Annotated in this window: 98 protein-coding genes and 1 rRNA gene (1 of these 99 running past the window's edge); 73 read left to right on the forward strand and 26 right to left on the reverse strand. The window is 67.7% G+C overall.

Features of this window, described 5'->3' with window-relative positions; translation table 11 throughout:
* Window positions 1-86, forward strand: a 5S ribosomal RNA gene (rrf, locus tag EDF74_RS08625); the annotation flags it as partial.
* A gap of 789 nt (window positions 87-875) precedes the next feature.
* Here the strand turns inward: rrf and EDF74_RS08635 are convergent.
* The 3 genes from EDF74_RS08635 to hemH form a co-directional block, all read right to left on the reverse strand.
* The gene (locus tag EDF74_RS08635; RefSeq protein WP_123729772.1) at window positions 876-2,606 is read right to left on the reverse strand and encodes a methyl-accepting chemotaxis protein; all 1,731 of its coding nucleotides are present in this window, start codon (window positions 2,604-2,606) and stop codon (window positions 876-878) included.
* Between the two features lie 432 nt (window positions 2,607-3,038).
* Entirely contained in the window at window positions 3,039-3,887 is an 849-nt protein-coding gene (locus tag EDF74_RS08640) for an alpha/beta fold hydrolase (RefSeq protein WP_123729773.1), read from the reverse strand.
* Complete coding sequence (gene hemH / locus EDF74_RS08645) at window positions 3,884-4,846, reverse strand: ferrochelatase (RefSeq protein ID WP_123729774.1); 963 nt, start codon at window positions 4,844-4,846, stop codon at window positions 3,884-3,886. Before hemH ends, EDF74_RS08640 begins: the two co-directional genes overlap by 4 nt.
* A 166-nt stretch (window positions 4,847-5,012) precedes the next feature.
* Here hemH and EDF74_RS08650 point away from each other — a divergent pair, with 166 nt between their 5' ends.
* The 4 genes from EDF74_RS08650 to tatC all read left to right on the forward strand — a co-directional run bounded on the left by EDF74_RS08650 (window position 5,013) and on the right by tatC (window position 7,516).
* On the forward strand, window positions 5,013-5,909 hold the full coding sequence (locus EDF74_RS08650) for a lipid-binding SYLF domain-containing protein (RefSeq protein WP_123729775.1): 897 nt from the start codon (window positions 5,013-5,015) through the stop codon (window positions 5,907-5,909).
* 75 nt (window positions 5,910-5,984) lie between these two features.
* On the forward strand, window positions 5,985-6,212 hold the full coding sequence (gene tatA, locus EDF74_RS08655) for a Sec-independent protein translocase subunit TatA (RefSeq protein ID WP_019185586.1): 228 nt from the start codon (window positions 5,985-5,987) through the stop codon (window positions 6,210-6,212).
* 15 nt (window positions 6,213-6,227) lie between these two features.
* Window positions 6,228-6,770, forward strand: a complete 543-nt coding sequence (tatB, locus tag EDF74_RS08660) for a Sec-independent protein translocase protein TatB (RefSeq protein ID WP_123729776.1) — start codon at window positions 6,228-6,230, stop codon at window positions 6,768-6,770.
* Window positions 6,767-7,516 (forward strand): twin-arginine translocase subunit TatC, encoded by a 750-nt coding sequence (tatC, locus tag EDF74_RS08665; protein ID WP_102788725.1) that lies wholly within the window; start codon window positions 6,767-6,769, stop codon window positions 7,514-7,516. Before tatB ends, tatC begins: the two co-directional genes overlap by 4 nt.
* Window positions 7,517-7,560: 44 nt before the next feature.
* Here the strand turns inward: tatC and EDF74_RS08670 are convergent, their stop codons facing one another.
* From EDF74_RS08670 to EDF74_RS08680, 3 genes are all read right to left on the reverse strand, one after another.
* Window positions 7,561-8,460 carry a BPSS1780 family membrane protein gene (locus EDF74_RS08670; RefSeq protein WP_123729777.1) on the reverse strand — a complete coding sequence of 300 codons (900 nt, stop codon included), beginning with the start codon at window positions 8,458-8,460 and terminating at the stop codon, window positions 7,561-7,563.
* A gap of 136 nt (window positions 8,461-8,596) precedes the next feature.
* A complete protein-coding gene (locus EDF74_RS08675) occupies window positions 8,597-9,316 on the reverse strand; it encodes a glutamine amidotransferase (RefSeq protein WP_123729778.1) in 720 nt (239 codons plus the stop codon).
* On the reverse strand, window positions 9,288-11,126 hold the full coding sequence (locus EDF74_RS08680) for a GspE/PulE family protein (RefSeq protein WP_123729779.1): 1,839 nt from the start codon (window positions 11,124-11,126) through the stop codon (window positions 9,288-9,290). The genes EDF74_RS08675 and EDF74_RS08680 overlap by 29 nt, the downstream gene beginning before the upstream one ends.
* An 81-nt stretch (window positions 11,127-11,207) precedes the next feature.
* Here EDF74_RS08680 and glyQ point away from each other — a divergent pair, with 81 nt between their 5' ends.
* From glyQ to EDF74_RS08710, 6 genes are all read left to right on the forward strand, one after another.
* Window positions 11,208-12,119 carry a glycine--tRNA ligase subunit alpha gene (glyQ, locus tag EDF74_RS08685; protein ID WP_123729780.1) on the forward strand — a complete coding sequence of 304 codons (912 nt, stop codon included), beginning with the start codon at window positions 11,208-11,210 and terminating at the stop codon, window positions 12,117-12,119.
* Window positions 12,116-14,212 (forward strand): glycine--tRNA ligase subunit beta, encoded by a 2,097-nt coding sequence (gene glyS / locus EDF74_RS08690; protein ID WP_123729781.1) that lies wholly within the window; start codon window positions 12,116-12,118, stop codon window positions 14,210-14,212. The genes glyQ and glyS overlap by 4 nt, the downstream gene beginning before the upstream one ends.
* Window positions 14,213-14,475: 263 nt before the next feature.
* Window positions 14,476-16,281, forward strand: a complete 1,806-nt coding sequence (locus tag EDF74_RS08695) for an autotransporter assembly complex protein TamA (protein ID WP_123729782.1) — start codon at window positions 14,476-14,478, stop codon at window positions 16,279-16,281.
* Window positions 16,278-20,123, forward strand: coding sequence for a translocation/assembly module TamB domain-containing protein (locus EDF74_RS08700; RefSeq protein ID WP_123729783.1), 3,846 nt, complete (start codon window positions 16,278-16,280; stop codon window positions 20,121-20,123). The genes EDF74_RS08695 and EDF74_RS08700 overlap by 4 nt, the downstream gene beginning before the upstream one ends.
* A gap of 99 nt (window positions 20,124-20,222) precedes the next feature.
* Window positions 20,223-22,370: a S46 family peptidase gene (locus EDF74_RS08705; protein WP_123729784.1), complete on the forward strand. Its 2,148-nt coding sequence runs from the start codon at window positions 20,223-20,225 to the stop codon at window positions 22,368-22,370.
* A gap of 78 nt (window positions 22,371-22,448) precedes the next feature.
* Complete coding sequence (locus EDF74_RS08710; protein ID WP_123729785.1) at window positions 22,449-25,898, forward strand: hybrid sensor histidine kinase/response regulator; 3,450 nt, start codon at window positions 22,449-22,451, stop codon at window positions 25,896-25,898.
* 30 nt (window positions 25,899-25,928) lie between these two features.
* Here EDF74_RS08710 and EDF74_RS08715 read toward each other — a convergent pair whose 3' ends face one another.
* The 3 genes from EDF74_RS08715 to acs form a co-directional block, all read right to left on the reverse strand.
* Window positions 25,929-26,507 (reverse strand): manganese efflux pump MntP family protein, encoded by a 579-nt coding sequence (locus EDF74_RS08715; RefSeq protein ID WP_123729786.1) that lies wholly within the window; start codon window positions 26,505-26,507, stop codon window positions 25,929-25,931.
* Window positions 26,508-26,863: 356 nt separating this feature from the next.
* Entirely contained in the window at window positions 26,864-27,529 is a 666-nt protein-coding gene (locus EDF74_RS08720) for a response regulator transcription factor (protein ID WP_121040978.1), read from the reverse strand.
* A 90-nt stretch (window positions 27,530-27,619) separates the two neighbouring features.
* The gene (gene acs, locus EDF74_RS08725; protein ID WP_123729787.1) at window positions 27,620-29,563 is read right to left on the reverse strand and encodes an acetate--CoA ligase; all 1,944 of its coding nucleotides are present in this window, start codon (window positions 29,561-29,563) and stop codon (window positions 27,620-27,622) included.
* Between the two features lie 382 nt (window positions 29,564-29,945).
* Here acs and EDF74_RS08730 point away from each other — a divergent pair, with 382 nt between their 5' ends.
* The 3 genes from EDF74_RS08730 (at window position 29,946) to EDF74_RS08740 (ending at window position 34,690) form a co-directional block, all read left to right on the forward strand.
* Window positions 29,946-31,373 (forward strand): DcaP family trimeric outer membrane transporter, encoded by a 1,428-nt coding sequence (locus tag EDF74_RS08730; protein ID WP_123729788.1) that lies wholly within the window; start codon window positions 29,946-29,948, stop codon window positions 31,371-31,373.
* Window positions 31,374-31,439: 66 nt separating this feature from the next.
* Complete coding sequence (locus EDF74_RS08735; RefSeq protein WP_123729789.1) at window positions 31,440-33,095, forward strand: MFS transporter; 1,656 nt, start codon at window positions 31,440-31,442, stop codon at window positions 33,093-33,095.
* Between the two features lie 179 nt (window positions 33,096-33,274).
* Window positions 33,275-34,690, forward strand: coding sequence for a coniferyl aldehyde dehydrogenase (locus EDF74_RS08740; protein WP_123729790.1), 1,416 nt, complete (start codon window positions 33,275-33,277; stop codon window positions 34,688-34,690).
* A 163-nt stretch (window positions 34,691-34,853) separates the two neighbouring features.
* Here EDF74_RS08740 and EDF74_RS08745 read toward each other — a convergent pair whose 3' ends face one another.
* Window positions 34,854-35,132, reverse strand: a complete 279-nt coding sequence (locus EDF74_RS08745; RefSeq protein WP_148045932.1) for a hypothetical protein — start codon at window positions 35,130-35,132, stop codon at window positions 34,854-34,856.
* A 213-nt stretch (window positions 35,133-35,345) separates the two neighbouring features.
* Between EDF74_RS08745 and xth the strand changes: the two genes are divergently transcribed.
* Window positions 35,346-36,113: an exodeoxyribonuclease III gene (xth, locus tag EDF74_RS08750; protein ID WP_123729792.1), complete on the forward strand. Its 768-nt coding sequence runs from the start codon at window positions 35,346-35,348 to the stop codon at window positions 36,111-36,113.
* A gap of 63 nt (window positions 36,114-36,176) precedes the next feature.
* Here xth and EDF74_RS08755 read toward each other — a convergent pair whose 3' ends face one another.
* Entirely contained in the window at window positions 36,177-36,428 is a 252-nt protein-coding gene (locus tag EDF74_RS08755; protein WP_123729793.1) for a GlsB/YeaQ/YmgE family stress response membrane protein, read from the reverse strand.
* A 90-nt stretch (window positions 36,429-36,518) separates the two neighbouring features.
* Between EDF74_RS08755 and EDF74_RS08760 the strand changes: the two genes are divergently transcribed.
* From EDF74_RS08760 to EDF74_RS08820, 13 genes are all read left to right on the forward strand, one after another.
* Window positions 36,519-37,118 carry a 4'-phosphopantetheinyl transferase family protein gene (locus EDF74_RS08760; RefSeq protein WP_123729794.1) on the forward strand — a complete coding sequence of 200 codons (600 nt, stop codon included), beginning with the start codon at window positions 36,519-36,521 and terminating at the stop codon, window positions 37,116-37,118.
* 50 nt (window positions 37,119-37,168) lie between these two features.
* Complete coding sequence (rsmG, locus tag EDF74_RS08765; RefSeq protein ID WP_123729795.1) at window positions 37,169-37,807, forward strand: 16S rRNA (guanine(527)-N(7))-methyltransferase RsmG; 639 nt, start codon at window positions 37,169-37,171, stop codon at window positions 37,805-37,807.
* 201 nt (window positions 37,808-38,008) lie between these two features.
* A complete protein-coding gene (locus EDF74_RS08770) occupies window positions 38,009-38,806 on the forward strand; it encodes a ParA family protein (RefSeq protein WP_019185613.1) in 798 nt (265 codons plus the stop codon).
* Window positions 38,806-39,729 (forward strand): ParB/RepB/Spo0J family partition protein, encoded by a 924-nt coding sequence (locus tag EDF74_RS08775; RefSeq protein ID WP_123729796.1) that lies wholly within the window; start codon window positions 38,806-38,808, stop codon window positions 39,727-39,729. Before EDF74_RS08770 ends, EDF74_RS08775 begins: the two co-directional genes overlap by 1 nt.
* 35 nt (window positions 39,730-39,764) lie before the next feature.
* Window positions 39,765-40,073 carry a helix-hairpin-helix domain-containing protein gene (locus EDF74_RS08780; protein WP_019185615.1) on the forward strand — a complete coding sequence of 103 codons (309 nt, stop codon included), beginning with the start codon at window positions 39,765-39,767 and terminating at the stop codon, window positions 40,071-40,073.
* 84 nt (window positions 40,074-40,157) lie between these two features.
* Complete coding sequence (locus EDF74_RS08785; RefSeq protein WP_123729797.1) at window positions 40,158-41,123, forward strand: SDR family NAD(P)-dependent oxidoreductase; 966 nt, start codon at window positions 40,158-40,160, stop codon at window positions 41,121-41,123.
* Between the two features lie 87 nt (window positions 41,124-41,210).
* Window positions 41,211-41,933: a glycosyltransferase family 2 protein gene (locus EDF74_RS08790; RefSeq protein ID WP_123729798.1), complete on the forward strand. Its 723-nt coding sequence runs from the start codon at window positions 41,211-41,213 to the stop codon at window positions 41,931-41,933.
* Complete coding sequence (locus tag EDF74_RS08795; RefSeq protein ID WP_121040949.1) at window positions 41,933-42,274, forward strand: lipid-A-disaccharide synthase N-terminal domain-containing protein; 342 nt, start codon at window positions 41,933-41,935, stop codon at window positions 42,272-42,274. Before EDF74_RS08790 ends, EDF74_RS08795 begins: the two co-directional genes overlap by 1 nt.
* 84 nt (window positions 42,275-42,358) lie before the next feature.
* Window positions 42,359-44,146 (forward strand): DUF885 domain-containing protein, encoded by a 1,788-nt coding sequence (locus EDF74_RS08800; RefSeq protein ID WP_123729799.1) that lies wholly within the window; start codon window positions 42,359-42,361, stop codon window positions 44,144-44,146.
* A gap of 99 nt (window positions 44,147-44,245) precedes the next feature.
* Window positions 44,246-44,626, forward strand: coding sequence for a DUF2946 family protein (locus EDF74_RS08805; protein WP_123729800.1), 381 nt, complete (start codon window positions 44,246-44,248; stop codon window positions 44,624-44,626).
* Window positions 44,627-44,680: 54 nt separating this feature from the next.
* Window positions 44,681-45,961 (forward strand): TolC family protein, encoded by a 1,281-nt coding sequence (locus EDF74_RS08810; RefSeq protein ID WP_123729801.1) that lies wholly within the window; start codon window positions 44,681-44,683, stop codon window positions 45,959-45,961.
* Window positions 45,958-46,947 carry an efflux RND transporter periplasmic adaptor subunit gene (locus EDF74_RS08815; protein ID WP_123729802.1) on the forward strand — a complete coding sequence of 330 codons (990 nt, stop codon included), beginning with the start codon at window positions 45,958-45,960 and terminating at the stop codon, window positions 46,945-46,947. Before EDF74_RS08810 ends, EDF74_RS08815 begins: the two co-directional genes overlap by 4 nt.
* Window positions 46,948-46,982: 35 nt before the next feature.
* Window positions 46,983-50,165, forward strand: coding sequence for an efflux RND transporter permease subunit (locus EDF74_RS08820; protein ID WP_123729803.1), 3,183 nt, complete (start codon window positions 46,983-46,985; stop codon window positions 50,163-50,165).
* An 83-nt stretch (window positions 50,166-50,248) separates the two neighbouring features.
* Here EDF74_RS08820 and EDF74_RS08825 read toward each other — a convergent pair whose 3' ends face one another.
* On the reverse strand, window positions 50,249-51,463 hold the full coding sequence (locus tag EDF74_RS08825; RefSeq protein WP_123729804.1) for a glycosyltransferase: 1,215 nt from the start codon (window positions 51,461-51,463) through the stop codon (window positions 50,249-50,251).
* Between the two features lie 198 nt (window positions 51,464-51,661).
* Here EDF74_RS08825 and EDF74_RS08830 point away from each other — a divergent pair, with 198 nt between their 5' ends.
* From EDF74_RS08830 to EDF74_RS08880, 11 genes are all read left to right on the forward strand, one after another.
* Complete coding sequence (locus EDF74_RS08830; RefSeq protein WP_123729805.1) at window positions 51,662-52,147, forward strand: hypothetical protein; 486 nt, start codon at window positions 51,662-51,664, stop codon at window positions 52,145-52,147.
* Window positions 52,144-53,859: a hypothetical protein gene (locus tag EDF74_RS08835; protein ID WP_123729806.1), complete on the forward strand. Its 1,716-nt coding sequence runs from the start codon at window positions 52,144-52,146 to the stop codon at window positions 53,857-53,859. Before EDF74_RS08830 ends, EDF74_RS08835 begins: the two co-directional genes overlap by 4 nt.
* Before the next feature lie 9 nt (window positions 53,860-53,868).
* On the forward strand, window positions 53,869-54,090 hold the full coding sequence (locus EDF74_RS08840; protein ID WP_123729807.1) for a hypothetical protein: 222 nt from the start codon (window positions 53,869-53,871) through the stop codon (window positions 54,088-54,090).
* Window positions 54,087-54,635 (forward strand): hypothetical protein, encoded by a 549-nt coding sequence (locus EDF74_RS08845; RefSeq protein ID WP_123729808.1) that lies wholly within the window; start codon window positions 54,087-54,089, stop codon window positions 54,633-54,635. Before EDF74_RS08840 ends, EDF74_RS08845 begins: the two co-directional genes overlap by 4 nt.
* Window positions 54,636-54,639: 4 nt before the next feature.
* Entirely contained in the window at window positions 54,640-56,196 is a 1,557-nt protein-coding gene (locus EDF74_RS08850; protein ID WP_123729809.1) for an AAA family ATPase, read from the forward strand.
* Window positions 56,197-56,424: 228 nt separating this feature from the next.
* Window positions 56,425-56,661, forward strand: coding sequence for a 50S ribosomal protein L28 (rpmB, locus tag EDF74_RS08855; protein WP_019185625.1), 237 nt, complete (start codon window positions 56,425-56,427; stop codon window positions 56,659-56,661).
* 10 nt (window positions 56,662-56,671) lie between these two features.
* Window positions 56,672-56,839: a 50S ribosomal protein L33 gene (rpmG, locus tag EDF74_RS08860; protein ID WP_172407465.1), complete on the forward strand. Its 168-nt coding sequence runs from the start codon at window positions 56,672-56,674 to the stop codon at window positions 56,837-56,839.
* Between the two features lie 160 nt (window positions 56,840-56,999).
* Window positions 57,000-58,418: a cardiolipin synthase gene (gene cls, locus EDF74_RS08865; protein ID WP_123729810.1), complete on the forward strand. Its 1,419-nt coding sequence runs from the start codon at window positions 57,000-57,002 to the stop codon at window positions 58,416-58,418.
* A gap of 36 nt (window positions 58,419-58,454) precedes the next feature.
* Complete coding sequence (locus EDF74_RS08870; protein ID WP_184997278.1) at window positions 58,455-59,846, forward strand: FAD/NAD(P)-binding protein; 1,392 nt, start codon at window positions 58,455-58,457, stop codon at window positions 59,844-59,846.
* A gap of 63 nt (window positions 59,847-59,909) precedes the next feature.
* Entirely contained in the window at window positions 59,910-62,099 is a 2,190-nt protein-coding gene (gene uvrD / locus EDF74_RS08875) for a DNA helicase II (RefSeq protein WP_123729812.1), read from the forward strand.
* 120 nt (window positions 62,100-62,219) lie between these two features.
* Entirely contained in the window at window positions 62,220-62,774 is a 555-nt protein-coding gene (locus EDF74_RS08880) for a hypothetical protein (protein WP_123729813.1), read from the forward strand.
* Here EDF74_RS08880 and EDF74_RS08885 read toward each other — a convergent pair whose 3' ends face one another.
* The gene (locus tag EDF74_RS08885; protein WP_123729814.1) at window positions 62,775-63,506 is read right to left on the reverse strand and encodes a ThuA domain-containing protein; all 732 of its coding nucleotides are present in this window, start codon (window positions 63,504-63,506) and stop codon (window positions 62,775-62,777) included.
* A gap of 223 nt (window positions 63,507-63,729) precedes the next feature.
* Between EDF74_RS08885 and EDF74_RS08890 the strand changes: the two genes are divergently transcribed.
* The 3 genes from EDF74_RS08890 to EDF74_RS08900 all read left to right on the forward strand — a co-directional run bounded on the left by EDF74_RS08890 (window position 63,730) and on the right by EDF74_RS08900 (window position 65,128).
* A complete protein-coding gene (locus EDF74_RS08890) occupies window positions 63,730-63,987 on the forward strand; it encodes a hypothetical protein (protein WP_123729815.1) in 258 nt (85 codons plus the stop codon).
* 49 nt (window positions 63,988-64,036) lie between these two features.
* Window positions 64,037-64,606, forward strand: a complete 570-nt coding sequence (locus EDF74_RS08895; RefSeq protein WP_123729816.1) for a sugar O-acetyltransferase — start codon at window positions 64,037-64,039, stop codon at window positions 64,604-64,606.
* Window positions 64,607-64,681: 75 nt separating this feature from the next.
* On the forward strand, window positions 64,682-65,128 hold the full coding sequence (locus tag EDF74_RS08900; protein WP_123729817.1) for a universal stress protein: 447 nt from the start codon (window positions 64,682-64,684) through the stop codon (window positions 65,126-65,128).
* Between the two features lie 50 nt (window positions 65,129-65,178).
* On the opposite strand, the gene EDF74_RS08905 is transcribed toward EDF74_RS08900, so the two are convergent.
* Window positions 65,179-65,418 carry a hypothetical protein gene (locus EDF74_RS08905; RefSeq protein WP_123729818.1) on the reverse strand — a complete coding sequence of 80 codons (240 nt, stop codon included), beginning with the start codon at window positions 65,416-65,418 and terminating at the stop codon, window positions 65,179-65,181.
* Window positions 65,419-65,499: 81 nt separating this feature from the next.
* Complete coding sequence (locus EDF74_RS08910; RefSeq protein WP_123729819.1) at window positions 65,500-65,781, reverse strand: DUF2782 domain-containing protein; 282 nt, start codon at window positions 65,779-65,781, stop codon at window positions 65,500-65,502.
* Between the two features lie 97 nt (window positions 65,782-65,878).
* On the opposite strand from EDF74_RS08910, the gene polA reads away from it, so the two are divergent.
* The gene (polA, locus tag EDF74_RS08915) at window positions 65,879-68,650 is read left to right on the forward strand and encodes a DNA polymerase I (protein ID WP_123729820.1); all 2,772 of its coding nucleotides are present in this window, start codon (window positions 65,879-65,881) and stop codon (window positions 68,648-68,650) included.
* Window positions 68,651-69,007: 357 nt separating this feature from the next.
* A complete protein-coding gene (locus EDF74_RS08920; RefSeq protein ID WP_123729821.1) occupies window positions 69,008-69,481 on the forward strand; it encodes a DUF421 domain-containing protein in 474 nt (157 codons plus the stop codon).
* Between the two features lie 62 nt (window positions 69,482-69,543).
* On the opposite strand, the gene hemF is transcribed toward EDF74_RS08920, so the two are convergent.
* From hemF to EDF74_RS08945, 5 genes are read right to left on the reverse strand one after another with little or no spacing between them, the layout of a single operon-like run.
* Window positions 69,544-70,440, reverse strand: a complete 897-nt coding sequence (gene hemF, locus EDF74_RS08925; RefSeq protein WP_123729822.1) for an oxygen-dependent coproporphyrinogen oxidase — start codon at window positions 70,438-70,440, stop codon at window positions 69,544-69,546.
* Window positions 70,441-70,492: 52 nt separating this feature from the next.
* Window positions 70,493-72,127: a hypothetical protein gene (locus tag EDF74_RS08930; RefSeq protein WP_123729823.1), complete on the reverse strand. Its 1,635-nt coding sequence runs from the start codon at window positions 72,125-72,127 to the stop codon at window positions 70,493-70,495.
* 51 nt (window positions 72,128-72,178) lie between these two features.
* Entirely contained in the window at window positions 72,179-72,778 is a 600-nt protein-coding gene (locus tag EDF74_RS08935; RefSeq protein WP_148045933.1) for a hypothetical protein, read from the reverse strand.
* 30 nt (window positions 72,779-72,808) lie between these two features.
* On the reverse strand, window positions 72,809-73,249 hold the full coding sequence (locus EDF74_RS08940; protein ID WP_123729825.1) for an NUDIX hydrolase: 441 nt from the start codon (window positions 73,247-73,249) through the stop codon (window positions 72,809-72,811).
* Between the two features lie 7 nt (window positions 73,250-73,256).
* Entirely contained in the window at window positions 73,257-75,623 is a 2,367-nt protein-coding gene (locus tag EDF74_RS08945; RefSeq protein WP_184997172.1) for a S9 family peptidase, read from the reverse strand.
* 395 nt (window positions 75,624-76,018) lie between these two features.
* Between EDF74_RS08945 and EDF74_RS08950 the strand changes: the two genes are divergently transcribed.
* Together EDF74_RS08950 and cydB are read left to right on the forward strand one after the other, a co-directional pair.
* Window positions 76,019-77,416 carry a cytochrome ubiquinol oxidase subunit I gene (locus EDF74_RS08950; protein WP_123729827.1) on the forward strand — a complete coding sequence of 466 codons (1,398 nt, stop codon included), beginning with the start codon at window positions 76,019-76,021 and terminating at the stop codon, window positions 77,414-77,416.
* 1 nt (window position 77,417) lies between these two features.
* Window positions 77,418-78,431: a cytochrome d ubiquinol oxidase subunit II gene (cydB, locus tag EDF74_RS08955; protein ID WP_123729828.1), complete on the forward strand. Its 1,014-nt coding sequence runs from the start codon at window positions 77,418-77,420 to the stop codon at window positions 78,429-78,431.
* Window positions 78,432-78,928: 497 nt separating this feature from the next.
* On the opposite strand, the gene EDF74_RS08960 is transcribed toward cydB, so the two are convergent.
* A complete protein-coding gene (locus EDF74_RS08960) occupies window positions 78,929-79,951 on the reverse strand; it encodes a pteridine-dependent deoxygenase (RefSeq protein WP_260232236.1) in 1,023 nt (340 codons plus the stop codon).
* Between the two features lie 181 nt (window positions 79,952-80,132).
* On the opposite strand from EDF74_RS08960, the gene EDF74_RS08965 reads away from it, so the two are divergent.
* From EDF74_RS08965 to EDF74_RS09065, 21 genes are all read left to right on the forward strand, one after another.
* Window positions 80,133-80,867, forward strand: a complete 735-nt coding sequence (locus tag EDF74_RS08965; protein WP_123729829.1) for a beta-ketoacyl synthase chain length factor — start codon at window positions 80,133-80,135, stop codon at window positions 80,865-80,867.
* On the forward strand, window positions 80,860-81,663 hold the full coding sequence (locus EDF74_RS08970) for a lysophospholipid acyltransferase family protein (RefSeq protein WP_123729830.1): 804 nt from the start codon (window positions 80,860-80,862) through the stop codon (window positions 81,661-81,663). Before EDF74_RS08965 ends, EDF74_RS08970 begins: the two co-directional genes overlap by 8 nt.
* Window positions 81,650-81,910, forward strand: a complete 261-nt coding sequence (locus EDF74_RS08975) for a phosphopantetheine-binding protein (protein WP_019185497.1) — start codon at window positions 81,650-81,652, stop codon at window positions 81,908-81,910. The genes EDF74_RS08970 and EDF74_RS08975 overlap by 14 nt, the downstream gene beginning before the upstream one ends.
* Before the next feature lie 20 nt (window positions 81,911-81,930).
* On the forward strand, window positions 81,931-82,188 hold the full coding sequence (locus EDF74_RS08980) for an acyl carrier protein (RefSeq protein ID WP_019185496.1): 258 nt from the start codon (window positions 81,931-81,933) through the stop codon (window positions 82,186-82,188).
* 22 nt (window positions 82,189-82,210) lie between these two features.
* On the forward strand, window positions 82,211-82,762 hold the full coding sequence (locus tag EDF74_RS08985) for a hypothetical protein (RefSeq protein ID WP_088433443.1): 552 nt from the start codon (window positions 82,211-82,213) through the stop codon (window positions 82,760-82,762).
* Window positions 82,755-84,440, forward strand: a complete 1,686-nt coding sequence (locus EDF74_RS08990) for an AMP-binding protein (protein WP_123729831.1) — start codon at window positions 82,755-82,757, stop codon at window positions 84,438-84,440. Before EDF74_RS08985 ends, EDF74_RS08990 begins: the two co-directional genes overlap by 8 nt.
* The gene (locus tag EDF74_RS08995; RefSeq protein WP_123729832.1) at window positions 84,433-85,218 is read left to right on the forward strand and encodes a glycosyltransferase family 2 protein; all 786 of its coding nucleotides are present in this window, start codon (window positions 84,433-84,435) and stop codon (window positions 85,216-85,218) included. Before EDF74_RS08990 ends, EDF74_RS08995 begins: the two co-directional genes overlap by 8 nt.
* Window positions 85,215-86,162, forward strand: coding sequence for an acyltransferase (locus EDF74_RS09000; protein ID WP_123729833.1), 948 nt, complete (start codon window positions 85,215-85,217; stop codon window positions 86,160-86,162). The genes EDF74_RS08995 and EDF74_RS09000 overlap by 4 nt, the downstream gene beginning before the upstream one ends.
* Window positions 86,152-87,708, forward strand: a complete 1,557-nt coding sequence (locus EDF74_RS09005) for an HAL/PAL/TAL family ammonia-lyase (RefSeq protein ID WP_123729834.1) — start codon at window positions 86,152-86,154, stop codon at window positions 87,706-87,708. The genes EDF74_RS09000 and EDF74_RS09005 overlap by 11 nt, the downstream gene beginning before the upstream one ends.
* On the forward strand, window positions 87,695-88,117 hold the full coding sequence (locus EDF74_RS09010) for an acyl-CoA thioesterase (protein WP_123729835.1): 423 nt from the start codon (window positions 87,695-87,697) through the stop codon (window positions 88,115-88,117). The genes EDF74_RS09005 and EDF74_RS09010 overlap by 14 nt, the downstream gene beginning before the upstream one ends.
* On the forward strand, window positions 88,114-88,734 hold the full coding sequence (locus EDF74_RS09015) for an outer membrane lipoprotein carrier protein LolA (protein WP_123729836.1): 621 nt from the start codon (window positions 88,114-88,116) through the stop codon (window positions 88,732-88,734). The genes EDF74_RS09010 and EDF74_RS09015 overlap by 4 nt, the downstream gene beginning before the upstream one ends.
* Window positions 88,727-91,072 carry an MMPL family transporter gene (locus EDF74_RS09020; protein WP_123729837.1) on the forward strand — a complete coding sequence of 782 codons (2,346 nt, stop codon included), beginning with the start codon at window positions 88,727-88,729 and terminating at the stop codon, window positions 91,070-91,072. The genes EDF74_RS09015 and EDF74_RS09020 overlap by 8 nt, the downstream gene beginning before the upstream one ends.
* A gap of 42 nt (window positions 91,073-91,114) precedes the next feature.
* Window positions 91,115-92,356 carry an NAD(P)/FAD-dependent oxidoreductase gene (locus EDF74_RS09025; RefSeq protein WP_123729838.1) on the forward strand — a complete coding sequence of 414 codons (1,242 nt, stop codon included), beginning with the start codon at window positions 91,115-91,117 and terminating at the stop codon, window positions 92,354-92,356.
* Window positions 92,344-92,895: a DUF3261 domain-containing protein gene (locus tag EDF74_RS09030; protein ID WP_123729839.1), complete on the forward strand. Its 552-nt coding sequence runs from the start codon at window positions 92,344-92,346 to the stop codon at window positions 92,893-92,895. Before EDF74_RS09025 ends, EDF74_RS09030 begins: the two co-directional genes overlap by 13 nt.
* Window positions 92,892-94,079, forward strand: coding sequence for a beta-ketoacyl-[acyl-carrier-protein] synthase family protein (locus tag EDF74_RS09035; RefSeq protein ID WP_123729840.1), 1,188 nt, complete (start codon window positions 92,892-92,894; stop codon window positions 94,077-94,079). The genes EDF74_RS09030 and EDF74_RS09035 overlap by 4 nt, the downstream gene beginning before the upstream one ends.
* Before the next feature lie 2 nt (window positions 94,080-94,081).
* Complete coding sequence (locus tag EDF74_RS09040; RefSeq protein WP_123730828.1) at window positions 94,082-94,537, forward strand: hotdog family protein; 456 nt, start codon at window positions 94,082-94,084, stop codon at window positions 94,535-94,537.
* On the forward strand, window positions 94,534-95,265 hold the full coding sequence (locus EDF74_RS09045) for a 3-ketoacyl-ACP reductase FabG2 (RefSeq protein ID WP_121040865.1): 732 nt from the start codon (window positions 94,534-94,536) through the stop codon (window positions 95,263-95,265). The genes EDF74_RS09040 and EDF74_RS09045 overlap by 4 nt, the downstream gene beginning before the upstream one ends.
* On the forward strand, window positions 95,265-96,506 hold the full coding sequence (locus EDF74_RS09050; RefSeq protein WP_123729841.1) for a beta-ketoacyl-ACP synthase: 1,242 nt from the start codon (window positions 95,265-95,267) through the stop codon (window positions 96,504-96,506). Before EDF74_RS09045 ends, EDF74_RS09050 begins: the two co-directional genes overlap by 1 nt.
* A gap of 76 nt (window positions 96,507-96,582) precedes the next feature.
* On the forward strand, window positions 96,583-97,020 hold the full coding sequence (locus tag EDF74_RS09055; protein WP_123729842.1) for an excinuclease ATPase subunit: 438 nt from the start codon (window positions 96,583-96,585) through the stop codon (window positions 97,018-97,020).
* 259 nt (window positions 97,021-97,279) lie between these two features.
* Window positions 97,280-97,546, forward strand: coding sequence for a YcgL domain-containing protein (locus EDF74_RS09060; RefSeq protein WP_123729843.1), 267 nt, complete (start codon window positions 97,280-97,282; stop codon window positions 97,544-97,546).
* Window positions 97,539-100,874, forward strand: a complete 3,336-nt coding sequence (locus tag EDF74_RS09065) for an ankyrin repeat domain-containing protein (protein WP_123729844.1) — start codon at window positions 97,539-97,541, stop codon at window positions 100,872-100,874. Before EDF74_RS09060 ends, EDF74_RS09065 begins: the two co-directional genes overlap by 8 nt.
* A gap of 72 nt (window positions 100,875-100,946) precedes the next feature.
* Here EDF74_RS09065 and EDF74_RS09070 read toward each other — a convergent pair whose 3' ends face one another.
* On the reverse strand, window positions 100,947-102,752 hold the full coding sequence (locus EDF74_RS09070) for a monovalent cation:proton antiporter-2 (CPA2) family protein (protein WP_123729845.1): 1,806 nt from the start codon (window positions 102,750-102,752) through the stop codon (window positions 100,947-100,949).
* A 345-nt stretch (window positions 102,753-103,097) separates the two neighbouring features.
* On the opposite strand from EDF74_RS09070, the gene mgtE reads away from it, so the two are divergent.
* The 3 genes from mgtE (at window position 103,098) to EDF74_RS09085 (ending at window position 108,018) form a co-directional block, all read left to right on the forward strand.
* Entirely contained in the window at window positions 103,098-104,468 is a 1,371-nt protein-coding gene (mgtE, locus tag EDF74_RS09075; RefSeq protein WP_123729846.1) for a magnesium transporter, read from the forward strand.
* A 74-nt stretch (window positions 104,469-104,542) separates the two neighbouring features.
* Window positions 104,543-107,272: a bifunctional acetate--CoA ligase family protein/GNAT family N-acetyltransferase gene (locus EDF74_RS09080; RefSeq protein WP_070469985.1), complete on the forward strand. Its 2,730-nt coding sequence runs from the start codon at window positions 104,543-104,545 to the stop codon at window positions 107,270-107,272.
* Window positions 107,273-107,319: 47 nt separating this feature from the next.
* On the forward strand, window positions 107,320-108,018 hold the full coding sequence (locus tag EDF74_RS09085; protein WP_123729847.1) for an alpha/beta fold hydrolase: 699 nt from the start codon (window positions 107,320-107,322) through the stop codon (window positions 108,016-108,018).
* 98 nt (window positions 108,019-108,116) lie between these two features.
* Here the strand turns inward: EDF74_RS09085 and dkgB are convergent, their stop codons facing one another.
* Window positions 108,117-108,920, reverse strand: a complete 804-nt coding sequence (gene dkgB, locus EDF74_RS09090; protein ID WP_123729848.1) for a 2,5-didehydrogluconate reductase DkgB — start codon at window positions 108,918-108,920, stop codon at window positions 108,117-108,119.
* 149 nt (window positions 108,921-109,069) lie between these two features.
* Complete coding sequence (locus EDF74_RS09095; RefSeq protein WP_123729849.1) at window positions 109,070-110,284, reverse strand: MFS transporter; 1,215 nt, start codon at window positions 110,282-110,284, stop codon at window positions 109,070-109,072.
* Between the two features lie 125 nt (window positions 110,285-110,409).
* On the opposite strand from EDF74_RS09095, the gene EDF74_RS09100 reads away from it, so the two are divergent.
* Entirely contained in the window at window positions 110,410-111,312 is a 903-nt protein-coding gene (locus tag EDF74_RS09100) for a LysR substrate-binding domain-containing protein (RefSeq protein WP_123729850.1), read from the forward strand.
* A gap of 75 nt (window positions 111,313-111,387) precedes the next feature.
* Here EDF74_RS09100 and EDF74_RS09105 read toward each other — a convergent pair whose 3' ends face one another.
* A complete protein-coding gene (locus EDF74_RS09105) occupies window positions 111,388-113,520 on the reverse strand; it encodes a methyl-accepting chemotaxis protein (RefSeq protein WP_123729851.1) in 2,133 nt (710 codons plus the stop codon).
* 181 nt (window positions 113,521-113,701) lie between these two features.
* Between EDF74_RS09105 and EDF74_RS09110 the strand changes: the two genes are divergently transcribed.
* Window positions 113,702-114,154, forward strand: a complete 453-nt coding sequence (locus EDF74_RS09110) for an Rrf2 family transcriptional regulator (RefSeq protein ID WP_123729852.1) — start codon at window positions 113,702-113,704, stop codon at window positions 114,152-114,154.
* Complete coding sequence (locus tag EDF74_RS09115; protein WP_123729853.1) at window positions 114,144-115,052, forward strand: NAD(P)/FAD-dependent oxidoreductase; 909 nt, start codon at window positions 114,144-114,146, stop codon at window positions 115,050-115,052. The genes EDF74_RS09110 and EDF74_RS09115 overlap by 11 nt, the downstream gene beginning before the upstream one ends.
* A 92-nt stretch (window positions 115,053-115,144) precedes the next feature.
* Here EDF74_RS09115 and EDF74_RS09120 read toward each other — a convergent pair whose 3' ends face one another.
* Window positions 115,145-115,343 carry the final stretch of an aldo/keto reductase gene (locus EDF74_RS09120; RefSeq protein ID WP_123729854.1) on the reverse strand. It continues 761 nt past the right edge of the window, so 199 of the gene's 960 nt are visible here — the last part of the coding sequence; its start codon lies off the right edge, out of view — the gene reads right to left on this strand; the stop codon is at window positions 115,145-115,147.

Genomic DNA, 115,343 nt, shown 5'->3' on the forward strand with positions numbered 1-115,343 from the left:
CGATCCCATCCCGAACTCGGAAGTGAAACGCAGCTGCGCCGATGGTAGTGTGGCCTAAGCCATGCGAGAGTAGGTCATCGCCAGGGTTTTTACCCCGAAAACCCCGCTGCTCACGCAGCGGGGTTTTCCTTTTGTTCTTCTCCCAGCGGGAGGAACGCTTCGATACAGCTGCCAATGCAGATGGCGCCCGGCCATACGGCGCTGCCTTGTAGTCCAGCGTGAGCGCCCCGCAGCGATCGGCAGGCCCCTCGGCAAATGTCCCCCGGCCGCCGCCTGGCGGCGACGGCCTCCTCCTTGATCTTGCCCAGACGCCTAGCGGCCGCTACGCGGCAATGCGTGCGGTACGCACCCGAGAACCGCAGCTCTTCTGAAGGCGCCAGTGGTCTGGACACGTTGGGTGCGATGCCCTTGTGGGCGAAATCAAGGAGGAGGGCGTCGCCGTAAGGCGGGGCCCGGAGGACATTCGCCGGCAAGGGTATCGTGGCCCAACGCCCGACCAACCCAGCCGCGTCCCCACACGATAGGGCAACGCCTGCCGCGGTTCGGCCACGCTGTCTGGAATGGTGCGCAAGCTATCTGGAATGATGTGACTGCATGGCACCGAGGCAGCGACGCCGCGTGCAGGCCGCGGGCGGGCATTCGGTCACATGGGATCAGTGTTGTTGGATCAGCTGCTGTGCGCCGGCAGCGACGTGGCGTCGCTGCAATGGGTCATGGACGAACGGACAGTCTGCAGTGAAGATGCCGCCGCGCTGGCCTGCAGGTGCATACGCTGCCGACCGGACTGCCGGGGCCACGCGTGGGTGGCCAGGCGGTCGAGAAGATCGCCGCCTGGCGGCAGCAATCGCCGTAGCGCCTGCTGCTTGACTGTCAGATCAGGCCAGCGCGGCTCGGCGCGCGGGGTGGGCATGGTGGCGGAACACGGCCACCGCCTGGGTAAGGTCGGCCGCCTGCGTTTCCAACAGGCGTGCGGCGGCACTGGCTTCTTCCACGAGTGCTGCGTTCTGCTGGGTGGCATCGTCCATCTGCGCCACGGTCTGGTTGATCTGATCGATGCCCGCGGCCTGCTCCTGCGAGGCTGAGGAAATCTCGGCCATGATGCCGCTGACGCTGGCCACGCTGCTGACGATCTCGCCCATGGTCTGCCCGGCGTCCTGCACCAGACGCGCGCCCTCGGCGACCTGCACCACGGAGGCGTCGATCAGGTTCTTGATCTCCTTGGCCGCATCGGCCGAGCGCTGGGCGAGGATGCGGACTTCGCTGGCGACCACCGCAAAGCCTCGACCCTGCTCGCCTGCGCGTGCTGCTTCCACGGCGGCGTTGAGGGCAAGAATATTGGTCTGGAAGGCGATGCCGTCGATGACGCGGGTGATGTCGCCGATCCGCTGCGAGGCGGTCTGTATGTCATCCATGGTGGTCACGACCTGGCTCACCACCTTACTGCCACGCGTGGCAACGTCATGCGCACCGTGCGCCAACGCACTGGCCTGGCGCGCGTGTTCTGCGTTCTGGCGTACCGTGGAGGTCAGTTCCTCCATCGAGGCGGCGGTCTCTTCCAGATGCGCGGCCTGGCGCTCGGTGCGCTCGGACAGATCATCGTTGCCGCTGGCGATCTCACTGGCGGCCAGCGAAATCGAACCGGTGCACTGCTTGATCCGCGCGACCATCGCCGTCAGCTGCTCCGCCGTTGCGTTGGCATCGCGCTGCATGGCCTCGAACGAGCCGTGGAAGTCGCCCTGCATGCGCTGATCCAGATCCCCGTCGGCCAGCGCCGAGAGCACGCGGCGGATCTCACCGACGGTGCCGCCGACGCTGTCCAGCAGCTGGTTGATGCCGCCGGTCAGGCCATTGAGGAAGCTGGCGCCTCCATCGGTGGCCTGCAGACGGCGATCAAGATCCCCCTTGCTGGCGGCATCGACGATGCCCGCCACCGCGTTCTCCAACAGCAGCTCATGGGTGCGGTCATGCCACTCCACCGCGAAACCCTGGCGTTTGCCCTGCGGATCGAACACCGGCGTCACCACCTGGGCGAAATGCACCGGCCCGATCCGGACGCGGCCATGGTGGGTGACCATCAAGGTATTGAGGATGGCGCGGATGCGGTCTGGATTGGCATGGAAGCGATGGATGCTGCTGCCGACCAGGCGCTCGGCGTCGAAGTCCGGAAAGGCCTCGCGCAGGCTGGTCTGCTGGTTGCGCAGCAGGGTCACCACCGACTGGTTGACGTAGCGGATCACGTGATCGTTGTCGGCGATCATCATCGCCGTGCGCGAGACATCCAGTGCCTGCCGGACCTGCGCATCGTGCTGATGCACAGCGTCCTGGGCCTGACGGTGCCCGGCGAGGTCTGCCGCGAAGGCGTTGGCGCGCGCCTCGGCGCGGACAAGCGCCTGCGCCTGGCGGCGGCCGCGCGTGGCGAGCATCCCCACCAGCGCCGCGACGATGGCGAGCGGCGGCACCGACCACGGCTGCCGCAACCAGACCGCGGTGATCAGCGCGGCGAGCAACACTACGCCAGCTGCGATCAGATAGACCGTGTCGCGGCCGGGCGTGGAACGCGGGGTACGGTCGGGTGGGCGGGGCGACGCATGGGAGATGGCGGACATAAGAACTCCAGGATCAGCAGAAAGCAGGCATTCCGCCGCGCGCGGGCGGACGGGCGGGGACCGCCCCGGACACCGGCAATGCGGTGGGCGTGGCAGTGGAAAGCGCGGGGGATCGGGGCGGCTGGGGAACGTATGCGCGAGGGCACGCCGCTGCCCTGGCGCGGGGTGCCACGGGCGCGACCCGGCCCGGTGGGCGGTGGCGCGGCCAATCCGACATTGCTACGACCTTCCCTGGAAGCCTTGGTGGATACGCGGCTTCGCAACGGCGGAGCAAGCGGCAATGCAGCCGACGCATGCCGGGCTGCATCCTTGGTATCGGCCGGGAAGCGGAAACATTGAGCGGCGTGACATCCGCCGACCGACACGATCTGCTACAGCGCAACGCGCCGGAGGGGGGCGTTGTGTCGACTCAACGCGACGACGCGAAGCCTGTCATTCGGCCAGGAAGCGACGGATCACGTCACCCACCACCTGCGGATGCTCCATGTGCAGATGGTGCGTGCCCGGGAACACCGCCAGCCGCCCGTCACGCAGCAGACCGATGCGCTCGCTGCGCAGCGGCTCGGGGTAATAGGACTGCGCCGGTGTCGCGTAGATCACCTGGGTCGGGCAGTCGATCGCGGCGAGCAGGTCGTCGATCTGCGCCTCGCTCAGGCGCATCGCGGTCGGCAGCATCAGGCGCTGATCGCTGCACCAGCTGTAACCGCCGTCGACCGGTGTGACGCCGCGTTCGACCAGCAGGCGCGCGCAGGGCTCGCTGAGCTGGTTGGCCATCATGCGGGCGCGGATCGGGGCGATCAGATCGGGAAACACCCGCAGTTTGCGGGTAGGCAGCGCCCGCGCGGCGCGCACGTGTTCGCGAAGACGCTGCGCGGTCTCATTCTCCGGGCCGCGCAGGCCACCGAGTGCCTCGATCGCGATCAGGCGCTCTACCCGTTCCGGGGCAGCCGCTGCGGTGAGGCTGGCGATGCCGGCGCCCATCGAATGACCAAGCAGCACGAAGCGGTCCCAGCCCAGCGCATCAGCGACGTCGAGCACGTGGCAGATCGCACCGGGCGTGTTGTATTGCGTGCCCGGTGGCAGGTGCGCGCTGTGGCCGTGGCCGGGCAGATCGATCGCCACCAGCTCCAGCTCCGGCAGCTGCGCGGCCAGCGGCACGAAGCTGGCGGCATTGTCCAGCCAGCCGTGCAGCGCCAGGACACGCGTGCCGCCGGTCTCAGCCGACCGCAGGCCGGCCACAGGGGTGCCGGCGACCGACAGCGAGAACGGCTGCAGCGTCATGCCAGCGCCGCGATGCTCAGCCGCGACAGCGCCAGTGCATGCGCCTGCGCGTCGTTGAGGCAGGGGATATAGCGCATCGTCGCGCCGCGCTCGGCAACGGTTTCGGTAAAGCCCATCGCCACTTCTTCCAGGGTTTCCAGGCAGTCGGTGGCAAAGCCGGGGCAGACCACGTCCATGCTGCGTACGCCCTTCTCGGCCATCGCCCACAGGGTGGGTTCGGCGTAGGGCTGCAGCCATTTTTCACGGCCGAAACGCGATTGGTAGGTCAGCTGCCAGGCATCGTCGGGCAGCTCCAGCGCTTGGGCGATTGCGTGGGCGCTGGCTTCGCAGCGCTGCGGATACGGATCGCCGGCATCGGCAAGGCGCTGCGGAATGCCGTGGAAGGAAAACACCAGTTTCTCGCCGCGGCCATGCTGTTCCCACCACTGGCGGATGCTGCCGGCGACGGCGGCGACCCAGTCCGGATCGACCGCGTAATCGCGCACCAGGGTCACAGTGACCCCGGGATGTTTCGGCTGCCACTCGCGCACCTGGTCCTCGATCGAGGCGGTGGTGGTGGTCGAGTACTGCGGATACAGCGGCAATACCACGATCCGTTTCATGCCTTCGGCGGCCAGCCGGTCCAGCTCGGCCGGCAGCGCCGGGGCGCCATAACGCATCGCATGGCGCACCCGCAGATCGGGCATCAGGCCCTGCATGGCCTCAGCCAGACGCCGGGTGTAGACCATCAGCGGGGAGCCGTCCGGCAGCCAGACCTGGGCGTACTTGGCGGCCGAACGACCGCTGCGCAGTGGCAGGATCAGCCCGTAGAGCAAGGGTTTCCAGAACAGCGGCGGAATCGCGACCACGCGCGGATCGCTGAGGAATTCAGCCAGGTAGCGACGCACCGCCGGGGCGGTTGGCGTCTCGGGCGTGCCTAGATTGACCGCCAGCACGGCGGTGTCGGGTGCGTCGAGCATGGCGTCATTCTCGCAGGTCTGCGCGATTGGCGGGATGGATTTGGATGATGAACACGATTTCTCAGCTGTATCGATAGTCCGGATCACTCATTGCGGATTCATCGCAAGCCTTCTAACGTCGGGCAGTTGCTTTATCTTTGTCTACGTAGACCTTCTGGAGCCCACCATGCGCCGTCTCAGCCTTGTACTGCTGATCTCCGCCAGCCTGCTGTCGACCCAGGCGATGGCCGGGCCACAGGAGGATCAGCGCGCCCGCAATGCGGTGCGCGTCCTGAATGAAATCCAGGACATCCCCGAGCAGGGCATTCCGGACAAACTGCTCGACGAAGGCCGCGCGGTCATCGTGATTCCCGACACGATCAAGGCCGGTCTGGTGATCGGTGGCCGTCGCGGCCACGGCCTGATGTCGGTCAAGACGCCCGATGGCAGCTGGTCCAACCCGGTGTTCGTGAAGCTCACCGGCGGCAGCATCGGCTTCCAGGCCGGTGTGCAGTCCTCCGATGTGGTGCTGGTGTTCCGCAACGACCGCAGCCTGGACAATCTCGTCAACGGCAAGTTCACCCTGGGCGCCGATGCCGGCGTCGCCGCTGGTCCGGTCGGCCGCAACGCCGCGGCCGCCACCGATGGCCAGCTGAAGGCCGAAATCTGGTCCTGGTCGCGCGCCCGCGGCCTGTTCGCCGGGGTGGCGCTGGATGGCGCCGTGCTGCAGATCGACGATGCCGCCAACCTGGACGCCTATGGCAGCAACACCACGCCGCGCATGGTGTTCGAAGGCCGTGTCGGCGAGCCGCCCTCGGTGGACGTGGTCGCCTTCCGTGATCGCCTGGAAGAAGCCACCTATACCGCCCGCGAGAAGCGCGGCACCGCGGGGAATGCCCCAGCGCCGGCCGCTGCGCCGCGCGCCGCCGCCGTACCGGTTCGACCTGAACAGGCACCGGCCCCGGCCGCCGCCGGCGCGACCACCGCCCCGCTGCAGTCCGTTCCGGCGCAACCGGCCGCGCAGCAGGGCTTCCAGCCGGTCGGCGACGGTGAAGTCCGTACCGAATCGCTGGACGGCAACTGACTTTTGTCACGCGCGCCGGCTTACCGCCGGTGCGCTATGCTCAACCGTCTGATCACTACGTAACGCGAGCGGCTCATGGGCAGTTTCAGCATCTGGCATTGGTTGGTCGTGCTGGTCATCGTTCTGCTGGTGTTCGGCACCAAGAAACTGACCAGCGGCGCCAAGGACCTTGGCAGCGCCGTCAAGGAATTCAAGAAGGGCATGCGCGACGAGGACAAGCCGAACGCGCAGCTCAGCGACAGTTCGCGTCCGCAGGACTCGACGACGACGTCGCAGACCGAGCACGACCGCGACCCGCGCTGATCCGGGCGGCTTGGCGTGTTCGATATCGGTTTCAGTGAACTGCTGGTCATCGCGGTGGTGGCCTTGGTCGTCCTCGGCCCCGAGCGGCTGCCCAAGGCGGCCCGCTTTGCCGGGCTGTGGGTGCGCCGTGCCCGCAACCAGTGGGATTCGGTGAAGCAGGAGCTCGAGCGTGAACTGCACGCCGAAGAGATCAAGCGGCAGTTCGATGATGTGAAAACCTCGATGCGCGATACCGAGTCGCAGCTGCGTGCCAGTGGCGAAGCGGTGCGCCGCGAAGCCGAGCAGATGCGTCAGGACGTGGCGCAGCATGGCGATGGCATTGCCGCGTCAGCCGAGGACGAACCGATGATGACCGGCCCCGCGCCGGGTTCGCCGGCCAGCGTGGCCCAGCATGTGGTGGCCACCGAGGAGGCCGAGCCGCCGCGCGATGCGATGGCGCCGCCGGGCATCGATGGCAGCGCGCCGCGTGCGGACGTCCCGGCGGCTCTGCCGCCGTCGACTGACACCGCGCCGCCTGCACCTGCGCCCACGCTGCCGAACCAAGAGGCACCGCGATGAGCGAGCATGAAAGCAACGAGAGTTCGCTGGTCGAACACCTGATCGAGCTGCGTGCGCGGCTGGTGCGCGCATTGATCGGGCTGGGCGTGGTGCTGCTGGGCCTGATGCCGTTCTCGCGGCAGATCTACACGATGATCGCCGAACCGTTGATCTCGCAGCTCCCCAACGGGCAGACGATGATCGCGACCAATCCGGCCGGCGCGTTTTTCGCGCCGTTGAAACTGACCTTCTTCGTGGCGGTATTCATCGCCGTACCGTGGCTGCTGTTCCAGCTGTGGTCGTTCGTGGCGCCGGGCCTGTACGCCCGCGAAAAACGCCTGGCGGTGCCCTTGCTGGCCTCGTCGGTGCTGCTGTTCTATCTGGGCTGCGCGTTCGCCTATTTCCTGGTGTTGCCGGCGGTGTTCCACTTCCTCACCACGTTCCGCCCGGAGGTGATTGCGATCACGCCGGATGCGACGGCGTACCTGGATTTCGTGCTGGCGATCTTCTTCGCCTTCGGCACCAGCTTCGAGCTGCCGGTGGCGATGGTGATCCTGGTGCTGCTCGGCTGGATCACGCCGCAGCAGTTCAAGGAAGGTCGCGGCTACGCGATCGTCGGCATCTTCGTGCTGGCTGCGGTGCTGACGCCGCCGGACGTGGTTTCGCAGCTGATGCTGGCCATTCCGATGTGCCTGCTCTACGAACTGGGCATCCACGCCGCGCGCTGGCTGGTGCCACGCCCGGGCGGGAAAGAGCAGCCGGAGTAAGGCACAGACAAAAAACCCGGCAAAGGCCGGGGTTTTTGTTTGGATCAGGCCGCGAACACGTTGTTCGGGCCCGGCATCGGCGGCGGGGTCTGCGGACCCTGCTGGCCGAACATCTGCTTCCACGCCGTGTAGATGGCACCGGCGAAGACCGGCATCACCACGCCCATCAGCAGCAGCTGCGCAACGAACAGCGCGAGCATCGTGCCGCCGATCAGCTGCGCGATCAGCGCGACCAGCATCACGCCGAAATAGATCGCAAACACCGCCACGAAGGCGAGCAGGAAGAACACCAGCATCGCCAGCACGTTGTGCAGGCAGGCGCGCAGGCTCAGGCGCATCGCCTGCAGGCCGTTGCGGTGCTCGAACATCACCTGCGGCGGCAGGGTGAACAGCGCCAGCGCCATCGCCAGGAAGGTCACCACCACCAGTGCCAGCCAGAGCAGGATGCGCATCGCCGGCAGGCTCGCCATCAGCTCTTCGATCTGCGCCGGGTCCGGCTGCGCGCCGGACTGGCTGATCGCGTTGAGCTGCACCATCACCTCGCTCAGGTGCTGCAGGCCACTGCTGCCGATCAACATCAGCAACAACACGCCCAGGAACAGGCCGGCCACCAGCTGCGGCAGCAGCGAGGCGAGCAGGTTCAACGCGCGGCCTTCATGCAGGCCCTGCAGCAGGTGCGACGGCTGCGCGACGCGACCCTGGTCGACTTCGCGCACGGCCCACACCAGGCCGCCGAAGAACAGCGGGCCGGCCAGTGCCATCAACAGCTGCGCCAGCGTGCTCAGCGCCGGGCTGACCATCGCCAGCGACATCACCAGCAACGCGGCCACGGCCCAGATCACGCCGAGCAGGCCCAGCGCCAGCGGCGCCTTGCGCAGCAGGGTGAAACCCGACACCAGCCATTCCGCGCCGGCGGAGGCCGGCAGCTTGCGAATCTCGCTCATAACATTCCGGGACAGGGGAGAAGGCGCGAACGCCCGATTGCGGTCGATTATCCCTGTTTTCCCGGCGCTTGACCTGAAGGCCGCCCTGCGCGGCGCGGACGCTGCGTTGCGCCCGGATGACGGCGCCGCGCCGGCCTCAGGCGTTGCGTGCCTGGCGGACGAAACGGCGCAGCAACTGGCGGGCCAGCGGCGCGGCGCTGACCTCGCGGGCGACACTGCGCGCGCAGCCGCCGTGCTGGCGGATGCACTCGGCGCGGGCGCGGACGTAGCCGCGCATGTGGTGGGTGGCGAACTCCGGATGGAACTGCACGCCCCAGGCATGCGCGCCCCAGCGGAAGGCGTGGCAGTTGTCCTGCGCCGAGCGCGCCAGGATCGCGGCACCTTCCGGGGCGCGCAGCACCGTCTGCAGGTGGGTGGCGTGGGCCGGGAAGCGTGCGGGCAGGCCGCCGAACAGCGGATCGTCGACTGCCGACGGATCCAGCGCCAGCTCGATCGTGCCGGACTCGCGCCCGGCCGGGTTGTAGGCGACTTCGCCGCCCAGCGCGTGGGCAAGCAGCTGGTGGCCGTAGCAGATACCGAACACCGGGCGGTCGTCGTGGGCGGCTTCGCGCAGCCACTGCGCGCTGCGTTCGCTCCACTCGGCGCGGTCGGTGACGTAGGCGGCCGAGCCGCTGACGATCACCCCGGCAAAATCGCGGTGGCTGGGCAGGGTGCCGCCATGCTCGACATCGACCACCACGGTCTCGTCGGCATCCAGCCCGGCCGCGACCCGGATCCAGTGCGAAAACCGCCCGTAGCGGCGCAGCGAGGCGACGGGTTGGCCGGTTTCAAGAATCAGGAACGGGGCGGAATTCATCCGGGGGAGGCAGGACCGAGAGGACTTCCTCGATTGTAGTCAGCCCTGCCGCTACCTTTTCAAGCCCCGCGCGACGCAGGGTTCGTACCCCTTCAGCACGTGCGGCACGGTTGAAGGCGGCCAGATCCATGTCCGCGCGGATGTGCCGGCGCAGGCTGGAACCCAATGGCAGCAACTCATACAGGCCCACGCGGCCGAGGAAACCGGTGCGTCGGCAGTCGATGCAGCCGACCGGTGCATATGGCGTGGGCGCCTGAGGTAATGCTGCATCGGCATCAGTCAGCACCGCCCATTGCTCGGCCGAGAGCACCGTGGGCACCTTGCAGCTGGCGCACAGGGTGCGCACCAGGCGCTGGGCGAGCACCCCGTTGAGGGTGGAGGCGAGCAGGTAATGCGGCACGCCCAGATCGAGCAGGCGCGTGATCGCCGAGGGCGCATCGTTGGTGTGCAGGGTGGACAGCACCAGGTGGCCGGTCAACGAGGCCTGGACCGCCATCTGCGCGGTCTCCAGGTCGCGGATCTCGCCGATCATGATGATGTCCGGGTCCTGCCGCAGCAGGGTGCGCACGCCGCTGGCGAAATCCAGGTCGATGTTGGTCTGCACCTGCATCTGGTTGAATTCCGGGGCGATCATTTCGATCGGGTCTTCCACCGTGCAGACATTCACGTCCGGGGTGGCCAGCCGCTTCAGCGTGGAATACAGGGTGGTGGTCTTGCCCGAGCCGGTCGGCCCGGTGACCAGCACGATGCCGTGCGGGCGCTCGACCAGGGCGGTCCAGCCGGCCGCTTCCTGCGGGCTGAAGCCGAGCTGGTCGATGCTCTTGAAGGCGGCATCCGGGTCGAAGATGCGCATCACGCACTTTTCGCCGAACGCAGTGGGCATGGTCGACAGGCGCATTTCCACCTCCCGCCCACCCGGGGAGCGGGTCTTGATACGGCCGTCCTGCGGGCGCCGGCGCTCGGCCAGGTCCATCCGGCCCAGCACCTTGATCCGGCTGACCACGGCGGTCATCACCGCCGGCGGCACCTCGAACACCTTGTGCAGGACGCCATCGATGCGGAAGCGCATGCGGCCCATGTCGCGGCGTGGCTCCAGATGGATGTCCGAGGCGCGCTGCTCGTAGGCGTACTGCAGCAGCCAGTCGACGATGTGCACGATGTGCTGGTCGTCGGCGTTGACGTCGCCGGCGCGGCCCAGCTCGACCAGTTGCTCGAAGCTGGGCAGGGTGCTGCTGGTTTCGCCGCGGACATCGCCACGGGCGCCGCGCACCGAGCGCGTCACCCCGTAGAACTCCATGGTGTAGCGGTGCAGGTCCAGCGGGTTGACCATCGCCAGCTCGATCCGGCGGCGGCTCAGGTGCTGCAGGTCACGCAGCCATTCCTGGGCCAGCGGCTCGCTGGTGGCGACCAGGACGCGCTCGCTGTCCACCGCCAGCGGCAGGAAGCGGTGGCGGCGGGCATAGGCATGGGAGACCAGGGCGGTGACTGCCGAGACGTCGACCCGGGTCGGGTCCACCCGCAGGTAGCGCACACCCGCGCGCTGGGCCAGCCACTCGCTGAGGCGCTCCAGGCCGAGCTCGCCGCCGGCGCTGGCGCCCAGCTTCAGGTTGGCCAGCAGGACCAGTGGATGGACCTCGCTGGCGTTGCGTGCGCCCGGGGCGGAGAAGCGGATGCGCTCCAGATCGGCGGCGGCGACCAGGCCATCGGCGACCAGCGCTGCAGCGACCTGGTCGAAATCGAGGCGCCCGTGTGGCAGGGGGAGGACCCCCTCAGGGACACTGGCAAACGCCGCTGGCAGGCGTGGATCCATCCTCCGTTTCCCCAGGCACGGAAGGCCCGTGCGGTCGGTCGCTATACTAGCGCACCCCTTCTGCAGGCAAGAATCCGCCGCATGTCCGTCACGACGAACGTTCCCATCACTTTCCAGGGCCTGATCCAGACCCTCAACCAGTATTGGGCGCAGCAGGGCTGCGTGCTGATCCAGCCGCTGGACCTGGAGGTCGGTGCGGGCACCTTCCACCCGGCCACGTTCCTGCGCTCGATCGGTCCGGAAAGCTGGAATGCCGCGTACGTGCAGCCCTCGCGCCGCCCGACCGACGGCCGCTACGGCGAAAACCCCAACCGCCTGCAGCGCTACTACCAGTACCAGGTGGCGATGAAGCCGAGCCCGGACAACATCCAGCAGCTCTACCTGGATTCGCTCAAGGCGCTGGGCATCGATCCGCTGGTGCACGACCTGCGCTTCGTCGAGGACAACTGGGAATCGCCGACCCTCGGCGCCTGGGGCCTGGGCTGGGAAGTGTGGTTGAACGGGATGGAAGTCACCCAGTTCACCTATTTCCAGCAGGCCGGCGGCCTGGAGTGCAAGCCGGTACTCGGCGAGATCACCTACGGTCTGGAGCGCCTGTGCATGTACCTGCAGAACTGCGACAACGTCTATGACCTGATCTGGACCTACGGTCCGGATGGCACCCCGGTCACCTATGGCGATGTGTACCTGCAGAACGAGATCGAGCAGAGCACCTACAACTTCGAATACGCCGACGTGGACGAAATGTTCCATCGCTTCGATGCCTGCGAAAAAGAAGCGCAGACGCTGGTCGATGTCGGCCTGCCGCTGCCCGCGTATGAGCAGGTCTGCAAGGCCAGCCATGCGTTCAATTTGCTGGATGCGCGCCGCGCGATCAGCGTGACCGAGCGCCAGCGCTACATCCTGCGCGTGCGCGCGCTGGCCCAGGCCGTGGCCAGGCTGTACGAGGCCAAGCGCCTGGACGCCGTGGCCGCCAAGGAGGTGCAGGCATGAGCACGATGCAGCCGCTGCTGATCGAACTGGGTACCGAAGAACTGCCGGTCAAGGCGCTGCCGGGCCTGGCCCAGGCCTTCTTCGATGGCGTCGTGGACGGCCTGAGCAAGCGTGGCGTGGCCATCGAACGGGGCGACGCCAAGCCGCTGTCCACGCCGCGCCGCCTGGCCGTGCTGCTGCCCGGCGTGGCGGTGGAACAGCCGGAACAGCACAGCGAAGTGCTGGGCCCGTACCTGAACATCGCGCTTGACGCCGAGGGTCAGCCGACCAAGGCGCTGCAGGGCTTCGCGGCCAAGGCCGGGATCGACTGGACCGCGCTGGAACGCACCACCGATGCCAAGGGCGAGCGCTTCGTGCACCGCTCCACCACGCCGGGCGCGCGCACCGCGACGCTGCTGCCGGAGATCCTGCGCGAGGCGATCGCCGCGATGCCGATCCCCAAGCCGATGCGCTGGGGCAGTCACACCTATGGCTTCGCCCGCCCGGTGCATTGGCTGGTGCTGCTGCACGGCCCGGACATCATCGAGGCCGAGGTGCTGGGCCTGAAGGCCGACCGCATGAGCCGCGGCCATCGCTTCATGCATGACAAGACCGTGTGGCTGAGCGCGCCGGAGGACTACGTCGCCTCGCTGCAGGCCGCCTATGTGCTGGTCGACGCCGACGCGCGCCGTACCCGCATCGTCGAGCAGGTCAACGCCGCGGCCGCGCAGGCCGGTGGCCAGGCACGCATCACCCCGGACAACCTGGAACAGGTGGTCAACCTGGTCGAATGGCCGGCGCCGGTGCTGTGCAGTTTCGAGCGCGAGTTCCTGGCGGTGCCGCAGGAAGCGCTGATCGAGACGATGGAGATCAACCAGAAGTTCTTCCCGGTGCTCGATGCCGGCGGCAAGCTGACCGAGAAGTTCATCGGCATCGCCAACATCGACTCCAAGGACGTGGCCGAAGTGGCCAAGGGCTACGAGCGCGTGATCCGTCCACGCTTCTCCGATGCCAAGTTCTTCTTCGACGAAGATCTGAAGCAGGGTCTGGAATCGATGGGCGATGGCCTGAAGACCGTCACCTACCAGGCCAAGCTGGGCTCGGTCGCCGACAAGGTCGCCCGCGTGGCCGCCCTCGCCGAGGCCATCGCGCCGCAGGTGGGCGTCGAGCCGGTGCTGGCCAAGCGCGCCGCGGTGCTGGCCAAGAACGACCTGCAGTCGCGCATGGTCAACGAGTTCCCGGAACTGCAGGGCATTGCCGGCCGCCATTACGCCGTGGTCGGCGGGGAGTCGCCCGAGGTCGCGCTGGCCATCGACGAGGCCTACCAGCCGCGCTTCGGTGGGGATGACATCGCGCTGTCGCCGCTGGGCAAGGTGCTGGCCATCGCCGAGCGTCTGGACACGCTGGCCGGCGGCTTTGCCGCAGGCCTGAAGCCGACCGGCAACAAGGATCCGTTCGCGCTGCGCCGCAATGCGCTGGGCCTGGCGCGGACGGTGATCGAGAGCGGGTTTGATCTGGATCTGCGCGCGTTGATCGGCACCGCCGTCGCCGGCCTGCCGGCGGGCGTGCAGCCCAGTGCCGAGCGCAAGACCGACGCGCTGCCGCAGGAGCTGTACGACTTCATCATCGACCGCCTGCGCGGCTATTACGCCGACAAGGGCGTGCCGGCCACGCACTTCAACGCGGTCGCCGAGTTGAAGCCGGCCTCGCTGTATGACTTCGACCGCCGCATCGATGCCATCGGCACCTTTGCCGCGCTGCCGGAAGCCGAGGCGCTGGCCGCGGCCAACAAGCGCATCCGCAACATCCTGCGCAAGGCCGAGGGCGAGATTCCGGGCATGATCGACCCGGCGCTGCTGGCCGAGCCGGCCGAAAGCGAACTGGCCGAAGCGGTGGAAGCGGCCATCGATGACAGCAACGCCAGCCTGCACCAGAAGGACTACGTGAGCGTGTTGAACCGGTTGGCGCGCTTGCGCCCGCAGGTGGATGCGTTCTTCGATGCGGTGATGGTCAATGCCGAGGATCCCGCGCTGCGGGCCAATCGCCTGGCCCTGCTCAAGCGCCTGGGCGACCGCCTGGGCAGCGTGGCGGCGATCGAACACCTGTCCAACTGACGCGGCGGGGCCAGGCGCCCCGCGGTGGACCAGAAGGCGCGACGGCGTGGGCTGTTCGCGCCTTCTGCGTTTCCGGGAGGGCGGCGCCCTGCGATCTTCGTGCTGGAAGCGTCATTTGGTGTCGCTGTTGCGTCGCGGACGCTTCTGTCCGATGACGTGTTGTCATCGATCAGACCGCGTGCAACGCAAGCGACTTTCTCGCGGAATTTAACGGCGTCTTCACTGCCGTTCTGAAACAGCCACGCCGATTTCGCATGCTTGCGATGGCCCGTTATGCTGTCGCCATGCAGCCAACGAAATTCGCCCTTCCGCTGATGTTCCTGTCCCTTGCCACCGTCTCGGTGGCACATGCACGGGGGACCATCGAGAAAGTGGACATCAAAGGATTGGACAAGGGCGACGACGCCGAGATGATCGAGAACATCGAGGTCTCGCTGTCCCTGTACGACACCATCGGCAAGGTCCAGGGCGAGTCGCGGCTGGAATATCTGTTGTCCCAGGCCGAGCGCCAGACCCGCGAGGCGCTGGAGCCGTTCGGCTACTACAACCCGACCATCACCGTGGAAAGCCCGCGCGAGGGCGAGAACCTGCGCGTGGTGATCCAGGTCGAGAAGGGACCGCCGACCGTGGTCCGCCGCGAGCATATCGACATCACCGGCCCGGCCCAGCTGGACCAGTACCTCCAGGAAGACCTGGAGAACTTCAAGCCGCGCAAGGGCCAGCGTTTCGAACACACCGAGTACGAAGCCAGCAAGATCCGGGTCACCCGGCGCCTGGCCGAGCGCGGTTACTTCGATGCCGACTTCACCCAGCGCCAGGTGCAGATCACCCGCGCCGAGAACGCCGCCGACGTCGACCTCACCTGGGACAGCGGCCGCCGCTACAACATGGGCGAGATCCGTTTCCATCAGGATTACTTCGTCGACAAGCTGTTCGACCCGCTGGTGTACTGGGACGAAGGCAGCTACTTCCACGAAGGCAAACTGGACCGCCTGCGCGAATCGCTGACCAAGCTCGATTACTTCAGCGTGATCGACATCCAGCCGCGCCCGGACCAGGCCGACGAGAACGGTGACGTGCCGGTGGACGTCAACCTGACCCGCGCCAAGCGCACGATCTACACCGCCGGCCTGAGCTACGGCAGCGAGAGTGGCGCCGGTGTGCGCGGCGGCCTGGAGCGGCGCTTCCTCAACAGCCGCGGCCACAAGATGAACACCCAGCTCGACTATGCGCAGAAGCGCAAGAGCCTGGTCACCAGCTACCGCATCCCGGGCTTTGCCTGGCTCGACGGCTGGTATGCGTTCACCGCCAGCGCCTATGACGAGCAGACCGACTACATCGACCTGCGCAACTTCAAACTGTCGGCCAGCCGCAGCGGTGAGATCAACGAGTACTGGACCGCGATCGCCTCGATCAACGCGCTGCGCGAGCGCTGGCGGTACGCCTCCGGCACCGAGTTCACCGACGCGGTCTACAACACTTCCACGCTGGTCTACCCGCAGCTGGTGGCCGACTACGTCAACGTGGACGATGAGATGTTCCCGCGCCGCGGCATCAGCGGCAGTGCAACGTTGCGTGGCGGCGTCGAAGGCGCCGGCTCGGACACCAGCTTCGTGCAGGCCAACATGGTGCTGCGCTGGTATGTGCCGATCGGCGACAGCGACCGCCTGATCCTGCGTGGCGAAGGCGGCACCACCTGGACCAGCGATCTGGTCGCGATGCCGCCGAGCCTGCGCTTCTTCGCCGGTGGCGATCGCAGCATCCGCGGCTATGCCTTCCGCGAAGTCGGCCCGCGTACCGCACCGCCGGACAAATACGCGCTCGGCGCGAAGAACCTGGTGGTCGGCTCGGCCGAATATGAGCATTACTTCAAGGGCGGGCCCTGGGGCGCGGCGGTGTTCGTCGACACCGGCAGCGCGTTCGACAACACCATCGACCTGCATACCGGCGTGGGCTTCGGCGTGCGCTGGAAATCGCCGGTGGGCCCGGTGCGCGTGGATATCGCGCATGGCCTGAACAACCCGGATTCGCAGTTCCAGCTGTACCTGAACATCGGAGCGGACCTGTGAGTACGCCGACGCCGTCCGCCCCCGCGACACCGCCTCCGCCGCGCGTGCGTTTCTACCGCAAGCGCCGCTTCTGGGCGTGGTCGGGCTTCACCGTGCTCGGCCTGGTGCTGCTGGCGCTGCTGCTGGTGTACTGGCTGCTGCAGACCGTGGCCGGCCGTGATGTGCTGCTGGCCCAGGTGGTGGCGCGGTTGCCGGTCGGCGCCTCGCTCACCTGGAGCAAGGTGGATGGCCCGGTCGCCGGGCCGCTGGTGCTGCACGACCTGGACTTCCGTTACGACGACATCCATTTCACCGCCGAACGCGCCTACCTGGATCCGGACATCCGGCCGCTGCTGGGCCGCAAGCTGCAGCTCGATGCGCTGCAGATCAAGAACGCCACGTTGAACCTGGCCAAGAGCGATGAGCCGTTTGAGCTGCCGTCGTGGCCGGACTCGCTGCCGCAGATCGAAATGCCGCTGGCGATCCAGGCCGACACCATCATCATCGATGGCTTCCGCATCACCCAGGCGCAGCAGCCGCTGATCGACATCGCCAAGGTGCGCGGTGGCCTGGAGATCGCCAATGGCGAATTCCGCGCGCGCCAGCTGATCGTGGACAGCAGCTACGGCGATTTCCGCGTGGACGGGCATTATCTGCCGCGCAGCGATTACGACACCGACATCACCCTCGGCGCGCTGATGCCGGCCCCGCGCGGGCGTACCCCGGCGCGCCTGGGCCTGGTTGCACGTGGCGACCTGGGGCATATGGAAGTGGCGATCGCCGGCAACGCGCCCGCGCCGCTGCAGGCCAGCCTGGTGTTCGATGGCCGCACCGACCCGGTGTGGAAACTCGCTGCGCGCAGCAAGGAACTGGACCTGGCCCTGCTGGTGCCGGGCATGGACGCGAGCACCAGCACGCCGATGGCGCTGGATGTGCAGGCCGACGGCAAGGGTGGCCAGGCCAATCTGCAGGGCAGCTTCAAGCAGGGCGACATCGCGGTGGAACTGGCACCGTCCAAGGTCGGCCTGGCCGACCAGGTACTGACCGTGTCGCCGCTGCAGGTGAAGGGCTTTGGTGGCCAGGCGCGGCTGGAAGGCATCGCTGATTTCACCGACAAGGAAAACGCCAGCCTGCGCTTCTCCATCGTCGCCAACGACCTCACCTTCGTGCCCGCCGCCGATACCACCACCCCGGGCGCTGCTGCGCCGGTGCCGGTGACGCTGAAAGAAGCGCGCATGGGCCTGGCCGGCACGCTCAAGGCGTGGGCGGCGGTCGGCCGTGCCTCGGTGGAACGCGAGAAGCAGGTGGCCGATCTGCAGTTCGACGTGCGCGGCAACGACCAGGCCGCCGTGATCAAACAGCTGCAGGCCAGCACGCCGGGCGGTTCGCTCGACGTGACCGGGCAGGTGGCCTGGGCGCCGCAGCTGGATTGGGACGTGGCCGCCAAACTGGCCGGCTTCGATCCGGGCTACTTCGCGCCAGGCTGGGACGGCAAGCTGTCCGGTTCGTTTGCCTCGAAGGGCCGCCAGTTGCCGCCGCCGGCCGGCAGTCCGGCCGGTACCGCTGGAAGCTACGAAGCCACCGTCGATGTGCCCGGCATCAAGGGCACGCTGCGCAAGCGCGCGCTGGATGCACAGGGCAAGTTCGCGCTGCGCGGCGAGCAGGGCGAGGGCAATCTCCGGCTGGCGCTGGGCAACAGCCGCCTGACCGCCAAGGGCTCGGTGGGCGATCGCCTGGATATCGATGCGCAGCTGGAGCCGGTGCAGCTGGACGACCTGCTGCCCAACAGCAGCGGCAGCCTGCGCGGCCATGTGCTGATCAAGGGCGCACGTACCGCGCCGGACATCACCGCCGATCTGGTTGGCAGTGGCCTGCGCTGGGACGACTGGAGCGCCGAGGCGATCAGCATCAAGGGGCGCCTGCCGTGGCAGGGCGACAGTGGCACGCTGGCGGTGCAGGGCAGCAAGGTCCAGGTCGGCATGCTGCTGGACACGCTCAACGTCAATGCCCGCGGCAGCCTCTCCAATCTGCGCCTGGATGCACAGACGAAGAACGAGCTGGGTGCTGTCGCGCTGGAAGGTGGCGTGCGCCAGCAGGGCCAGGCCTGGCGCGGCGATCTGACCGCGCTGCGTATCGCACCGGTCAAGGGCGATGCCTGGAGCCTGCGTGCACCGGCCACCTTCAGCGTGCAGGGCAGCAACGTCACCTTGAGCGATGCGTGCCTGGGGGCCGCCACCGGCGGCGCGCTGTGCGCCAGCGCGAACTGGCCGCGTGAAGGGCTGCTGGTGCGGGGCGATGCGTTGCCGCTGGCGCTGGTACAGCCATGGCTGCCGCCGCAGTCCGGGCGCCGCATCTTCCTGCGCGGTGAAGTGAATCTGGATGGGCGCATCCGCCCGCGCGGCAACGCGTGGGAGGGCAGCGCCTCGGTCACCTCGCGCGAAGGCGGGGTACGCCTGGGCGACAACGCGCGTGGCGAGCTGGTGCGTTACGACCAGTTCTCGGTGAACCTGGAGATGACCCCGCAGCAGATCAACGCCAAGCTCGGTGTCGGTTTCCAGGGCGACGGCTTCGTCGATGCCAAGGTGCAGACCGGCTGGGATGCCAACGCACCGCTGACCGGCGAGCTGTACATGAACATCGCGCGGCTGTACTGGCTGGAGTTGTTCTCGCCCGACATCGTGCGCCCGACCGGCCTGATCGAAGGCCACGTCAGCCTGCGCGGCACCCGTGGTACGCCGTCGTTGGGCGGTGAGGCCACGCTGAGCAAGTTCAATGGCGAGTTCCCCGCGCTCGGCCTGACCTTCGCCGAAGGCAAGGGCAGCTTCACCGCGCAGCCGGACGGCTCGGCCAAGATCACCGCCCAGGCCAACTCCGGCAAGGGCACGCTGTACGTCGATGGCGGGTTGTCGTGGTTCGGCGATGCACAGCCGCTGCAGCTGCATATCCACGGCGAGAATGTGCTGCTGGCCAACACCAGCGAGCTGCGCGTGATCGCCAATCCGGACCTGGATTTCACCCTGGCCGGCAGCGCGATGCAGCTGCGTGGCACCGTGCACGTGCCTGAAGCGGATCTCGATCTGGAGCGCCTGGACCGTGGCACCTCGGTCTCTGAAGACGTGGTGGTGCTGGACCCGGTCGATCCGGAAGAGGGTCCCAGCTCGCCGCTGGACATGGACCTGACCGTGAGCCTGGGCGACAAGGTCAAGATGGCCGGGTTCGGCTTGAAGGGCGCGCTGACCGGCAAGATGCAGGTATGGGCACGCCCGGGGCGGGAGATGACCGCCAACGGCGGGCTGGAAGTCAGTGGGCGCTACAAGGCCTACGGACAGGACCTGACCATCACCCGCGGCAACTTGAACTGGAACTACAACGCGGTCTCCGATCCGCGCATCAACATCCGTGCCCAGCGCACCGTGGGTGATGTCACCGCCGGCATCGACGTCACCGGGCGGGCGCAGTCTCCGCGCGTGGATGTGTGGTCGGAACCGGCGATGTCGCAGTCCGAGGCACTGGCCTATCTGGTGCTGGGACGCAGCCTCACCGGTGCCAGCAGCGATCAGGCCCAGCAGGTCAACGCGGCCTCGGCGGCGCTGTCGGCCGGCAGCGGCCTGCTCGCTTCGCAGCTGGGCGCCAAGCTTGGCCTGGACGACGCCGGCGTGAGCCAGTCGCGCGCGCTGGGCGGCTCGGTGATCGGCTTCGGCAAGTACATCTCGCCCAAGCTGTACATCGGCTACGGCGTCTCGCTGGTCGGCAGTGGCTCGGTGCTGACGCTGAAGTACCTGCTGCGCCGTGGCTTCGATGTGGAGCTTGAGTCGAGCACGGTGGAGAACCGTGGGTCGTTGAACTGGCGACGGGAGAAGTAAGCCACGGCCGATGGTTCAGGTGCCCCTGACCATCGGCCGTTGCCCTGCGGGGCCTCAGTGGCTAAGGTCTCGGGCTGTTCTGACGTACCGGATGTGCCCATGTCTTCACGCAAACCCCTCACCGCCGCGCTGGCGCTTGGCCTGACCCTCGCTGCCGGCGCCCATGCCGATGAAGGCATGTGGATGCCGACCCAGCTGCCGGACCTGGCCAAACCGCTGAAGGCGGCGGGCTTCAAGGGCAACCCGGGCGACCTGGCCAACGTCACCGCGCCGCCGTTGAGTGCGGTGGTGCGTGCGGGTGGTGGCACCGGCTCGTTCGTCTCCGACGACGGCCTGCTGCTCACCAACCACCATGTGGCCATGGGCGTGATCCAGTACAACACCTCGCCCGAGCACAACCTGATCAACGACGGCTTCATCGCCAAGGGCCGCAGCGATGAGCGCGCGGCCAACCCGGATTTCCGCGTGCTGGTCACGATCGGGTTCGACAAGGTCACCGATGAAGTGCTGCGCGATGCGCGCGGCAAGACCGGACGTGCGTATTTCGATGCGGTCGACCGTGCCAGCAAGCAGCTGGTGGCCGAGTGCGAGAAAGAAGGCAACATCCGCTGCAGCGTGGCGGACATGTACTACGGCACCGATTTCTATCGCATCCGCCAGCTAGAGCTGAGCGATGTGCGCCTGGTCTACGCACCGCCGCGCGCGATCGGCAATTATGGCGACGAGATCGACAACTTCATGTGGCCGCGCCACACCGGTGATTTCACGCTGCTGCGTGCCTACGTCGGCAAGGACGGCAAGCCCGCGCCGTACAGCGTGGACAACGTGCCGTACCACCCGCCGGCCCACCTGAAGATGGCGATCGACGGCCCGAAGACCGGCGACTACGCGATGCTGGCCGGTTACCCCGGCATCACCTACCGTCATCGCACCGCCACGGAATTCGCTGGCCAGATCGATGCCGTGCTGCCGCGTCGCGTGGCGGTGTTCCAGCAGATGATCGACACCATCGAAGCGGCCAGTGCGAAGGATGCGCAGGCACGCACTCGTTACGCCTCGCAGCTGCAGTCGCTGAAGAACAACCGCAAGCGTGCCGCCGGCGAGCTGGAAGGCCTGCTGCGCAGCGATGCCAAGGCGCAGCGTGCCGCCGATGAGGCGGCGATGCTGCAGGCCACCGACGCGAAATACCGGGGCGACATCCAGTCCCTGCTGACCTCGCTGTCCAGCGGCGCCTCGGTGGGCGAACGCGATCTGCTGCTCGATCTGCTCGCGTCGCAGAGCCAGCTGCTGCGCTCGGCACTGACCCTGGAGCGCCTGCGCATCGAATCGGCCAAGCCCGATGCCGAGCGTGACACGGGCTATCAGCAGCGTGATCTGGCGCTGATCGAAGGCGTGCTCAAGCAGGTCCAGCGCCGCTACGATCCGGCCATCGAGAAAGCCCTGTTGACCACGCTGCTGAACCGTTACCAGCAGCTGCCCGACGCGCAGCGCGTGCCCGAGTTCGACGCGGCCTTCGGCCGCACGCCGGCCGCGCTGGCCAAGACCCTGGATACGCTGTACGCCAACACGCACCTGGGCGACGAAGCCGAGCGCCTGTCGCGCTTTGCCGCGGCGAAAGAGGGCAAGGCGCTGGCGCGCGATCCGCTGATCGATCTGGCCGGCCCGCTGGTGGCCGCGCAGCTGCGCCTGGATGACGAGCGCAAGACCCGCGAAGGCGAGCAGCTGCGCCTGCGTCCGGCGTATATGCAGGCGCTGTTCGCCTGGCGCGCCAAGCAGGGCCGCGCGGTCTACCCGGATGCGAACCGTACCCTGCGCATCAGCTACGGCAAGGTCGAGGCGCTGTCGCCGCGCGATGCGGTGCATTTCGACCCGGTGACCACCGTGGCCGGGATCGTGGAGAAGAACACCAACGCCTACCCGTTCGATGCGCCCAAGCCGCTGCTGGACGCGATCACCAAGGGCGATTTCGGTTCCACCGCCGATCCGGTGCTGAAGACCCAGACGGTCAACTTCCTGACCAACCTGGACACCACCGGGGGCAACTCCGGCTCGCCGGTGCTCAACGCCAAGGGCGAGCTGATCGGCCTGAACTTCGACAGCAACTGGGAGTCGGTCAGCGCCAGCTGGTGGTTCGACCCGCGCTTCAAGCGCGCCGTGCACGTGGACATGCGCTACCTGCGCTGGCTGCTGGCCAAGGTCTACCCGGCGCCGGAGCTGCTCAAGGAAATGGGCGTTCCGGCGGAGTAAGACAGGTCGGAGGCTCCCGTAGCGCCACGACCAACGGTCGTGGCCTACACTGCGGGCTGCTCTCGCGGAAACAACCCTGTGGTTTCTAGCTGGATCCTGCTGCTGGTCTCGGTGGCCTACGCCGCACTGCTGTTCGGGGTGGCGTGGTGGGGCGACCGTCGCCCGATGTACCCCGACCGCCCGTGGCTGCGCCCGGTGGTCTACAGCCTGGCGCTGGCGGTGTACTGCTCGTCGTGGACGTTCTACGGCGCCGTCGGCACGGCGGTGCGCAACGGCGTGGGCTACCTGCCGATCTACCTGGGGCCGTTGCTGCTGTGGGTGTTCGGCTGGCGCATCATCGAGCGCCTGGCGCTGATCGCACGCAGCCAGAACGTGGTGTCCATCGCCGATTTCATCTCCTCGCGCTTCGGCCGCTCGCGGCGGCTGGCCGCGCTGGTGGCGGTGATCGCGCTGATCGGCATCGTGCCGTATCTGGCCCTGCAGTACAAAGCCGTGGCGATGAGCCTGCAGGTGCTGACCGGCAACGTCGGGCCCACCGGCTTCTTCACCGATCCGGCGCTGTACGTGGCGCTGTTGATGGCCTTGTTCGCCACGTTGTTCGGCACCCGCCAGGTGGATGCCACCGAGCACCACCACGGCATGATGCTGGCGATCGCGCTGGAGTCGATGATCAAGCTGATCGCGATGGTGGCGCTTGGTCTGTTCGCCTACCTGTGGCTCAACGACCGCACCGATGCGGTGATCGAATCGGCGCACACGCTGTTCAGCGGCCTGCCGCCGGTCGGCTTCATTTCGCAGACCCTGCTGAGCTTCCTGGCCATCATCTGCCTGCCGCGCCAGTTCCATGTGGCGGTGGTCGAGTGCGGCGACGTGCGTGACATCCGCCGTGCGCGCTGGATGTTCGGGGCCTACCTGGTGATCATCTCGGCGATGGTGATTCCCATCGCCACGGCGGGCGTGACCCTGTTCGGCACCGGTGGCAGCGTGGCCGACGACAGCATGGTGCTGGCCCTGCCGCTGGCCGAGGGCCGCAAGTTCCTGGCACTGGTCGCCTATGTCGGCGGCTTCTCGGCGGCAACCGGCATGGTCATCGTGGCCTCGATCGCGTTGGCGACCATGGTCAGCAATGACCTGGTGATGCCGGTGCTGCTGCGCCGCAACGACCACCACGAGGACGCGGCGAACGTCGCCTCACGCGTGCTGTGGATCCGGCGCACGGCGATCCTGCTGCTGGCCCTGGTGGCGTACAGCTACTACCGCGGCAGCAGCAATGACAGCACGCTGGCCTCGTACGGATTGATGGCGTTCGCGGCGGTGGCCCAGTTCGCGCCCGGGTTGATCGGTGGACTTTACTGGCGCGGCGCCAGCCGCCGGGGCGTCGAGGCCGGCATGCTGCTCGGTTTCGGCACGTGGGTCTATACCCTGCTGCTGCCTGCGCTGACCCATGCCGGCTGGATGGATGCGAGCTGGCTGGTGCAGGGCCCGTTCGGTATCGACTGGCTGCAGCCGCAGCACCTGTTCGGCATGAGTGGCTGGGACCCGCTGACCCACGGCACGTTCTGGTCGCTGCTGGTCAACGTGGCCGCCATGGTGCTGGTCTCGGTGCGCTGGCGTCCCGGCGTGGACGAGCGGCTGGGTGCGGCACCCTTCCTGGATCCGTATGCACAGCGGCCGTCGGTCGCCGGTGCGTGGCCGGGCCATGTGCATGTGGGCGACCTGCTGGCGCTGGCCGCGCGCGTGGTGGGTGACCGCCATGCACGGCGCTCGTTCTTTGAGCAGGCGCAATCGCTGGGGCGCGAGCTGCAGGCGTCGGCCCCGGCCGACCGTGCCTGGGTGCAGTTCACCGAACGCCTGCTGGCCGCCTCGATCGGTGCGGCGTCCGCGCGTCTGCTGCTGACCAGCCTGCTGCGCGGCTCGGGCATGGATCTGGGCGAAGTGGTGGCGGTGCTCGATGAAGCCGGCCAGGAACTGCGCTTCAACCGCGAGATCCTGTCGACCACGCTGGAGAACATCAGCGCGGGCGTCAGCGTGGTCGATCCGGACATGCGCCTGACCGCCTGGAACCGCCGCTACCAGCAGATGTTCGGCTATCCCGACGGCATGCTGTACGTGGGTCGCCCGGTCGCCGATCTGATCCGCTACAACGCCGAGCGCGGCGAGCTGGGCGAGGGCGAGATCGAGGTGCAGATCAACCGCCGCATCGGCTACATGCGCGCCGGCTCACCGCACATCTTCGAGCGCACCCGCAGCGACGGCAAGGTGATCGAGATGCGCGGGCAGGCACTGCCCGGCGGCGGTTACGTCACCAGCTACAACGACATCACCGACTACAAGCACGCCGAGCGCGCGCTGCTGGAAGCCAACGAAACGCTGGAGCAGCGCGTGGCCGAACGTTCGCACGAGGCGGAGATGGCCCAGCAGTCCAAGACGCGTTTCCTGGCGGCGATCAGCCATGACGTGCTGCAGCCGCTCAATGCCGCCCGCCTGTTCGCTTCGGCGCTGCGTGAGAGCCACCACAACAACGAAGAGCAGCGGCATCTGGCCGAGCGCGTGGATGCGTCACTGCGCGCCGCTGAAGAGCTGCTGGATGGCCTGCTGGACGTCTCCCGGCTGGATGCCGGCGGGCTGCACCCGGTGATCGGCGATTTCGACGTCAGCCTGTTGATGCGCGAACTGGCGGCGCAGTACTCACCCGTCGCCGCCGGACGTGGCCTGCGCCTGGATCTGTTCGCACGGCCGGCGTGGGTGCGCAGCGATCGCCGCCTGTTGCGCCGCGTGCTGCAGAACTTCCTGGCCAATGCACTGCGCTATACGCGCCAGGGCCGCATCGTGCTGGCGGTGCGGCATCGCGGGCCGGAGGTGGAACTGCAGGTATGGGATACCGGCCCGGGCATTCCCGAACACCACATGCAGCAGATCTTCGATGAGTTCCATCGCTACCAGCAGCCCTTCGACTGGGGCGAGCAGGGGCTGGGGCTGGGGCTGTCGATCTGCCAGCGCATCTCGCGTCTGCTCGATCATCGCCTCAACGCGCGCAGCCGCGTGGGCAGCGGCAGCATGTTCTCGATCCTGCTGCCGCTGGTGGCCGCACCGGCGCTGCCCAGCATGACAGCGCTGCCAGCACCCAGCCCGGTCACCCGCACCGATTCGCTGGCGGGCATGCGCGTGCTGTGCGTGGACAACGACCAGGAGATCCTGGATGGCATGCGCGCTTTGCTCGGCCGTTGGCAGGTGCAGGTGATCACCGCGAGCACGGTGGACCAGGCGCTGGAAAAAGTCGTGGAGCGGCCGGATGTGATGCTGGTGGACTACCACCTGCACGACCGCCTGGATGGACTGGATACGCTGGTGGCCCTGGGCCAGAAGGCCGGGCGCGCGATCCCCGGTGCGCTGCTTACCGCCGATGGCCGCGATGAGCTGAAGCGGATGGCGCGCGACCGCGGTTACCGGTTGCTGACCAAGCCGATCAAGCCGGCCTCGTTACGCGCCTTCCTGGCGGCGTTCCACGATACCCGCGGCGATCTCTAGCCGCGGGTTGGCGGCGGTCGCAGTGCCCGATCAGGCCACCGCACCGCTGAGGTGTTCGTACAGGATGGTGGAGCCGATGATGATCAGGATCACGCCGCCGATGATCTCGGCGCGCTTGCCGACCATGCCGCCCAGCACGCGGCCGAGCATGATCCCGCAGGTCACCATGGTCAGCGTGCACAGGCCGATGACCAGCGCCATGACGCCGATATGTACGTCGAGGAAGGCCAGGCCGATACCGACCGCCATCGCATCGATGCTGGTCGCGAAACCGGTCATCGCCAGGCGCCAGAAGCCGTGGTGTTTGCTGGTGTCGTCTTCCTCCGCACCCTCATCGGGGCGCAGGCCGTTGATGATCATGTGCACGCCCAGCGCACCGAGCAGGCCGAACGCGATCCAGTGATCGAAGGCCTCCACGTACTCCAGCGCAGCGCGACCGAGCAGCCAGCCGATCACCGGGGTGATGCCTTCGATGACACCGAAAATCAGGCCGGCGCGCAAGGCATCGGAGAAACGTGGCTTGCGCATGGCCGCGCCTTTGCCGATCGCCGCAGCGAAGGCATCGGTGGACATGGCAAAGCCGATCAGCAGGATCGAAACAGGGGACATTGGGGTACGCGGCAGGTCGGGCGATATCGAGCAACGGACCGCGAACGCGCCCAACCTGTCGTTGCGCACGCGGACCGCTGGTCTCGCCAACCAAGATGGTTGCCCGCACCACGGCGCACTGGCCGAGTATGTTGATACGGGCGATTCCTTCAACAGGAATCCGGCTACTCCCCAAGGGGACGCGAAGCTTAGCACCGGGCCTGCGGCGTGGAGCGTTTGCGACGAATTGCGCAGGTAACGCTGGAATTCATAGCTTCGGCTATAACGCCGAAGGCGTTATAGCCGAAGCGGGTAGATCCACGCCATGCGTGGATGCTGTTCTTTCCGGCACCGCGTCATCCACGCATGGCGTGGATCTACTCCTCTTCCGGCGGCAACACGATCTGTTCGTCGTCGATGGCCAGCTTGCCGGCCATCAGCACCGCCTGGGTGCGGTTGGTGACGCCCAGCTTGCGCAGGATCGCGGTGACGTGGGCTTTGATCGTCGCTTCGGAGACGTTGAGGTCGTAGGCGATCTGCTTGTTGAGGCGGCCGGCACCGAGCATCTGCAGCACCCGGAACTGCTGCGGCGTCAGCTCGCGCAGGCGCTGGCCGATCTCGCGTTCCTCGCGCCCGGTCTGGGGCACGTTGTGCGCTTCCGGTGGGGCCCAGGTCTCGCCATCGAGAATGGTGCCCAGTGCATGACCGATGGTGTCCGAATCGGCGGATTTGGGGATGAAACCAAAGGCGCCGTGGTCGAGCGCGCGTCGCATCACCGTCGGTTCCTCACGTGCCGACACCACCACCACCGGCAGCTGCGGGTGCAGGGCACGCATATGCACGAGCGCGTTGAAGCCCTGCGCGCCGGGCATGTTGAGGTCCATCAGGACCAGGTCGGCGTCGGTGTGCTGGTCGGCCAGCTGGTACAGCGCTTCCACGCTGTCCGCTTCGTACAGCTGCACGCCGGGGATGACGCGTTGCACGGCCCCGCGAAGGGCTTCGCGGAACAGCGGGTGGTCATCGGCAATCAGGAGGGTCGTCATGGTGGGGGCCATGTTGCGGAGGCGTGCAGCGACGCAACGAAAAAGTCTATCGAGATGACAGCCCCCTGAGTCAGGGGGCGAAGGGTTACTTCACTTCACTTTCCGCTCTTCCACCAGCGAGGCCACGACCGACGGATCGGCCAGGGTCGAAGTGTCGCCGAGCTGATCCGGTGCGTTCTCGGCGATCTTGCGCAGGATGCGGCGCATGATCTTGCCCGAGCGCGTCTTGGGCAGGCCCGGCGCCCACTGCAGATGGTCGGGCGCGGCGATCGGACCGATCTCCTTGCGCACCCAGGCCACGAGCTCCTTGTGCAGTTCATCGCTCGGCGTCTCGTCGGCGATCAGGGTCACGTAGGCATAGATGCCCTGGCCCTTGATGTCGTGCGGGAAGCCGACCACGGCCGCTTCGGCCACCTTGGGGTGCGAGACCAGCGCACTCTCCACCTCGGCAGTGCCGATGCGGTGCCCGGAGACGTTGATCACATCGTCAACGCGGCCGGTGATCCAGTAGTAGCCATCTTCGTCACGACGGCAGCCGTCGCCGGTGAAGTAGCTGCCCGGGTAGGTGCGGAAGTAGGTGTCGATGAAGCGCTGATGGTCGCCGTAGACGGTGCGCATCTGGCCCGGCCACGAATCGCGGATGATCAGGTTGCCTTCGGTGGCCCCCTCCTGGATCTCGCCATCGGCATTGACCAGCGCCGGCTGCACGCCGAAGAAGGGCAGGGTCGCCGAGCCCGGCTTGAGATCGACCGCGCCGGCCAGCGGCGAGATCAGGATGCCGCCGGTTTCGGTCTGCCACCAGGTATCCACGATCGGGCAGCGGCTGTCGCCGACCACCTCGTAGTACCAGCGCCACGCTTCCGGATTGATCGGCTCGCCGACGCTGCCGAGCAGGCGCAGCGAACTGCGCGAGGTGCGCTTGACCGGTGCATCGCCTTCGCGCATCAACGCGCGGATCGCGGTGGGGGCGGTATAGAAGATGGTGACCTGGTGCTTGTCGATCACGTCCCAGAACCGCGAGGTGTTCGGGAAGTTCGGCACGCCTTCGAACATCACCGAGGTGGCGCCGTTGGCCAGCGGGCCGTACACGATGTAGCTGTGGCCGGTGACCCAGCCGACATCGGCGGTGCACCAGTAGATGTCGTCTTCGCGCAGGTCGAACACGGCTTCATGGGTGTAGGCCGCGTACAGCAGGTAACCGCCGGTGGTGTGCAGCACGCCCTTGGGCTTGCCGGTGGAGCCGGAGGTGTAGAGGATGAACAACGGATCCTCGGCATTCATGCGCTCGGGCTCGCATTGCGCCGGCTGCGGGTCCACCACATCGTGGAACCAGCGGTCGCGCGGGGCCTGCATGTCCACCGCGCCGCCGGTGTGGCGGACCACCAGCACCGTTTCCACGGTGGTGGTGCCGGGCAGCTTCAACGCCGCATCGACATTGGCTTTGAGCGGAATCTTCTTGCCACCGCGAAGACCTTCGTCGGCGGTGATGATCAGCTTGCTGCCGCAGTCGATGACGCGGTCGGCGATCGAGTTCGGGGCGAAGCCGCCGAACACCACCGAGTGGATCGCACCGATACGCGCGCAGGCCAGCATGGCCACGGCAGCGTCGACGATCATCGGCAGGTAGATGGTGACCCGGTCGCCCTTCTTGACGCCGAGGTTGCGCAGCGCGTTGCCGAGGCGGCAGGTGCGCTCATACAGCTCGCGATAGGTGACGCCCTGCGCCGGGGCATCGGGGCTGTCCGGTTCAAACAGCAGGGCGATCTTGTCGCCGCGTTTGTCGAGCTGGCGATCCAGGCAGTTGACGCTGGCGTTGAGCTCGCCATCTTCGAACCACTTGATGCGGAAATCGTCGAGCTGGTAGCTGACGTTCTTGATACGGGTCGGTTTCCTGAACCAGTCCAGGCGCTCGGCGGCCTTGCCCCAGAAGGCATCCGGATGCTCCACCGATTCACGGTAGAGCTGCTGGTACGTGTTCTTGTCGATCCGCGATGCCGCGGCGAACGCGGCGTCGACGGGGTAAAGATCAGCCATGGCACCCTCACTTGCACGTTGACTTGGGTTGTGCGGTCGCAGCATAAGCGGCGACCTCTCCCCCTCAGTTTGCCGCATCCACCCGCCTGCGCGGTGTCGAGGTGGTTAGACCATGGTCGAACGCCGACCATCCCTATATGACATGGCAGCCAACCCCGGTAGCTCACGACCGTTGGCCGTGAGGCAAGGCGTACCGACCAATGGTCGGTACCTGCGCGGTACCCGCGGCACCTGCCGGTCGCCTGCCGGCGCCCAGGTCGTACTCGCCCGTTGGGGCGAGTACGACTAATGGCCAATAGCTTCGGTGCGTCAACGCGCCGCACCCTCGGGTCGACCGTGCCCCATGCGCGGCATCACCTTGCCACCCGGGAGAGAGGGCAACATGAGCCACCGTTTGCTGAGGACGACACGCCGGCCGTTGGCCGCTGCCATGTTCGTCGCACTGATCGCGCCAGGCATGGCGTTCGCCGAAACCGCAAAAGAGAAAGCCCTGGAAGCCCGCGTCGTCGAGCTGGAGCGCCAGGTCCAGCTGCTGCTGAACAACCAGCAGCAACAGCAGGTCCAGATCAGCCAGGCCCAGACCGATGTCACCGCCGTGCGCACGGTCCAGGCACAGCAACCGGTGGCGGCCACGGTGCCGGCCGGCAAGCAGCCGATCCAGGTCACCACCATCACCCCGGGCGCCGCGCCGGGGACCACGGTCAAGATCGGCGGCTTCATCAAGGCCGATTTCCTCGCCACCCAGACCGGCGACGGTCAGCTGGCCGACGATGCCACCGGCCGCGCGCTGTATCTGCCGGGCCAGACCCCGGTGGCCGGCGCCGGCGGCAGCGGCAAGCGTTCGGACGTGGATTACAACGCCCACGCCAAGTTCTCGCGCTTCAATCTTGGCATCGACAATGTCAGCGAGGCCGGCAACAAGTCCGGTGCGTTCTTCGAGATGGACTTCTTCGGCAACTCGCTGGGCAACCAGACCGCGACCAATACCTACGGTGCGACCCTGCGTCACGCCTACATGTACTGGAACAACTGGATGGCCGGCCAGACCTGGTCGAACTTCATGGACGCGGCCTCGCTGCCGGAAGCCGCCGACTTCGTCGGCCCGACCGATGGTGTGATCTTCGTGCGCCAGGCACAGATCCGCTACACCCAGGGCGGCTTCAGCGTCGCGCTGGAAAACCCGGAAACCACGCTGCTCACCGGCACCCGCAACCCGGTCACCGGCGCGTGGACCAACGTGGCCAGCAACTCCGATCGCGGCGCGCTGCCGGATCTGACCCTGCGTTATGGCTGGAAGGGCGATTGGGGCACCTTCGGTGTCGGCGGCGTGGTCCGTCAGCTCAAGGTCGACAACCAGACCACCGGTGCCGATGCGGACAAGATCGGCGGCGGCCTCACCCTGGGCGGCAAGTGGGTGATGGGCCCGACCGATACGCTGCATTACCAGGTCACCGGTGGCGAAGGCATCGCACGTTACATCGGCCTGGGGGTCACCGCCGATACCGCGTATGACATCGCCCGCGACGAACTCAACCCGACCGGCGTCCTCGCCGGTTACGTGGGCTGGCGCCATGCCTTCACCCCGAAGCTCCGTACCAACCTGATCTACGCGCGCAGCGATTACGACAACGACGGCAGTCTCGGCCCGCTGGTCACCAAGAGCGTGCAGAGCATCCGCGGCAATGTGTTCTACACACCAATGCCCAAGGTCGATGTCGGCGCCGAGCTGATGTACGGCGTGCGCGAGATCGAGGATGGCCGCAAGGGCGATATCAGCCGTCTGCAGTTCACGACGAAATACAGCTTCTAAAAGAAAAAACGATTGCCGGTGTACAGCCGGCACAACACAACGATTGCTTCGGAGGGGAAGCGTCCTATGTCCACCACACCCGCACCAACAAAAGCCCAACTTACCCAGGGACACAAGAAGGTCATCTTCGCGTCAAGCCTGGGTACTGTCTTCGAGTGGTACGACTTCTTCCTGTACGGCTCGCTCGCCGCGATCATCGCCAAGCAGTTCTTCAGCGGCGTCAATGAAACCACGGGCATGATCTTCGCCCTGCTGGCGTTCGCGGCCGGCTTCTTCGTGCGCCCGTTCGGTGCGGCCTTCTTCGGCAGCCTCGGCGACCGCATCGGCCGCAAGTACACCTTCCTGGTCACGATCCTGATCATGGGCATCTCGACCTTCCTGGTCGGCGTGCTGCCCAACTACGCCTCGATCGGCTTCGCCGCCCCGGTGATCCTGATCATCCTGCGTCTGGCCCAGGGCCTGGCGATGGGTGGCGAATACGGTGGTGCCGCGACCTATGTCGCCGAGCATGCACCGGCCGACAAGCGTGGCCTGTACACCAGCTTCATCCAGTGCACCGCGACGCTCGGCCTGTTCATGTCGCTGCTGATCATCCTGGCCTGCCGCTACTTCCTGGGCAATGAAGCGTTCGAAGCCTGGGGCTGGCGTATTCCGTTCCTGGTCTCGATCGTACTGCTGGGCATCTCGGTGTGGATCCGCCTGCAGCTGAGCGAATCCCCGCTGTTCCAGCAGATGAAGGCCGAAGGCAAGGGCTCCAAGACCCCGTTCCGTGACAGCCTCAAGGACGGCAACCTCAAGCTGATGCTGCTGGTCCTGCTCGGTGCCGCAGCCGGTCAGGCCGTGGTGTGGTACGGCGGCCAGTTCTACGCGCTGTTCTTCCTGAGCAGCATGCTCAAGGTCGACGCCACCACCTCCTACCTGCTGATCGCCGCCGCGCTCGCGCTGGGCGTGCCGTTCTTCATCTTCTTCGGCTGGCTGTCGGACCGTATCGGCCGCAAGAAGATCATCCTGGCCGGCTGTCTGCTGGCTGCCATCACCTACATCCCGATCTTCAAGGGCCTGACCCACTTCGCCAACCCGGCCATCGAAGAAGCCCGCACCAACTCGCCGGCGCTGGTCAATGCCGATCCGAACACCTGCTCGTTCCAGTTCGATCCGGTCGGCCTGCGCAAGTTCACCAGCTCCTGCGACGTGGCCACCGCGGCCCTGACCAAGGCTGGTGTGCCCTATGAAGTGAAGCCGGCACCGGCCGGTACGCTGGCGACGGTGTCGGTGGGCAGCGCCGAGGTGACCTCGTACGAGGCTGCCGGCCTGACCAAGGAAGAGCTCAAAGCCAAGGGCGATGCCTTCGGTGGCGAGCTGAAGGGCGCACTCAGCACCGCCGGCTACCCGGCCAAGGCGGACAACGCGCGCATCAACATCCCCGGCACGATCTTCATGCTGTGGCTGCTGGTGCTGTACGTGACCATGGTCTACGGCCCGATCGCCGCCTACCTGGTCGAGCTGTTCCCGACGCGTATCCGCTACACCTCGATGTCGCTGCCGTACCACATCGGCAACGGCTGGTTCGGTGGCTTCCTGCCAGCGATTTCCTTCGCGCTGGTGGCCGGTACCGGCAACCTCTACTACGGCCTGTGGTACCCGATCATCATCGCGTTGATGACGGTCGTGGTCGGTGGCCTGTTCCTGCATGAAACCAAGGATGTGGACATCACCAAGTAACGGTGATCCACACGGCAGGACGAAGGGGCCGCGATGCAGATCGCGGCCCTTTCTCTTTCCGGGGTAGTGCCGGCCGCTGGCCGGCTCCCGAAGAACCTACGGAGAAGCGTGTGAGGCTGCCGGCCAGCGGCCGGCACTACCGATCCCGCCATCACGCAGCCTGCCGCTATAGTCGGCCCATGAGCGATGCCCACACCGATCCCGCTGCACTGCCCGCGATCCTGCAGACCCTGCGCACCGCCTGGCAGGCCAACCGCCCGACGCTTGACCAGCGCCGCGATGACCTGCAGCGCCTGCGCGCTGCCCTCAGGGCGCGCCTGCCGGACATGGCCGCGGCGATCTCGGCCGATTTCGGCCACCGCTCCACCCACGAATCACTGATCGCCGATGGCATGACCGTGCTCGGCGACATCGATCATCTGTGCGGCCATCTGCGCGGCTGGATGCGGCCGCGCCGGGTCGGTGTCGGCTGGCGGTTCTGGCCGGCGCGCGCACAGACCCGCCCGGTGCCGCTGGGCGTGGTCGGGGTGATCTCCCCCTGGAACTACCCGGTCAATCTGGCGCTGATTCCGCTGGCCACCGCGATCGCCGCCGGCAACCACGTGATCCTCAAGCCGTCCGAGCATACCCCCCGCACCAGCGCCTTCCTGCAGTCACTGTTGGCTGACGTGTTCCCTTCCGATCGCGTGGCGGTCGTGCAGGGCGATGGAAACCTCGCCAGCGCCCTGGCCGGCTCGCCGCTGGACCACCTGGTGTTCACTGGCTCCACCACCATCGGCCGCAAGGTCATGGCGGCCGCCGCCGAGCACCTGACCCCGCTCACGCTGGAGCTGGGCGGCAAATCCCCGGCCATTGTCTGCAGCGACTACCCGTTGGAGAAGGCCGCCGCGCGCCTGGCCACCGGCAAGTTCTTCAATGCCGGCCAGACCTGCATCGCGCCGGACTACGTGCTGATCGACGGCCATCGCCAGCGCGAGCTGGTGCAGCAGCTGCAGACCCAGGTGCAGGCGCGCTATGGCGATTTCAGCGACGCCGCCGATTACACCCGGATCATCCACGACGGCCAGTACCAGCGCCTGCGCGGCTATCTCGATGAAGCCCGCGCGCGGGGCGTGCCGGTGATCGAACTGGCCACGGTCGATCCCGAGCGTGCGCGCCGCGAGCGGCTGATCGTGCCGACCATCGTGCTCGATCCGCCGGCCGATCTGGCGCTGATGCGCGAGGAGATTTTCGGCCCGATCTTGCCGGTCTGCGCGTATCCGGATCTGGACGCCGCCATCGCGGCGGTGCAGTCCCGTGACCGCCCGTTGGCGCTGTACGTCTTCAGTCACGAACGCGCGCAGGTGGAACGGGTGCTGGCGCAGGTCGTGGCCGGCGGCGTCACCGTCAACGACACGCTGCTGCATTTCGCGGTCAATGGGCTGCCGTTCGGCGGCGTCGGCCCGAGTGGCATGGGCGCCTATCACGCGCGCGCCGGTTTCGATGCGATGAGCAAGCAGCTGCCGATTCTGTGGCAGTCGCGCTGGGCGGCCAGCGATCTGCTCAAGCCGCCATATTCGAAAATCGCCGGGATGTTGAAGGCGATGGTTCGGTGAACCTTGCTGTGTTGCACGGTAACGTCGAGACTTGCTCGGCTGCCCGGGTCCCGCGCAAAAAATCGAACCGATGCGCTGGTGAGCCGATTACCACGGCTATTCGGCTCACGCGGACGTGCCTAAGCATCGGGCCTGATCGAGCTTGGCGTTGAGAAAATAACGATCAACGCCTTGGTTGCGACGATCGGCCTTCGTGGAACCACGCATAGGCCGCAGCTTCAAGATCGCCTTCCTCGGCGATCACCGAACCGTCCTCGTCCAGCACGGTGTAGTGGCGCTGGTCACCGCCCAGCGCGGCGCTGCCATCCAGCCCGAGCAGCAGGGTGTACAGGGCGTCGGTGGTGAAGACATCGAGCATCTCGCGCAACTGCTGGGTCTGCCCGGGCGACAGGTCCAGCGCGGCGATTCTTGCTGCGCACGCCGTGCCTGGGGTCCATGCCATGGCGAGCAGGTTCGCTTTCTCCGCGTACCACCTTGCTACGAAGGCATCTGCGTTCATTGAATATCTGCGCTACCAGGGGGGCCACAGCCTAGCGGGGGGACGCGGGCATGTGGCAAAAAATCTGCGTGCCCGGACGCGAAAGGCTGCCGGCCAGCGGCCGGCACTACCTGCGCCACCGACCAACGGCCGGTGGCTACCGGTAGAATGGCGCACATGAAAATCGCCTCGTGGAACGTCAACTCGCTCAACGTGCGCCTGCCGCACCTGGAACAATGGCTCACGGCGTTCGCGCCGGACGTGGTCGGCATCCAGGAAACCAAGATGGAGGACCACAAGTTCCCTGACGCGGTGCTGGCCGGGCTGGGCTACCGCAGCGTGTTTGCCGGGCAGAAGACCTACAACGGCGTCGCGCTGCTCTCGCGCGAGCCGGCGCAGGACGTGCAGATCGGCATCCCCGGCTTCGAGGATGAGCAGAAGCGTGTCATCGCCGGTACCGTCAACGGCGTGCGCATCATCAACCTGTACGTGGTCAACGGCCAGGACGTGGGCACCGACAAGTACGCCTACAAGCTGCGCTGGCTGGAGGCCGTGCATGCCTGGGTCGAGGCCGAGCTGGCCAGGTACCCGGAGCTGGTGGTGATGGGTGACTTCAACATCGCGCCGGATGCCCGCGACGTGCACGACCCGCTGGTCTGGAACGAGAACCACATCCTGACCTCCACTGCCGAGCGCGGCGCCCTGGACAAGCTGCTCCAGCTGGGCCTGCACGATGCCTTCCGCCTGCACAGCGAGGAAGAGGGCGTGTTCAGCTGGTGGGACTACCGGGCGGCCGGCTTCCGTCGCAACCTGGGCCTGCGCATCGACCTGACCCTGGTCTCCGACGCGCTCAAGGCGCGCGCGCTGGCCTCGGGCATCGACCGTGAGCCGCGTACCTGGGAACGCCCCAGCGACCATGCCCCGGCCTGGGTGCAGCTGGGCTGATCGCGGAAACAACAAGGCCCGGCAGTGCCGGGCCTTGTTGATCAAACGGGATACGTGCGGTCGTTACCGCACGTTTCTGCGCGTAAACAGATTCACGATCGCGAGCAGGATCACTGCGCCGATCAACGAGAACAGGAACGTGCGGATGGTGATCGCTTCATTGATGCCACCGCCGAACAGCCAACCGGCCAGCAATGCGCCGACGATGCCGACCACGATGTTGAGGATGATGCCTTGCTGCGCGTCCCGCTTCATGATGATGCTGGCAAGCCAGCCCACGATGCCGCCGACGATCAACCAGATGATGATGCCCATAACGTTGACTCCCTCTGTGCGGTTGCAACCCCTGCAGTGGACGGCACACGCTGTGAAATCGTCGTGCAGCCGCGATGGCGGAGCCGTGGCATGACCCTGCCGGCGACGCTGGACGGCCCGTGGCGCTTCGGCCCGGTCACGGTCTGGCGCCTGTCGCATGTGCCGGGCACCCGTGGCGAGCCCCAGGCCCGGGTGCTGCTGGCCGAGCAGCTGGGCGGGGCGCCGGATGACCTGCCGCTGCAGCGCGACCCGCGCGGCCGGCCAGCGCTGCATGGCCCGTTGGCGCATATCGGCACCGGCTGGAGCCACAGCCACGGGCAGCTGCTGGTCGCCCTCGGTGAAGGCGTCCGCCTCGGCGTGGACCTGGAGCCGCTGCGCCCGCGCCCACGAATGCTGGAAATCGTGCAGCGCTTCTTCCACCCGGCCGAGATCGCCTGGCTGGAATCGCTGGACGAGAACGCCCGCAACCATTGGTTCTTCCGCGTGTGGTGTGCCAAGGAAGCGCTGTTGAAGGCGCAGGGGCAGGGCATCTCCTTCGGTCTGCACCGGCTGCAGCTCGCGCCCGGCATCGACGGTGGCCTGCACCTGGCCTGGTGCGACCCGGAGCTGGGACCGGCCGAGCGCTGGCACCTGCATGAGTGGCAGGCAGCCGATGATTTCCGGGCCGCGCTGGCCTGGCATGCCATGTGAGATGGGGCGCCGACCCGCGGTCGGCTCTACCGACCTGCGATAATGGTCCCATGACAGAACACACCCTCCCCGCTGGCGTCGCCGATGCGCTTGAGCGCGGCCTGGCCGCCATGCAGCTGGATGCAGCGCTGGCACCGCCGCTGCTGACCTACCTGACCCTGCTCGACCGCTGGAACCGGACGTACAACCTGACGGCCATCCGCGATCCGCTGGAGATGGTGACCCGCCACCTGCTCGATTCGCTGGCGATGCAGCCGTTCCTGGAGACCGGCACCCTGGCCGATCTGGGCACCGGCCCCGGGCTGCCGGGCATTCCGCTGGCGATCGCGCGCCCGCAGCTGCAGGTGACCCTGGTCGAGAGCAACGGCAAGAAAGCCCGCTTCATGCGCGAGGCCGTGCGCCAGCTGGGCCTGGGCAACGCCCGCGTAGCCGAGTCGCGTGCCGAGGCGCTGGCCGAACCGGCCGCCTATGACCATTTGACCGCCCGCGCGATGGATACCCTGGCCGGGATCATCCGGGTTGGTGGGCATCTGCTGCGCCCGGGCGGCCGCCTGCTGGCGATGAAAGGCGTGTACCCGCACGACGAGATCGCGCAGCTGCCCGCCGGCTGGTCGGTGGAGAAGGTGGTGCCGCTGAGCGTTCCCGGGTTGACCGGCGAGCGCCATCTGGTGGTGGTCACCGGCCCGTAAGCCGGTGACCTCACCGCCTGCATCGCCCGCCCTACGGTCGTCCCGCCCCCCTCCCGCGGTGGCCCCACGCGGCGCCATCGGCGTGCCCGTGGGCGTCGCTGCGGTATTGCGGCGCGTGCCTTCCGCGCATCTCACAGTGCATGACACGCCCCATATACGCATAATGACCAGTCCCACTCCCTGCCGATGAGGCTCACCCGCATGGCCCGCATCATCGCCATCGCCAACCAGAAAGGTGGCGTCGGCAAGACCACGACCGCTGTCAATCTGGCCGCCTCCCTGGCTGCTGCACCCAAGCGCGTGCTTCTCGTCGACCTCGATTCCCAAGGCAATGCGACCATGGGCAGCGGCGTGGACAAGCGCGAAGTCGCCGCCTCCACCTGTGATCTGCTGCTGGGCGAAAGCACCGCGGCCGAGGTCCGGGTGAAGACCCCGGAAGGCTTCGACCTGCTCCCGGGCAACATCGACCTGACCGCCGCCGAGATCCAGCTGATGGACCAGAGCGAGCGCGAGCAGCGCCTCAAGCGCGCGCTGGCCCCGATCCGCGACGAATACGACTACATCCTGATCGACTGTCCGCCGGCGCTGTCGCTGCTGACGCTCAACGCCCTGGCCGCCGCCGATTCGGTGATCGTGCCGATGCAGTGCGAGTACTACGCGCTGGAAGGCCTGAGCGCGCTGGTGGAAACCATCGAAGCGCTGCGTGCCAACCTCAATCCCGCGCTGGAGATCGAGGGCGTGCTGCGGACCATGTTCGATGTGCGCAACAACCTGGCCAATGCCGTGTCGGCCGAGCTGACCGAGCACTTCGGCGAGCAGGTGTTCCGCACCATCGTGCCGCGTAATGTGCGCCTGGCCGAGGCGCCCAGCCATGGCCAGAGCATCGTGGGGTACGACCGTGCCTCGCGCGGTGGCGTTGCCTATCTCGGCCTGGCCGGCGAGATCATCCGTCGCAACAACCAACGCAAGAAGGCCGACAAGGCCATGGAGACCGCCTGATGAGCACCAAGCCTGCCCTCGGCAAGAAACGCGGCCTCGGCCGTGGCCTCGACGCGCTGTTGGGGCCCAAGGGGGCAGTGACACAGGTGCAGGCAGCCGCCGTGGTCGAACCGCAGCCGGGTGAACGCCTGCGCAAGCTGCCGGTCGGTCACCTGCAGCCGGGCAAGTACCAGCCGCGCCGCGACATGGACGAGACCAAGCTCGCCGAGCTGGCCGAGTCGATCAAGTCGCAGGGCGTGATCCAGCCCATCCTGGTGCGTCAGCTGGGCCCGGACAGCTTTGAGATCGTGGCCGGCGAACGCCGCTGGCGCGCGTCGCAGCTGGCCGGCCTGGATGAAGTGCCGGTGGTGGTGCGTGAGCTGGAAGACCGCACCGTCATCGCGATGGCGCTGATCGAGAACATCCAGCGCGAAGACCTCAACCCGCTTGAAGAAGCCGAAGCGCTGCAGCGGCTGATCAGCGAATTCGCCCTGACCCACGCCGAGGCCGCACAGGCCGTCGGCCGCTCGCGTGCGGCGGTGTCCAACCTGCTGCGTCTGCTCGAGCTTCCGATCGCCATCCGCCTGCTGCTGGAAACCCGGCGGCTGGAAATGGGCCATGCCCGCGCGCTGCTCACCCTGGCGCCGGAACTGGCCAGCAAGCTGGCCCAGGAAGCGGCCGACCAGGGCTGGTCGGTACGCGAAGTGGAACACCGCGCCCAGCAGTTCGCGGCCGGCAAAGTGCCCGGCGCGCTGCGCAAGAAGCCCGCCGCCGCCGCGCCGCAGGCGGATATCGCCTCGCTGGAAACCGAACTGTCCGAGTCGCTGGGTGCCCGCGTGGCGATCGCCCACGGCCGTGGCGGCAAGGGCAAGCTGATCATCCATTACACCGACCTGGACACGCTGGATGGCGTGCTCGACCGACTTCGCGCACAGAAGGGCTGAGTCCCCCGCAGGCGTTAGAGGATCTTCCCCAACCAATGAACCCCACCAAGGTCGACCGCAACCATCTGTTGCGTCTGACCGACCTGCCGAATGTCGGGCCGGCCTGTGAGAAAGATCTCCGTCTGATCGGCATCCGTGTGCCAGCGCATCTGCGCGGTCGCGATGCCTACGACATGTACGCGCAGCTGTGTCTGCGCACCGGGGTGATGCACGACCCCTGCGTGATCGATGTATTTCTGTCGGTGCTGCGTTTCATGCAGGGCGAAGCACCGCGGCCGTGGTGGGATTTCAGCAAGGAACGCAAGGCCACCCTGGCCAAGGAAGCGCCGCTCAGCCTCTGGTGAGGCGGGCCACCGGGACGCGCGGATCGCCACGCGTGCGTCCCGGGCACGCTGTATTGATACGTGGCTGCATGACGGACAGACCCCATGACGATTCTCGTGACCGGAGCGGCCGGTTTCATCGGCGCCAACACCTGCAAGGCCCTGCTTGAGCGCGGTGAGCGCGTCGTCGGCCTGGACAACTACAACGACTACTACGATCCGCAGATCAAACGCGATCGCGTGGCCGCGCTGTGCCCGGACGCCGACATCCGCGTGCTCGATCTGACCGACCGCGAGGGCCTGGCCGCGCTGTTCGATGAGGTCCAGCCGACCCGGGTCATCCACCTGGCCGCACAGGCCGGCGTGCGCTACTCGCTGGAAAACCCGCATGCCTACGTCGACAGCAACCTGACCGGCTTCGTCAACATGCTGGAGCTGTGCCGCCATCGCGGCGTGGCCCATCTTGTGTATGCCTCCAGCAGCTCGGTGTACGGCGATTCGGCGACCCCGCCGTTCTCCGAAGACCAGCGTATCGACAAGCCACGCTCGCTGTACGCCGCGACCAAGGCCGCCAACGAGCTGATGGCCTACACCTACGCACAGCTGTTCGGGCTGCATGCCACCGGTCTGCGCTTCTTCACTGTGTATGGCCCGTGGGGCCGCCCGGACATGGCACCGCTGCTGTTCTCGCGCGCGGTGTTGGCCGGCCGCCCGATCGATGTGTTCAACGACGGCAAGATGCAGCGCGACTTCACACATGTCTCCGACATCGTGGATGGCATCCTCGGCGCGCTGGCGCATCCGTCCAGCGACACGGTCCCGCACCGGGTGTTCAACCTCGGCAACCACACGCCGATCGAGCTGGAGCATTTCATCGGGGTCATCGAGGCCGCGGCCGGACGCCCGGCGCAGAAGGTCTACAAGCCGATGCAGCCCGGCGACATGATCCGCACCATGGCCGATACCACGCGCGCGCATGACGCATTCGGCTATGAGCCGGCCATGCCGATCGAGCGCGGTCTGCCGCCGGTGGTGGCCTGGTGCCGCGATTACTTCGGCGCTCACGCCTGACACACACACGCCGATTCATCTTCGGATAACCTCGGGCGCGGAGAATGCGCGCTCTTTTTCGATCCTGGCCATTCGCAGAGCCCGACCATGAGCCAACCCCAGTTGTCGGTCGTCGTCCCGGTCTTCAATGAACGCGACAACGTCACGCCCCTGATCAACGAGATCACCACCGCACTGCGTGGGCAGATCGATTTCGAAATCGTCTACATCGACGACCACTCGCGCGACGACACCCTGGCGGTGCTGCAGGCCCTGAAGGCCGTCACGCCCGAGCTGCGGGTGCTGCACCACGTGACCCAGAGCGGGCAGAGCACCGCGGTGCGCAACGGCGTCAAGCACGCGCGTGCGCCGTGGATCGCCACCCTGGACGGTGACGGCCAGAACGATCCGGCCGACATCCCCAAGCTGCTCGCTGCACGGGCCGCAGCCGCCACCGAGGTCAAGCTGTTCGCCGGGTGGCGCGTCAATCGCCAGGATTCGGGCAGCAAGCGCTGGGCCAGCAAGTGGGCCAATGCGATCCGCGCCCGCATGCTGCGCGATGACACGCCCGATACCGGTTGCGGCATCAAGCTGTTCGAGCGCGCCGCGTTCCTGGATCTGCCGTACTTCGACCACATGCACCGCTACCTGCCGGCGCTGATGCAGCGGGCCGGCTGGACGACCATCAGCGTGCCGGTCAATCATCGGCACCGCACCGCCGGCGTGTCCAAGTACAACAATCTCGGCCGCGCCCTGGTCGGCATCCGCGACCTGCGCGGGGTGGCCTGGCTGATCACGCGCAGCAAGCGCACCGCCGTGGAAGAACGCTGATGGAACTGCATTGGCTCGACCAGCCGCTCACCTGGTTGTACTGGACCGGCCTGCACGTCACCGGGTGGAAGCTGATCGGTTACACCGGCGCGCTGATGTTTGGCGGCCGCTGGCTGGTCCAGTTCGTGGCTTCGCGCCGCGCCGGCAAGCCGGTGATCCCGCGGCTGTTCTGGTACATGAGCGTGGTCGGCAGCCTGATGACGCTGAGCTACTTCCTGTTCTCGGCCAAACAGGACTCGGTGGGCGTGCTGCAGAACCTGTTCCCGGCCTTCACCGCGCTGTACAGCCTGAAGCTGGATATCGCGCACCGTGGGTGGAAGCGGGACAAGGCCACCCACTAGGGTCGCGCAGGACTTTTGATCCATGCACCGCCCGCCAGCTTGGTGCCATGATCGGGGTTTGCCGTCTCTCGGGAATCCCTGATCGTGAAATCACCGCTCGTTACTGCGCTGCTGCTCGCCCTGGCTCTTCCCGCCGGCGCCGCCTTGGCTGCGCCCCCGGCTGCCCCGGCCGCCGCCCCGGCCAGCCTGGCCGCCGAAAGCCCTGCCGATGCGCAGTTCCGCGCGATCTACGAGAAAGAATGGGCCTGGCGCGAAGCCGGTGGTGGTGAAGCCAGCGAAGACGGTGACGGCCCGGCCAATGCGACCCGCATGCCCGACGTCGGTGCCGCCGCGCAGCAGGGCCGGCTGAAGGTCTGGGACGACGTCCTGGGCCAGCTGGACAAGGTCGACACCAAGGCACTCTCGGCCGAGAACCGCATCAACTACGCGATCTACCGCGACCAGGTGTTCAACCTGGCCGCCGAGGTACGCCTGCGCGCCTACGAAATGCCGTTCAACGCGGACTCCTCGTTCTGGTCGAACCTGTCCTTCATGGCCCGGCGCGAGATGAAGACCGCGCAGGACTACCGCAACTACATCGCGCGCCTGAACGATGTGCCGCGCTACTTCGACCAGCAGACCGAGAACATGCGCGCCGGCCTCAAGCGCGGTTTCAGCGTGCCGCGTGCGGTGCTTGATGGCCGCGAGGTCTCGATTGCCACCGTGTCCGAACTGAAGGACCCGACCCAGTCGCCGCTGTACGCGCCGTTCAAGAAGCTGCCGGCCAGCATCCCCGCCGCCGAGCAGGCGCAGCTGCAGGAACAGGCCCGCCAAGCCATCGGCGGCAGCGTGGTGCCGGCGTTCGCCAAGCTGCGCACCTTCTTCGTCAGCGAGTACGTCCCGCAGGCGCGCACCACCCTGGCCGCCGAGGCGATGCCGGGCGGCAAGGCGTACTACAAGCAGCAGATCCACGAATACACCACGCTGGACCTGACCCCGCAGCAGATCCACGAGATCGGCCTGAAGGAAGTCGCGCGCATCCAGGCCGAGATGAACGGCATCATCAAGCAGGTCGAGTTCAAGGGCAGCTTCGCCGAGTTCCTGACCTTCCTGCGGACCGATCCGCAGTTCTACGCCAAGACCCCGGACGAGCTGCTGCACCGCGCGGCGTGGATCTCCAAGCGCGTGGATGGCGTGATCGGCAAGTACATGACGCTGCCGCGTGCGCGCTTCACCATCGTGCCGGTGCCGCCGGACATCGCCCCGTTCTGGACCGCCGGCCGCGGTGGCATGGGCACCTACTGGCTCAACACCTACAACCTGCCGGCGCGGCCGCTGTACAACCTGCCGGCGCTGACCCTGCACGAGTCCGATCCCGGCCATGCCCTGCAGGGCGCGCTGGCGGCAGAGCAGGGCGAGCAGCCCGCGTTCCGCCGCAACAACTACATCTCCGCCTATGGCGAAGGGTGGGGCCTGTACTGCGAGAAGCTCGGCGTGGAGATGGGCATCTACGAAACCCCGTACGAGGATTTCGGCCGCCTGACCTACGAAATGTGGCGTGCCGCGCGCCTGGTGATCGATACCGGCGTGCACCACAAGGGCTGGACCCGCGAGCAGGCGCTGTCCTACCTGCGCGACCACACCGCGCTCAGCGAGCATGAAGTGACCACCGAAGTGGACCGCTACATCTCCTGGCCGGGCCAGGCGCTGAGCTACAAGCTCGGCGAGATCGCGATCGTGCGCCTGCGTGCGCAGGCCGAGCAGGAACTGGGCGACCGTTTCGACGTCAAGGCCTTCCACGACGCCGTGCTCAGCCAGGGCTCCGTGCCGCTGCCGGTGCTGGAGGAACAGATCCAGGCCTTCATCGCCCAGCGCAAGGCCGCCGCCAGCTGAGGTGCGCGGGGCCGGCCATCGCGCCGGCCCCTGCCAACGTGAACCGACCTGCCGGGCTGCGATTGTGTAACGGCTTCACGCCCGGCTACTCTGCGGGCCATGTTCCGTCGTGCCCGCCCGCGTCCGTCCCTGCTGCTCCGCCTGCTGATGCTGGTGGTGGTCGGTGTGGGCGTGTTCGGCAGTTCGCTGGCCTCGGCGCTGGCCGACATCCACCTGACCGTGCACGCGGACAGCAGCGACGTGCATGGCAGCCTGGATGACGCCGCTGCCGATGTACCAGGCGACGACGACGGCAAGGAAGACTGGCTGCATGCCCTGGTGCATTGCGGCCACTGTCATGGCCACGGTGGCGTGCTGCCGATGGCCGCGATGGCCTGGAGCCTGCCGGCGGCCCCCAGCCACGGCGTGCCTGCCGGGTTGATCGCGCAGCTGCGCACGCAGCCGCCCGAGAACCTGCTGCGTCCTCCGATAGCGATCTGATGCCCTGCGGCCGCGTGCCGCCGTTTGCCATCTGATCGCTTTCTGGAGACTCCCATGTGGATGCGTCTGGCAGCTTTGGCTGCCATTGCGTTCGTGCCGTGCGTGTACGCACAGGGCACGACACCTGCTGCACCGTTGACCCTCGACGACGCCATCGCGCGCGTCGCCCAGTACCACCCCGACCTGCGCCTGGCGCAGGCCCAGCGTCCGGTGTGGGAAGCCCGCCGTGACGCGGCCGGCCTGTCGCCCCCGTTGACCGTGGGCGTGGAGCTGGAGAACGCACTCGGCAGCGGGGACGCCCGTGGCTTCGATGCCGCCGAAGTCACCGTCACCCTGGCCGGCGTGCTGGAACGCGGCGGCAAGCTGGATGCCCGCCGTGCCGTGGCCCAAGCGAACCTGGACAGCCTGGCCCCGCAGCGCGAAACCGCGCGGCTGGATCTGATGGCCGAGGTGGCCCGCCGCTACCTGGCGGTGGCCGACGCGCGCCAGCAGCTGCGCATCGCCGAGACCGATATCGAGCAGCGCAGGCGCGCGGTCGCCGCCGCGCGGCTGCGGCTGCAGGCCGGCGCCTCGCCGGAATCGGTGCTGATGACGGCGCAGGCGATGCTGGCCCAGGCCGAACTGGACCGCGATCGCGCCCTGCAGATGGATCAGTCCGCGCGTGCGGCGCTGTCGGCGTTGTGGCGCCAGCGCGAGCCCGGTTTCGACGTGGTCACCGGCGATCCGATGCAGCTGCCCGCGCTGCAGGACTTCGCCGTGCTCGCCGACGAGCTGCAGCGCACCCCGGAACTGGCGGTGCTGGCCGGTGAGCGCCGCATCCGCGAAGCGCAGGTGCAGCTGGCCCGCACCCAGGCGCGGCCGGATGTCAGCTGGCAGGTGGGGGTGCGCAACAGCCGCGACACCCGCGATACCTCCCTGGTGGCCGGTTTCAGCCTGCCGCTGGGCAGTGTGCGCCGTGCCGACCCGGAGATCCGCGCGGCCGAGGCCGAACTGGCGCTCAACAGCGTGGAGCGCGATGCGCGCGCGCTGCAGCTGTACGCCACGCTCGCCGAAGCGCATGGCCGCTACCTGACCGCGCGGCTGGAAGTCACCCGCATGGGGCGCGACGTACTGCCGCAGCTCAAGCGCGCCGAGAATGCCGCCGAGAAGGCCTGGCGCGGCGGCGCGATCAGCTACATGGAATGGGCCCAGCTGCAGGCGATGCGGATCGAAGCACGCCAGCGCCAGCTTGAAGCGGCCATCGCCGCACAGACCGCCCTGATCGAACTCCAGCGACTGACCGGCCAGAGCCTGGTCGCCGCCACCGACACCGTGTCCACGGAGGACCGCCGATGACCGCTTCCCTGATCCGTACCATGCTGGCCGCCAGCCTGTTGATCGCGCTGATGGCGCTCACCGGCTGCGGCAGCCGTGACCCCGCTGCGGCGCCGGCCAAAGCGGCCGCGGCGGATGCCGACCATGCAGAGGCCGGGCATGACGATGACCATGACGATCACGATGCACCGGAACGCACCACCATCGCCGCGGCCATGGCCGAACAGGCCGGCATCCGCGTGGCGCCGGTGGTGGCCGGCACCATCGCCGACGAGCACGACGTGCAGGGCCTGCTGACCCCGGTCGATGGCCGCGTCGCGCAGGTGATGGCGCGCTTTCCCGGTCCGATCCGTTCGCTGCGCGCCAATGTCGGCGACCGCGTGCGGGCGGGACAGGTGCTGGCCAGCATCGAGAGCAACCTCAGCCTGACCACCTACACCGTGACCGCACCGATCGGTGGCGTGGTGCTCGCGCGCCAGGCGCAGGTCGGTGGGGTGGCCGGCGAGGGCACGCCCTTGTTCGAGATCGGCGATCTGTCCACGTTGTGGGTGGACCTGCATATCTTCGGCAACGACACCCAGCACATCACCGCCGGCGTGCCGGTCACCGTCTCGCGCATGACCGACGGGGTCAGCCAGGCCACCACGCTCGAACGCGTGCTGCCCGGTACCGCCACCGCCAGCCAGAGCACGGTCGCGCGTGCCACGCTGCGCAACGATGACGGCCAATGGCGTCCCGGTGCGGCGGTCAAGGCCCGCATCGTGGTCGCGACCACGCCGGCGGCGCAGGTGGTGCCGCTGAGCGCGCTGCAGACGATGGACGGCAAGGAGGTGGTGTTCGTGCGCGAAGGCGAGACCTACACCGCGCGTGCGGTCACGCTGGGTGCGCGCGATGCCGGCAAGGTGGAAGTGCTCGATGGCCTGACCCTCGGCGAAGAGGTGGTGGTCGAGCAGAGCTACGTGGTCAAGGCCGACATCGGCAAGGCAGGGGCATCGCATGAACATTGACGTGCTGCCGTGCCCCACGGACGGAGGGCGCCGTCATGCTTGAGCGCATCCTCCGCGCCGCCATCGCCCATCGCTGGCTGATGATGGCCCTGACCCTGGTGCTGATCGTGATTGGCAGCTGGAGTTTCACCAAGCTGCCGATCGACGCCACCCCGGACATCACCAACGTCCAGGTGCAGATCAACACCGCCGCGCCCGGCTATTCGCCGCTGGAAACCGAACAGCGCATCACCTATCCGGTGGAAACGGTGATGGCCGGCCTGCCGGCGATGGAACAGGCCCGCTCGCTCTCACGCTACGGGCTTTCGCAGGTGACCGTGGTGTTCAAGGACGGCACCGACATCTACTTCGCCCGGCAGCAGGTCGCCGAGCGCCTGCAGCAGGTCAAATCGCAGATCCCCGAAGGACTGGATCCGCAGCTGGGACCGATCTCCACCGGCCTCGGCGAGATCTTCATGTACACCATCGACGCCGATCCCACCGCGCGCAAGGCCGATGGCACGGCGTACACCGCTACCGACCTGCGCACGCTGCAGGACTGGGTGATCCGGCCACAGCTGCGCAACGTGCCCGGCGTGACCGAGGTCAACACCATCGGTGGCTTCCAGCGCCAGGTACACATCACCCCGGATCCGGCCCGCCTGCGCGCGCTGGGCTTCACGTTGGAAGATGTCGCGCAGGCGGTGGAGGCCAACAACCAGAACGTCGGCGCCGGCTACATCGAACGCAACGGCCAGCAGTTCCTGGTCCGCATCCCCGGCCAGGTCGCCAACCTGGAGGAAATCGGCAACATCGTGCTGGCCCGCCGCGAAGGCGTGCCGATCCACGTGCACGACGTCGCCCAGGTGCAGGACGGACCGGAGCTGCGCAGTGGTGCGGCCACCCAGAACGGCCATGAAGTGGTGATGGGCACGGTGGTGATGCTGATCGGGGCCAACAGCCGCGATGTGGCCCAGGCCGCGGCGGCGCGTCTGCAGCAGGCACAGGCCAGTCTGCCCGAGGGCGTCACCGTCACCGCCAGCTACGACCGCACCGCGCTGGTCGACCGCACCATCGCAACAGTCGCCAAGAACCTGATCGAAGGCGCCCTGCTGGTGATCGTGGTGCTGTTCCTGTTGCTCGGCAACTTCCGCGCGGCATTGATCACCGCGGCGGTGATTCCGCTGGCGATGCTGTTCACGCTGACCGGCATGGCCCGTGGCGGCGTGTCGGCCAACCTGATGAGCCTGGGCGCGCTGGACTTCGGCCTGATTGTCGACGGGGCGGTGATCATCATCGAGAACTGCCTGCGCCGCTTCGGCGAACGCCAGCATGCGCTCGGCCGCGACATGACCCGCGATGAACGCTTCGCCGAAACCGCCAGCGCCACCGCCGAGGTGATCCGCCCGAGCCTGTTTGGGCTGGGCATCATCACCGCGGTGTACCTGCCGATCTTCGCGCTCACCGGCGTGGAAGGAAAAATGTTCCACCCGATGGCGATCACCGTGGTGCTGGCCCTGACCGGTGCCATGGTGCTGGCACTGACCTTCGTGCCCGCGGCGATCGCGCTGTTCCTCGGTGGCCGTGTGCAGGAGAAGGAAAACCGCCTGATGGCCTGGGTGCGTCGGCGCTACGAGCCGATGCTGGCTTTTTCGCTGCGTCGCGGCCGCTGGATGGTCGGTGGTGCGCTGGTGCTGGTGGTCGGCTGCGGCCTGCTGGCCACGCGGCTGGGCAGCGAGTTCGTGCCGAACCTGGACGAAGGCGATGTCGCCATGCACGCCATGCGCATCCCCGGGACCAGCCTGACCCAGTCCATCGAGATGCAGAAGCAGATCGAGAACCGGCTGGTGCAGTTCGCCGAGGTGGACAAGGTGTTCTCCAAGATCGGCACGCCGGAAGTCGCGTCCGATCCGATGCCGCCGTCGGTCGCCGATACCTTCATCATGATGAAACCGCGCAAGGCCTGGCCGGATCCTCGCAAGTCGCGCGCGGCACTGCTGGCCGAGCTGGAGGAAGCGGTCGAGCAGCTGCCCGGCAACAACTACGAGTTCACCCAGCCGATCCAGATGCGCACCAACGAGCTGATCTCCGGTGTGCGCGCCGACGTGGCCGTGATGCTGTTCGGCGACGATCTGGACACGCTGCTGTCGGTCGGCAAGCGCATCGCGGCGGCGGTCGGCACGGTGCCGGGCGCGGCCGACGTGCGGGTGGAGGAGACCAGCGGCCTGCCGCTGCTGACCGTCACCCCCAACCGCACCGCGTTGGCCGGGTATGGCTTGAATCCGGGCCAGGTGCAGTCGACCGTGGCCACCGCGGTCGGCGGGCAGGTGGCAGGGCAGTTGTTCGAAGGCGACCGCCGCTTCGACATCGTGGTGCGCCTGCCCGAAGCGCTACGCCAGGACCCGGCCGCCCTGGCGGACCTGCCGGTGTCGCTGGAGACGGCGCTGGCCGATGACGCCGACGAGTCCAGCCGCACCGGTAGCTGGACCAGCGGCAGTGCACGCACGGTGCCGCTGCGTGAGCTGGCAACGCTGAGCAACAGCGAAGGGCCGAACCAGATCAACCGCGAGAATGGCAAGCGCCGGATCGTGGTCACCGCCAACGTGCGCGACCGCGACCTCGGCGGGTTTGTCGGCGAGCTGCAGCAGGCGATCGGGCGTGATGTGCAGGTGCCCAACGGCTACTGGATCGAGTACGGCGGCAGCTTCGAGCAGCTGATCTCGGCCAGCCAGCGGTTGTCGATCGTGGTGCCGGTGACGCTGGCGATCATCTTCGCGCTGCTGTTCTGGGCCTTCGGCTCGGTCAAGGATGCAGCCATCGTGTTCAGTGGCGTGCCGCTGGCGCTCACCGGCGGTGTGCTCGCGCTGGCGCTGCGCGGGATTCCGTTGTCGATCTCGGCCGGCGTGGGCTTCATCGCGCTGTCCGGTGTGGCGGTGCTCAACGGCCTGGTGATGATCAGCTTCGTGCGCAGCCTGCGCGAGCATGGGATGCCGTTGCCGCAGGCGGTGCACGAGGGTGCCCTGGGCCGTCTGCGCCCGGTGCTGATGACCGCGCTGGTGGCCTCGCTCGGCTTCGTGCCGATGGCGTTCAACGTGGGTGCCGGCTCGGAGGTGCAGCGTCCGCTGGCAACCGTGGTGATCGGCGGCATCGTCTCGTCCACGCTGCTGACGTTGTTGGTGTTGCCGGTGCTGTATCGGTGGCTGCATCGCAAGGACGACGCTGCACCGGCCGCTGGATAGCACCGGCTCATCGGGTAGCCCCGACCGTGGGTCGGGTAAACCCACAGGCGGCACGGCAACCTCCGTGCCCGCCATGGCCGCGGTCATCGCGGTGACAGATGCGCCTCGATCGCCGCGACGCCAACGGCCACGCCATCTTCGACCGTCATCGCCCGGCCAAGCGCGACGGCACGCGAACGCGTGTCCGCCCGTTCGGCAAACGCAATGGCACTGCTCAGCCGGGCGGCGTCCAACCGCTTTGGCGACAACGCCGCCGGTGCCACGCCCAACCGATGCAGCCGATCCGCCCAGAAAAACTGGTCGGCGGCGAACGGCATCACCAGCGAGGGCACACCGGCCCGGCACGCCGAATGCGTGGTGCCGCTGCCACCGTGATGGATGATCAGCGCGCAACGCGGGAACAAGGCCTCATGCGGGTTCGGCCCGATCACGAACACATGGGGTGGCAAGGGAGCGCTGGGCAGACCGGCCCAGCCCGGGAACAGCAGCACCCGCCGCGGCGCCAGGGCTGCCAGCAGTGCGGGCAGCACCTGGTCGCGATCAAAGCCGGTCATGCTGCCGAAGCCGAGGTAGACCGGGGCGGGGCCGGCGTCCAGGAACGCCTGCAGGTCCGGCGGCGGCTGCCAACCGCGTTCTGGCGCGCGCCATTGGCCGCAGATCTGGTGGTTGTCGGGCCAGTCCGGGGGCGGTGGCAGCAGGCTGGGCGAGATGCCATACAGCATCGGCAGGTCCCGCCAGGGGGAGGCGCGGTCCGGCATGCCCAGCACCCGCCGCGCGGCGTTGATCGGGCGGCGGAAGGTGCGCCACACCGCTTGATTGATGAGGCTGTAGCTGAGCCGGTTGAGCGGGCCCGGCAGGCGCAGCCGTGGCAGGAACGGGGAGGGGAAGCTGGCGGTCGGGGTCAGTGGGATCATCCCGGTGCCGATCACCGGCAGCCCGCGGTGCTCGGCCACGGTCAGTCCCACGAAAGCGGCCAGCCCGCCGGTCAGCACCGCATCGCACCCGGCCGCCGCCGCATCGGCCTGGCGCATCCACCCGGGCACGTGCTGTTGCGCCATCCGCGCCAGCCCCCGCGAAGCGGCAAGCCTCGCATTTCCGCGCGAGACCAATGCCACCACCTCGTCATGGATGTCGCCTTCGAGCGCGGCATGTGGGACGCCCAGTTCGCGCGCGCTGCCCAAGGTGCCGCGCTCGGCCAGCAGCAGCACCTCATGGCCGGCCGCCATCAGTCCATGGCAGAGCATCGCCAGCGGGCGGGTGTCGCCTTCGGTGCCGTAGGTCAGGGCGAGCAGCTTCATGGCAGGCGCTTCGGGAACATGGCACGGCAGGTCATTGCGAGAATCTTCATGCGGGGCGGTCCTTCTCAGGTGGCCAGCCTAGCGCAGGCGCCAGTGACGGCCGCATCGTCCACGCACGCATCGCATTGGAACGGCACCGCATCTCTGCTACTTTCCGCCTCGGAACGGCCGCGCTCGCGGTATCGCAGGAAGCAGGGAATGGCTCGCAATCTATTGTTCGGCACGGAGGCCGCTACCGCCGGCCTGTCTGTCGCCACGCGCTCTCAGGCACGCACCACCCCGCTGAGTGCGGCCTCGCTCGACAGCCGCCTCCGGCAGAAGCGCTCGCCCGCGTATGTGCAGGCCATGACCCGTGTCGATGTTGGCGGTCACCTGCATGATCGCCAAGCGCTGGCTGCGCTGAAGCAGCTGATCGACGCCGAACTCGGTGAGATCGCCCTGGAGGATCGCCTGCTCGGCATCGTCAGCCGCTGCATGCTCGGTCACCCGTATGAGGTCCATACGCTGGACCTGACCGGGCAGATCATCGAACACTTCAAGATCGGCCACACGCTGCCGCTAACGCTCGAACGGGCACGCACGCTGGCCGTGCATCCGTCCTACGCCTTCATCGAGGTGTACGCGAACCGGATGGTCACCGTCAGCGACTCCGGCCAGACCGCCGTCATCGAAGGAACGACATGAGCACACAACGCATCATCCACATGGCCGACCTGTCCGCCATCAACAGCAGCCTGCGCTCGCTGGGGCGGGACCTGGACGCATTGCACACCCAGGCCCATGCGATCCAGAGCGATGTAGGTGCCACCCGCAGCGAACTGGCGCGCCTGGAAAAAGCGTTCATGGATTTCGTGGCAGCGGATCTGAAAGCCAAGGAACTGTCGCTGGCCGAAACCCGGCAGGTGAAGATCCGCCAGGAGCTGGAGAACCGGTTCGGCCACTACGCCGATGTCCGCCGCCAGACCACCGGCATTCTGCAGGCGGCCGACATCAGTCTGGTCCGGCAGGACACCATCCGTGCCGCCAGTGAGAATCTCATGCTGGCGGCGCCCGGCTACTGGTTGGCCCCGGCACTGGTGGCGCTGGCCGCGTGGCTCAACGATCAGCAGGATCTGGCGCAGCGTGCGCTGGCCGAGGCCATCCGTCGTGATGACGAGAAAACCAGCCTGCTGTTCTCTCTCGTCAGCCGCCGCGCGGGACGTCTGTCGGCCGCCCAGCAGTGGATGGACCGTTACCTGGGCATGCAGAACCCGGTGGAACTGGACCGCCAGACCGTGGTGTTGATCGATGCGATCGCCGGCGGTGTGTTCGGCGTGGATACTGCCCGCATCTGCGTGGCGCGCACCAATGAGTGGATCGAGGAACTGGCCCAGCGTGCCGGCTTCGTGGAGGCTCAGCGCAGCCAGTGGATCGATGCGCTGCGCTCCAAGACCCCCAATGGCGACGACAGCGCCCGCTATCCGCACCTGCAACGGTTCAGCCCGACCTGGCCGGCCTTGCAGGACTCGCTCAATGCCACCGCGACCCACGCGGCTGTCACCCGGCATTTCCAGAGTGTGTTCAGCGGCGATGTACGTGCAACGGCCGGTCTGGCCGCCGATGTCGACGCCCTGCTGACCAAGCTGGTTTCGCATTTCGACACAGAAGAACTGCCGCTGCGACGCGATGAAGCCCTGTGCAAGCTGATCATCGATGAGAACGGTGACCGCCCCGCGGCCGACCGTCGCTTCCAGCTGCAGGACCCGGCACTGGAACATCGCATCAGCTTCACCCAGCTGCTTACCAACGCCGCGATGCATCCGGAAACCTCGCAGGCTTCGCGTGCCACCCAGCGCTTTGCGACCGCCCAGTCGCGCAGCTGGATCCTGGAAGCGCATCACGATCTCACCGCCAGCATCCGCCAGTCGATCCCGACCGACGTGGAGGTCACGCTGGATGCATGGCAGGGCACCACGCGCGATGGCAGCAACCAGGCTGCACTGGAGACCTCGCTGAACGAACACGTCGACGCCGGGCTTGCCCAGGCGCTGGCCGGCGTGAAGCTGCGCTTCCAGCACTGGGCTGTCCTGGTGCTGGGCGTCCTGCTGCTGGTGATGACCCTCGGCAACATCATCGGCATGGTCATCGCCGCGCTGATGCTGCTGTGGGTCGGCATGGCCTACAAGAATCTGGACAAGACCCGCGAAACGGTCCGCGCCGACTTTACGCGCCAGCGTGAGCAGCTGCAGAACGCGCTCAAGGCCTGCATGGCCGAAGTCGTGGAAGTGCGGCGTGACCTCGCCGCACGCGATGCCCAGTCTGCCGAGTTGACCGCGCTGCTGGAGTCGATCACCCCCGAGCAGTTCACCCTTGGCGGTCATGACAATACCCGCCGCATCCTTGCTGCCACCGCCTGAGGCCCGACCATGACCCGTTCCCTGCTCGATGCTTCCGCCGTGCCGCCGCCGTTGCCGGCCCAGGACGCCCTCCCGCCGTCGCTGAACGATGTCGCGGCGGCTACCCCGGTTGTTTCCGCCGCGCCGCTGGTCAATATTGCCGCCCCGGATGCGCTTGCCGGCGCCCTGCCTGGCTGGGACCTGCTTCCGACAACCGGTTTCGTACGCCGCAAACGCGCCTCGCACGGATGACACTGCCGGTTCCGCGGACCTATGCCGAATGGAGCCAGGTCCTGGATGCCTTCAGTGAAGGGGGCCGCGAAGCCGAGGCGCTCGCGGCCATGGCGGCTGGGCGCCTGGACTGGACCCCCGGCGTGGCGCAGTTGTTCACCGACCGGGTGACCACGCTGCTCGACCTGCGGCTGAAGCAGTGCAGCGCTCGCCTGCAACGCGATCTGGGTGATCGCGCCGATGAAGTGACCCTGGTGCGTGCGCTGCTGGATGCGCGTCGGCACTTCAGCGTGCTGCATCAGCTGGCCTCGCTGGCAACGCTGCCTGAATCGCTGCGTGCGTTCCTGCGCGACGAACTGGTCCGCATCACGGCCAGGATGCAGGCCGACCTGGAAGCCAACGCACGCACGCTGCGCTGTGACCGCACCCTGCGTGCGGTGCGCTATAACAGCCTGTGCCACTACCGGCCGGCAGCACTGGATGCTGCCGCGCCGCCGCCACTCCCGTCTGCTTCACCTGCCGATGTCCCCGCCCTAGCGGGCCGTCGGCGAACCTTGATGATCTGAATCCATGAGCGATACCCGCGAGTTCCATGCCACGCTGACCCGCTACCTGAAAGCGCGCGTGCCCTTCATCTCCATCCGCAGCACCGAACGCGCGCGGGTGCTGGATATCCTGCGTGACGTGGCCGGTGCGTTGAGTGCGCCGTTCTATGTGCACACCCTCTCGCAGGGTACGCGCGAGCTGGCCACCGGGCGGATCGTCAACGAAGACCGCTCGGTCATCGGCGCGGTGGACTTCGCCAGCCAGCAGATGGCGCAGCGTCAGAACCTCAGTTTCGTGTTGACCGAAGTGTCCGACCTGGAGGACGACACGCCCTCGGCGCGGCAGTTGATCGATGTGGCGATGCTGGCGGCCGACCATGGCGGCTCGGTGGTCGTGGTGACCAGCAAGCCGGTGTTCGGCCAACTGCAGCGCCTGGGCATGTCGCTGGTGTTGTCGCCGCCCACCGAAGACGAGATGGCGGCGATCATCCATGAGCAGATCGATCCGTACCGCAGCCAGTTCCAGATCGAGTGGGACGACGCCGACATCCGCCAGGCGGCGGCCATCCTGGCCGGCATCTCGCGGCTGGAGGCGGAGAACATCATCGCCACGCTGCTGGTCAACGGGCGTATCGACAAGAATGATCTGGTCGAGCTGATGCATGCCAAGGACCGGATCTTCGCCGACATTTCCGGTATCGAGCGGGTGCCCGTGCGTGGCGGCGACCTGAGTGTCGGTGGCCTGGGCGGCCTCAAGAGCTGGCTGGCACGCGAGCGGCCGCTGCTGACCGCCGACCTGCGCGAGCGTGGCATCCGGCCGCCGCGGGGCGTGCTGCTGGTCGGCGTACCGGGCTGCGGCAAATCGCTGTCGGCCAAGGCCATTGCCCAGGACTGGCAGTTGCCGCTGTACCGCCTGGACCTGTCCACCATCCACGGCCAGTACCTGGGCCAGAGCGAAGGCCGCCTCAAGGAAGCGCTTGCCACGGCGGATCACGTGGCGCCCTGCGTGCTGTGGATCGACGAGATCGAAAAGGGCCTGGCCGGCGCCACCGGGGGCGGCGACGGCGGCACCTCGACCCGACTGGTCGGCCAGTTCCTGTACTGGCTGCAGGAAGCCCGTACCCGCGTGTTCGTGGTGGCGACCGCCAACGATGTGTCCAAGCTGCCGCCGGAGCTGCTGCGCCGCGGCCGGTTTGACGAGCTGTTTTTCGTCGACCTGCCAACCGCGCCGGAACGCCGCGACATCATCGGCATCTACGCCCGCCGCGGCCTGCAGCAGCGTGAGCTGGCGCCGGCGCTGCTCGACGAGCTGGTCGATCTGTCCGAGGGCTTTGCCGGGTCGGACCTGGAATCGGCGGTGCGTGAAGTGGTGAAAGAGGCGTACCTGAAGGGCGATGCCGTAGTCACCGATGAGCTGTTCCGGCGGAGTTTCCAGAACGTGGTGCCGTTGTCGCGGACCGCACCGGAGCAGATCGAGAACATCCGCGCCTGGGGCAGGGAGCGGGCAGTGCCGGCCTCGGGTGAGCCGATCGCGGCCAGCACCCCAGCCGCCGGGCGGCCGCGCCGCGCCGTCCTGGCATGAACGACCCGGCCGGCAGGCCCCTGCCGGCCTCGGTTGCGCCAGCAGGGCCAAGCGGGCATAATGCGCGGCTCGCCGTGTCCAAAAACCTTTGGATCGGTGGCCGGGAACACGTCATCCGGTCCGCCCTCGACAGCGTAACCCTTTGATTCTCATGACGTGTGGCGGGAAACCGTCGAGGCCGCCGTCGCCCGGGCTATGGGCTGACAACTACTTTTATCGAGGTGCGCAATGTCCCGCGTATGCCAAGTTTCCGGCAAGCGAGTGCAGACGGGTAACAACGTCTCGCACGCCAACAACAAGACCCGTCGTCGTTTCCTGCCCAACCTGCACGAGCGCCGCTTCTGGGTTGCCAGCGAAAACCGCTGGGTCAAGCTTCGTGTTTCCGCGCATGCCCTGCGCACCATCGACAAGAACGGTATCGACTCCGTTCTGGCTGAGCTGCGTTCGCGCGGCGAAAAGGTCTGAGGAGTAAACGATCATGGCAGGCAAGCGCGATAAGATCCGTCTGATTTCGACGGCCAACACTGGCCACTTCTACACGACGGACAAGAACAAGAAGAACACCCCCGGGAAGATGGAATTCCTGAAGTACGATCCGGTCGTGCGCAAGCACGTCCTGTACAAGGAAGGCAAGATCAAGTAATCCGCAAGGATCCTTGAGCTTCCCGACGAAAAACCCGCCCTCGTGGCGGGTTTTTCCGTTTCCGGCATCGCGCGGTGCCGGGCCGCAGCGGCTGCACCAGTCACCCCGGCGGCACAGCGGCCCATGGCAGAATGCGGTTCCCCTCCCGACGGGCGACGCGATGCTGTTCGAGTGGCTGCTGGGTTCGTGGTTGTTGATGCTGGATTGGCTGATCCGGCTGGCCGCGCTGTTGTGGATTCCCAGCCGCACGACGCCTGGTGCCGCGCGCAGCTGGTTGCTGCTGGTCGGCTTCGTGCCGCTGCTCGGGCTGCCGCTGTACCTGCTGTTCGGCCACCCCTGGCTGTCGCGCCAGCGCGTGCAGCGCCAGGCCGAGGCCTCCCAGGTGATCCGCGAAGAGCAGGCCCTGCAGCCGCCGCTGCGCTGGACGCCCCCGCCGGAGACGGCCACCGCCGAGATCGTGCCGCTGATCGAGCGCCAGGGCGATTTCATGCCCATCCACGGCAACGCGGTGGATCTGCTCAATGACTACGACGCCTCGCTGCAGGCCCTGATCGAAGACATCGACCAGGCCCGTGAGCGCGTGCACCTGCTGTACTACCTGATGTTCGACGATGCCGTCGGCGAGGCCATCGTCGAAGCGCTGCAGCGGGCTGCGGCGCGCGGCGTGCACTGCCGCGTGCTGCTGGATGCAGTCGGGGCCAAGCGCGGGCTGCGCCACTACCGTCACCGTCTCCAAGCCCTCGGCGTAGATGTGCGCGCGATGCTGCCCGGTGGGCTGCGGTGGCGCCGAAGTGGCCGCATGGACCTGCGCAACCACCGCAAGATCGCGGTGATCGACAACCGCGTCGGCTACATCGGCTCACAGAACCTGGCGCGCGCGCAGTTTGTTGCGGGGTTCCCGAACAAGGAGCTGGTCGCGCGCGTGCGCGGCCCGGTGGTGGCGCACCTGGAAGCCGTGTTCGCCAGCGACTGGTACATGGAAACCGGGCAGCGCCTGGATGTGCTCACCGCGGTGCCGGTGTGCTCAGCCGATGTGCCGACCCAACTGCTGCCCAGTGGCCCGGCCTACCCCTTCAGCAATGCGCGCGATGCGGTGAACGCGCTGATCCATCTGGCGCGCCGGCGCATCGTGCTGGTCACGCCGTATTTCGTGCCGGATGAGGCGACCTTGAGTGCGCTGCGCATCGCGGCGCTGTCCGGCGTGCAGGTGCAGCTGATCCTCTCGGCCAGCACCAACCAGCGGCTGACCTCGTGGGCGCAGGAGGCCTACTACGATGAGCTGCTGCGCAGCGGTGTGCGCATCGCACTGTACGAACCGCATTTCCTGCATGCCAAGCACCTGACTGTCGATGAAGACATTGCCCTGGTCGGCTCGATCAACCTGGATATCCGCTCGTTCGCGCTCAATGCCGAGATCGGCATGCTCTGCTATGACCCGGGCATGGTGCGGCAGCTGGCGCAGATCGAAGCCGACTATCTCGAACAGTCCCGTCAGCTCGATCTGGCGACGTGGCGCCAACGGCCGGCGTGGAAGCGCAGCCGCGAAGGCATCGCACGGCTGGCCGATGCGTTGATGTAGCCCGCTGTGACGCGCGTGGACGGCCGGTCCACGCGCATCGCCTACAATCGATATATGACTGCGTCCGATACCCACCGCCAGTGTGATCTGGCCATCGTCGGCGGCGGCGCTGCCGGCGTCCTCGTCGCGCTGCAGGCCCTGCGCCATGCTGCGCGACCGTCACGCATCGTGCTGTTCGAGCCGGCTTCGGCGCTGGCCGAAGGCATCGCCTACGCCACGCCTTGGCCTGAGCACCTGCTCAACGTGCCGGCCGGCAAGATGAGCGGGCTGCCCGATCAGCCTGCGGATTTCCTGGATTACCTGATCGACAGCCAGGCGATTGCCGATGTGCCGCGCGCGCTGCTGGCGGACCAGTTCGTGCCGCGCCGCCATTTCGCCGCCTACCTGCGTGAGCGCCTGGAACAGGCGTGCGAGCGCAGCGAAGCGGCGCTGGAGGTGGTCGAGCAGCCGGTGTTCGCACTGGAGCCGACCGGACACGGCGTGGAGCTGCGGCTCGACGATGACGTGACGTGGCGCGCGCAGCGCGTGGTGCTGGCCTGTGGCAACAGCATGCGTCCACTGCCGGTACCCGGTGCCGACGCACTGCCGCCCGCACAGGCGGTGGAGGCGTGGGACTACGACGGCGTGCGCGTGCTGGCCGGCGATGACGATCTGGCCATCATCGGCTCGGGCCTGAGCATGGCCGACAGTGTGGTCGCCCTGGCCGCCGCCGGTCACCGCGGGCGCATCTACGTGCTGTCGCGCCACGCGTTGCTGCCCTTGCCACAGGCGCATGGCGATGCGGTCACCTTCGATCCGCAGCCGCTGCTGGCGATGTCGCTGCGCCAGCGCGTGCGGGAACTGCGCGCGCAGGCGCATGCCGCCGTGGCGCAAGGCCTCCCATGGCAGAGCGTGATGGACCGGATCCGGCCGATGGGCCAGGCGTTGTGGCTGAGCCTGGGCGAGGCCGATCAGCGGCGCTTCCTGCGCCACGTGGTGCGGTACTGGGACGTGCACCGCCACCGCATCGCCGAATCGGTGCATGCCCAGGTGAGCGAACTGGAGCGCAGTGGCCAGCTGCAGCGCCATCGGGCCCGGCTGGATACGCTGCTGATGCAGGAAAGCGGGTTGCAGCTGCACGGCCGCAGCCCGGACGGTGGCCTGCCGCCCCTGACCGTGGGCGCGGTGATCAACGCCACCGGGGTGGAGACCCGCGCGCTGTCGATGCGCAATCCGCTGATCCAGCAGCTGCTGGCGGACGGACATGCCCGCCCGGGCCCGCATGGCCTTGGGCTGGAGACCACGGTGGAGGACGGTGCCCTGATCGATGGCCATGGCCAGCCGCAGCCGGCGATCCGGGTGGTCGGCAGCCTGCGCATCGGCACCCTGTGGGAGAGCCTGGCGATCCCGGAGCTGCGCGTGCAGGCCGAACAGGCGGCGCGCGGCTGAACCCGTTCGGTCCGGGCGCCGCGTAACGACCCGGAGCGACCCGCCCGAGGGTAAAATGGGGACATGGATGTTTCCCACTTGCTCGACGGGTTGAACCCCGCCCAGCGCGAAGCTGTGTCCGCCCCGCCCGGCCACCATCTGGTGCTTGCCGGTGCCGGTTCCGGCAAGACCCGCGTGCTTATCCACCGCATCGCCTGGCTCAATGAAGTCTGCGGCGTGCCGACCCATGGCATTTTTGCGGTGACCTTCACCAACAAGGCCGCCGGCGAGATGCGTCACCGCATCGACCTGCAGCTGTCGCAGGGCAGCCGCGGCGCGTGGATCGGCACCTTCCACGGCCTGGCCCATCGCCTGCTGCGCCTGCACTTCCAGGACGCCAAGCTGCCCGACAGCTTCCAGGTGATGGATTCGGACGACCAGCTGCGGCTGGTCAAGCGCGTGGTCCAGCAGCTGGAGATCGACGACGGCAAGTTCCCGCCGAAGCAGATCGCCTGGTGGATCAACGAGCAGAAGGACGAAGGCCGTCGCCCGCAGCACATCCAGCCCGAGCCGCATGACGCGTGGCTGGAAACCATGCGCCAGGCGTATATCGCCTATCAGGAGCGCTGCGACCGCGCCGGTCTGGTCGATTTCGCCGAGCTGCTGCTGCGCGCGCATGAACTGCTGCGCGACAACCCGGCGCTGCTGGCGCACTACCGTTCGCGCTTCCGCGAAATCCTGGTGGACGAGTTCCAGGACACCAACGCCATCCAGTACGCCTTCGTGCGCGTGCTGGCCGGTGAGACCGGCCACGTGTTCGTGGTCGGCGATGACGACCAGGCCATCTATGGCTGGCGCGGCGCCAAGGTCGAGAACGTCCAGCGCTTCCTGAAGGATTTCCCGGGCGCGCAGACCGTGCGCCTGGAGCAGAACTACCGCTCCACCGCCAACATCCTCGGCGCGGCGAATGCGGTGATCGCGCACAACCCGGACCGCATCGGCAAAGAGTTGTGGACCGACAGCGGCGATGGTGATCCGATCGATCTGTACGCGGCCTACAACGAAATGGACGAAGCGCGTTACGTGGTCGAGCGCGCGCGCCAGTGGGTGCGCGATGGTGGCAGCTATGGCGACGTCGCCGTGCTCTACCGCAGCAATGCACAATCGCGTGCCTTCGAAGAAGCGCTGCTCTCCGAGCAGGTGCCGTACCGCGTGTACGGCGGCATGCGCTTCTTCGAGCGCGCCGAAATCAAGGATGCGCTGGCCTACCTGCGGTTGATGACCAACCGCAACGATGACGCCGCCTTCGAGCGTGCGGTCAACACGCCGACGCGTGGCATCGGCGATCGCACCCTGGATGAAGTGCGCCGTTTGGCCCGTACCCACGCGATCTCGCTGTGGGAGGCCACCATGCTGACCACCCAGGGCAATGAGCTCGCTGTACGTGCACGCAACGCGCTGGCCGGGTTCCTGGTGCTGGTCAACCAGCTCCAGGCCGAAGCCGACACGATGACCCTGGCCGAACGCATCGACCACGTGCTGATGCGCTCGGGCCTGCGTGAGCACTGGTCCAAGGAAAGCCGCAACGCGCTGGATTCGGAATCGCGCGCGGACAACCTGGACGAACTGGTCTCGGTGGCCTCGCGCTTCGTGCGTCGCGAAGACGATGTCGAAGAAACCCAGGACATGAGCGAGCTGGTCGCCTTCCTCGCCTACGCCTCGCTGGAAGCCGGCGAAGGCCAGGCCCAGGCCGGCGAAGAGGGCGTGCAGTTGATGACGCTGCACGCTGCCAAAGGCCTGGAGTTCCCGCTGGTGTTCTTGGCCGGCATGGAAGACGGCCTGTTCCCGAGCGCGCGCTCGCTGGAAGAAAGCGGCCGGCTGGAAGAAGAACGTCGCCTGGCGTACGTGGGCATCACCCGCGCGCGCCAGAAGCTGGTGCTCTGCTACGCCGAATCACGTCGCATCCATGGCCAGGACAACTACAACGTGCCCTCGCGCTTCCTGCGCGAGATCCCGCGTGAGCTGGTCAACGAAGTGCGCCCCAAGGTGCAGGTCTCGCGCGGCACCTCGCTCGGTGCCAACCGGGTGATGGGCCACTCGGCACTGGAAGCGCCGCCGCTCAAGCTGGGCGCGATGGTCAACCATCCCAAGTTCGGCGAAGGCATGGTCACCGACTACGAAGGCAGCGGCCAGCACGCCCGCGTGCAGGTCGAATTCATCGAGGCCGGCAGCAAGTGGCTGGTGATGGCGTATGCCAATCTGACGGTGCTCTGAGCAGCGCTCGTCATCCGGTAGTGCCGGCCGCTGGCCGGCAGCTGCCTGCTGCGGCGTTGTCGGGAGCCGGCCAGCGGCCGGCACTACAATGGGGCCATCCTTTTCGAACAGGCCGCCGCCATGACCGATTCGCCGCTGCACCTCACCGTCAAGTTGAATGCCAAGCTCCAGCCCGAGCATCGCCATGAGCTGTTCGAAGACCCGCTCGATGCGCTGCTGGGCAGTGCCGAGCTGGGCGAGATCACCGGCGGTGGCACCGCGCTGACGGAAGACGGTGAAGTGGACTACGGCGATATCGAGGTCGCGCTGAACGATCCGGCCTCGTTGCCTGGCGTGATCGAGCTGCTGGAGCAGCTGGGGGCGCCGAAGGGCTCGCTGATCCAGCGCGAAGGCGCCCCCGATCAGCCGTTCGGCGTCACCGAAGGCTTGGCGTTGTATCTCAACGGCACCGATCTGCCCGATGAGGTCTACGAACAGTGTGATTCGAACTATGTGTTCGAACAGATCGTCGAGCGCATCGAAGGCCACGGCGAGATCTGCAGCTGGTGGCAGGGCCCGACCGAGACGGCGCTGTATCTGTATGGCGCCTCGTTCGACACGATGCACGAGCGCATCGCCGATCTGCTGGCGAGCTACCCGCTGTGCCAGGGCGCACGCGTGGTGCGTACCGCCTGATCAGCAGTCCGGCGCGTGGCCTGCTGCATAGCGCAGGCCACGGCGCAGCTGCGCCCGCACATCCGGATTGGCGTACACCGCAGCATCATGGCCCAGCCCGGTGTACCAGCTGCGGCCGCCATCGAAGGGCCGGCACCAGGCGATGGGATGATCGGCGCCCATGGTGCCGCCGTCGTAGCGCGCTTCGTCCACCGTCGCGATGACCTGCACCATCCCACGCGGATTGCGCCGGTAGTTGTAGAGCTCATCGCGGATCGGCCACGCCGGGCCTGACGGTTTGCCGTCACGCTCAGGCTGCACCCGCGTCTCCTGCAGACCCTCGGGGTGCTTGTGGAACCACGCGCCGACCAGTTCGCCGTACCACGGCCAGTCGTACTCGGTGTCGGCCGCGGCGTGCACGCCCATGAAGCCGCCGCCGTTGCGGATGAACTGTTCCATCGCCGCCTGCTGCGCGGCGTCGAGCACATCGCCGGTGGTATTGGCGAAGACCACGGCGCGGTAGCGGGCGAGGTTGTCGGGGCGGAAATCGCGGGGATCGTCGCTCGGGTCCGCCGTCATGCCGGCCTCGGCACTCAGCTCGCGCAGCGTCGCCACGGCCACAGGAATCGCGTCGTGGTGGAACTTGGCGGTGCGGCTGAAGATCAGCACGCGGTCCGGACCCGGCGCGGCGGAAAGTCCGGGTAGCGGCAGCAGGGCCAGCGAGCACAGCAGGGCAATGAGCAGAGGGCGCATGCGCGAAGTCTGTCATGGGCGTTGTCGGTCTCCGTCCTGCGCTGCAGCACAGGCATCCCAGGCAGCGCATGCCTGCGCTATCCGCGTTGTGGTGGGCCAGGGCGTCTCGCTTCATCCCCGATCGCCCCCGGCTCATCCCGGATTTCACACAGTTCGTCGCGTGCCGCTTGTCGCTCCCCCGGCCGGCGCCCAGAGTCTGCCCCTGTCCGCTGGGAGCGCACTCGTGAACAAGGGAATTCCATATCTGCTTGCTGCACTGGTCCTGCTGACATGGTCGGCAGGCTGGGCCGAGCCGGTGCTGGCCCTGTTCCAGCACGCGCAGACCTGCCTGGCCGACGGCGGCGACTTCGATCTGCTGCGCCTGCGCTGCCAGCCGCAGCCCAGTGGGGTGTGCATCGGCCGGGCGACGCTGTGGTTCTGGCTGAGCGGCATCGTCTTCGCACTGGTCGCGCTGCTGGGCACGCGTCGCCGCACGCGCTGACAGTCGAACACGCAACCGGCATCATCGGCTTCTGTCTGATGGAGGCCATATGCGTCCGAGTGAAAAGGAAAAGATGCTGTCCGGGCTGCCCTACCGCCCCGGTGATCCCGAGTTGCAGGCCGACATGGCCGCCGCCAAGGTGTGGATGGTCCGCTACAACGCCGCCCTGGCCGAAACCCCAGCCGTGCGCCGTGCGCTGTTACGCGAGCAGCTCGGTGCGGTCGGCGAGGGCGCGGTGATCCGGCCGCCATTCCACTGCGATTACGGCTACAACATCCGCCTGGGGCAAGGCGTGTTCCTCAACTACAACTGCGTGATCCTGGACGTGGCCGAGGTCAGCATCGGCGATGGCACCCAGATCGGTCCGGCAGTGCAGATCTATGCCGCCGACCATCCGCGTGATCCGCAGGCGCGGGCGGAAGGCCTGGAGTCGGCCAAGCCGGTCCGGATCGGGCGCAATGTCTGGATCGGGGGCGGCGCGATCGTGCTGCCCGGCGTCACCATCGGCGATGACGCGGTGGTGGGTGCGGGCAGTGTGGTCACCCGCGATGTGCCTGCCGGCGCCACCGTGGTGGGCAATCCGGCGCGGGGGGTGCCTGCGCGCGCCCACGGCGATTGATCCAGCTCAAGGCACTGCGTCCACACCGGGTGTGCAATGGTGGTGTTCCCATCGCACACTCCAAGGAGCTCTGCCATGTACAAGCGCATCCTGATTGCCACCGATGGTTCGGAGCTGGCCGAGAAAGGTTTGGCCAAGGGCCTGGAGCTGGCCAAGGACCTCGATGCCGAGGTCGATATCGTGACCGTCTCCGAGCCATGGGCGGTGGGCATGTATGACGCGATGGGCTGGAGCGTGGGCTACATGAACACGCCCGAATACAAAGCCGACCGCGAAGAGACCGCGCAGAAGGTGCTGCAGCCGGCCAAGGCTGCTGCGCAAGCGCAGGGCCTGCGCACCGAAACCGTGCATGTGCTGGACCGCTATGCCGCCGATGGCATCATCGATACGGCCACCGAACGCGGCAGCGACCTGATCGTGATGACCTCGCACGGCCGCCGTGGCGTGACCCGTGTGCTGCTCGGCAGCCAGACCGCCGAAGTGCTGGCACGCAGCACGGTACCGGTGCTGGTCATCCGATAACGGAGAAACGGTAGTGCCGGCCGCTGGCCGGCAGTGCCCCTCAGTGCCCCTCAATCGCGCAGTTTCAACGTCTGCGATTCATCCAGCGTGCCATCCGGCTGCAGCACCACATAGCGCTCGCCCGTCCGGTCGAACAGCACCGGCACGGGATCGCGGAACAGCGGGCGACGCACGAAGCGCAGCTGCCAGCCGAAATGCTCCAGCGTCTCCACCGCCTGGCGCTGCTCTGCAGTGAGGCCGGCGCGCAGTTCAGCCGGATTCGGATCGTGGCGGCGTTCGGGTGTGGTCATCGAGCGTGGGAAAGCAGGGATGGGGGTCAGCGCCTGGCCGACCCCATGCGGTCACGGGGCGGCAGCGGTCGACGCCCGGAATCACCAGCTGTAGAGCTTCCAGTACACCGGCGAGACGCCGTCCTTGTCGCCGTCCATGCGGCCATCGCCGTTCTGGTCGTACATGTAGAACGGGGCGCCGCGCGACGGGGTCACCTTGACCATCCGCAGCTGGCCGCCGACCCGGTACTCCTCGATGGTGTCGCCGTTGTCCTGGACCGTCTTGACCACATCGGCACCGGTGACATCGACCGGGGGCCTGCCGCCGCCACCAGTGGCACAGCCAGCCAGCGCGAGCACGCCTGCGAGCAACAGAATCTTCATGGGCCGGGAGTCCTTGGGCGAAGAGGGCCCGATTATGCCCGATGGATCGTGAGGCCGGTGCCGACGACGGTCAGGGCCGGGCGCGTAGAATCGTCACATGAGCCGATTAGTCCTGATTGACGGGTCCAGTTACCTGTATCGCGCGTTCCACGCGCTTCCGCCGCTGACCAACGCACACGGTGAACCCACCGGCGCGCTGTTCGGTGTGGTCAACATGCTGCGCGCCACCCTGAAGGAGCGCCCTGAGTACGTCGCCTTCGTGGTCGATGCGCCCGGCAAGACCTTCCGTGACGACCTGTATGCCGACTACAAGGCCAACCGCCCGCCGATGCCTGACGACCTGCGGCCGCAGATCGAGCCGATGTGCCGCATCGTCGAGGCGCTGGGCCTGAGCATCCTGCGCATCCCCGGCGTGGAGGCCGACGATGTGATCGGCACGCTGGCCCTGCAGGGCCACCGCGATGGCCTGCAGGTGACCATCTCCACCGGCGACAAGGACTTCGCCCAGCTGGTCCGCCCGGGTATCGAACTGGTCAACACCATGACCGGCAGCCGCATGGATTCGGACGCGGCGGTGATGGAGAAGTTCGGCGTGCGCGCCGACCAGATCGTCGACCTGCTGGCGCTGATGGGCGATGCCGTGGACAACGTGCCCGGCGTGGAGAAGTGCGGCCCCAAGACTGCCGCCAAGTGGCTGGCCGAGCACCAGCACCTGGATGGGGTGATGGCGGCGGCGCCGACCATGAAGGGCAAGATCGGCGAGAACCTGCGCGCGGCACTGGAGCGCCTGCCGCTCAACCGCGAGCTGGTCACGATCCGCACCGATGTGCCGCTGGAGGTCTCGGCGCAGACGCTGCCGCTGCGCGACCCGGACGTGCCGTCGCTGAGCGAGCTGTACCTGCGTTACGGCTTCACCCAGGCGCTGAAGGAGCTGGGCGGCCCCGTGCCGGCCCCGGCCGCTGCCAGCGATGCCCCGGTCAGCCTGCGCGGCACTGCGGCCGGCTACGCCCGTGCCACGCCGGATGAGGCAGTGGTGCCGGTCGATCCGGCGCTCTCCGCCCCCGGCGAGTACGAGATGGTGCTGACCACCGAGCAGCTCGACGCCTGGGTGCAGCGCCTGGCCGATGCCGAGCTGATCTCGTTCGATACAGAGACCGACGCGCTGGACGCCATGCGCGCCAACCTGGTCGGCATCAGCCTGGCGGTTGAGCCGGGCCGGGCGGCCTATATCCCGGTCGGCCACGATTACCCCGGCGCGCCGGCCCAGCTGCCACGCGAGCAGGTGCTGGCCGCGCTGCGTCCTGCCCTGGAAGACCCCTCCAAGAAGAAGCTTGGCCAGCACGGCAAGTACGACCTGCACGTGCTGCGCCGCCACGGCGTGAACCTGCTGGGGTACCACGACGACACCATGCTGGAGAGCTTCGTGCTCAATTCCACCGCCACGCGCCATGACATGGACTCGCTGGCGATGCGCTACCTGGGCTACACCACCATCAAGTTCGAGGAGGTGGCCGGCAAGGGCGCCAAGCAGATCTCGTTCTCGCAGGTAGGCCTGGACGAAGCCTGCCGCTACGCCGCCGAAGACGCCGACGTGACCCTGCGCCTGCACCACGCGCTGCAGCCGCAGCTGCAGGCCACGCCCTCGCTGGACAGCGTCTACCGCGACATCGAGATGCCGCTGGTGCCGGTGCTGACCCGCATCGAAGCCAATGGCGTGCACATCGACATGGCCGAGCTGCGCCGCCAGAGCCAGGACCTGGGCTCGCGCATGCTGGCCGCCCAGCAGAAGGCCACGGAGCTGGCCGGGCGCACCTTCAACCTGGATTCGCCCAAGCAGCTGCAGGCCGTGCTGTTCGACGAGCTGCAGCTGCCGGCGCTGGTGAAGACCCCCAAGGGCCAGCCGAGCACCAATGAAGAGGCGCTGGAGGCGATCGCCGAGCAGCACGAGCTGCCGCGGGTGATCCTGGAGTACCGCGGGCTGGCCAAGCTGCGCAGCACCTACACCGACAAGCTGCCGGAGATGATCAACCAGGACACCGGGCGGGTACACACCAGTTACCACCAGTCCGGTGCCGCCACCGGCCGGCTGTCCTCATCGGACCCGAACCTGCAGAACATCCCGATCCGCACCGAGGATGGCCGCCGCATCCGCCGCGCCTTCGTGGCCCCGCCGGGCCGCAAGATCCTGGCCTGCGATTACTCGCAGATCGAGCTGCGGATCATGGCCCACCTCTCCGAGGACCCCGGCCTGGTGCGGGCCTTCGAGCAGGGCGTGGACGTGCACCGGGCGACCGCGGCGGAAGTTTTCAGCCGCAGCCTGGAGGAGGTCACCTCGAACGAGCGCCGGGCCGCCAAGGCGATCAACTTCGGCCTGATGTACGGCATGAGCGCGTTCGGCCTGGCCCGCAACCTGGGCATCGACCGCGGCCAGGCCCAGGATTACGTAGCGCTGTACTTCAGCCGCTACCCGGGCGTGCGCGACTTCATGGAGCGGATGCGCCAGCAGGCCCGCGACCAGGGCTATGTGGAAACCCTGTTCGGCCGCCGCCTGTACCTGAACGACATCAACGCCCGCAACCAGGGCCTGCGGGCGGGTGCTGAACGGGCCGCGATCAATGCCCCGATGCAGGGCACCGCGGCGGACATCATCAAGCGCGCCATGGTGAAGGTGGACAGCTGGCTGCAGGACCACAGCGACCAGGCCAAGATGATTCTGCAGGTGCACGATGAACTGGTGTTCGAAACCGAAAGCAGTTTCCTCGACACCTTGCGTTTGAAAGTGGTTGAACTGATGTCGTCAGCGGCCGAACTGCGCGTGCCGTTGGTGGTGGACGCTGGCGTCGGTGATAACTGGGACGAGGCACATTGAGGCCTGAATCACAGTCAAAACGCTGAATTGGTTCATTGCTTCCCGATAATCTGACTGTTGGATGAATGTTTCCGGGAGGAGCCCAGTATTAATTGGGCGCCTTCACGAACTATCAATGTTCGGAGTGCTTTTATAGACCTCGACAGGCGCAACGCCTGTTGTGGATCTCTCCCATCCCCTGGAGCAGATCTCGGAACGGGGGCTCCTCCCCAAGCGCCCGTTCCCCGGCCCCGCTAACCTCCCCCTGGTTGGCGGGGCTTTTTATTTGTGGCGCCGGAAAACGGCCGCCCGCGATGCCCGACCATTGCCTCTGGCCGGGTGCCGGCCCATGCTGGCCGGACCAGTCGGGGAGAGGCGATGAGCGACCTGTTTGCATTGGCCATGCCGTGGTGGGAATTCATCCTGCGCGCGGTGGTGGTGTACGTGGTGGTGCTGGGCATGGTGCGGCTCTCGGGCAAACGCGCGCTGGGCCAGATCACCCCCTTCGACGTGTTGCTGATCGTGCTGCTGGGCAACGCGGTGCAGAACGCACTGCTGGGCCAGGACACCTCCCTGGGCGGCGGCCTGCTGCTCGCGGCGACGCTGATCTCGATCAACTACGGCGTCGGCTGGCTGACCACGCGCAGCCGTCGGATCGAATCGCTGGTCGAAGGCGAGCCGGTGCTGATCGCACGCGATGGCAAAGTGCTCGACTCGGTACTCAAGCGTGAGCTGGTGACCCCGTCCGATCTGGACGCCGCGCTGCGTCAGCAGGGCTGCCTGACGATCGACGACGTCGCCTTGGCGGTGCTGGAGATCAACGGGCACATCACGATCGTGCCGAAGAAATAACGGGGACGGAGGTAGTTAAGCGCATGCGCTTAACTACCTCCGTCCCCGTTAGAGCCTCCCCGTTAGAGCCAGTCGCGCGGGACGAGGTAATCGGCCAAACGCGCCTCATCGCTGCCGGCCTCCGGCTGGAAGCCATACTCCCAGCGCACGCGCGGCGGCAGGCTCATCAGGATGCTTTCGCTGCGCCCACCGCTCTGCAGCCCGAACAGGGTGCCGCGGTCGTAGACCAGATTGAACTCGACATAGCGGCCGCGCCGGTACAGCTGGAATTCGCGCTCGCGCTCGCCGTAGTGCGTGTCCTTGCGGCGCTCGACCAGCGGCAGATAGGCGTCCAGGAAACCATCGCCGACCGCGCGCAGATAGGCGAAATCGCGCTCGAAATCCCCGTGCAGATCGTCAAAGAACAACCCGCCCACGCCGCGCGTCTCGTTGCGGTGGCGCAGGAAGAAATACTCATCGCACCAGCGCTTGTGCGCCGCATAGCGCTCTTGGCCGAAGGGCGCGCACAGATCATGCGCGACCTGGTGCCAGTGCCGCACGTCTTCGTCGATCGGGTAGAACGGGGTGAGGTCGAAGCCACCGCCGAACCACGAGGCCACTGCCACGCCATCGCGCTCGGCGCGGAAGTAGCGCACGTTGGCGTGCGTGGTCGGCAGGTAGGGATTGGCGGGGTGGAACACCAGCGAGACGCCGGTGGCGCGCCAGGAAGCCCCGGCCAGCTCCGGCCGGTTCGCCGAGGCCGACGGCGGCAGGCGCGTGCCGGCCACATCGGAGAACCCGATCCCGGCCTGCTCGAACACCGCGCCATCACGCAGGATGCGGGTCCGGCCACCGCCACCCTCCGCGCGCTGCCAGAGATCTTCAGTGAAGCGGGCCTGGCCGTCGGCGGTTTCAATCGCCGCACAGATGCGGTCCTGCAGGTCGGTCAGATACGCGCGGACGCGGTCGAAATCGTTCATGGGCGCTACTTTACCGCAGGCCGGTGCACGGCCTGCGTGTGCTCACTGGCGCTCAGTGGCCGCTTTTGCGGGTGCTGCTCTTGCTGTTCTTCGTCGTGGTGGGGGCCTCGGCCGGTGCTTTGTCGTCGTCCGCTTCGGCATCGGGCTCGGTCGTCATGCGCTCGGCAATCTGTTCCAGCCCGGCGCTGACCCGCATCAGGCCCCAGTTGCGGGTCGCGTGCACATCGCAGGCCACATGGGTGCCTTTGCCATCCTTCGCGCACAGGGCGGCCATCTGTTCGGGCAGCGCCTCGTCACCGGTGTGCTCGTAGACGCTGGCCAGGTTCTCGCAGCCTTCGCGTACGCCAGCGGTGCACAGCTTCATGTAGAAGGGCGCCGCCTCGGCCCAGCGGTTGCGCAGCGCCAGTTGGTGACCGGCGGCATTGCAGCCCTGCAGCTTGCCGGCCGCGCAGCACGCCTGCGCACCGCCCTCGCGGCCGAGCGTCGGGCAATCCTGCGGCAGCGGGGTTTCGACGAAGACCACCGGCGCGCTGCACTGCTGCGCCTCGCCGGTGCGCGCGTAGTAGCTGAAGCGGTTCCAGCTGTCCATGCCGATCAGATTGCCGTTGGCCAGGCGCGTGAACACGAAGTCATCGCCCTGGTCATGGCGCACATGGATGTCGCCATCGACCAGCCGCGCGCGCAGCTTGCCGCCGAAGCCGCTGTCGATCATGCCGCCATCGCCGAACGGCAGATGGTCCATCAGGCCCTGGCTGGCCACGTAGCTGCCGCAGGGCAGGGCAGTGGCTGCCACCGGGGTCAGTGCCTTGGCATCCAGCGTGGCCAGCGGCGCTGCACGCTCACAGGCGCGCGGGTCCCTGCCCAGGGCGCACGCCCGTTGCAGTGCATCGCGGGCCGGGATCAGGCGGCCGGCGTCCCACAACGCCTCGGCAGCGTTGGCACAGAACGTGCCGCCGGTCTGTGCCCGGCACAGGGTGGTGATCTCATCGAGCTGTATGGCCGGCAGCGGTGACGCCTTGGCTGCGCTGAGCCCGCCAAGCAGCGCCTTGGCCAGGGCTTGTCCCATCGCGTCGCGCGCGGCCTCCAGACAGGCAGCTTGGTCGTACTCCGCGGACGCGGGTTTGCAGACCTCCGGCTCGGGCAGTTCCGGAGTATCGTCCCGGGTCGCCGCCAGCGTCCTGGCCTCGCGCGCTTCGGACTGGAAATTGGCCAGCAGGCGCTTGCAGGCGGCCGGGACATCCTCGCGGCACCACTGCCGCAGGCGGTCGTTGCTGGCAAAGAGCGTGTCGTTCAGGCAGGTGCCGATCTCGGCCCGGCACGATCGGGCTGGAAATACCGCAGCGGGGTGACAGGTGGCCGCCTTCTGCAAGCGGTATTCGTTGAAGCGGTCACTCAGCAGGCGACCGCCTTCCTGCACGTTCAGCGATCCGACGCCGCCGTTGTCGAGGTCGGCCAACTTCAGTTCGTCACCGATGCGGCTGAGGATGTAAGGCTCGGGCGCCTGGCCGGGAATCTGCCGAACGCCCTCGTTGGCGCTGTGCAGGGTCAACGTGGTGCCGCTGTCCTTGGCCACGAACGTGCCACAGACCATGGCCTGGGCCGCTGCCGGCAGGCTGACCGCCGTGAGCAGGGTGAACAGGGTCGCGCGCCAGCCGTGGCGGCGCAGAAGGGGGAGGCAAACAGTCACACGATCATCCTTGCAGGTCGTGCAGCGCACCGTGGCGCTGCGGGAAACATGTCAGCGGCGGAACAGCGCACGCACATCGGCCGCGCACAGGCGCACGATCAGCCAGCCCTGCAGCACCGCGAACGCCAGTGCGGTCACGCCGGCGAGGCCGCTGCAGATCACGCGCTGCACGCGCAGCTCACTGCGCAGCTTGAGCAGTTCGATCGACAGGGTGTCATCGGGTATCTGCGCCAGCAGGTGGCGGAATGCATCATCCAGCAGCCACGCGGCGACCACGTTGAGCACGGCGGTGACCGCCAGCAGCACGATGAACAGTGCCCATGCCCAGCGCCAGCGACGCAGCATGCCCCAGCATGCGGTAACGCCCAAGAGGCTCGACACGCACAGCAGCACGTTGGCCAGCACCGGGTGGGTGAGCAGCCAGCGCAGCGAGCCAGGCAGCCAGTGCAGGTCCTCATCGGCGAGCAGCGCCTGCAGCGCCTCCGAGCCCGACAGGGGTATCGAAATCAGTGCCAGCACCGCCCACATCGCGGCTGTGACCAGGCAGACCAGCAGCACGGACTTGAGCAGGGGGGCGAGAAACGCAGGCGCGCCATCCCCGCTGGGGCGGGGCGTGCAGGAGGGCAATTGCGGGGGAAGCGAGGCTGACATCCGGTGTCCTGGTTGGGCAGGCCGTGACGTCTAGGTCGCAGCCACCGCGTTCGCGGCCGCGGGCAGGATATGGTCTGCGCTCAACGGTGCCAAGCGCAGGCCATGCGGCGGGTGCAGCGGCACCCACGCAAGTTCGGCGATTTCCGCCTGTGCGCGGGGCATGCCGATGACCGTCACCAGGTAGGCATGGGCCCGTACGCGGTGCCCGGCTTCGTGCACCGCCCAGGCGTCGAACCGGCCCAGCGGCACGGCATTGGCGGGGTCCACCGTCACCCCGAGTTCTTCCTGCAGCTCACGCGCCAGGGCGACCAAGGGTGCTTCACCGGGCTCGGGCTTGCCGCCGGGCTGGATGAACGTATCCGAGCCCTGTTTGCGCACCACCAGTACGCGGCCGTCGGGATCGAAAACGACCGCGGCGACGATATCGATCGTCGCCGCGGCGTGCTGCCCGTCAGTAGAAACCGACGTCATCGCTGGATTACTTCAGGTTTTCTTCGAACAGCTTGAGGATGCGCTTGTACTGGTCCAGCCAGGAATCGGCACGCACATAGCCGTGGCGTTCCAGCGGGTACGGCGCGATCGACCAGTTGTCCTTGTGCAGCTCGATCAGCTTCTGGGTGAGGTTGACCGAGTCCTGGAAGAACACGTTGTCATCCATCATCCCGTGCGCGATCAGCAGGTGATCCTGCAGGCCTTCGGCGTACTCGATCGGCGACGACGTGCGGTACGCCTCCGGGTCGATGTCCGGGGTGTTGAGGATGTTGGCGGTGTAGCCGTGGTTGTACTGGTGCCAATCAACCACCGGGCGCAGCGCGGCGCCGGCCTTGAACGTGCCCGGCGAGCGGAACAGCGCCATGAAGGTCATGAAGCCGCCGTAGGAACCGCCGTAGATGCCGGCGTGGTCACGGTCGCCCTGCTTGGTGGCGACCAGCCAGTCCAGGCCGTCCTTGTAGTCTTCCAGTTCCGGGTGGCCCATGTTGCGGTAGATCGCCGTGCGCCAGTCGCGGCCGTAGCCGGCGCTGCCGCGGTAATCCATGTCCAGCACCACGTAGCCCTTCTGCACCAGCAGGTTGTGGAACATCTGCTCGCGGAAGTAGGCCGGGTACTGCTGGTGTACGTTCTGCAGGTAACCGGCGCCGTGCACGAACATGGCGATCGGGTACTGTTTGCCCGGCTCGAAGGTCTCCGGGCCGTAGTACTTGGCCCAGACCACGCCGGCACCGTGCTTGGACGGCACCTGCACCAGCTTGGGCTGGACCCACTCGCGCGCCTTGAACTCGGCGGTGCGGGTGTCGGTCAGCACCTTGGCCTGGCCACCGGCAGCGGGCACCACGGCCAGCTGGGTCGGCAGGTAGGCGCCGGAGTAACGCACCAGCAGCTGCTGGCCGTCCGGGGACAGCGAGAAGTCTTCCACGCCGTTGAGCGAGGTCAGCTCACGCACCTGCTTGCTGGCGTTGTCCACCGCGCACACTTCGTAGTCGCCCGGCGACTGCTGGTTGCACAGGAAGTAGAAGCCGCGGCCGTCGGCGCTGGGTACCGGCATCGAGGTTTCCCACTTGCCGCCGGTCAGCGCCTGCGGCCTGGCCGTGCCCTGCTGGGTGTACAGGTGCGAGTAGCCTGATTCCTCGGACAGCAGCCACAGCGTGCGGTTGTCGTTGGACCAGCCGAAATCGTTGAAGCTCCAGTTGATCCAGGCGCTGTCGGTCAAGCGATGACGCGTCTCCAGCTTGGCACTGGCCGGGGTCACGCTGGCGATCCAGCGATCCTTGTTGTCGTTGGCGCGCAGCATGATCGCGGCCTGCTGACCATCGGGGCTCCAGCGGATGCCGGGCGCGCCGGGGCCACCAAGCACTTCCACCGGGCGGTTGCCCTTGAGGGCGTCCTTGCCAGCGGCCTTGCGCAGCGCGGCCAGCGGATCGGTGCCGATGCCCGGCAGGCCGTCCATCGACAGCGGCTTGACCGTACCAGCGACGGCATCGACCAGCCACAGCGCATTCGGCTCCGGATCGTTGCGGCCCACGCGGGTGCGGGTGTCCTCGAACTCTTCGTAACCCGACTCGGTCACGTACTTGGGCATCTTGCCACCGCGGCCTTCATCGAAGCTCTTCGGCTTGGTGACCACGATCAGGGTGCGTGCATCGGGTGAGAGCACGCTGTCGACGATCTCCACATCCGCGCCCAGATACACCGGGCCCGGTGCGCGGGTGCCATCGGCGCGGCGCCAGCTGGCTTCCTGTGCCTTGAGCGCCTCGCGCTGGGCGCGATCATTGCGCAGCGTGGCCAGGGTACGCAGCTGCTGTTCGCGCAGGGTATCGGCCTTGGGCGCATCGTCCGGATTCTTCTCGGCCTTCAGGCTGGCGACCTGCTGCACGCCGGCCGCAGCCGTCCAATGGAACCAGTTCTGGCCGGTGCGCCAGATCACACCGCCGTCGCGGGCGAAATTGACCGCGCCGGACTTCTCGGTGCTGCGGGTCAGCTGGGTCAGGGCGCCGCTGCGCAGGTCGCGCACGAACACATCGCCGTTGCGCACGAAGGCCGAGCGCTGGCGCGCGCTGTCGTAGACCGGGCTGTCCACATCCAGGGTGCCGCGCTGGTCATCGCCCACCTGTGCGGCCACGCCACCGGCGACCGGCTGGCGGAAGGTATCGCGCACCGGGCTGCCGTTGCGCTTGAGCTGGTACTCGACCTGCTGGCTGTTCCAGGACCACCAGGCGCTCTCGACCGGCGGACCGATCCAGTCCGGGTCGGCCATGGCCTGCTCGATGGTGATCGGCGTCGGCGCCGCATGGGCAGCACCGCCGAGGGCGGCGAGCAGCAGCAGGGACAAAGGCAGCGTTCTGGGCATTGCGGGCGGCACCAATGAGGAAAACCCGGCAAGCGTAGCAGCCGCTAGGGCCGCAGGAAGGGGCCACAGGTCATGGGCGTGTGCTCGCGCGGAAGGCAAGCGGTGGTCGGTGGGTTGGGCGCTGGGGCCCCATACCCTTTCCGGCGAATGTCCCCCGGCGTCGGCCTGCGGCCGACCCCTCCTCCTTTATTTCGCCTCCAAGGGTATGGGGCCCCAGCGCCCAACCCACCGACAGGCCCCGAAAAGCCTGGCTTCCCCTGCCGGCCGCTAAGGGGCCCTCACGCTCGCGGTAGCCCCTGCGACAAAGTGAAGCAGCGCGTCACCGGGTCGCATGTGCCTTTCACGGATACAGGCCCAGACTGGTGCGGATTTCAGAAGCCAGTCGGAGGCGTCTCTTGGACGCGTTGTTGTTGTCCCGGATCCAGTTCGGGTTCGTCATCAGTTTCCACGTGCTGTTCCCGGCCTTCACGATCGGTACCGCCAGCTGGCTGGCTTTTGTCGAATCGCGCTGGCTGCGCACCGGCAATCCGGTCTGGCGCGAGCTGTATTTCTTCTGGCAGAAGATCTTCGCGGTCTCCTTCGGCATGGGCGTGGTCAGCGGCATCGTCATGGCCTTCCAGTTCGGCACCAACTGGCCCCGGCTGAGCGAGGTCGCCGGCACGGTGATCGGCCCGCTGCTGACCTATGAAGTGCTCACGGCGTTCTTCCTGGAAGCCAGCTTCCTGGGCGTGATGATGTTCGGCTGGGGCAAGGTCTCGCCGCGCCTGCATTTCTTCTCCACCTGCATGGTGGCGCTGGGCACGCTGGTCTCCACGTTCTGGATCCTGTCCTCCAACAGCTGGCTGCAGACGCCGGCCGGCTACACGATGGTCGATGGCATCGTGCACCCGGACAGCTGGTGGCAGATTGTCTTCAACCCGTCCTTCCCCTACCGCCTGGCGCACATGGCGCTGGGCTCGTTCATCACCACCTGCTTCGTGATTGGCGGCGTGGGCGCGTGGTACCTGCGAAAGGATGTGCACCGCGAAGCCGGCCGCAAGATGCTGCTGGCGGCGGTGGGCTTCGCCGCGCTGACGGTGCCGGTACAGATCTTCGTCGGCGACATGCATGGCCTGAATACCCTCAAGCACCAGCCGATGAAGATCGCGGCGATGGAAGCGCATTGGCATTCCGAAGGCGAGGGCAAGGGTGTCCCGCTGGTGGTGTTCGCGGTGCCCAATGAAAAGGCCGAGCGCAACGACTACGAAATCGCGATCCCGCGCCTGGGCAGCCTGATCCTCACTCATTCGTTGGACGGCACCTTCGATCCGCTCACCTCGGTGCCTGCCAGCGATCGCCCGCCGGTGGTGCCGGTGTTCTTCGCGTTCCGGGTGATGGTCGGGCTGGGCACGCTGATGCTGCTGCTGGCCTGGGTTTCGGCGTTCCAGTGGTGGCGCGGCAAGTTGCTGCAGTCGCGCTGGCTGATCCGCGGCTGGAACTGGATGCTGCCCAGCGGCTTCATCGCGCTGATCTCCGGGTGGTTCGTGACCGAGATGGGCCGGCAACCGTGGGTGGTCTATGGCGTGCTGCGCACGGCCGATGCCGTCGGCCCACAGAGTGCGTGGATGACGGCGCTGTCGCTGGGCGTGTACATCGTCGGCTATGCGTTCGTGTTCGGCTGGGGCGTCTGGTACCTGGTGAAGATCATCCGCACCGGTCCCAAGCCGCATGAGCCTGCACCGAAGCTGGATGCCGGCAGCCACACCCCGGCGCGGCCGCTGTCCGGTGCCGATGAACCGCTGGAGGAGCGCTGAGATGGAGATGACAACCTGGCTGCCGGTGGCATGGTTCGCGGTGATCGGCTTTGGTGTGCTGATGTACGTGGTGCTGGATGGCTTCGTGCTCGGCATCGGCATCCTCGCGCCGATGGCCGAGGATGAAGAACAGCTGGACATCATGATGAACACTGCCGCCCCGATCTGGGACGGCAACGAAACCTGGCTGGTACTGGGCGGGGCCGGGCTGATGGCCGCCTTCCCCAAGGCCTACGCCGCGCTGCTGTCGGCGCTGTACCTGCCGGTCCTGTTGCTGGTGGTCGCGCTGGTGTTCCGCGGCGTCGCCTTCGAGTTCCGCTTCAAGGCGCACCGCTCGCGCAGGCTGTGGAGCGTGGCCTTTGGCCTGGGCTCGCTGCTGGCCGCCTTCGCGCAGGGCGTGGTCCTGGGCGCACTCGTGCAGGGTCTGCAGGTGGTGGATGGCCGCTACGTGGGCGGCGCCTTCAGCTGGTTCAGCCCGTTCTCGATGCTGACCGGCGCAGCGGTGGTGTTTGGCTACGCGCTGCTCGGCAGTACCTGGTTGATCCTCAAGACCGAAGGCCGCGAGCAGACGTTCGCACGCACCTTGACCCGCCCGCTGGTGGTGGCGGTGATCGTGTTCATGGGCTTGGTGAGCGCGTGGTTGCCGTTCCTGGATTCGCGCCTGATGGCGCGCTGGTTCAGCGATGGCAACTTCTGGTGGCTGTCGCCGGTGCCGTTGCTGACGTTGGCCGTGGCCACCGCGCTGTGGCGCAGCGCGATGCATCCCAAGCGCGATCTGCCGCCGTTCCTGTTGACGCTGGCGCTGTTCGTCCTTGGCTTCATCGGCCTGGTGCTGGGCATGTGGCCGTATCTGCTGCCGCCGAGCATGACGTTGTGGCAGGCCGCCGCGCCGGCCTCGTCGCTGAGTTTCAGCCTGGTCGGGCTGGTGATCCTGCTGCCGGTGATCCTGGGTTACACGGCGTGGTCATACCGGGTGTTCCGCGGCAAGGTTCGGGCGGATGTGGGGTATCACTGAGGCGGTGTGACCGCTTGCCGCGCGTCACTGTTCCGTGTGGGTCGAGGGCTGCCAGCCCTCGACCCGGACAGTGCTGCCTCGGCGGCGGGAAGGGTCAACCGCATAAAAACGGGTCAAGAGCAGCCGACCATGGGTCGGCTCTACCAGAGCAGTACCTCGCTTGAATGTCGAGAAGACGCAGCAAGTAGCCGATCCGCCGCAGTCTGCTTTTGATGTTCACCTGCGCACCAGCCAACTGTCGAAGGGGCGGTGTGGGTGGGGTGGCGGGACCATGTGTTGCCATGGATGGCAACACATGAGCTTACAAGGACGTACTTGCAGCGGGTCCCGACATCCCACCCACACCGACCCAGGCCAGGCACGCCCGGCAAACCAAAGCATTTGGCTTCTAAACGCTCTCAGCTGCTAAAGAGTCGTTGGCTGCGAAAAGAGCAGCCGACCAGCGGTCGGCACTACAGGGCCTGGAGGGCGGTAAAACGGAGGACAACGCCTAGAACTCAGCCGTGCAGCCCTTCAATCTCCACCAGCAGCTCCGCCCGGCAGACTTCCGCATGCAACACCACGAACGGCGGCGCCGTCGGAAGCGCCGCCATCTGCGCCGCCACCGCCCCCATATCCTCCGCGCGCCGCACATACACCTTCAGCACCGACGTCGACCCCAGCATCGGTGACAGCGACGGCCGCTGACCGCGCGCCGTATCCACCAGACTCTGCAGATTCCTCAGCGTCTCCCGCAACTGATCATCCACCGCCCCCGTGTGCTGCGACACATGCCCCACGATCGCCGCCGTCCCCGACTGCAGCAACGGCAGCCCCGTCGCCAACGGCGGCAGCAGCGCCCGCGAGAAACTCGGCGACTGCGGCCCGTACTGGCGTGGATAACGGAACGCGCTCACCTGGCGCGGATTCTCCAGCGGCTGGCCCGGCTCGCGCGCTGCCAGCCAATACACCTGCAGCCGGCGCTCACCGTCGAAACGACCGATGCAGGTTGCCGCCGGCAACGCGGCCTCATCCAGCTCCCGCAGGCCCCGCACGCGGCCCACGCAGAAACGTCGATAGCGTTCATCATCGCCATCGCCTTCGGTCACCGCGTCGAGATAGTTCCAGGTCCGCAGCAGGTGCGGATAACCGCAGCGCGAGAGGAACGCGCTCATCCGCGCGTAGGCCTCGGTCGCGGCCGACTCGATGTCGCTGTCGATCTCGTCGATCTCCAGCACCCCGAACAGCAGGCCGTCGGTGTGCGACCAGCGCACGCCCTCGGTGATGCCGTGCTCGACCGGGGTGCTACCGCGCCAGACCTCGATCCGCCCCGGGCCGTGTTCGGCCAGCGGTACGTGCAGCCAGCGCGGGTCCTCCAGCGCGGCGTGGCGCAGACCAAAGCCGAAGACGGCCAGCGTGCACGGGTCGGCCAGCGCGGCATCGCGGTCCGCGGCCGGGGCATAGGCGACACGGAACAACGCGGGTCCGGGGGAAGGGGAAGCGATGGCCGGGTCCGCTGCGGTGTTGATCGTGTTGCTCATTTCAGAATGTGAATGCTGCCAGTGCCGAGAGTGTCATGATAGCGTGCGCACCTTTATCGGCACCGCGTCCGGTGCCGGACGCTGTCGACGACAGGCGTGGGCCGGCTGGCATGGGGGAGCCGCTCCGCGTTGCCATCATGGCGCGTGCCCGTCCTGGTACCCATCCATCATGTTGGCGTGAATGATCGAGTTTTCAGTATTGGATTGGTCGGCCTGGGCGCCGGGCATCACCACCCGGGAACAGTGGCAGGCGTGGGCGAACGCCCCCTGGCTGCCGACCGGTGAGGACACCCCGGCATTGTCCGAAGTGCCGGCCATGCAGCGCCGCCGGATCGAGCGGTTGGGGCGCATGGCGATCCAGACTGCCTGCTGGTGCGAGCAGCCTGACGACGGTGGCCAGGTGCCATTGGTGTTCGCCTCGCGGCATGGCGACGTGGCCCGCTCGATGGAACTGCTCAACACCCTGAGCGCGGACCAGCCGATGTCGCCGACGGCCTTCGGCCTGTCGGTGCACAACGCGATTGCCGCGCTGTATTCGATCGCCCGCGGGCATCGCGGCAACTATCTGGCGCTTGCCGCCGGCCGCGCCACGGTCGAGACCGCCTGCATCGAGGCCTTCGGGCTGCTGGCCGACGGCGCGCCCGAGGTGCGTCTGGTGGTCTATGAATCCGCCATGCCGCCGGTCTACGCGGGCTTCGCCGACGAGCCGGACCCGTTCTTTGCGTGGAGCTGGCGGCTGGGGCCGGCCGACGGTCCGGGCACCCGGCTGTCGCTGGGCTGGGGCGCCGGTGGCGAAGACCGCCCCTCCGAGGGGCTGCCGCATGGCCTGGACGTGCTGCGCTTCCTGCTGGCCGGTGAACCGGCACTGGCGCTGGATGCCGATGGCCAACGCTGGACCTGGCAACGCCATGGCTGAGCGCTGGCCGGCCCGGATCAACCATGCCTGGCGGGTGCTTGGCACGGGGCTGAGCTTTGCCGCCTTCGGGATCGGGGGGCTGGTGCTGGGCGGCCTGTTGTTCCTGTCGCTGCTGCTGATCCGCGATCCGGTGCGCCGGCGCGTCTTGGCGCGCCGCCTGGTCCAGGGCAGCTTCGCCACCCACGTTGGCCTGATGCGCCGGCTCGGGTTGATGACCTATGAGATCCGCGGGGGGGAGCGCCTGCAGCGCAACGGCCTGCTGATCCTGGCCAATCACCCGACCCTGATCGACGTGGTGCTGCTGATCGCCCAGCTGCCCAATGCCGATTGCGTGGTCAAGCAGGCCGTGGCGCGCAACCCGTTCATGCGCGGCCCGGTCCGCGCGGCCGGCTACGTCTCCAACGACGACGGGGCGGGCCTGATCGATGACTGCATCGCGGCGGTCCAGGCCGGCGGCAACCTGGTGATCTTCCCGGAAGGCACCCGAACCGTGCCGGGCCAGCCGCTGCGGCTGCAGCGCGGGGCCGCCAACATCGCGGTGCGGGGCCGGCTGGACATCACGCCGGTCCGGATCACCTGCACCCCGCTGACCCTGACCAAGGGCCAGAAATGGTATCGTGTGCCATCACGGCGATTTCACGTTCAGCTGGAAGTCGGGGAGGATCTCCCGATTGCCCCGTTTCTGAACGAGACCGGCGATGCGCCCAGGGGGGATGCCTTGGCCGCCCGGCGTGTGACCGACCATCTTGCCCACTACTTCGACTTCGCTGGAGACCCGACCCGTGCAAGCACTTGAGCACGAGATCAAGGAATTGATCATTTCATCGCTTTCACTGGAAGACATCACTCCCGAAGACATCGATTCCGCCGCGCCCCTGTTCGTTGAAGGGCTGGGCCTGGATTCGATCGACGCGCTGGAACTTGGATTGGCCCTGCAGAAAAAGTACGGTGTCAGCCTGTCAGCCGATTCGGAAGAGACCCGTCGCCATTTCTCCAGCGTGCGTGCCCTGAGCGAGTTTGTCGCCGCACGCCAGCCGTCCTAACGGCGCGTCAGGATTTACCCATGACCAAGAACGAACTTTTCGAGCGCATCGTCAAGATCCTCAAGGACAGCTTTGAGATCGAGCCGAGCCGTATCACGCCCGCCGCGCGGCTGTATGACGACCTGGACATCGACAGCATCGACGCGGTCGACCTGATCGTGCAGCTCAAGCCGCTGCTCGGCCGCAATCTGCAGCCGGAAGCGTTCAAACAGGTGCGCACCGTGCAGGACATCGTGGATGTGGTGCACGGGCTGTTGCCCGGTCAAGCGGCCGCCTGACGGCCATCGCTGAAGACTGACCATGGTCCGGGTACGCGTCGCGGCGTTTGCGTTGCTGTCGCTGGCATACCCGCTGGTGGTCTACCTGTCGCTGGGCCGGTTCGAGCCGCGCTGGTTGTCGCTGCTGCTGTTCACCCTGGCCGCGCTGCGCGCGCTGACCACCCGCCAGGCGGTGTGGTGGGTGGCCGCACTCGGCACCGGTGTACTCGCCCTGGTGGCCACGGCCTTCAACGAGGCGCTGCCGCTGAAGCTGTACCCCGCGCTGGTGAACGCGGTGATGCTGGTCATCTTCGCCACCAGCCTGCGCTTCGGGCCGAGTGCCGTGGAGCGCCTGGCGCGGCTGAGCGAGCCGGACCTGCCGCCGTTTGCCGTGATCTATACCCGCCGCGTCACGTGGATCTGGTGCGGATTCTTTGTTCTCAACGGAAGTCTGGCTCTGGCCACGGCGCTGTGGGCGTCCAACCAGGTCTGGGCGTTCTACAACGGATTGTTGGCGTACGTGATGATGGGTGCTCTGTTTGGCGGGGAATGGCTGGTCCGGCGACGGGTCAAGGCGGCGCATGCCCATGGCTGAGTGGATCGCACTGGACCGGCTGGCGCTGGCCCCGCGCCCGGGCCGCATCGTGGGCATCGCCGGCGACGCCGTGGTGGAGCACCCGCAGTTCCGCGCGCAGGTGCTGGGCTGGCGGCAGGCGTTCGCGCGTGCACCCGGCACCGACTGGGCCCTGTATTTCGATGACACGCTGACCTTCGCCGCCGCCCTGCTGGGTGCCTGGCATGCCGGCAAGCGGGTGTTCCTGGGCGGCGACAACCTGCCGGCCACGCTGGAAGGGCTGAGCCCGCGCGTGGCCGGGTTCGCCGGTGACGTCCCGGCCCGGTATGCGCCGCTGCAGCCCGATGCGGCGGCCGATCCGGAGCAGGTGCTGCAGCCGTTGGACGAAGCGGTGCTGGAGCTGGTGGTGTTCACCTCCGGCAGCACCGGCGCGCCGAGCGCCATCGTCAAACGCATGCACCAGCTGACCCGTGAGGTGGATGCGCTGCAGGCCGCCTTCGGCGAGCAGCTCGACGGTGCGCAGGTGCAGGGCACGGTCTCGCACCAGCACATCTACGGGCTGCTGTTCCGGGTGCTGTGGCCGCTGGTGGCCGGGCGCGCGATCCAGCCACGCCGGTTCTTCCACGAAGACCTGATCAGCGCGCTGGGCGGCCAGCCGTCAGTGCTGGTGGCTACCCCGGCCCATCTCAAACGCCTGCCCGAGCAGTTGGACTGGTCCTCGCTGGACGGTCAGCTGCGCGCGGTGTTCTCCTCTGGTGGTCCGCTGCCGACCGAGGCGGCGCTGCAGGTGCGCGCCTTGATGGGCGTGGCCCCGACCGAAGTCTTCGGCAGCAGTGAGACCGGTGGCGTGGCGTGGCGGCGCTGGAGCGCAGCGCGGCCGCAGTGGCATCCGTTGCCCGGCGTCGCCTGGCGGATCGATGAGGGCTGCCTGGCGGTCCGCTCGCCGCACCTGGCGAGCGAGGACTGGTGGCTGACCCAGGACCGTGCCGTGGCCGACGACGGCCACAGCTTCCGTCTGCTCGGCCGCGCCGATCGCATCGTCAAGATCGAAGAGCGCCGCGTCTCGCTGGATGCCCTGGAGCAACAGCTGCGCGCGCACCCGGCCGTACAGGAGGTGCGCGTGCTGGTGTTGCCGGGCGCGCGCGAACAGCTGGCCGCCGTGGTGGTGCCGCAGGCGACGGGCGCCGCACAGTGGGATGACGCCGAGCGCCGCCGCCAGGCGCAGCAGCTCAGCGCGCATCTGGCCCGCAGCCATGACGCCGTGACCCGGCCGCGCCGCTGGCGCTTCATCGACGAACTCCCCGTCAACGCGCAGGGCAAGGTTACCGCCGCGGCACTGGCGGCGCTGTTCCGCCCGTTGATGCCGACGGCCGAGTGGCAGCAGCGCGATGACACCACCGCGCTGCTTCAGTTTGTTCTGGATCCTGACCTGGTGGCGTTCGATGGGCATTTCCCGCAGGCGAAGATCCTGCCCGGCGTGGTTCAGCTGGACTGGGCGATCCACTACGGCCGCAGCGCCTTCACGATGCCGCCGCGGTTCGTACGGATGGATGCGGTGAAGTTCCAGCATGTGGCGCGCCCCGGCGACTGCCTGCAGTTGAGCCTGGGCTGGGATGCGGCCAAATCGGCAATGAGCTTCCGCTATGTCTCCGACCATGGCGTGCATGCCAGCGGCCGGGTGGTGTTCGGCGATGCGTGATGACACGGGCAGTGACATGAGCAGGTCGGCCTTCACCCCGCTGGTGGTGATCCCGGTCTACGACCACGCGCATGCGATCGGCGCGGTGGTGCAGGGCGTGCTCGCCAGTGGCCTGCCGTGCCTGCTGGTGGACGATGGTTCGCATCTGGACTGTGCGCAGGTGCTCGATGCCCTGGCGCGCGCGCACGCACCGCAGGTGACGCTGCTGCGGCTGGCCGTCAATCAGGGCAAGGGCGGCGCGATGCTGGCCGGGTTCGCCGAGGCGGCGCGTCTGGACTACAGCCATGTGCTGCAGATCGATGCCGATGGCCAGCACGACACCGGCGATATCCCGCGCTTCGTCGCGCTGTCGCAGGCGCAGCCGGAGGCGGTGATCTGTGGCACGCCCGCCTACGATGCGAGCGTGCCCAAGGCGCGCCTGTACGGCCGATATGCCACGCACATCTGGGTCTGGATCAACACGCTGTCGCTGCAGATCCGCGACTCGATGTGCGGCTTCCGCCTGTATCCGCTGGCACCGGTGACGCGCCTGGTCGGCGAGGAAACCATCGGCCGGCGCATGGATTTCGACAGCGAAATCCTGGTGCGGTTGTTCTGGCGCGGCGTCAAAGTGATCAATGTGCCGACCGCCGTCACCTATCCCAGTGATGGCGTCTCGCACTTCGACGTGTGGCGCGACAACGTGCGCATCAGCCGCATGCACGCGCGCCTGTTCTTCGGGATGCTGTGGCGCGCGCCGCGGCTGCTGTGGCAGCGCATCGCAGGTGCTCGCGCATGACCACGCCTGCACCTGAGGGCGCGCCGCACTGGGCCGACATCGGCGAGTCGACCTCGGCCGCCGGCGTGCTGTTCCTGTGCTGGGTGCACCGCTGGTTCGGGCGCTGGCCGTTCCGCCTGTGCGTCTACCCGGTGGTGCTCTGCCATTGGCTGACCAACCGGGTCGCGCGCGAATCCTCGCTGCAGTATCTGGAGCGTCTGCAGGCGCACACCGGCGTGTTTTCCGCACCGCCGGGCCGCTGGCAGAGCCTGAAGCACTTCGCGCTGTTTGCCGACACCATGCTCGACAAGCTGCTGGGCCTGGGCGGCCGCTACCCACCCGAGCGCATCTATCTGCAGCGCGACCTGGTGCTGGACAAGATCGCGCGCCGTGAAGGCGGCCTGATCCTCACCGCGCACATCGGGTGCCTGGAGTTGTGCCAGGTGCTGGCCGAGCAGGTGCCCGGCTTCCACATCACCGTGCTGGTGCACACCGCGCACGCGCAGCGTTTCAACCGGCTGATGCAGCGGCTTGATCCGCTGGCCTCGGTGGAACTGCTGCAGGTCACGGACATGGGCCCGGCCACCGCGGTCGAGCTGCAGCGCCGGGTCGAGGCGGGTGGCTTCGTGGCCATCGTCGGCGATCGCGTGCCGCTGCGCGGCGGTCGCACGGTACCGGCCTCGTTCCTCGGCCACACCGCGCAGTTCCCGATCGGCGCCTATGTGCTCGCTGCGGCACTGGCGTGCCCGGTCTACACCATGGCCTGCCTGCACCACGGCGCAGGCTACCGCGTGCGCTTTGAGCATTTCACCGACCGCATCGTATTGCCGCGCGGTTCGCGTGACGCCGCGCTGACTGCGCAGGCTGAAGATTTCGCCCGGTGGCTGGAAGTTCAGGTCATCCAGGCACCCTTGGACTGGTTCAATTTCTTCCCCTTCTGGGATCAGGCATCTCATGGCAAGTAAGGCCGATCAGGCACCCTCCGTCCGCTTCGGCGATGCGCCGCTGACCATCGAAGACGTGGTCGCGCTCTCGCAGCGGCAGGCACAGGCCGTCGTCACCGACGATGCGGCATTCACCGCGCACATCCAGCGCGGCGCGGATTTCCTTGATCGCCTGCTGCGCGAAGATGGCGTCATCTACGGGGTGACCACCGGCTACGGCGATTCGTGCACGGTGAACATCCCGCCGGCGCTGGTGGCCGAGCTGCCGCATCACCTGTTCACCTACCACGGCTGTGGCCTGGGCCGTTTCCTGGATCCGCAGGAGACCCGCGCAGTGATCGCTGCACGCCTGGCCTCGCTGGTGCGTGGCATGTCCGGCGTCAGTCATCCGCTGCTGCAGGGCCTGGCCACGCTGCTGCGTCACGATGTGCTGCCGCTGATTCCGGCCGAGGGCTCGGTCGGTGCCAGTGGCGATCTGACCCCGCTGTCCTACGTGGCCGCGGTGCTGTGTGGCGAGCGCGAGGTGATGTACCAGGGGGCGCGCCGCCCGGCCGCCGAGGTGCTGGCCGAGATCGGCATGACCCCGCTGCGGCTGCGCCCCAAGGAAGGCCTGGCGATCATGAACGGCACCGCCGTGATGACGGCGCTGGCCTGCCTGGCGTATGACCGCGCCGATTACCTGACCAAGCTGGCCACGCGCCTGACCGCGTTCAACGTGCTGGCCAGTGACGGCAACGCGCACCACTTCGATGAGATGCTGTTCGCCGCCAAGCCGCACCCGGGCCAGATGCAGATCGCCGCGCGCCTGCGCCAGGACCTGCACAGCGATCGTCCGCCGCGCAACGAACAGCGCCTGCAGGACCGTTACTCGCTGCGCTGCGCGCCGCACGTGATCGGCGTGGTCCAGGATGCGTTGCCGTTCTTCCGCCAGCTGATCGAAACCGAACTCAACAGCGCCAACGACAACCCGCTGATCGATGTCGAGGGCGAGCGCATCCTGCACGGCGGGCACTTCTATGGGGGCCACATCGCCTTTGCGATGGATGCGCTGAAGAACACCATTGCCAACCTGGCCGATCTGCTCGACCGGCAGATGGCGCTGGTGGTGGACGCGCGCTTCAACCACGGCCTGCCGGCCAATCTGTCGGCCGCCACCGGTGAGCGTGCAGCGATCAATCATGGCCTGAAGGCGCTGCAGATCAGCGTGTCGGCCTGGACCGCCGAAGCGCTCAAGCAGACCATGCCGGCCTCGGTGTTCTCGCGGTCCACCGAATGCCACAACCAGGACAAGGTCAGCATGGGTACCATCGCCGCGCGCGATTGCCTGCGCGTGATCGAACTGACCGAACAGGTTGTCGCCGCGCTGCTGATCACTGCCCGCCAGGGCGTGGCGCTGCGCGAGCGCGTCGGCATGAAGGCGACGTTGCACGGCGATCTGGCTGCGATGTACCAGGACCTGTCCGAGCGCATCGCCCTGATCGAGGAAGACCGCGCGCTGGATGGCGAGCTGCGCGCCCTGCTGGATGACATCCGCGCACAGCGCTGGGAGTTGTATGTCGACGCCTGACCTGAGCTTTGAGGTGACGCTGTCGCCGGCGTTCCATGACTGCGACGCCATGGAAGTGGTCTGGCATGGCAATTACTTCAAGTACTTCGAGATCGCGCGCTGCGCACTGCTGCAGCGTCACGATTACGACTACCCGCAGATGCGCGATTCCGGCTACCTGTGGCCGGTGGTCGATGCGCGGGTCAAGTACATCCGGCCGCTGCTGTACGGCCAGGCGCTGCGCGTGCGCGCCACGATCACCGAGTGGGAAAACCGCCTGAAGATCGCCTACGAAATCCTGGATGCGGACAGCGGTACCACGCTGACCCGCGCCCATACCATCCAGGTCGCGGTCGACGCGGCCACCAATGAAATGCTCTACCTGTGCCCGCCGGTGCTGTGGGAGCGTCTGGGAGTGCAACCGCAATGAACCGTTTCCTGCGCACGCTGTGCGTGCTGGTGATGCTGGCCGTGGTCGCCCCGGCGCTTGCCGCTACCGATGTGGAGGCCGTCAAACAGCGCGTGGCCAAGGTCGACGTGCTGCGTGGCGAGTTCACCCAGGAGAAGCAGGTCGCCGGCTTCAAGAATCCGCTGCGCTCGCAGGGCCGCTTCGTGCTGGCCCAGGACCACGGGGTGATCTGGACCACGCTCAAGCCGTTTCCGTCCGAGGTGGTGGTCACCCGTGACCGCATCCTCAGCCGGCAAAGCGATGGCAGCAGCCGGGTCGAACTCGATGGCCGTCAGCAACCGGCGATGCGTTCGGTCAACGCGATCATGTTCGCGCTGATGAGTGGCGATGCGCAGGCGCTGTCGGCGCAGTTCACGGTCAAGGTGGAGGTGCTGCCTGGCAACGCCTGGAAAATGCAGCTGACCCCGCGCTCGGCGATGCTCGGCAAGGTGTTCGCGCAGCTCACCCTGAGCGGCGACCGTTACGTGCGCGAGGTCCAGATCAACGAGGCCAACCAGGATGTCACCCGCATCCATTTTGCCGGCATGAGCGATACGCCGGCCACGCTGAGCACCGCCGAGGGTCGCAGGTTTGAATGACGTGCTGACCTCGAACGGCCGCCTGCAGCGCGTCTGGCGCTGGCTGGCCATCGCCTGGCTGCTGGTGCTGGTCGGCCTGGGCGTGCAGCAGTGGCAGCTGTGGAAGAGCGAACCGCGGATCGATACCGACATTCTCGCGCTGCTGCCGCAGGACGCGCATGACCGTCTGTTGTCCGATGTCACCCGGCGCATCGCCGATGCCAATGCGCGCCAGATCGTGGTGCTGCTGGGCAGCACCGATGCGGCGCAGACCAAGGCGGCCGAGGCGGCCTTCCGCGATGCCATCAAGGTAGAGCGGGGCGCTGCCCCGCTGCTCCAGGAGAGCGGCTCGATCGAGGGCTGGTTCGATCAGGCCCGCGCGTTCTACGCACCGTATCGCGACCGCCTGCTCACCAGCGCACAGCGTGAGCGGCTGCAGAATGAACCCACTCAGGGCCTGGCCGAGTCCGCGCTGGCGGCGCTGTACGGTCCGATGGGCGCACCGCGCCTGACCGAGTGGCGCCAGGATCCGCTGTCGCTGTGGCCGCAGTGGTGGCAGGAGCGTGCGCTGGGCTCGGGCCTGCAGATGGGCGACGACGGACTGCTGGAGGCCGATGGCAAACACTGGTCGATCGTGCAGTACGACACGGTGGGCTCGGCGTTCCAGCTCGATGGTGAGCGCCATATCGATCTGCTGCTGGACACCGCTGCCGAGGCCGCCGCCAGGCAGGCGCCGGGGCTGGAGGTGCTGCGCGCCGGTGTGCCGCTGCATGCCGAAGCCGCTGCGGTGCAGGCCAACTGGGAAATCAACACGATCGGCTGGGGCTCGCTGGCCGCGGTGCTGCTGCTGGTGTGGCTGGCATTCCGCTCGCTGCGCCCGATCCTGCTGGTGGCCGCCTCGCTGCTGATCGGCTGCGGTGTCGCGCTGGCGGTGACGGTGCTGGTATTCGGCAAGGTGCACGTGCTCACGTTGGTGTTTGGTGCGTCACTGGTCGGTGTTGCCGAGGACTACGGCATCCACTGGTTCGCCTCGCGCCAGGCCGAGCCGGCCGACCGCCGCTGGAAGCTGCTGCGGCATCTGCTGCCGGGCCTGTGGCTGGCGTTGCTGACCAGCGCGCTGGCGTATCTCGCGCTCGGTCTGGCCCCGTTCCCGGGGCTTCGCCAGATGGCGCTGTTCTCGGTGGTGGGCCTGGCCGCCGCCTTCCTGACCGTGATCTTCTGGTTCCCGTGGCTGGATGGCGGCGAAATCCGTCGCACCGGCTTCGCGCGCTGGCTCGGCGCCACGCTGGAGCGCTGGCCTCGCCTGCATGGGCGCAAGGCGGCGATGTTCCTGGGCGTGGTGACGCTGCTGTCGGCGATCGGCATCGCGCGCCTGCAGACCAACGATGACCTGCGCAGCCTGCAGTCGTCGCCACCGGAGCTGATCGCCCAGCAGATCCGCATCAGCCAGATGCTGGGCATGCCCAGCCCGGCGCAGTTCTATCTGGTGCAGGGTGACACCGCCGAGCAGGTGCTCGAGCGCGAAGAAGCGCTGATCGACCGCTTGCGCGTGCTGGAAGCAGACAAGCAGATCGGCGGCTACCGCGCGATCAGCGATTGGCTGCCGTCGCAGAAGCGCCAGCGCGCCGATGCCGCGCTGACGGCCAAGGTCGAGCCGCAGGTGCTGGCCCAGGTCGGTGAGGCCGTGGGTGAGCCGCTGCTGCGCCCCGCCTATGCCGCGCAGGATCTGCAGGCCGAGGCCTTCCTCGCATCGCCGGCGGCGATGCCGTTCCGCCACCTGTGGCTGGGCACGGTCGGGCAGGGCGTGGCGTCGGTGGTGATGGTCGATGACCTCTCCCGCGCCGATGCACTGGCCCTGCTGGAAGCACAGGCCAAGGGCATCGATGGCGTGCGCTGGGTCGACCGTACCGCCGATTTCTCGCAGCTGCTCAAGCACTACCGCAAGCTGATGAGCGGCCTGCTGCTGATCGGCGTCGCGCTGGTGTTCGCGGTGCTGTACTGGCGCTACCGCGGGCAGGCCTGGCGCGTGCTCGCCCCGACCCTGGTTGCCGGTGCGCTGACGCTGGCCCTGCTGGGCCTGTTCGGGCAACCGCTGCAGCTGTTCAACGTGCTCGCGCTCATGCTGCTGCTCGGCATGGGCATCGATTACGGCATCTTCCTGATCGAGCACCGCGGCGATGCCAGTGCCTGGTTGGCCGTGTGCGTTGGCGCGGCCAGTACCTGGCTGTCGTTCGGCCTGCTCGGGCTGTCGGCCACGCCGGCGCTGCGCGCGTTCGGCTTGACCCTGTTGTTCGGCATCGGCCTGGTCTGGCTGATTTCGCCGCTGTTCCGCCCCCCGCCGCACGACGCCCCGCATTGAGCGACCGCGTTTTCCTCACCTGATCTGATCAAGGATGTACCGATGAACCCGCACGTGGAACGTACTGAAATCCTGGTCATCGGCGCCGGTCCGGCCGGTTCCGTGGCTGCTGCCATGCTGCGCCAGCAGGGCCGCCAGGTGTTGATCCTGGAGCGCCAGCAGTTCCCGCGCTTCTCGATCGGCGAGAGCCTGCTGCCGCAGAGCATGGAGTACATCGAGGCCGCCGGGCTGCTGCAGGACGTGGTGCAGGCCGGGTTCCAGTACAAGAACGGTGCCGCGTTCGTGCGCGGCGAAGCGACCACCGAGTTCGATTTCCGCGACAAGTTCTCGCCGGGCTGGGGCACCACCTACCAGGTGCAGCGCGCCGACTTCGATGATGTGCTGGCGCGCGGTGCCGAGCGCATGGGCGCCACGCTGCGCTTCGGCGATGAAGTGCTCTCGGTGCAGCCCGGCCGCCCGGCACAGGTGCAGGTGCGCCGCCCGGATGGCAGCGAGTACACCATCGAGGCCGGTTTCATCCTCGACGCCAGCGGTTTCGCCCGGCTGCTGCCGCGCCTGCTGAAGCTGGAGTCGCCGTCGAACTTCCCGGTGCGCGGCGCGATCTTCTGCCACGTGCGTGACCACATTCCGGCCGGCGCGGGCTTTGACCGCAACAAGATCCTGATCACCACCCATCCCGAGCACGTGGACGTGTGGTACTGGACGATTCCGTTCTCCAATGGCTGCTGCTCGCTGGGCGTGGTCGCCGAGCCGAGCTTCTTCGAGCGCTACGCCGGTACCGATCTGGAGAAGCTGCAGGCCATCGTCGGCGAAGACCCGAACCTGACCCGTCTGCTCAGGAACGCCGAATGGGCGGTGCTGCCGGTGCGCACCATCACCGGGTATTCGGCCAACGTCTCCTCGTTGTGGGGCGAGGGCTATGCGCTGCTGGGCAATGCGGGTGAGTTCCTGGACCCGGTGTTCTCCTCGGGCGTGACGATTGCCTTCAAGTCGGCGCAGCTGGCCAGCGAGTGCCTGGCGCGCGAGCATGCCGGTGAGACGGTGGATTGGGAGCAGGCGTTCTCGGTGCCGCTGCGTGCCGGGGTGAAGACCTTCCGTCGTTTTGTCGAAGCCTGGTACGCCGGTGGCTTCCAGAAGATCATCTACCATCCCGATCCGCAGCCGGAGGTGCGTCGCATGATCTCCTCGATCCTGGCCGGCTACGCCTGGGATACGCAGAACCCGTATGTCGCCGATGCCACGGGCCGGCGCCTGCGCGTGCTGGAGGAACTGTGCAGCGCCTGATCCTGACCCTGTTGCTGAGCCTGCTGCTGGCCGCGTGTGCCAGCACCCGCATGCCCGCACCGCTGGTGCAGCTGCCCACGCTGCAGCTGGCGCCGTCGGCATTGCCGCAACCGGTGCAGCTGCAGCAGCGCCTGCAGTTCCGCTTCGGCAGCCATCAGCGCGAGCTGGATGCGCTGCTGGAAGTGGATGCCGAGCAGGTGCGGCTGGCCGTGCAGGCGATGGGCCAGACCGGCGTGCGCATGGTCTGGGACGGGCAGCACCTGGAGCAGACCCGTGCGCCGTGGCTGCCACCGCAGGTGCGCGGCGAACGTGTGCTGGACGACCTGCAGTTCGCGTTGTGGCCGGCGGCGGCGATCCGCGCCGCGCTGCCCGCCGGCTGGACCCTGCAGGAGACCGATGGCGTGCGCAGCCTGGCACGGGACGGCACGCCTTGGCTGGTGCGCGACACGCTGCCCGATGGCCGCGTGCGCCTGCGCAACCTGGCCGAGGGCTATGAACTGGTGATCGAATCGATGGACATGGGGCAGGGCCAAGAGTGAGCAGTAGCGCGGTCTATCTGAACGAGCTGGGCGTGATCTGCGCGCTGGGTGCCGACCGCGCCCAGGTGCGCGACGGCCTGTTCGCGGCGCAGCCCGGTGGCCTGCGCGACAACGCTGCGATCGTCCCCGGGCGCACGCTGGCACTGGGCGAAGTGCATGCGCCGCTGTCGGACCTGTCCGCCCTGCCGGTGGCCCTGCGTGGCCGCAACAACGGCCTGCTGGACGCGGCACTGGAGCAGATCCGCGCGGGCGTGGCTGCTGCCGTGGCGCGCTTTGGTGCCGAGCGCGTGGCGGTGATCATCGGTACCAGCACCTCGGGCATCGGCGAATCGGAGAACGCACTGCGGACGCATCACCGCGATGGCGTGTGGCCGGCCGATTTCCATTACGCACAGCAGGAAATGGGCACCGCCGCGCGCTTCGTGCGCGAGCGGATCGGCAGCACCGGTCCGGCGTGGACGATCTCCACCGCCTGCTCGTCCAGCGCCAAGGCGCTGATGTCGGCCGCGCGCCTGCTGCAGGCCGGCGCGGTCGATGCCGTGGTGGCCGGTGGCGCCGATTCGATGTGCCGGTTCACCGTGGCGGGTTTCAGCGCATTGGAGTCGGTCTCGGCAGCGCGCTGCAATCCGTTCTCCGTCAACCGCAACGGCATCAACATCGGCGAGGGCGCGGCGCTGTTCCTGATGACCCGTGAGCCGGGCCCGGTGCGGCTTTCCGGCTGGGGCGAATCCTCCGATGCGCACCACATGTCCGCGCCGGATCCGCAGGCACGCGGGGCGATCGATGCGATGCAGCAGGCGCTGGACCGGGCCGGCCTGACGGCCGCGCAGATCGACTACGTGAACCTGCACGGCACCGCCACCGGCCACAACGATGCGATGGAAAGCCAGGCGGTCGCCGCCGTGCTCGGCACGCAGGTGCCGGCCAGCTCGACCAAGCCGCTGACCGGGCACACGCTGGGTGCGTCCGGCGCGATCGAAGCGGCGCTGTGCTGGATGACGCTGGCCGACAACCCCGACCAGCAGTTGCCCACCCACTGGTGGGACGGGCAGGCCGATGACGCCTTGCCGGCACTGGCGCTGGTGGCACCGGGGACGCGCGCCGCGCAGCCGCTGCAGCACGTGCTCAGCCACTCGTTCGCCTTCGGCGGCAGCAATGCCGTGCTGGCACTGGCCAAGGGATGAGCATGCCGCTGCCCCCCGACATCGACGCCGTGCTTCCGCACCGCGACAGCATGCGCCTGATCCACCGCGTGGTGGCCTGGCAGGACGAGTCCATCGCGGTCGAGGTGGACGTCCCGACGCAGGGTCTGTTCTGCACCCCCGACGGCGTGCCCGCCTGGGTCGGGGTCGAATACATGGCCCAGGCGATCGCCGCCTGGGCCGGGTGCCGCGCCTGGCAGACCGGTGCGGAACCCTCGATCGGCTTCCTGCTCGGCAGCCGTCGCTACACCGCCCACCAGCCATACTTTGCCGCCGGCAGCTGCCTGCGGGTGGAGGCGAACTGCGAGCTGTTGGGCGAGAATGGCCTGGGCATGTTCGCCTGCCGGATCCTGGCGGGCGATATCGAAGTGGCAGTCGCCAACGTTTCCGTGTTCCAACCCACGGATGCAGCGGCTTATCTGGAGAGTGGAGAGGCATGACAGGGAATTTGACTGTGCTGGTGACCGGCGCCAGCCGTGGCATCGGCCGTGCCGTGGCGCTGCGTTGCGCGCGCGACGGCTTCGACGTGGTGGTGCATTGCCGCAGCCGCATCGAGGACGCGCAGGCCGTGGTGACCGAGATCCAGGCGCTGGGGCGGCAGGCCCGGGTGCTGATGTTCGACGTGAGCGACCGCGATGCCGCGCGCACTGCGCTGGAAGCGGACATCGCCGAGCACGGCACGTATTACGGGGTGGTCTGCAACGCCGGCATCGCCCGCGACGGTGCCTTCCCGGCGATGCCCGCGGAGGACTGGGATGCGGTCATCCACACCAACCTGGACAGCTTCTACAACGTGCTGCACCCGCTGGTGATGCCGCTGGTGCGCCGGCGCAAACCGGGCCGCATCGTGACCTTGTCCTCGGTGTCCGGCCTGGTCGGCAACCGTGGCCAGACCAACTACAGTGCGGCCAAGGCCGGCATCATCGGCGCCACCAAGGCGCTGGCGCTGGAGCTGGCCAGCCGCGCGATCACCGTCAACTGCGTGGCCCCCGGGCTGATCGAGACCGAGATGGTCAATGAAGAAGTGGTCGAGCACGCGCTCAAGCTGATTCCCGCCAACCGCCTGGGCCAGCCGGAGGAGGTCGCTGCGGCCGTGTCCTTCCTGCTCTCCGAGTCGGCCGGCTACATCACCCGCCAGGTGATCTCGGTCAACGGAGGCATGGTCTGATGGCCCGCCCCGATCGTCGTGTCGTGGTCACCGGCGCCGCTGCCATCAGCCCGCTCGGGCAGGACTGGGCTCGCATCCGCGAGCGCCTGCAGGCGCGGACCAATGCCGTGCGCTACATCCCCGAGTGGGAGGTCTTCGATGGCCTCAACACCCGCCTGGCTGCACCGGCTGAAGATTTCGAACTCCCGTCCAACTACAACCGCAAGACCACCCGCAGCATGGGCAAGGTGGCGGTGATGTCGGTGCGTGCCACCGAGCTGGCGCTGGAGGCGGCCGGTCTGCTCGGCCATCCGGTGCTGCGCAGTGGCATGGCCGGCGTGGCCTACGGCTCGTCCTCGGGCAGCCACGAGGCCACCGCCGAGTTCGGCCGCATGCTCCATGAGCACACCACCGACGGTATCAGCGCCACCACCTACCTGAAGATGATGAGCCACACCTCGCCGGTGAACATCGGCGTGTTCTTCGGCTTGTCCGGCCGCGTCTACACGACTTCCAGCGCCTGTACTTCGGGCAGCCAGGGCGTGGGTTCGGGCTATGAAGCGATCCGCAGCGGCAAGCAGACGGTGATGGTCACCGGCGGTGCCGAGCAGCTCGACGCCACCGCCGCGGCGGTGTTTGACACCCTGTTCGCCACCAGCGTGCGCAACGATGCGCCGCAGACCACGCCCAGCCCGTTCGATGCGCACCGCGATGGCCTGGTGCTGGGCGAGGGCGCCTGCACGCTGATCCTGGAAGAGCTGGAGCATGCGCAGGCGCGCGGCGCCACGATCCTGGCCGAAGTGGTCGGCTATGGCACCAACAGCGACGGCCAGCACGTCACCCAGCCCAGCGCCGGCACCATGGCCCAGGCGATGCGGCTGGCGCTGGACGATGCTGACCTGGCTGCCGACCGGATCGGCTACGTCAACGCGCACGGTACCGCCACCGAGCACGGCGACATCGCTGAAACCCAGGCCACCCACCAGGTGTTCGGACCGGGCATGCCGATCAGCTCGCTCAAGAGCTACGTCGGGCACATGCTTGGAGCCTGCGGCGCCTTCGAGGCCTGGCTGAGCATCGAGATGATGCGCGATGGCTGGTTCGCCCCGACCCTGAACCTGCACGAGGTCGATCCGCGCTGCGGTGCGCTGGACTACATCGACGGCGAAGGGCGCGCATTGCAGACCGACTACGTCATGAGCAACAACTTCGCCTTCGGTGGCATCAACACCTCGTTGATCTTCCGCCGCTGGCAGGACTGACCGCTGTTTCCGGCCTGCCGTGCGGGCCGGCCGTTTCCGTAGACCCCTCGCGTCCCCCCAACAAGGAGAAAGTTGAATGCGTCGTTTTGCCCTGATTGCCGCCACCGCCCTGCTGGCTGTCGCCAGCACCGCCCAGGCCCGTGATACCCGCGTGGAACAGTCGCTGCATGAGCTGGTCAATTCCACCGAAGCCCGCAATGCGGGCATCGACGGCAGCGTGAAGTTCTATCTGGCCGGTGAGAAAGTCAGCGTGCTGCAGCGCCTGGGCGAGGATGTCACCAACAAGAAGACCAACGCGGCCAACAAGAGCGACGCCGAAGCCTGCCGCTGGGTGGCCCTGTCGGCGCTGCGCGCGCTGCAGGATGGCGCCAAGTCGCGCGGCGCCAACGCCGTGGTCAACATCGTCAGCTACTACAAGAAGAACGAGTTCAAGAGCACCACCAACTACGAATGCTATGCGGGCACGATCCTGGCCGGCGTGGCGCTGAAGGGCACCTACGCCAAGGTGAAGTAAGCCGAAAGACCACCGCCCTGTGGGCGGTGGTCTGCGGAATCGGCGGCCGTGGGCACCGACAGACCCGCCGCGGCCACGTATTCATCACGGCGGCATGGGCAGACTGCAGCGGCGCCCAGCTGAACGACATCGCGACATTGATGAACCTGATGCTGTCGCGCGACGGAAAACCGACAGGGGACAGTGCACGCAGCTTTCACCTGTGCCAGCTTTCCTCCACAATCAATGTCATTCACTACCCTGGGCAAAGCCCTGCGGCATGCAAGCCTACGTCTATAAAAGCCAACGCAAGCAGGACAGCTTCGTCTATCTCGCCGTTCGTGATGACTTCTCGGTCATCCCTGACGCGGTGAAGGCCTCGCTGGCGCCGTTCCAGTTCGTTCTCGAAGTGGCCCTGACTCCCGACCGTCGCCTCGCCCAGGCCGATGCCGCACAAGTGCGCCAGAACCTGACCGAGCGCGGCTTCCATCTGCAGTTGCCGCCGCCACCGTTGACGCCGGTCCGGATGCCGCGACGCAATGATTGACCCCCAACGCCCCCGCGCCGTTGCCTCCGCTGCCGCGTTCGGTGTGCTGCTGGCCCTGGCTGCGGCCGTCGGTGGCGTGCCCGGTGCCGTATGCGCCGCGCTGGCCCAGCCGGCGTTCGCGCTGGCGGTGTCGTGGTGGCGCCGGACCCGCCCCGTGCTGCCGCTGCCGCAGGTGGCCCGGCAGGATGCGCCGGCCCTGCTGGCGTTGTGGTCCCTCGGCCCGTTGCTGTTGACCCTGCTGGTGGCCTGGCCGCTGGGAGCGCTGCATGACAGTGGCAGCCTGGCGGCCGTGCTGGGCCTGAGCGTGGCCGTCAGCGCCGCGCTGCTCGGGGTCTGGCGGACCTGGCCGTTGTGGAATGACGTGGAACGCAGCGAAGGCAGCCTGGCCCGCCATTGGCAGACCGTGGCCGGGCGTGATCTGACCGCCTGGCGCGGCCTGGCCGTCGCCGCGCTGGTGGTACTCGTGTGCACGCTGGTGGTGTTGCCGGCATGGCCCGGGCTGGTTTCGGAAGCGCTGCGCTGGCCGGTCGCCGCTGCCGTCGTCGTGCTGTCGCCGTTGGCACATCTGCTGCTGCAGGCGATCGCACCGGCTGACGCGTTGACCGCGACGCTGCCGGCGCAGACCCGTGATGCGCGCGAGGATTCGTTCGCCGAGCCGTATGCCGAGCCCACGCCGCTGGAATCGATCGGCCTGCACGAACAGCAGCCGGCGCTGTACGACGCCGCGCGCAGCGGCCGGGTCGACCGCGCCCTGCAGTTGCTTCAGGCCGGTGCCGATCCGCACGGGCTGCCCGATCCGGCCTGGCGCGACCAGCGCAGCCTGGCCGTGCTCGCGGCCGTGCTGCCCGACCTGCGCCTGCTGCGTGAACTGATCGCCCGCGGCGTGGGCGTCAACGCGCCGCATCGCGGTATGACCCCGCTGCTGGCCGCTACCCGCGACAGCTGGCACGGCCGCCCCGAAGCGGTGATGACCCTGCTCGCCAACGGCGCCGACCCGCGTGCGGTGGACAGCGAAGGCAACACCCCCCTGCATCACGCCGCGCGCAGTTCCGATCCCGGCGTCGCCGCGTTGCTGCGCGATGCCGCTGCCGAAGTGGATGCACTGAACGACGATGGCTGGTCACCGTTGGCCGTGGCCTGCCAGGTCGGCAACTGGCGCCTGGCCAAGTTCCTGCTGGAACGTGGGGCCAGGACCGAGCCGGCCGAGGGCACGCCCGTGCTGCTGGCTGCCGCCGGCACCGAAGAAGACGATCCGGCCGGTGTGCAGCTGCTGCTCAAGCACAAGGCCCGCGCCGATGCGCGCGACCGCCAGCGCCGCAGTGCTCTGCACGAAGCCGCGCTGGCCGGCCATGTCGACATCATCGACGTGCTGCTCGCAGCGGGCGCCAATCTGGAAGCCCGTGACGCACTGGCGCGTACCCCGTGGCTGGAAGCCGCGCGGGGTGGCCGTGCCGGCGTGGTCGAACACCTGCTGCCGCACCACCCCGATCTCAATGCCGTCGATGGCGAAGGCCGCAACGCGGTGCTGCTGGCCTGCATGGCCGAGAACGTCTCGCCGCTGTTGATCCGCCGCCTGCGTGACCTGGGTATCGCCGTCGATGTGGCCGATCCGCAGGGCCGTCGTGCGGTGGATATCGCTGCTGGCGCCGGGCGCTGGGCGATCGTTTCGCTGCTGGACCCCGCCTATCCGTTGCCGTCCGCGGTCAGCGACGGGCTGGTGATGTCCGGCGACAGCGATGCGGCCTCGCCCTCGCTGCCGGATCGTCCACCGCTGGAACTGCTGCGCGAAGCGCTGAGCTTCGGCAACGTGGAGGGCATGGCCGCGCTGGCCCGCCTGTGTGCGCCGGAGGAACTTGGTGCGCTGCTGCACGAGGCCGAACTGGCGCTGGATCCGCAGGCGCTGGACTGGCTGCTCGCCCACGGCGCGGCGCCGGAGGTACTGGATGCCTGCGGTGACACCCCGATGTTCGCGCTGCTGGCGCGGGGCATCGACGCGGTGCCTGCGCTGCAGATACTGCTGCGCCGTGGCCTGTCCCCGGCCGGTCGCGGTGGTCTGGCGCGTCTGCTGAGCGCCTGCGCCCAGCACGACCACGCCTCACGCGGGCTGGAACAGTTTGCGCTTGAACTGCTGGAACGCGGCGCGGATCCATTCGCGCCGTCGCCGGCCGGTGATCCGCCGCTGTCGCTGGCCGTGCGGCTGGGCTGGCTGCGCCTGCAGCAGGCCCTGCTTACCCAGGGCGTGGACCGCGAAGCACGCGACAGCCATGGCATGACCGCCCTGCATCTGGCCACCGCGCTCGCGCGCGAAGGCTCGATCAAGCTGCTGGTGCAGCAGGGTGCCTCACCGGAAGCCCGCGCCGCCGACGGCCAGACCCCGCTGGGCGTGGCCCTGTCGATCGGCCGCCGCGATCTGGCTGACTGGCTGGACTGGCGGGTGTGGCCGTTGCCCCGCCGCGCGCTGCGCGACGGCGACCTGCCGGCGGCCGCGATGGCCGGTGACGCCGATGCCGTGCGTCGCCTGATCGATCTCGGCTTCGGCGTTGATGTGGTCGACGCCCAGGGCTGCACCGCGTTGCTGCGTGCCGCCGGTGGCGGGCACCTGGCGGTAGTCGATCTGCTGCTTACCCGTGGCGCCAATCCGCAGCATGCCGCCGCCAGTGGTGCGACGCCGCTGTCGGCCGCGGTCAGCATGCGCCAGATCGACATCGTCTCGGCCCTGCTCGATGCAGGTGCCGAACTGGAGTACCGCCTGCCGGGCGGCGTCACGGTGCTGATGCTGGCCTCGGCGCTGGGCCTGCCGGACATCGTTTCGCGCCTGCTCACCGCCGGCGCCAACGTACACGCGGGCGATGCACAGCAGCTCGGTCCGCTGCACTGCGCTGCGCTGTACGGCTTCAGTGCGCGCGACCGCTCGCGTCTGCTCGCCCTGCTGGACACGCTGCTGCTGGCCGGTGCCGAACCGGACCAGGCCGCCGCCGGCTCGGTCACGCCGCTGCTGCTGCTGCTCGGTGCCCGCGCCGAACCCGGCACCGCCTGCGATGAGCAGATCGTGCTCGCCGCGGTGGAGCGCCTGCTCGACGAAGACGTGTCGCTGGAGGTGCGCGATCCGCGCGGTTTCGGCCCGCTGCATCTGGCAGCCCTGCACGGGCTGCCGCTGCTGGTGCAGCGCCTGCTGCGTGCCGGTGCCGACCCGGATGTGCGCGATGCGCTCAACCGCAGCCCGCGCGAGATCGCGGTGATGCGCGGTTTCATCGACGTTGCCGGCGAGTTCGAACCGCTGGTGCCGGGCGTGTCTTCGATGGCCCGGTTCCTGCGCGATAACGGCTGAGCCCCGCCTGGTAGTGCCGGCCGCTGGCCGGCAGCGCTCAATGAGGCACGGGCAGGTACACCTGCAGGTTCATCAACGCGGTGGGTTGCCGTCCACACCCTTCCCATCACTCTCCGCATCCGCCTCGAACAGATGCATCAGGTCCGCACGCGCATCGCGCGAGGTCTGGATCACCGCCGCTTCATCGTCGTACACCAGGTACTGATCGCGCAGCAGCTTCTCGTCGTGCTCGCGGAAGCGTTGCACATGGCTGCGCGCACTCTCCACCGACATGCCCAGCGCGATCAGCATCCGTTCGCTCAGTTCCAGGCTGGTCCCGAACACCTCGCGGAATGGTTCGGCCGACATGTCCATCAGCCGCCACGCATGCTGGCGGTTACGCGCGCGCACCAGCACCACCGCATCCGGATACATGCGCCGGATCAAACGCGTGGCCCGCATGTTGGCGTCTGGATCATCCAGCGTGACCACATACACGCGGATATGCTCACCGCCGGCGGCACGCAGCATTTCCGGCCGGGTCGGGTCGCCGTAATAGAGCTTGTTGCCGAAGCGGCGCAGGTCCGAGACCGTATCCGGATTGGACTCCAGCGCCACGAACGGGATCTTCTGCGCGGTCAGCAGACGCGCGACCACCTGCCCGAAGCGGCCCATGCCGGCGATCATCACCTGCGGCTGCACATCGGTGATGTCGACCTTGTCGGCAGGCTGGGCAGGCGCCTTGGGGCCTTCATCGCGGCCCAGCAGGCGGATCAGGCCGATCATCAGCAGCGGCGTGATCGCCATGGACAGGCCGACAATCGCCACCAGCCGATCGTGGTTGGCGTTGCCAAGCAGGTGCGCGCGCTGCGCCTCGTTGAACACCACGAACGCGAACTCGCCGCCCAGCCACAGCACGCTGCCCAGCAGTACCGCGTGGCGGGTCCGCAGCTTGGCCAGCTTGCCGATCCCGAACAGCAGGCCGAACTTCACCACCAGCAGGATCGCCACGCCTGCCGCGATCATCATCGGCTCGGCGACGATGCGGTCCAGGTCGATGCCCATGCCGACGGCGATGAAGAACAGGCCGAGCAACAGGCCCTTGAACGGCTCGATCTGCGATTCCAGTTCGTGCCGGAACTCCGAGTCGGACAACAGTACACCGGCCAGGAACGCGCCCAAGCTGGGGCTCAGCCCGGCCTCCTGCATGAACCATGCGGTGCCCAGCACCACCAGCAGCGCGGTGGCGGTGAACACTTCCGGGCTGCGCGTGCGCGCGATGATGTTGAACAGCCGGCGCAGCACCGGCCGGCCACACAGGATCACCACCGCCAGCGCGCCGATCGCGATCGCCACGTCGTTCCACTGCAGGGTGTCGTTGCGCGCACCGCCGAGCAGCGGAATCGCCGCCAGCAACGGGATCGCGATCAGATCCTGGAAGAGCAGGATGGCGAAGCCCAGGCGCCCGTAATCGCTGTTGATCGCTTTGTGCTCGGACAGCAGCTGCAGCCCGACCGCGGTGGAGGACAGCGCCAGCGCGATGCCGACGATGAGCGCGCTCTTCCACTGGAAGTGATCCAGCATCAGCAGGCTGCCCAGCACCAGGGCGCTCAGCGCGACCTGCAGCGCGCCGGCACCGAACACCGAGCGGCGCATCACCTTCAGGCGCGCGGGCGACAGCTCCAGGCCGATCACGAACAACAGCATCACCACGCCGATCTCGGCGGCGCTGAGGATGCGGTCGGCGTCCTGCACGAAACCCAGGCCATCCGGACCGAGCACCACGCCGGCGGCCAGATAGCCGAGCACCGCGCCCAGGCCGAGTTTCTTGAAGACCGGCACCGCGATCACCGCGGCCAGCAGCAGCACCAGGGCCAGCTCGAGCGCGCCGCTATGCATGGGGGAACCTGCTCATGGGGGTGTGTGCCGTGCGGGTGGAAGGCCTCCCCGGGCGGCCCGGGGCCTGTGGCCGGGGCCACGCGCCATTATGCGACCGCGATGGGTGCGGAAGGCGACTCCCACCGGAATGGGGTTCAGCACAAGGGTTGACCTGCGTCACACCCAGGTCCAGACTGCCCGCCGCTGCTGGCGTCCGCCGTCGGCAGTAAACCCTTCCGGAGTCCCCAACCCATGTCCAGCGACAGTAGAAGTCGACCTTGCTCGACGCCAGCGATGGCGACCGCCTGACACGGGTCGGTTCGCCAGCGTTGGCGTCGCGCAATGCGATACCCACAGGCGAATACGATGAACCAGAAAGACCTGCTGCGCCCGGTGGCCGATGCCGCCTCGTTGAGCGCACCCCTCGATAATTTCAACACTGCCGACGCGGTGGAATTCCTCAACACGCTGAGCCTGTCGCGCGCCGCCGACACGCTGGCCGCGTTGCCGTTGCCGCGCGCGGTGAAGATGCTCGAGCAGCCCGAGCTCAACCGCGGGGGCGATCTGGTGGCGGCCATGCCGGTGGCACGCGCGGCCGCCCTGCTCGGGCTGATGGCCGATGACCGCGCCACTGACATCGTCCACGAGCTGGACGAGGACGAGCGCGCGCGCCTGATCCCGCTGCTCAGCCCGGAGGCGCGCAAGGCGATCCAGCAGCTGCTGAGCTACCCGGCGCACACCGCCGGCGCGCTGATGACCACCGAGTTCGTCAGTGTGCCCTCGGACTGGACGGTCGGGCGCACCCTGCAGCACATCCGCGAGGTCGAGCGCACTCGCGAGACCGTCTACGCGATCTACGTGCTGGATCCGCACACCCGGGCGCTGGTGCAGGTAGTCACCATGCGCCGGCTGATCACCGGGCTGCCTGAGGAGCCCATCCTCGACGTCGCCCAGGTCAACCCGCCGGTGACGGTGGAGGTGCAGCTGGATCAGGAAGAGGTGGCGCAGCTGATCCGCCGCCATGACCTGCTCGCGATCCCGGTGGTCGACGCGCAGCACCATGTGCTGGGCATTGTCACGGTGGATGACATCCTCGATGCCCTGATCGAAGAATCCACCGAGGACGTGCACAAGTTCGGCGGCATGGAGGCGCTGGAAAAGCCGTACATGCAGATCGGCTTCTTCGAGATGCTGCGCAAGCGGGCCGGCTGGCTGAGCGTGCTGTTCATTGGCGAAATGTTGACCGCCAGCGCGATGCAGCACTACGAAGACGAGCTGGCACGCGCGGTGGTGCTGACGCTGTTCATCCCGCTGATCATGAGCTCGGGCGGCAACTCCGGCTCGCAGGCGACTTCGCTGCTGATCCGCAGCCTGGCCCTGCGTGAGCTGCGCCTGCGCGACTGGTGGAAGGTGGCGCTGCGCGAGGTGCCGACCGGCATCACGCTGGGGGCGATCCTGGGCGTGCTGGCGATCATCCGCATCGTGTCCTGGCAGCTGCTGGGCCTGCATGACTACGGCGAGCACTGGCAGCTGCTGGCACTGACCATCGGCGCGGCACTGGTCGGTATCGTCACCTTCGGCTCGCTGTCCGGCTCGATGCTGCCGTTCATCCTCAAGCGCCTGGGCTTCGACCCGGCCAGCGCCTCGGCCCCGTTCGTGGCCACGCTGGTGGACGTCACCGGCCTGGTCATCTACTTCAGCATCGCCGCGATGATCCTGCGCGGCACCCTGCTTTAACAGGGACGGAGGTAGTTAATAACAGGGACGGGGGTGATTATTAATCACCTCCGCCCCTGTTACTGTCTGATCGCATGAGCACCTACCACCTGCAAGCTGTCTTCCGCCCGCAGTCGGTCGCCGTGATCGGCGGCAGCCCGCGTGAACGCTCCGCCGGCCGCGCGGTGATGCGCAATCTGCGCGGAACCGGCTTCCCCGGCAAGGTGGCCTGGATCAATCCGCGTTACAGCGAGATCGACGGCATCCGCACCGTGAAGCGGCTCAAGGACCTGGACTGGGTGCCCGAACTGGTGGTGATCACCGCCCCGGCCAGCATCGTGCCGCAGGTGGTGGCCACCGCCGCCGAGCGCGGGGTCAGCGCGGCGATCATTCTCACTGCCAACCTGGGCGAAGGCCCGGGCTCGCTGGCCGCGCAGGTGGAGGCGGCCGCCCGGCCGAAGGGCCTGCGCATTCTCGGCCCGCACTGCCTGGGCGTGATCGCCCCGCATGCGCGCTTGAACGCCAGCATCGCCGCGCACTTCCCGCAGGCCGGCGATCTGGCCCTGATCTCCGAATCCAGCGCGATTGCCGCGGCCCTGGTGGAGTGGGGCGTGGCACGCTCGGTCGGGTTCTCCGCCGTGGTCTCGCTTGGCGACACCCTGGATGTCGACTTCGGCGATCTGCTCGATTACTTCGCCACCGATTACCGCACCCGCGCGATCCTGCTCTACGTCGAGCACATCCGCGATGCGCGCAAGTTCATGTCGGCCGCGCGTGCCGCGGCGCGCGCCAAGCCGGTGGTGGTGGTCAAATCCGGCCGCCACATCCGCATCAATCCCGATGCCGATACCCACGTGCAGGCACTGGCCAGTGCCGATGCGGTGTACGGCGCGGCATTCAACCGTGCGGGCCTGCTGCGCGTGAGCGCGCTGGATGAGTTGTTCACCGCGGCCGAAACACTCGGCCGGCTCGGCACCTTCCCGGGTCGCCGGCTGGCGATCCTGAGCAACGGCGGTGGGGTGGGGCGGCTGGCGGTGGATCAGCTGCTGGCCCTGCGCGGCAGCCTGGCCGAGCTGTCGCCGGCCACCGTCGCACAACTCGATGCGGTGCTGCCGCAAGGCTGGTCGCGCAGCAATCCGGTCGACATCGTGGTCGATGCCGACGGCGACCGCTACGCCGCGGCGATCGAAGCGCTCATGTCCGATACCGAGAACGACGCCGTGCTGGTGGTCAACGTGCCGACCGCGTTCACCTCCTCGGCCGATGCCGCGCAGGCGCTGACCCGCACGCTCGGCCTGCGACCGCGACACCACCGCGACAAGCCGGTGTTCGCGGTGTGGCTGGGCAACGACGATCGTGCCACGGCCACGCTCAATGCCGCGCGCGTGCCTACCTATCCGACCGAAGCCGAGGCGGTCCGCGGCTTCCAGCATCTGGTGCGCTACCGCGACGCGCAGGCCGCCTTGATGGAAACCCCACCCAGTCTGCCCGAGGATTTCGTGGTCGATACCGCCGGCGCCCGCGCGCTGGTGGAGGCTGCGCTCGCGGCCGGCCAGCAATGGCTGGACCCGATCGCCACCCACCAGCTGCTCAGCGCCTACGGCATTCCGTCGGCGCCGGTGATGCAGGCCCGTGATGCCCACGAGGCGATGGACCTGGCCCAGCCATTGCTGGAGCAGGGCGCCACGGTGGCGATCAAGGTGTTCTCGGCCGATATCCCGCACAAGTCCGATGTGGATGGCGTGCGCTTGAACCTCAGTACCCTGCAATCCGTGCATGCGGCAGCCACCTCTATCATCGCGCGCGCGCACGAAAAGCGGCCCGATGCGCGCATTGATGGCGTGCTGGTGCAGCCGACCATCGTGCGGCCCAAGGCGCGCGAGTTGATTGCCGGGATCGCCGACGACCCGACCTTCGGCCCGGTGATCGTGTTCGGTCGCGGCGGCACCGCGGTGGAAGTGATCGATGACAAAGCGATCGCCCTGCCGCCGCTGGACCTGCGCCTGTCGCATGAACTGATCGGCCGCACGCGGGTCTCACGCATCCTCAAGGCGTACCGCGATGTCCCGGCCGCCGACGAACGTGCAGTCGCGCTGATCCTGGTCAAGCTCGCCCAGCTTGCCGCCGACATTCCCGAGATCCGCACGCTCGACATCAATCCGCTGCTGGCTGACCGCGACGGCGTGATCGCACTCGATGCGCGCGTGGCGATCGAACCGTCCCGCAAACTGCACAAGGGCCGCGGCCACCCACGCTTCGCGGTATTTCCGTACCCGAAGGAGTGGGAGCGCACCATCACCCTGTCCGACGGCGCCCCCGCCTTTGTACGCCCGGTCCGCCCCGAGGACGACGCGCTGTTCCGCGCCTTCTTCGCGCGCGTCACCGATGACGACCTGCGCCTGCGCTTCTTCCAGTCGGTGAAGCATTTCAGCCACGAGTTCATCGCGCGCCTGACCCAGCTCGACTACGCCCGCTCCATCGCACTGGTGGCGATCGATCCGCGCAGTGGCGACATGCTCGGTGCCGTGCGCCTGCACGCTGATGCGGACTACGACCGTGGCGAGTACGGCATCCTGATCCGCTCCGACCTCAAGGGCCATGGCATCGGCTGGCGGCTGATGGCGATCATGATCGAGTACGCCCAGTGGCTCGGCCTGAACATCATCGAAGGCCAGGTGCTGCGCGAGAACAGCACCATGCTGGCGATGTGCCAGAGCCTGGGCTTCAAGACCCGGCTCGACCCGGACGATTCGACGGTGATGGTGGTGACCCTGCCGGTGCAGGACGTGCAGGTGCCGCAGGCGCCCGATCCTGCAACGCACTGAGCCGATCGCGGTACGGCGCGTGCACGTGGGCGGGGCGACAATACGGAATGACCGACCGCCTCCCCCTGCTGCTGCTCCCCGGCCTGCTCAACGACGCTGAACTCTGGCGTGCGCAGATCGCGGACCTCTCCGATATCGCCGACTGCATCGTCGGCGACCAGACCCGCGGCGAGACCATGCAGGCCGTGGTCGACGACGTGCTGGCGCAGGCGCCGGCGCGCTTTGCGTTGGCGGGATTCTCGTTGGGCGGCTTCGTGGCGCAGGCGATCCTGCGCACCGCGCCAGAGCGGGTGCTGCGGCTGGCCCTGATCGATACCTCGATCCATGCCGACTCGCCCGAGCGCGCCGCGCAACGGAGGATGCAGCAGGCAAGCGTGCGTCTGCCCGGAAAATTCCACGGCTTCGGTGACACGTTGATGCGCAGCTACATCGATGCCTCGCGGCTGGATGATGACGTGCTGGTCCAGCGCGTACGCGACATGACCGCGCGGCTGGGCGCGGAGGTGTTCCTGCGCCAGAGCGCACTGGACCGGGAGGATGGCCATGACGTGCTGGCGGGGTACGACGATCCGCTGTTGATCGTGTGCGGTGCCAATGACCGCATCACCCCGCTGGCGATCAGCGAGGCGATGCATGCGCTGGTGCCGGATTCAACCCTGGTGGTGCTGCCCTATTGTGGCCATCTGGCCCCGATGGAGAAGCCCGACGAGGTCAGCGCGGCGATGCGGGACTGGTTGCTCCGGTAGGTGCCGGCCGGCGGCCGGCACTACCCGATGATGTCCATGCCGTGATCAGGCGCTGGCCTCTTCCGGTAGGTGCCGGCCGTTGGTCGGCACGCACCCGATCAATCCCAGGCCGGCGCGATCCCCTCCGGATTCGCCAGGCGATGCCCGCGGTCCAGCGTGGCGATCTGCGCCATGTCCTCATCGCTCAAGCGCAGTTCCGCAGCCAGCAGATTGCCGGCGAGGTTGTCGCGCTTGGTCGAGGACGGAATCACCGCAAAGCCCTGCTGCAACGCCCACGCCAGCGCGACCTGGGCCGGGGTGGCCTGATGACGCGCGGCGATGGCCTGGATCACCGGGTCCTTGAGCACTTCGCCGTACGCCAGGCTCATGTAGGCGGTGACCTGGATGCCCTGGTCCTTCAGGAACGCGATCAGCGCGCGGTTCTGCAGGTAGGGGTGGACTTCGATCTGGTTGGTGGCGATCGCATCGGCCCCGAGGATCTCGATGGCCTGGCGGGTCTGGGCGATGGTGAAGTTGGAGATGCCGATCTGTCGGGTCAGGCCCTGCGACTTGGCCTTGGCCAGTGCACCAAGATACTCGGCCATCGGCACCGCATCCTTCGGCGACGGCCAGTGGATCAAGGTCAGCTCGACGTGGTCGGTGCGCAGCTTGCGCAGGCTCTCGCGCAGGCTCTCCAGCAGCGCGTCGTGGTGGAAGTTGGCGATCCAGATCTTGGTGGTCAGGAACAGATCGTCGCGGGCCACGCCGGACTCGGCGATGGCTTGGCCGACCTCGCCTTCGTTCTCGTAGATCTGCGCGGTATCGATGGCGCGGTAGCCGACATCCAGTGCGTTGCGCACCGAGTCGATCACGGTCTGGCCCTTCAAGCGGAAGGTGCCGAGGCCGAATGCGGGAATGCTCATGGAAACTCCTTCATGGGGTGAGGTGCAGGCTACGCCGTGCACCGTAAAGCGACGTAGAGCCGACCGTGGGTCGGCTGCGGTTGCGTGAAACGAATCGTGGGTCGGCTGTTGTCGCGTGATGCCGACCGTCGGTCCGACGTCGGGATCGATCAATGCGCACTCACGGCGATGCCTTCGGCGCGGTCGGCAACCCCATCGCGGCGGTCCAGGCGGCCACTCAGCACGGTCAGTCCAAACGCACCCATCACCACCAGCGCACCCAGCCACGGGGTGTGCATCAGGCCGAAGTGATCGACCACCAGGCCACCCAGCGAAGCACCGAGCGCGATGCCGACGTTGAACGCGGCGATGTTCAGGCCCGAGGCCACATCGGCGGCCTGCGGGGCAAAACGCTGTGCCTGCTTGACCACATACACCTGCAGGCCGGGCACGTTGCCGAACGCCACCGCACCCAGCGCCAGCACGGTCAGCAGCACCAGCCAGGTGTTGTAGGCGGTGAAGGTGAGCACGAACAACACCGCGGCGAGCAACGCGAAGATCAGCTTCAGTGCGGGGATCGGGCCCCGACGGTCGGCCAGGCGGCCGCCCCACAGGTTGCCGATTGCCACCGACACGCCATACACCAGCAGCACGCCACTGACCGCATTGGCCGAGAAACCGGTGACGTCCTGAAGGATCGAGGCCAGGTAGGTGAAGGACAGGAAGGTGCCGCCGTAGCCGAGTGCGGTGATCGCATACACCAGCAGCAGCCGCGGCTGGGCCAGCACGGCGAGTTGCTGGCCAAAGGTGGCCGGTGCGCTGCGCTGCAGATGGCGCGGCACGAACAGCAGGCTGCCGATCAACGCGATCACACCCAGCGCGGCCACGGCCAGGAAGGTGGCGCGCCACCCCAGGTGCTGGCCGATGAAGGTACCCAGTGGCACGCCGGTCACCAGCGCCACGGTGAGGCCGGTGAACATGATCGCAATCGCGCTGGCGGCCTTTTCCCTGGGCACCACCGAGGTGGCGATGATCGAGCCGATCGAGAAGAACACGCCGTGCGCCAGGCCGGTCAGGACGCGCGCCACGATCAGCGCGCCATAGCCCGGGGCCATCCAGGCGATCACGTTGCCAAGGGTGAACAACGCCATCAGCGCGACCAGCAGGGTCTTGCGCGGCACGCGGCCGGTCAGCGCGGTAAGCACCGGCGCACCGACCGCCACGCCAAGCGCATACAGCGACACCAGCAGGCCGGCCGAGGGCAGGGTGACGCCGAGGTCGGCGGCGATGGTCGGGATCAGGCCGACGATGACGAATTCAGTCGTGCCGATGGCGTACGCACCCAGCGTCAACGCCAACAAGGCCAAGGGAATACCACGGGACATGGACGGATACCGGTGGGAGTAAGGCTGCGCAGTCTGCGCGCGGCACTCTTGCGGAAAAAGCGGTCTTCACGCCAATCACTGTTGCCCCATGGTCAATAATAGGGCAAGCCCCCGATGCCGCTGACATGAAAACCACTCTGGATGAGATGCAGGCCTTCATCGCCGTGATCGACAGCGGATCGATCACCGCCGCTGCCGCGCAGCTGGGCCAGACCACGTCCGGTGTCAGCCGGGCGCTGGGCCGGCTGGAGGAGAAACTCGGCACCACGCTGCTGACCCGCACCACCCGTCGCCTGCAGCTGACCGAGGAAGGCGACGGCTTCCTGGCACAGGCCCGCGCGATCGTGGCCTCGGTGGAAGCGGCCGAGGAACAGATCGCCGCCCGGCGCCAACGCCCGGCCGGGCGCCTGCGGGTGGATGCGGCGATGCCGTTCGTGCTGCACGTGATCGCCCCGCTGGTGGCGAGCTACCGCGCGCGCTATCCCGAGGTGACGCTGGAGCTCAACAGCAGCGAGCGCTACATCGATCTGCTGGAGCGGCGCACCGATGTGGCCATCCGGATCGGGCCATTGGCCGATTCCACCCTGCATGCGCGGCCGCTGGCGCACAGCCGCCTGCGCGTGATGGCCAGCCCCGCCTACCTGCAGCAGCACGGCACCCCGCGTGATGTGGCGGCACTTGGCGTGCACACCCTGCTGGGCTTCAACGAGCCCGACTCACTCAATCACTGGCCGCTGCCCGGCGCGACGGACGCGCTGCTGCACGTCCGCCCGGCGATGGCAGTCTCCAGCGGTGAAACGCTGCGCCGGCTCGCGCTGGAAGGGGTGGGCATCGTCTGCCTGTCCGACTTCATGACTCACCGCGACCGCGAGGCGGGCACCCTGGTCCAGCTGTTGCCGGACCTCACCGTGGAGGTCCGCCAGCCGATCCACGCCGTGTACTACCGCAACACGGCGGTCTCGGCGCGGATCAGCTCGTTCCTGGATCACCTGGCCGAGGCCATGGTGGGGACCCCCTACGTCCGGTAGTGCCGGCCGCTGGCCGGCGCCATTCCGATGCGTGCTGCGTGCGGTTGTCGGCCAGCGGCCGGCACTACCGCTGCATCACGCCGCGCGGGCCAATCCGCTCACCACACCGCGCCCGGCATCCAGCACGAACACATCCACCGCCGCATTCAAGGCGACGGCCTGCTCTTCCATGCTGCGCGCCGCCGCCGAGGCTTCCTCCACCAAGGCCGCGTTCTGCTGCGTGGTCTCGTCCATCTGCACCACCGTCTGGTTGACCTGCTCGATGCCGGCCGACTGCTCCTGCGACGCGGCGGCAATGTCGGCCATGATGTCGGTGACGCGCTGCACGCTGCCGACGATCTCGCCCATGGTCTGCCCGGCCTGCCGCACCAGTGCTGCGCCGCTGTCGACATCGGCCACGGACTGATCGATCAACGCCTTGATCTCCTTGGCCGCACCGGCCGAACGCTGCGCCAGCGTCCGTACTTCGCTGGCGACCACCGCAAAGCCGCGGCCCTGCTCGCCGGCGCGTGCCGCTTCCACGGCGGCGTTGAGCGCCAGGATGTTGGTCTGGAAGGCGATGCCGTCGATGACGCTGATGATCTCGGCGATCTGCCGCGACGAGCCTTGGATCGCGCCCATCGTGGTGACCACCTGGCCGACCACCTCACCGCCCTGCGAGGCGACCGAGGCTGCACTGATAGAGAGCTGGTTGGCCTGGCGTGCGTGTTCGGCGTTCTGGCGCACCGTGGAGGTCAGCTCTTCCATCGAGGCGGCGGTCTCTTCCAGATTCGCTGCCTGCTGCTCGGTGCGGCGCGACAGATCGCTGTTGCCCGCGGCGATCTCGCCCGCGGCCGTCTGGATGGACTGGGCCGCGTGCTTGATGTCGCCAACGATGGTGGTCAGCTGGCCGGTGGTGCGCGCCATGTCATCGCGCATGCGCGCGAACACACCGTGGAAATCGCCGTGCATGCGCGCGCTGAGATCCCCGCCGGCAATCGCCTGCAGCACGCGTGAGACCTCGCCCAGATCCTGCTCGGTGGTCTGCATCAGGCGATTGAGGCCGCCGACCATCTCGCCGAAGTCGTGCTGGTAGCGCGCTTGATCACCACGCAGGCTGAAATCACCCAACGCCGCCGCCTCGGCCAGTCGCTTGATCTCGGCATTGATCGCGCCGAGGTTGACCTTGGCCGTGTCCAGCGCCTGGGTGATCACCGCCTTCTCGCCGGGCAGGCGCTCCATGTCCACCGACAGATCACCGACCGCATAGCGGCCCATGATCTCGATCGCGCGCAGCTTCACCTGGATGTGGTTGGCGACCAAGGTGTTGTTCTCGCGCACCATCTGACCGTAAGCGCCGGGCAGGGCGTCGGCATCCATGCGGTAGCTGATCTGGCCGGCGTCGTGGCGCTGAGCCATGGTTGCCTGCGCATCCAGTACGGCCTTGAGCGTCTGGGTCACCTCGCTCATCGCCGTGCCGAGACGGCCGATTTCGTCGCGGCTGCGCACCACCATCGTGTGCTCCAGATCGCCGCGTGCGACGGCGCGGGCGGCCGCTTCCACCGCGATCACGGGTGCGATCACCGCGCGACGCAGCCACAGCGCCAGCACCACCAGCAGCACCGCGGCTGCCAGCGCCGTCGTGATCGCCGATGCCACCAGCGCGGCACGTGCGCGCTCGGAGGTGGCATTGGTTTCGAACTCGGCACGTTCGTTGGCGCGTGTCGCCAGCGCGTCCAGTGTCGTCCCAACGCTGCGATCAGCGCCGCGCACCAGCGCATCGGCCGCCTGGGTGTCATAGCCACTGGCGGCAAACGCCTCCAGCGCCCCGCGGTAGCGGGCCTCCAGGGCACGATGTTCGGTCAGGAACTGGTTGGCCAGCGTGCGCGTCTGCTCGTCGCGGCTGGTGGCGAGCGTGCCCGCCAATTCGGCGATGCGGCGTCCCTCCGCATCGAATGCCGCCAGGTGGCGTTCGCGCTGTGCGTCGTCCGCCCCGCGGATCAATACGTTCTTCCATTCCTGCACCTGCAGGCGGAACTCGCGCTGGAGCAGCTCGGCCTGTGCCTTGCGGGCGAGCTCGGGAGGGACCTCGGTCGAGAGGTTGCGCCACGCCGAACCGAGCCCGGCCAGGGCGGCGAGGACAATGATGATCAGGCCAAGCGACAGCGCGCCCAGCAGTTTGAACTGAAGACTCAGGGCGCGTGGACGCGCCGGTGCGGAGGACGTCATGGGAAATGAAAAGTGGGGAAGGGCAATGCGGTATCGGTCTGCCTAAAGCAGGCTGAAGTGCGACGCCAATCACGGTTACCGTTCCATTAAACGTTGTGACGACGGCGTGTAGATGAAAATTGGTCACACATGGAACGAAACAGGACTGGACAGGCAATTAGTTTGTAACTATCGTAGTTACATGAAATCCAGCAACCAGTTCTCCGACGCGCTGCACGTGATGGCCCATCTGGTCGGCCAAGACGGCCCGCGCACCTCCGAGCAGCTCGCCACCTGCCTGCCAACCCATCCGGTGGTGATCCGGCGCCTGCTGTCCGCCCTGCACAAGGGCGGGCTGGTCACCAGCGTGCGTGGCCATGGCGGCGGCAGCCAGCTGGCGCGGGAACCGGCGCAGATCACGCTGTATGACGTGTACGTGGCCATCGGTGCGCCTGCGCTGCTGCACACCGGCGCCCGCGAGACCGGCCGCGGCTGCCCGGTACAGCGCGTGGTCAACGACGCGCTCGACGACAGTTACCGCCAGGCCCAGGCCCTGCTCGAGGCCCGCCTGCATGACACCACCCTGGCCACCCTGGGCGAGGCCTTCGCCCGCCACCTGGCCCACCACGCTGCAGGAGTTCCCCATGACGTTTGATGCGATTGTCGTCGGCGGCAGTTTCGCCGGCCTGTCCGCCGGCCTGATCCTGGCGCGCGCCCGCCGCGAGGTGCTGGTGATCGACAGCGGCCTGCCGCGCAACCGCTTCGCCGCGCATTCGCACGGCGTGCTCGGTCAGGACGGCATCGCCGGCGCCGAGCTGCTGCGCAACGCCAAGACCCAGCTGCTGGACTACCCCACGGTGCGCTGGATCAGTGACACGGTCACCACCGCCCAACCAACCGTGGATGGCTTTGTGGTCGGCACCGAGAACGGTGACAGCTGGGCCACGCGCAAGCTGCTGCTGGCGACTGGCATCCGCGACGAACTGCCCGAATTGCCCGGCCTGGCCGAGCGCTGGGGCCACAGCGTCGTGCACTGCCCTTACTGCCACGGTTATGAGATCGGGGGCGGCGCAATCGGGCTGCTGGGCGGGCATGAGAAGTCCGCCACCATGGCCGCGTTGCTCGCCGACTGGGGCGACGTCACCCTGTTCGCGCACGGCATGACGCTGGAGGCCGACGACCTGGCCGCGCTGCAGCGCCGCGGGGTCAGCATCGAGCATGCGGCGGTGGTTGGCCTGGAAGGTGAGGCGCCGGCCCTGAGTGCCGCCGTGCTCGCCGATGGTCGCCGGGTTGAACTGCGCGCGTTGTTCGTCACCGCGCGGCAGCACATGGCGGCACCGCTGGTCGAGCAGCTCGGCTGCGCGCTGGAGGACAGCCCGATCGGCGTGCTCATCCAGGTCGACGCGGGCAAGCAGACCAGCGTGCCCGGCATCTACGCGGCGGGCGATGCAACGCTGGTGGGCAATATCAGCCTGGCCAGCGCCGAAGGCGTGCGCGCCGGGGTAAGCCTGCACCATGCGCTGGTCGCCGAGGACAGCCGGGCCAGCCGATAACATCAGGGGCTCGGCCGGTCCGGGAGCGGAACGCCCGCCCCAAACGGAAACAGCCGCCCTGCGGCGGCCGTCCGTGGCAAAGACCTATGGGCTCAGGCCTGTTCTGCGCTGGCGTCATCCAGTTGCTGCACATCCTGCGCCGACAACGCGACGTTCGCCGCCGCCAGTACCTCCTTCAATTGCTCCACGCTGGTGGCGCTGACGATCGGTGCAGTGATGCCGGGGCGCGCGATCAACCATGCGATCGCCACCTGCGATGGGCTCACGCCATGCGTGCTGGCCACATCGTCC

The organism is Stenotrophomonas rhizophila (assembly GCF_003751305.1).
Classification (GTDB): domain Bacteria; phylum Pseudomonadota; class Gammaproteobacteria; order Xanthomonadales; family Xanthomonadaceae; genus Stenotrophomonas; species Stenotrophomonas rhizophila_B.

Bases quoted from the DNA above. Each gene is read 5' to 3' on its own strand.
- uvrD (WP_123729812.1), top strand. From the start codon at position 59,910: ATGGATGTTTCCCACTTGCTCGACGGGTTGAACCCCGCCCAGCGCGAA.
- EDF74_RS08815 (WP_123729802.1), top strand. From the start codon at position 45,958: ATGACCGCTTCCCTGATCCGTACCATGCTGGCCGCCAGCCTGTTGATC.
- EDF74_RS08990 (WP_123729831.1), top strand. From the start codon at position 82,755: ATGGCTGAGTGGATCGCACTGGACCGGCTGGCGCTGGCCCCGCGCCCG.
- EDF74_RS08740 (WP_123729790.1), top strand. From the start codon at position 33,275: ATGAGCGATGCCCACACCGATCCCGCTGCACTGCCCGCGATCCTGCAG.
- EDF74_RS08965 (WP_123729829.1), top strand. From the start codon at position 80,133: ATGATCGAGTTTTCAGTATTGGATTGGTCGGCCTGGGCGCCGGGCATC.
- EDF74_RS08775 (WP_123729796.1), top strand. From the start codon at position 38,806: ATGAGCACCAAGCCTGCCCTCGGCAAGAAACGCGGCCTCGGCCGTGGC.
- xth (WP_123729792.1), top strand. From the start codon at position 35,346: ATGAAAATCGCCTCGTGGAACGTCAACTCGCTCAACGTGCGCCTGCCG.
- EDF74_RS08885 (WP_123729814.1), bottom strand. From the start codon at position 63,506: ATGCGCCCTCTGCTCATTGCCCTGCTGTGCTCGCTGGCCCTGCTGCCG.
- EDF74_RS08795 (WP_121040949.1), top strand. From the start codon at position 41,933: ATGGAACTGCATTGGCTCGACCAGCCGCTCACCTGGTTGTACTGGACC.
- EDF74_RS08970 (WP_123729830.1), top strand. From the start codon at position 80,860: ATGGCTGAGCGCTGGCCGGCCCGGATCAACCATGCCTGGCGGGTGCTT.
- EDF74_RS08995 (WP_123729832.1), top strand. From the start codon at position 84,433: ATGCGTGATGACACGGGCAGTGACATGAGCAGGTCGGCCTTCACCCCG.
- EDF74_RS08675 (WP_123729778.1), bottom strand. From the start codon at position 9,316: ATGAATTCCGCCCCGTTCCTGATTCTTGAAACCGGCCAACCCGTCGCC.
- EDF74_RS08985 (WP_088433443.1), top strand. From the start codon at position 82,211: ATGGTCCGGGTACGCGTCGCGGCGTTTGCGTTGCTGTCGCTGGCATAC.
- EDF74_RS08840 (WP_123729807.1), top strand. From the start codon at position 53,869: ATGACCCGTTCCCTGCTCGATGCTTCCGCCGTGCCGCCGCCGTTGCCG.
- EDF74_RS08680 (WP_123729779.1), bottom strand. From the start codon at position 11,126: ATGGATCCACGCCTGCCAGCGGCGTTTGCCAGTGTCCCTGAGGGGGTC.
- EDF74_RS08880 (WP_123729813.1), top strand. From the start codon at position 62,220: ATGACCGATTCGCCGCTGCACCTCACCGTCAAGTTGAATGCCAAGCTC.
- EDF74_RS08735 (WP_123729789.1), top strand. From the start codon at position 31,440: ATGTCCACCACACCCGCACCAACAAAAGCCCAACTTACCCAGGGACAC.
- EDF74_RS08945 (WP_184997172.1), bottom strand. From the start codon at position 75,623: ATGCCCAGAACGCTGCCTTTGTCCCTGCTGCTGCTCGCCGCCCTCGGC.
- EDF74_RS09015 (WP_123729836.1), top strand. From the start codon at position 88,114: ATGAACCGTTTCCTGCGCACGCTGTGCGTGCTGGTGATGCTGGCCGTG.
- polA (WP_123729820.1), top strand. From the start codon at position 65,879: ATGAGCCGATTAGTCCTGATTGACGGGTCCAGTTACCTGTATCGCGCG.
- EDF74_RS08920 (WP_123729821.1), top strand. From the start codon at position 69,008: ATGAGCGACCTGTTTGCATTGGCCATGCCGTGGTGGGAATTCATCCTG.
- EDF74_RS09080 (WP_070469985.1), top strand. From the start codon at position 104,543: ATGAGCACCTACCACCTGCAAGCTGTCTTCCGCCCGCAGTCGGTCGCC.
- EDF74_RS08820 (WP_123729803.1), top strand. From the start codon at position 46,983: ATGCTTGAGCGCATCCTCCGCGCCGCCATCGCCCATCGCTGGCTGATG.
- EDF74_RS09085 (WP_123729847.1), top strand. From the start codon at position 107,320: ATGACCGACCGCCTCCCCCTGCTGCTGCTCCCCGGCCTGCTCAACGAC.
- EDF74_RS08835 (WP_123729806.1), top strand. From the start codon at position 52,144: ATGAGCACACAACGCATCATCCACATGGCCGACCTGTCCGCCATCAAC.
- cydB (WP_123729828.1), top strand. From the start codon at position 77,418: ATGGAGATGACAACCTGGCTGCCGGTGGCATGGTTCGCGGTGATCGGC.
- EDF74_RS08745 (WP_148045932.1), bottom strand. From the start codon at position 35,132: ATGGCATGGACCCCAGGCACGGCGTGCGCAGCAAGAATCGCCGCGCTG.
- cls (WP_123729810.1), top strand. From the start codon at position 57,000: ATGCTGTTCGAGTGGCTGCTGGGTTCGTGGTTGTTGATGCTGGATTGG.
- EDF74_RS08650 (WP_123729775.1), top strand. From the start codon at position 5,013: ATGCGCCGTCTCAGCCTTGTACTGCTGATCTCCGCCAGCCTGCTGTCG.
- EDF74_RS08715 (WP_123729786.1), bottom strand. From the start codon at position 26,507: ATGTCCCCTGTTTCGATCCTGCTGATCGGCTTTGCCATGTCCACCGAT.
- EDF74_RS08825 (WP_123729804.1), bottom strand. From the start codon at position 51,463: ATGAAGCTGCTCGCCCTGACCTACGGCACCGAAGGCGACACCCGCCCG.
- EDF74_RS09040 (WP_123730828.1), top strand. From the start codon at position 94,082: ATGCCGCTGCCCCCCGACATCGACGCCGTGCTTCCGCACCGCGACAGC.
- rsmG (WP_123729795.1), top strand. From the start codon at position 37,169: ATGACAGAACACACCCTCCCCGCTGGCGTCGCCGATGCGCTTGAGCGC.
- EDF74_RS08705 (WP_123729784.1), top strand. From the start codon at position 20,223: ATGTCTTCACGCAAACCCCTCACCGCCGCGCTGGCGCTTGGCCTGACC.
- EDF74_RS08770 (WP_019185613.1), top strand. From the start codon at position 38,009: ATGGCCCGCATCATCGCCATCGCCAACCAGAAAGGTGGCGTCGGCAAG.
- mgtE (WP_123729846.1), top strand. From the start codon at position 103,098: ATGAACCAGAAAGACCTGCTGCGCCCGGTGGCCGATGCCGCCTCGTTG.
- EDF74_RS09010 (WP_123729835.1), top strand. From the start codon at position 87,695: ATGTCGACGCCTGACCTGAGCTTTGAGGTGACGCTGTCGCCGGCGTTC.
- rpmB (WP_019185625.1), top strand. From the start codon at position 56,425: ATGTCCCGCGTATGCCAAGTTTCCGGCAAGCGAGTGCAGACGGGTAAC.
- EDF74_RS08780 (WP_019185615.1), top strand. From the start codon at position 39,765: ATGAACCCCACCAAGGTCGACCGCAACCATCTGTTGCGTCTGACCGAC.
- EDF74_RS09110 (WP_123729852.1), top strand. From the start codon at position 113,702: ATGAAATCCAGCAACCAGTTCTCCGACGCGCTGCACGTGATGGCCCAT.
- acs (WP_123729787.1), bottom strand. From the start codon at position 29,563: ATGGCTGATCTTTACCCCGTCGACGCCGCGTTCGCCGCGGCATCGCGG.
- EDF74_RS08940 (WP_123729825.1), bottom strand. From the start codon at position 73,249: ATGACGTCGGTTTCTACTGACGGGCAGCACGCCGCGGCGACGATCGAT.
- tatA (WP_019185586.1), top strand. From the start codon at position 5,985: ATGGGCAGTTTCAGCATCTGGCATTGGTTGGTCGTGCTGGTCATCGTT.
- EDF74_RS08670 (WP_123729777.1), bottom strand. From the start codon at position 8,460: ATGAGCGAGATTCGCAAGCTGCCGGCCTCCGCCGGCGCGGAATGGCTG.
- EDF74_RS08805 (WP_123729800.1), top strand. From the start codon at position 44,246: ATGTTCCGTCGTGCCCGCCCGCGTCCGTCCCTGCTGCTCCGCCTGCTG.
- EDF74_RS09050 (WP_123729841.1), top strand. From the start codon at position 95,265: ATGGCCCGCCCCGATCGTCGTGTCGTGGTCACCGGCGCCGCTGCCATC.
- EDF74_RS08640 (WP_123729773.1), bottom strand. From the start codon at position 3,887: ATGACGCTGCAGCCGTTCTCGCTGTCGGTCGCCGGCACCCCTGTGGCC.
- EDF74_RS08730 (WP_123729788.1), top strand. From the start codon at position 29,946: ATGAGCCACCGTTTGCTGAGGACGACACGCCGGCCGTTGGCCGCTGCC.
- EDF74_RS08935 (WP_148045933.1), bottom strand. From the start codon at position 72,778: ATGTCAGCCTCGCTTCCCCCGCAATTGCCCTCCTGCACGCCCCGCCCC.
- EDF74_RS09095 (WP_123729849.1), bottom strand. From the start codon at position 110,284: ATGTCCCGTGGTATTCCCTTGGCCTTGTTGGCGTTGACGCTGGGTGCG.
- EDF74_RS09100 (WP_123729850.1), top strand. From the start codon at position 110,410: ATGAAAACCACTCTGGATGAGATGCAGGCCTTCATCGCCGTGATCGAC.
- EDF74_RS09065 (WP_123729844.1), top strand. From the start codon at position 97,539: ATGATTGACCCCCAACGCCCCCGCGCCGTTGCCTCCGCTGCCGCGTTC.
- EDF74_RS09070 (WP_123729845.1), bottom strand. From the start codon at position 102,752: ATGCATAGCGGCGCGCTCGAGCTGGCCCTGGTGCTGCTGCTGGCCGCG.
- EDF74_RS08845 (WP_123729808.1), top strand. From the start codon at position 54,087: ATGACACTGCCGGTTCCGCGGACCTATGCCGAATGGAGCCAGGTCCTG.
- EDF74_RS08905 (WP_123729818.1), bottom strand. From the start codon at position 65,418: ATGACCACACCCGAACGCCGCCACGATCCGAATCCGGCTGAACTGCGC.
- EDF74_RS09105 (WP_123729851.1), bottom strand. From the start codon at position 113,520: ATGACGTCCTCCGCACCGGCGCGTCCACGCGCCCTGAGTCTTCAGTTC.
- dkgB (WP_123729848.1), bottom strand. From the start codon at position 108,920: ATGAGCATTCCCGCATTCGGCCTCGGCACCTTCCGCTTGAAGGGCCAG.
- glyS (WP_123729781.1), top strand. From the start codon at position 12,116: ATGAGCACGATGCAGCCGCTGCTGATCGAACTGGGTACCGAAGAACTG.
- EDF74_RS08910 (WP_123729819.1), bottom strand. From the start codon at position 65,781: ATGAAGATTCTGTTGCTCGCAGGCGTGCTCGCGCTGGCTGGCTGTGCC.
- EDF74_RS08790 (WP_123729798.1), top strand. From the start codon at position 41,211: ATGAGCCAACCCCAGTTGTCGGTCGTCGTCCCGGTCTTCAATGAACGC.
- EDF74_RS08785 (WP_123729797.1), top strand. From the start codon at position 40,158: ATGACGATTCTCGTGACCGGAGCGGCCGGTTTCATCGGCGCCAACACC.
- EDF74_RS09025 (WP_123729838.1), top strand. From the start codon at position 91,115: ATGAACCCGCACGTGGAACGTACTGAAATCCTGGTCATCGGCGCCGGT.
- EDF74_RS08755 (WP_123729793.1), bottom strand. From the start codon at position 36,428: ATGGGCATCATCATCTGGTTGATCGTCGGCGGCATCGTGGGCTGGCTT.
- tatC (WP_102788725.1), top strand. From the start codon at position 6,767: ATGAGCGAGCATGAAAGCAACGAGAGTTCGCTGGTCGAACACCTGATC.
- EDF74_RS08900 (WP_123729817.1), top strand. From the start codon at position 64,682: ATGTACAAGCGCATCCTGATTGCCACCGATGGTTCGGAGCTGGCCGAG.
- EDF74_RS08810 (WP_123729801.1), top strand. From the start codon at position 44,681: ATGTGGATGCGTCTGGCAGCTTTGGCTGCCATTGCGTTCGTGCCGTGC.
- glyQ (WP_123729780.1), top strand. From the start codon at position 11,208: ATGTCCGTCACGACGAACGTTCCCATCACTTTCCAGGGCCTGATCCAG.
- EDF74_RS08895 (WP_123729816.1), top strand. From the start codon at position 64,037: ATGCGTCCGAGTGAAAAGGAAAAGATGCTGTCCGGGCTGCCCTACCGC.
- EDF74_RS08635 (WP_123729772.1), bottom strand. From the start codon at position 2,606: ATGTCCGCCATCTCCCATGCGTCGCCCCGCCCACCCGACCGTACCCCG.
- EDF74_RS08760 (WP_123729794.1), top strand. From the start codon at position 36,519: ATGACCCTGCCGGCGACGCTGGACGGCCCGTGGCGCTTCGGCCCGGTC.
- EDF74_RS09045 (WP_121040865.1), top strand. From the start codon at position 94,534: ATGACAGGGAATTTGACTGTGCTGGTGACCGGCGCCAGCCGTGGCATC.
- hemF (WP_123729822.1), bottom strand. From the start codon at position 70,440: ATGAACGATTTCGACCGCGTCCGCGCGTATCTGACCGACCTGCAGGAC.
- EDF74_RS09060 (WP_123729843.1), top strand. From the start codon at position 97,280: ATGCAAGCCTACGTCTATAAAAGCCAACGCAAGCAGGACAGCTTCGTC.
- EDF74_RS08830 (WP_123729805.1), top strand. From the start codon at position 51,662: ATGGCTCGCAATCTATTGTTCGGCACGGAGGCCGCTACCGCCGGCCTG.
- EDF74_RS08980 (WP_019185496.1), top strand. From the start codon at position 81,931: ATGACCAAGAACGAACTTTTCGAGCGCATCGTCAAGATCCTCAAGGAC.
- EDF74_RS08850 (WP_123729809.1), top strand. From the start codon at position 54,640: ATGAGCGATACCCGCGAGTTCCATGCCACGCTGACCCGCTACCTGAAA.
- EDF74_RS09005 (WP_123729834.1), top strand. From the start codon at position 86,152: ATGGCAAGTAAGGCCGATCAGGCACCCTCCGTCCGCTTCGGCGATGCG.
- EDF74_RS08960 (WP_260232236.1), bottom strand. From the start codon at position 79,951: ATGAGCAACACGATCAACACCGCAGCGGACCCGGCCATCGCTTCCCCT.
- EDF74_RS09000 (WP_123729833.1), top strand. From the start codon at position 85,215: ATGACCACGCCTGCACCTGAGGGCGCGCCGCACTGGGCCGACATCGGC.
- EDF74_RS08695 (WP_123729782.1), top strand. From the start codon at position 14,476: ATGGCCCGTTATGCTGTCGCCATGCAGCCAACGAAATTCGCCCTTCCG.
- EDF74_RS09115 (WP_123729853.1), top strand. From the start codon at position 114,144: ATGACGTTTGATGCGATTGTCGTCGGCGGCAGTTTCGCCGGCCTGTCC.
- EDF74_RS08720 (WP_121040978.1), bottom strand. From the start codon at position 27,529: ATGACGACCCTCCTGATTGCCGATGACCACCCGCTGTTCCGCGAAGCC.
- hemH (WP_123729774.1), bottom strand. From the start codon at position 4,846: ATGCTCGACGCACCCGACACCGCCGTGCTGGCGGTCAATCTAGGCACG.
- EDF74_RS09055 (WP_123729842.1), top strand. From the start codon at position 96,583: ATGCGTCGTTTTGCCCTGATTGCCGCCACCGCCCTGCTGGCTGTCGCC.